This is a genomic window from Clostridium sp. ETTB3 (assembly GCF_053571985.1).
In genome coordinates this window covers 595,514-685,000 of sequence record NZ_CP199832.1, presented here as the reverse complement: position 1 = coordinate 685,000, position 89,487 = coordinate 595,514, and the positions used below count along the sequence as shown (strand labels likewise).

Here is an 89,487-nt window from a genome sequence, read left to right as displayed (position 1 = left end):
ATAATTTTCTGGATCTTCATAATATAAATCTATTGCCTTTCTATAAGCATTAACAACTATTGCAACATAATACTCACTTTTATTTCTACCTTCAATTTTTAAAGATGAAATTCCAGCTTCTAAAAGCTCTGGTAAATGTTCTATCATACATAAATCTTTTGAGTTCATTATATATGTACCATGTTGATCTTCTTCAATAGGGAAATATTGATTAGGTCTCTTTTCTTCTACTAAAGAATACTTCCATCTACAAGATTGTGCACATGCTCCTCTATTAGAATCTCTTCCTGTCATATAGCTTGATAATAAACATCTACCTGAATACGACATACACATAGCTCCATGAACAAAAACTTCAAGTTCTAATTCTTCTGGTATATACTTTCTTATTTCCTTAATTTCATTCAAAGAACACTCTCTTGCTAAAACAACACGTTCTGCACCTAAATCATGCCACATATTACACCCTTCATAATTTACTGTGTTTGCTTGTGTACTAATATGTATAGGTAAATTAGTATGTTTTTGAACTGTTCTAAAAACACCAAGATCTGATACTAAAACAGCATCTACCTTAGCATCTTCAAGACTTTTTAAGAATTCTGGTAACTTTTCTATACCTTCATTTCTTGGCATTACATTTACAGTACAATATATCTTTTTACCTAAATTATGTGCAAATTCAGCCCCCTCTTTAATTTCTTTAAAAGTAAAGTTTTGTGCAGCAGCTCTTAATGAAAATGCTTCTCCTCCAAAATAAACTGCATCTGCTCCATATTGAAATGCAATTTTTAACTTTTCTAAACTACCCGCCGGAGCTAACAATTCTGGCTTCTTATACTTTGTCGTCATCTTAATTCATCCTTTTGCTATATTTATAATTTTATATTTTTATTATATACTACTATTATTTTTATTCAACGCGAAATTGCAGTAAACTAATTACTTCATATACTTAATATATAAATCATTTTGCTTTATAGTGCCACAACTGTCTAAATTTATATTGTAAGTGGTACTTATCATTTTATAATATTTTTATTACAATAATATTAAGATATAAAAAAATTTGAGGTGTAATTATGGAGAAAATAATGAGACCCGTATGGGCTGAAATAGATTTAGATATACTTGCAAATAATATGAAAAATATAAAAAAATTAGCTGGCAATAAAGAAGTTATAGCTGTTGTAAAAGCAGATGCATATGGACATGGTGCCTTAGATGTAGCTCCATGCCTTTTAGAAAATGGTGCTTCAAGATTAGCTGTTGCAATGCTTACTGAAGCAATTGAACTTAGAAATAATAATATTAAAGCTCCTATAATGATACTTGGATATACACCTTTAGATTTAGGTGAAGAATTAATAAATTTCGATATAGAACAAACAATTTATGATTTAGATTATGCAAGAGAATTATCTTCATTAGCAATAAAACTTAATAAAAAAGCAAAAGTTCACATAGCTATAGATACTGGTATGGGTAGAATTGGTTTTCTTCCTACAGATGAAAGCTTTAACTCTATTTGTGAAATTTGTTCATTAGATGGATTAGATGCTGTTGGAATATTTACCCATTTTTCTAGTTCTGATGAAGCTGATAAAGAATATACACAATATCAATTTAATCAAATTTATGACTTTATTAGAAAATTAGAAAATAACGGTATTAATATTCCATTAAAACACGCCTCTAATAGTGCTGCAATAATTGATTTGCCTAATACCTACTTAGATGCTGTACGAGCTGGAATAATACTTTATGGATACTACCCTTCAAATGAAGTAAAAAAAGAAAATTTATCAATTAAACCAGCTTTAACATTAAAAGCTAAAATAGCTCATGTTAAAGAATTAGAAAGTAATATGTATATTAGTTATAATAGAACCTTTAAAACATCTAGAAAAAGTAAAATAGCTACTATTCCAATTGGATATGCTGATGGATATATAAGAACTTTAAAACATGATGCTAAGATTATTGTTAATGGACAACTCGCTCCCATAGTTGGAAATATTTGCATGGATCAATTTATGATTGATGTTACTGATATACCTAATGTTAAAACTGGAGATGAAGTTATTTTATTAGGTGAAAGTAATGGTATTAAATTTAATGCTGATGATATTGCAAAATGTATGAATAGTATAAACTATGAAGTTCTTTGCTTATTGAAAAAAAGAGTTCCTAGAGCTTATATTAAAAGTGGACAAATAATTCATGTAAAAAACAATGTCTAATATAACTAAATTGTGCACTACATGGATGAAAAAAATGAAATATTTCTTTTCCGAAAACGGTGAAATTTTCGCCTAAAATTTATATCTTTATTACATTGAACTTGCTAAAGTTGTAAAAGCCGCTAACACTTCAATACAACTTCTTTACGCAAGTTCAATTCTACAAAGATTAAATTCTACGGCTTAATTTCAATATTCCCTCCAAATTAATTGCTTATAACATCACCCTTTTTATATAAAATGCTTTTTAATAAACTTAATCATATTATCTCTATTAGCTTCAAATTGAGCTACCCTATTAACATTAGCACCTGAAGGATGTGGAAATCCCATAAGAACTTGTTCTTCTTTTACAATTCCATCTTCTTTTAATTTTATCAAAACCTCTTCAACTGCTTTTCCTAAAGGTATTAATAATATTTCTTCCCATTTTTCTAAATTTTTAAACTCATTTATATAATCATTAGCTTTAAACAAAGTATATAATCTAATTTTGAAGATTTCTTGAAGATATGAAAAAAGAACGACAAAATAAGCCGTTCTTTTATAATGGCAACTGTATAGTAACTTTAGCACCTTTGTTTTTTGTAGAATTATCTAGCAGAAGTTTTCCTTTATGTTGTTTTATAATGCCATTAACAATATATAAGCCCATTCCATAATGCAGTTTAGAATTTCTACTTTGGTCTTCCATATAGAAACATTCTTTTGCGTGTTCCAAAGCCTCCTGCGAAAAACCACAGCCACAGTCAGTAATACAGATATTCAAGTAATTATCCTTGTTATCTACATCTATATACAATGTAGAATTTTCAGGAGAGAACTCCACAGAATTTGAAACCAAATTTATAAATGCTCGTTCCAGTAACATTCTATCCCCTATTAGATTTTGTGGAAGATTATGTTGTGTCTGCTGAATAATAATACCTTTGTCCTTGCAAATGATTTTTGCTTGAGATAAAATATGTGCCAAAAACTCTGGCAATTTAATATCTTCCATTTGTAATTGATAACCAGCAGTCGTTTTAGATATATCAATCAAAATTTTTATGTACTGCTTCATCTGTTCAGAACTACTCATTGCATACGATAAATATAGCTTTTGTTCTTCGTCAAGTTCTGTTTCATCTAATAAATCAATGTTCCCTTGCACAACAGTTAATGGAGTTTTCAAATCATGGGCTAGAGAAGCAATTTGTTCTCTTTGTAATTGTTCACTTTTCCACTGTTTTTCTAATGACTCTTTTAAGCTGTTCCGCATGCTGTCAAAAGATATAATCACGTTTTCAAATTCCAATATTTTAGAATGTCCGATAATAAAATCTAGGTTTTGATTTTCAATTTCTTTGGTAGCTTCTAAAATAGGGGTCAATTCTTTTCTCAGCTCTTTAGCAAAATGAACAGTTAAATAAACACATACCCCTAAACTGCTTATAATCATTAACGTAATCATCACAATTTCTGGGGACGGTAAATAATGGTTAAGTTGTGGGTTTAAATATTGAGAACCTATAACATACTGTAAGACAATATATTCATCATTTCGTGTAACGAAAATAAACTGTGTTTTACCACTGGTATCCATTAACCCAGTTTTAGCAAACATCAAAGCCTTTTCTTTTACTTCTTCGCTCATATTTGTATCAATGTATTCATAGTTTTTCGTTAATCGAAGAAATTTAGTTCCAGTAGGAAAATGTATATCTGATACATTCGGCGTTGCAGTTAGTATAGGTACTAGAGCTTCCGTTTGTCTTTCATTATTATCCGCAAGTGTTACAATCCCCATGCTGGAAGCTAATAACATACAGACAAATGGGACAACAACGGACAGACATATTCCCCCAAGTAGGCAAACAAGAAATTTACGGAAAGTTTTTGTAAGTGATGTTTTAATTTTTATTCCCATTTATAACCAATCCCCCAGACTGTTGAAATTGGCTGAACACCCATTTTTTTAAATTTTGCTCTTATATTTTTTATATGTGTCGAGATTGTAGAGCTATCGCTTTCTCCGTAAAAAGAAAATGTAGCTTCGTATATTTGTTCCTTTGAAAAAACCTGTCCTTTGTTACTTGCAAGATACTCACAAATCAAATATTCACTTTTAGTAAAAGCGATAGGTTTATTATCAACACTAATCGCCTTTGCTGATAAGTCTATTCTTATCTTATCTAAATTTAGTGTTCTATGTTTTTCACGTTTCTCTCTACGCAAGTGAGCATTGATACGTGCCCGCAATTCTGCAATACGGAATGGTTTTGTTAAATAATCATCAGCTCCTAATCCTAAACCCAAAGTAATATCATTTTCCATCGTTTTTGCCGTCAGAAAAAGAATAGGACAGTCAATAAAATCTCTTATAGATTTACAGAAAGAAAAACCGTCTATATGGGGCATCATAACGTCTAAAATAACTAAATCATAATAGTTCAGAGTGTCTAAAGGAACTTCTTTTGCAGAAGAATATACAGTTACAATATGCCCATCTTTCCCAAGCCCATTCTTGATTAACTGTAAAATCATTTCTTCATCATCAACAGCTAATATATTTGCCAATATCTACACCTCCTACAATTCCTATATCCAAGTCTTATTCCATTGTATTTACTGCTACGTAATATTTATTTTTAATATTAACAGCAATTTTTTCTTCTGTGGAAGTTTCTTTTATACTGTATATATATCCGTAACTGAATATTGTACCGTCAGCTTCTTCAATTCTTTTTGAAATTTGAGCAATTTCCTGCTTCAAACTTGAATATTCCACAGTTTCATCTGTCAGAGTATAAATTTTTTTATCTATTTGTATGGTATCTTGATTTTCTGTATCTAGTTCCACGATTGGCAAGGTTTGGTTTAATAATTTATTTTTATCTGCGGTTTCTTTCAAATCAAATAAAACTTTTAAAGTTCCAAAAGCTAGGACAAGGACAATAGCTATTGCACACCATTTTAATATTTTTTACTCATTTTCTTTTCCCCCTTCCCACCTCTGAAACCACATTAAACTTATTATAAACAATACTACTGTAAAAATCAGCATGAATATAAAGCCAAGTTGAAACTCATGAAAAGTAGAATAAAATTGCCTCTCATTAACACATTGCAAAACACAATAATCCATAAACCTTACACCCCAACCCCACGGCAAAAATTTCCAAATAAAATCACCAAGTCCAGTAACTAACAATGCAGATAATAGACTCCCTACAATACCCAAGCCCATAGCTACACTTTTGCCTAAACTGAAACCGACAAATATGGAAATAAGATAAATCGGTATTCCAGCCAATATTAAGATAATTAAAGGTTTTATATAAAATGAAAATGGCATAACTGGGTAGAGTACGTCAAATAAGAAAACACAAAGTATTGTTGCAAAAACCGCCAAAACAATAAGATATAATAATTTTCCAATGTATACCGCTATGCGTGAATGGAATGTACCTAAGATTAACTGAAAATGACCTGCTCCATCTTCTAGTTCAACTATCATACCTACAACAATTCCAATAACGAATGGAAAAATAATCGCTAATACCTCCAAAAAGGTTGTTACATTTGTAATATTATCCCAACTGGATATATGAAAATATCCTGCAAAAATACCAGCTCCTATTACTGGAAAAAGGATATGAACTAAAAGTAATGGTGTATGTCTGCTCTTAAGCCATTCTACTTGAAAACATCTAATAATACTACTAAACATTAAAGAACCTCCTGCTTTATAAAAGACTTTACTGTTAATTTTGAAATTACATAGAATAAAACCAATGACAAGCAGACTGTCATGATAATCAATGGTAAAGGAGTTGATAAAGCATTTCTCGTTACTGGTTCTCCATTCGGCAATATTCCTAATGTAGGAACCATAAGGCGAGTAACCCAACTATAAGGACATACGAACCAGAGCCTTGTGCTTGCCCCTAATGTTCCCAGTATAAAGCTCATTCCAACATTTAGTATAAGAGTAGCGAATACACCTACTTTTTTTACAAGCCACAAGCATAAAGGAATGTTCCATATACTTGTTAGAATAATGCAAAGCGTTCCTAATAGTGCCTGTGTCAGGCTAATTGTCATAGATATATCAAAAATTTGTTGAATGATAAAACCACCTGCGACATTGCATACCATCAAAATTGTATTCGCAAGTACAATGTATATTATACAAGTAATTATTTTTGCATACCATATTTTTTTTAAATCAATAGGCAATGATAAAATTGCTCTGAACTTTAATTTTCCGTTATCTCTTTGAATTATCAAAATAGATAATAGCGTTAGATAACTAGGATATAATAATACATACCACCAGTTATATGAATTTTGTTGATACCACATGGGAGCAAGTACATTCAAAAATAAAGTTAGTATAGGTGCTAACCATACTAATTTTTTTGCAAAAGTATTTTTATGTTTTAGATGTTCAGAAGATATATAATTTCCCATATTATCGTCCCTCCTGCGATTTTCTTACAACTTCTATGAACAAGTTTTCTAAATCTTCATCTTTATTCATCTGTCCCTCATATCCTAAAATACCATTTGAAATAATGCCAATATCATCAGCAATAAGCTGTACCTCTGATAAAATATGACTGGATAGAATAACGGTAATCCCTTGCGAGGGAAAAGAACGAATAAGAGAACGTAATTCTTGTATACCGATAGGGTCTAAACCATTTGTCGGTTCATCTAAAATCAATAATTTAGGATTGTTTAATAAAGCAATAGCTATTCCCAAACGTTGCTTCATTCCCATTGAAAATTGTCCTGCTTTTTTTCTCCCCGTATTTTGTAAATCAACTATTTCTAAAACTTCATCTATTCTGGCTTTAGGAACGCCGAGCAATTTTGCACGGACTTCTAAATTTTCTGCTGCGGAAAGATTATCATAAAGTGGAGGTGTTTCAATCAAAGCCCCTATTTGTTCTAAATCTTTTCTAGTCCAGTCATGTCCATTAAAAAGAACTTTTCCATTAGTTGGACGAAGCATACCCGTAATCATTTTCAAAGTGGTAGATTTTCCAGCACCATTTGGACCGAGTAACCCATATATTGAGTTTTCACGGACAGTTATAGACACATTATCTACTGCCTTTTGTTTTTTGAAATACTTACATAAATTATCTGTCTTTAAAATTTCTTTCATAGTTGTTCATATCCTTTCTTTATATTTGGTTAAAGTATAAAAAGAAAATTTGAAGATTTCATAAAGATTTGAAACAAATTTGTTTTAATCCAGCCGTAGCATGTAGCTCGCATTAAATGTAAAATACAGCTACGGCATTTTATTATTTACTCTACAATCTTCCAGTTACTATCTTTATGTAACACAAGCTCATACTGCGACACCTGCGTAGCCTTTGTCTGATTATCAAGGAATTTTACAGCTACTTTCACTTTCACATTGTCCCTGTCCTTTGTAAAGATAGGGTTTACCAATTCAGAATAAAGGTAGTCCCTGCTGATAGGTTCAAGCACATTCCCCGATACATAGTAGGCAAACTCTTTTTCCGTCGCTGTTGGGTAGAGCTTAAAGAATGTTTCCAGAAATGCGGTAGCGTCATTGACGGTATTAGCGTCCACGCTTGCGTCTGCTTCTGGTGTCTTAGGCTCATAGTCTGATTTCTCGATTGCTGGTGCAAGAGTAGGGTTCTGAACGATTACCATACCCCCGTCAGCGTCTACATGGACTTTTACAGTATAGGTTGCTTTCACATTGCTTGTCTGTTCTCCCTCTTTTATCTGCTGATCTACTTCGTAGGTAGCAGAAAAAGTGTCCGTTCCCGACTGTTCGATACTCCACACAATCACATCTGTAACCGTGGAGCTGGTCGATATATCGGTTCTAATGGTATCTACATTCAAGTCCTGCAATTCCTTTGTCAGATAACCGTTGATTACCTGCGTCCTTGCTTCAATCGCTTCTTTGCTGTTACTCCATGTATAATAGGACTTTGCAAAGTTCTTCACGAAATTTTCTATCCCGTTGGTATCCTGCAAGCGAAGCTCTATGATTTCTTTTTCATGGGTGGTGTGCTGGTCGATAGCGGTAAAATTCTTATACTGGTGTTAGTATAAAGTAGTGGACACATTAAGACGAACTAAGTTAAAATAATATTTAGTTAAGAAAGGATGTGTCCATTATGGGAAAGGGCAGAAGATACGATCAAGAATATAAGGATATGATAGTAGAGTTATTTAAATCAGGAATGAGCTTAGCAGAGCATCGTCTACGAATATGGCATTGCAAAATCAACAATTAATGGCTGGATTAAAGATGTAAAAGAAATTAAAATAGATGAAAATGAAGTTATGACATTAAAAGAAGTAAAAGCTTTAAGAAAAGAAATGGCAAGAATTAAAGAGGAAAATGAAATATTAAAAAAAGCTATGGCCATATTTGCAACAAGAAATTAGATGAAGTGATAGAATTTATAAATAATAATAAAAGCAAACATGATATTAAGACTATGTGTACCGTTCTAGGCGTAGCCAGAAGCACATATTATAAATCTTTTGATAAAACTAAATCTGCAAGAGAACTAGAAAATGAGGAATTAAAATCAGCTATTAAAAGGATATATAAAGAGAATAAAGGCATATATGGTGCTCCTAGAATTCATTATATACTTGGTATAGAAGGCTTCAATGTATCATTGAAGCGAGTTCAAAGACTAATGACTAAACTTAACCTTTGTGCAGTAACTGTAAAGAAATACAATCCTCATTCAAGTAAAAAGGTAGTAGAAGATTTAGAAAACGTTTTAAAAAGAGACTTTACAACTACTTATATTAACGAAAAATGGGTAGGAGATATTACATATATTCATACTAGTAGGGATGGTTGGTGCTATTTAGCTTCAGTTCTTGACTTACATTCTAAAAAAATAATTGGCTACGCTTTCGGTAAAAGAATGACTAAAGATTTAGTTGTTAAAGCTTTAAAAAATGCTTATTACAATCAAAATCCTAATAAAAATAAGAATATAATATTTCATACAGACTTAGGATCTCAATATACTAGTAATGATTTAAAAGAGCTATGTAAAGAGTTTAATATTATACAATCATTTAGTAAAAAAGGTTGTCCTTATGACAATGCTTGTATAGAATCTTTCCATTCTTCAATAAAGAAGGAAGAAATCTATAGAAATACATATCGTACCTTCGAAGAAGCCAATATAGCTATATTTAAATATATTGAAGGTTGGTATAACAGAAAAAGGATACACTCTTCTATTAATTACATGACACCAGAACAATGTGAATTATTAGCTAGAAGTGCAACATGACGAATTGTCAAGCTAAGTGCAACACTTAGCTTGTTCTTCGTTAAATGCTTCTAACGGTGTCTTGTATCCAAGACATTTCCGTGGTCTATTATTTAAAATATCCTCAACAATATCAACATGATTTTGATTTATAGTAGAAAAATCAAATTTTTTAGGAAAGAATTCTCTAATCAAGCCATTTGTATTTTCATTAGTTCCTCTTTGCCATGAACTGTAAGCATCAGCAAAATACACATCTAAGTCTAATTTATTTTCTAACTCTAAATATCCAGCAAATTCTTTACCACGGTCTACAGTCAATGATTTTAAATTATTCCTACCAAATTTGCCTAATGCAATAATACAATGTTCATTAAAAGTAGAAGCTTTTCTATTTTGCATTATTCTGATTTTTGACTAACGAAGCGTTAGCAATTTTTCCATGAGGTTTACATTTAACTCTTCTGTTTTCATATTTATCTTGAGCTACATGAGCTTTGTATCTTCCATTAAGATTGTTTCTTTTAATTTCTCTTGAAATACTTGATTTATTTCTGTTGAGTTCTTTGGCTATTTTAGATAAACTCCATCCTAAATTTAAATATTCTACTATACAACAACGTTCATTTATAGTAATATGTTTATAGCTCATACAGTCACGTCCTTTAAAGTGGTTTTCTACTCAATTATTACTTTAACATGAACGTACCCGTATGGGTTATTTTTTTTGCAATTAATTAGTGTTGCACTTGATATTGTAATTTATCAATTTAATTAAACTTAATTTTTTTTATAAATTTAAGTTTTTTATATAAAATAATTTATATTTTTATCTCGAAAAAAAATATAAATGAGAACTCAAATTTGAATTCTCATTTTTAAAAGTAATTATTCTTTAAAAAAAAAATATATTTAAATAACTATTAAAATTCCCTAAAATTTATAATTAAATATCTTAATTACTATTTTATCTTCTAAATTTTATTAATTATTAAATATATTCTTTATACAAGTTGTAATATTTAAATTAATCTTTACTTATTATACAAATGAATGGGCTGTCGTACTAAAAATTTTATATACAATAATATTGTTTTTATAATTAAAAATTAACACAATATATTGTAGTATTTATTCTTAATGCAACAGCCTCTGAAAATATATTTAAAGAAATTCAACCTAAGCTGAATTTCAATATTAACTACAAACTACTCACTAAAAACTATAAACTAGTTAAGAATAATGTATAGATTTATTCAATGTTATTTATAATTTTAATGGTACAAATATAGTTTCTTTTTCTATTTCACTTATGAATCCACCAATTTTATAAACATCATTAAGTAAATTCATATTTATAACCTCATTTACTTTTCCACTTGCAATTGCTTGACCAAACTTCATAACTATTATATTATCACTATATTTTATTGCTTGATTAATATCATGTAACACCATAACAACAGTTAAATTACTTTCTTCATTTAACTCCTTAACAAGCTCTAATATTTCAACTTGATGATAAATATCTAAATATGTAGTTGGTTCATCTAAAAATAATATTTCACTTTTTTGTGCTAGTGCCATTGCAATAAATGCTCTTTGTCTTTCTCCACCTGACATACTCATAACTGACTTATCCTTTAATTTTTCAAGACCAGTTCTTTTTATTGCCCATTCTACTATTTCTTCATCTTCATTACTATTTCCTTGGAAATACTTTTTGCGAGGTATTCTTCCATAATAAACCAACTCTTTTACTGTAATATCACTCGGTACAGTATTTTGTTGATGAACAGTTGCAATTTCTTGTGCTAATTCCTTTTGTTTTAATGACTTTATAGATTTACCTTTAATTGTTACATCTCCAGATGAAGGCTTATTTAATCCAGCAAATATACTTAATAAAGTAGATTTACCACTTCCATTTGGTCCTAATATAGTTGTTACTTTTCCCTTTTCTATTTCAACATTTAAATTATTGATAAATGTCTTATCTTTATCATAAGAGAAATTTAAATTTTTCGCCTTTATCATTACTTTAAGTCACTCCTTCTTAAAAGATATAAGAAAAATGGCGCTCCAAATATTGCTGTTACAACTCCTACTGGTATTTCATTAGGTCTCATTGCCATTCTTCCAATAGTATCTGCAAATAAAACTAAAAATCCACCTACAATTCCACTACAAGGAATTAAATACTTGTGATCTGAGCCTATTATAATTCTACAAACATGTGGAACAACTAATCCAACAAAAGATATAACTCCTGCAATTGCAGTAGATATACTTGCTAAAAATACTGCTACGGCAGTAACTATTATCATATATAAATCTGAATTAAATCCTAAGCTTCTAGCATTTTTAGTTCCTAAGGCTAATATATTGCAAACCTTTCCTAATAATAATGCTGCTATTATACCTATTACAGAATAAATAAGTAATATATGTACATTACTCCAATTAACTGTTGCTAAACTTCCCATCATCCATTTTTGAATATTAGAAGATCCTAATCCTGCACGTACAGTAATCATAGATGAAATTCCACCTAATAATGCATTACATGCTGCACCTGCTAATACAATTCTTATTGGCGATAATCCATTTTTATATGCCATAAGATAAATAATTACACAGCATATTAACCCTCCTAAGAATCCAAATATAGGTCTTAAGTTAGTTGTTCCTGGTACAAACACCATAAAAAATACCGTAACTGCACAAGCACCTGATGATATTCCAGTTATATACGGATCAGCTAGTGGGTTTCTTATTACTGATTGTAATAAAACACCTGCTATTGCTAAATTAGCTCCAACTAATACAGCTATTATAACTCTAGGCATTCTTAAATCCTTAATAATACCTATATTCCCCTCTGAACTCCCTGAAAATAGCCCAGTTATAAGTTCTTTAAATGTTATATTAACACTTCCTAATTTTAGTGATACTAATGCTGTTGCTAATAATACTATTAATGATATTAATATAAATGATATTTTAAACTTTTTATTTGAAACTCTCATAATTATTCCCCGCTACCATGAACTATATCACTTAGCATATCTAATCCTTCAATAACCTTAAGGTTTGCACTCATTCCAAAATAATTATTATCTAAATAAATTACTTTTCCTTCTTTTACAGCACTTATATTTTGCCATGCAATATCACTTGCCATTTCCTTTTCTAATGCAGCTTTTGTTTCTTCAGGCATTGCATGAACCATAACTAAAATCTTTTTTGGATTAAGTAATGCTAAATCCTCTTTATTATAAGTTGTAAATGATTTGCTATTATCTTCAACTATATTTTTTCCACCAACAATTTCTACTAAGCTTCCAATATAAGATTTTGCTGTAGCTATCATAGTTGATCCTGGAGCTGCAAATAATACTAAAACTTCTGGCTTTTCTAAAGATGCTGCCTTTTCTTTAGCTTCTTTTTCCTTAGATTCTATCTTTTCTAATAAAGCCTTTGCTTCATCATTTTTATTAAACTTTTCTCCTAATGTATTTATTGCATTCTTTAATCCATCTAAACTTTCTAAAGATACAAATTCACTTGGAATATTATTTTCTTTAAATAAATTCATATAATCTGAACCTAAAGTATCTACAGATACTACTAATGTTGGATTTAGTGATTTAATTATTTCTAAATCTGGGCTCATCGGATTTCCAATTTCAACCGCCCCTTTAGTACTTTCTGGTAACCCATATGATGTCTTTGGTACCCCTGAAACCTTCACTCCTAAGGCATCTAATATTTCTGTAACTGCTACAGATGTAGAAACAACTACCTCTTCTCCACTTGCAGTATTTGTAACTTTTTTCTCATTTTCTACTGATCCACAACTTATCATACTTAATGCCATAATACCAGCTGTCATCAGAGACATAACTTTTTTAAATTTCATAATACATAACCTTCCTATTTTTATTTAGGTATTCTTATTATTTTTTGTTTGATTTTACAACAGCTATAACTCCTCCAATTACAACTATTGCAGACACACCAGCTATAGCATAAATACCCTTATTATCTTTCTTTTCTTGTTTAACAATTAAATTTTCTTCCTTTAATGTTTCTTCTTCAATTTCAACATTAGCTTCTTCTTTTAAGTCTTCCTTTTCTTCAATTGCTTCTAACAATGTTAATGTTTCCATTTTTGGTATAACTTTAAATTCAACATCTCTTTCCATAGGACCAACATAAATCATAGCCTCCATATCTGCATCTACTTTATCAACTGCAACCTTTAATTTAACAGTTCCATCTTCACTATTTTCTTCTACCATTTCAACTGAAGCTTCTTGTCCATTAACTTTCATTCTATAGTTTTCCATAAATTCACTTCCTGCAAATCCAACAGTATATATTATATGCTCTCTTGTTACTTCTACATTCATAGTTGGTAAAAGATAGGTTCTTGACATTGACATTCCTATTTCTGATTCATGATATACATCATTTTCAACTTGGTATATCCCACTTGTAATTTCATTTTCAGTTGCATATATATTTTTAGTTCCTATAGTAAATATTAACCCTAAGGCCATTGTTCCTATTAACATTCCTTTAATCTTGCTTAATATTTTCATTTTCTTTTCTCCTCTATCAATAAACCTAAATTAGGAGGAAAATAAATAGACATTCTATTTTATTCCCCCCCTCTTATACTTCTTGTTAAATTAATTTCTTTTTCTTACTAAAACAGTTCCTGCTGTTGTTAACATTAATCCTAATCCTGCAACAGCTCCAGCCCCTATTGGTGCTCCTGTTTGTGGTAATGTTTCTACTGTATATTCTTTTATGAATGTTAAAGTATCCTCTAATAATGTAACACCAAATTTAACATCTCTAGACATTGGTACTACGAAAGTTTTAACTTTTATACTATCGCTTAAGCTTGAAAGTACAAATCTAACATTTGTTGTATCACCACTTGTACTCTTAGTAACATTAACTTTCTTACCATTTACATAAACTTCATGGTTTTGCATAAATGCTGCTCCAGTGAAAGTTAAAGTAACATAGTATTTTCCATCTATTTCTTCAACTTTAGAAGTAGAGTTTAAATACTTTCTAGCCATAGATCTTCCTGTTTCATTTTCATGAGTTACACTATTTTGAATAGAATATAATTTACCCTTAGTTATTTTTATTTCTTCATTATTTGTATTTGAATTTGAAGCACCACTTGATGTATTGTTGTTTGTATTTCCACTAGTTGCTGAATCACTAGTTGTTCCACCAATATTAGCTGATCCATCTGTAACTAATTTTAATGTATCCTCTAATATGTTAACTCCAAATTCAACATTATTACCCATCATACTAACATAAGCTGATGCTTTTATTGAATCCTTTAAACTTCCAACTTCAAACTTTAAGCTAACAATTTCATTATTTACTGTTTTAGTTGTATTTACTTCATTTCCATTAACATATATCTTATGGTTACTCATCATTGTTGATCCCATAGATGTAAATGTTAATGTAACATATGTCTTTCCATTTACTTCTTCAACCTTTACATCTTCACTTAAAGTTTTTCTTGCCATATTAAGACCTGTTTCATTTTCATGAGTTACAGTATTCTTTCCTACATAAACTTTAGTACCTTGTACTTCAGTTGTTCCACTGTTTGATCCATTGTTGTTTGAATCATTAGTATTTGATCCACCATTATTTGAATCTTCATTTCCAGCATTTCCACTATTATTTTCATTTCCTGGTTTATTTGTTTCACCATTATTTCCTGAATCTGTTGAAGAGTCATTTTCTTTATATTCGCTTAATTCACCTTCATGTAATAAGTCAACATCAACAGTATGTAACTTTCCTGGGAATACAGCTTCTGGAAGACCTTCATTAAAATATGTTAAGTTAATCTTTACTCTTGTATAAAGCTTGTCTATTGAATCTACATTAAAACTTATTGATCCATCTTCATTTTTAACAAACGCAACTTCATTTCCATCTATTGTTATTGAGTTTGTTGATTTTACTGTTTCTAATCCATCCTTATTGTACTTCATAGTTACAGTAACTTTTCCATCTTTAACTGTTACTATAGAATTAGCATCTATATAGTTTCTTATTCCACTTTGACTATCTCCACCACTTTTTAATGTCTTATTTGTTATTATATACTTCCCATCAGCTAATTTATTTCCTTGATTTTGATCTTCATTTTTATCTGATGAGTTATCAATTGTTGGAATTGTACTTATATCATTTGTTACTAAGAAAGATACTTCTTTTCCCATAATTGTTATAGTCATATCTATTCTTACTTTTGCTTCTGCAGATGGAACTTCAAAAGTAATAGATTTATCTTCTTCATTATTAACAGAATTTAAGTTAACACCATCTAAAGTTGCTTTTATATTTTTCATCATCTTATACATATCATCTGCAAACTTAAGTGTCATAGTTGTTTTATCTTCTGAAACAGTTATAACAGTATCTTCTTTTAATGCCTTTCTAGCCATGCTTGTACCTGTTGATGATGTTGAATCTCCAATATATTCTGTTGAATTTTTAACAATATATGTTCCAGTTTGGAATTTCTTTTCTGAAAATGATTGAACATCTATAACATCAGTTCTTTCAGTAGCCCAAACAGCTTGTACATTTGAACCCATTACAGTTGTTGTTATCATAACAGCCGCTAATAATTGACATATCTTTTTCTTTAACATAAATTATATCCCCCTAAAACCAAATTTATAAATTTATCTTCATTGACATTTTATTTATTTTAATTCATAATAATTGATATTGATTATCATTTGCTTATAACATAATAACATATATTTTATTAGTTAGTTTTAACAATATTTATATTTTTTTTAACAATATTTTTATACTTTTATGCATATTTTTTAGGGGGGATATAATCTCTATGATTTCAAATATATTAACTAATTTTTTTAATTGCTTTACTGTTCCTACATTACTATTAAATTATAATTTCCAAACTATTTTTACTCATAATCATGATTCAAAAATTGATATTTCATTTTATACATCAAAAGCCATAGAAATTGTTAAAAACTTAAATTTTATTTCAAATACAACATCTTTTAATATTACTAATGATATTTCTTTTAGTTGTATTTCATTTAATCATTATGATAATTCTAAAATGTATTTGCTAATAGGACCTTATAGTACTAAGGAACTTTCTAATAATAATAGTGAAATTAATATTTTAACTGAAGAATGGATTAATAATATAATCAAATTACATACATATATTATTAGTAATCATATTGGAAAATTTAATAATCTTCAAAATATATCTCCATGTGTTAACCATGCAATTAAATATATTGAAAAAAATTATTCAAATGAAATTTTAATAGATGATATTTGTGCTGAATTAAATATTAATAAATGCTATTTTTGTAGTATGTTTAAAAAAGAAATAGGATTAACCTTTATTAACTATTTAAATAATTATAAAATTGAAAAAAGTAAAGAATTATTAAAAAATCCTAATTTATCATTACTTGATATTTCTTTATCTGTTGGTTATAATAACCAAAGTTATTTTAGTACAGTATTTAAAAAAACAACTTCTAAAACACCTTTAGAATTTAGGGAAGATTACTTAAAAAATAAAAACTAGAATCATTATGTCTCCTATGTAGTTATAGGAGACATATTAATTCCAGCTTATTTAATATATTTTTATTTTTTTATTAATACTTTTTGTATTTCATTTAAGTTTTTATAACTATTATAACAATGATTTAATATATCTTCATCTGCTTCCTTTAAATCTACAACATGTATAGCTATCATTCTAGCATTAAATGCTGCTCTTATTCCTGCACTAGAATCCTCAATTACTATACATTCACTTGGTAAAACATTCAACTTTTCAGCAGCCTTTAAAAATATTTCTGGATTAGGTTTAGTTTCTTTAACATCATCTCTTGATATTATTACATCAAAAAATTTTTCTATATCAGATTGTTTTAACTGCTTTAAAGCTCTTTCCTTAGCTGCAGAAGTTGCTAATGCAATTTTAAAATTATTATTTTTTAAATTTTCTAATATTTCGTAAGCTCCTGCCTTTAATGAAACTCCTAATTCTACAGCCCTATCTAAATTTTCATCCTTTTCTTTATACATAATATCTATTGGCAAGTCTTCACCATAATTATTTAAAAATACCCTTTTTACATTTTCTCTTCCTGTTCCTAAAACTTGAATATAAATTTCTTTTTTTAATTTATATCCATACTTTTCAAAAACTTCTGACCAAACTCTTAAATATACTAATTCTGTATCAAATATTACTCCATCCATATCAAATATTACAGCTTTAATTTTATTAATATTCAATTCCATAACTTTTCCCTCCATTAATACATAAGTAAATGACTTCTTCTCTCATAATTTCATATGGTCTACTATAATATACCCTATAAACTATATCTCCATTAAAATTAATAATATCTTTTTCTCTAATTCTCAAAACTTTTATAATAATTATTTTTACATTTTCACTTTACTCTTTCAACATAATTAAACTATTTTATTATTATATTTTTCATCAATAAACAATAATTTGTATCAAAAGATATCTTAATGTATTTTTTTATTTCATTTTTTTGCTTATTACTATTATATTTTCTTTTTATTTGCCCCTAATTCATATTTTTTATAATTTTCTTTTCATATCAACATTATATTTATATACCTCAGAAAAATAATGTAAAAAAAATTGTTCTTGTTTTATTTTACATTATTTTCTATTTATTATAGAATGTGTATATACATCAATTTTTATTTTTCCACTAATTTTTCTTAAATAAATTACATATTATTTAATAATTTTGATGAATAGGAGGATATTTTATAATCATGAGTTGTTGGGCTATATTAGGTATAAATCCTACTAAAAATATAGATGTAATTAAAAATGCATATACTGAATTAAGTAATTCTACAAATGCTAATGAGTTAATAAAACTAAAATCAGCTTATAATAAAGCTTTATCCTTAGCTAAAACTTCTATTAATGACTTAAACTTATCTTTACTTGGAAGTTCAAATTTTGATATTTTATCAGCTTTAATAAATTCTTCTATAGATAGTAAATCAATTGATACTATAGATAAGTTTATTGATGAAGCAAATGAAATTTATAATAATCCTGTGCTTAGATTTAATATAGATTCATGGGTTAATTTATTAACTTCACCTATTTTAGAATCTTCTTCAAAAGAACTAGCAAGTATAGAATTAATTAAGTTTTTATCTAATCACAAATATTTAACAACAAAAACATATAAACTCTTTGATACTAAATTTAATTGGATAAAAAATAAAGATAAATTAAAATCAAAACTTAGTTCTCAATTATTAGATTCATTTATTAATCATATAGAAAATCCTTTACCTTTAACATATAAATATTTAAATAATTTAGACTCTAAAAAGCTTGATGAATATCTTGAATTAAGAGAAAAGGCTTATTTATCACTTCAAGAAAATCACATAGAAGATGAAAAAAATTGCCTATTTAAAGCATATTCAATTTATTCTAAAGACTTAGATTTATTAAAAATGATTGGATGTTATTACTTAAATAAAAATGATAATCTTATGGCATTAAGTTATTTTAGAGAAGCAATTAATATCAATGATAATGATTTATACAGTCTTGCAAAATTAGGACATTTATTAACTATAAATAAACAATATGATAAAGCAATAATTTACTTAGAGAAATATTTAAAAAGGCTTAAAAATTCAATCGATTTAGAATCATTAATTGATTTAGCTCATGCTTATCATTATTCTTATGAGTTGCAAAAAGCTAAAAGCTTATATAACTTTTTATTTAAATTACGCCCCTGGGATTTATCTATAAAGTTAGCTTTAGAAAATATAAATAGTAAACTTTTAACTGATTTATCTCCAAAACCATTAATTCCAGCAACTTATCAAAAATATATTAATTCATTTTTAAAACCTCTTAATTTAAAGTTACATGAAATATATAATAATTTTTCTTTTAGATTGCAAGAAGATAAATGGAATGAATTATTTTCTTTACCAATTGCTTCAAATGAATCATTATTTTATTTATTTGAAGAAACTATTATTACTTTTATAACTACAAATAAAAATATGCCTAAAAATATTTATGAGTTTTTAAGTAAAAATTTTAATTGGAACTTAAGAAATAATGAATTATTATCAATTTATCCTAACTTGAAAATTGATATATTATTTAATAAATTATATTCCAATGAATCACTTAGTTATGAATCGTTAAAAAATATAAAAATTAATAATTTAGAAAATTATATTGAATTGCGCTCTTTAGCTTATAATTCTATTTGTTCTAATTCTAATAATAGCGAAAAATATTTAAATGATGCATTAAAATTATTTAATGGTGATTTTGAATTATATAAGTTATATGGACAATATTATTCAAATAATAAAGATTACAATACTGCAATTGAAAACTATAAAATAGCTTTATCTTTAAAAGAGGATGATTATTACTCAATATGTACTTTGGCATTATTACTTACTAAAGTTGAAAATTATAAAGATGCAATTTTTTATTTAAATAAGAGTGTAAATACTCAAGCTGGTAAACTTTTATTAGATAATGAAGATTTTTTAATTAAATATGCTATTAGTTTTTACTATATAGGTAATTTAATTAACGCTAAAAAATACTTTAAAAAATTATTATTATTAAATCCAAATTTAAAATTTGTAAATATTTATCTAAAGAATATTAATGATAGATTAGCTCATAAAAAAACACCTATTCTACCTATATCCGTTATTGAAGATCCTGATTGCTATACAAATTCACTTCATTATACTACAAAAGCAAGAATTACAAATATTATATCTAAATTTAAACAAGGCCTTATATTAAAAAAATAATCGAATAAAAGGAAATCAATTTAGTTATATATATTGTATCGTTACAAATTTTAAAAAATTGATTTTCCTTTTTTATTCTTTTATAATTAATATTCAAAGGATGTGAAAAAATATGGCATTTAATCAGAAAAAAATTGCTCTTATAAATGATGTTACTGGTTTTGGAAGATGCTCTATAGCAGTTTCATTACCTATTATATCTGCACTTAAAGTTCAATGTTGTTTTATACCAACAGCAATTCTTTCTAACCATACTGGATTCAATAATTTTTTCTTTGAAGATTATACTTCTAAAATGACAGAATATATAAATAATTGGGAAATCCTTGGATTAAATTTTGATGGAATTTGTACTGGATTTTTAGGATCAAAAGAACAAATTAAAATAGTAGTAGAATTTTTAGAAAAATTTAAAACAAAAGACAATATAGTTTTAATTGATCCTGTTATGGGTGATTACGGAAAACTTTATTCTACTTATACTGATGAAATGTGTAAAGAAATGCAAAACTTAATTAAATATGCAGATGTTTTAACTCCTAACCTTACTGAACTTTGTAGGTTGTTAGACTTAGCTTATCCTTCACAAACTCCTTCACATGAAGAATTACATATGTTATGTAAAAAATTATCACTTCAAGGTCCTAAGAAAATAGTAATAACAGGATTACAAAGACAAGGTTTAATAGAAAACTTTGTATTTGAAAGTGACAAGCCTTATAGTGTAATAAAGGTAGAAAAAATAGGTATAGACCGTTCAGGTACTGGAGATGTTTTTTCTTCTATTGTATCTGCTAGTATTGTTAAAAGTGAAAGCCTTTATTCATCAGTAGAAAAGGCTACAACTTTTATTAGCAAATGTTTAAAATTCACTACTGAATTAGATTTACCAGAAAATCAAGGTGTTTGTTTTGAAGAGTTTTTAACTGAATTAAAATAGTATAAAGGAGAGAGGTATTATGGTTATTTTATATACAAGCAATAAAGGTAATTTTATAAATTTAAAAAATATAACCATTTCAGAAATGGAGTCAAAAGGAATTAAAAAAAACATATATGTAAATTTAACTAATCGTTGTCCATGTGCTTGTACATTTTGTTTAAGAGCAACAAAAAAAATGTCTGAAACTAATAGCTTATGGCTTGAAAAGGAACCAACTGCTGAAGAAGTAATTACTGAGTTTGAAAATATAGATATAAATCTTTATGATGAAATTATTTTTTGTGGATTTGGAGAGCCAACAGAAAGATTAGATGCAATAATTGAAGTTTCAAAATATATAAAGAAAAGAAATTCAAATATGACAATAAGAATCAATACTAACGGCTTAGGTGACTTAATCAATAAAAAAGAAATTGCTCCTTTATTAAAAGGACTAATTGATACAGTTTCAATTAGTCTTAATGCTCCAACTGCTGAAGAATTTTATGAAATAACTAAGAATAAATTTGGAATTGAATCTTATGATGCTATGAAAAAATTTGCAGTATCATGCAAATCTTATATTCCAAATGTTGTGTTTACTGTAGTTGATTGTATTGGTGAAGATGATATTAAAGCTAGCCAAAAAGTATGTGATGATTTAGGCATAAAATTAAGAGTTAGACCTTTTGAATAAATAAAAAATGATGTTCAATATTTTGAGCATCATTTTTTATTACTTAATATATTTAAAATTTTTATTCATTTAATAACTTTTCTAATTCTTTAACATTATTTGATGTTACAACTAATATATCATCTTCCAAAATTACCGTATTCCCATTGGGTACTAATACTTCTCCATCCCTTTTTATCATAACTATAAGTACTCTACATAAAACATCAGCATCTTTTATAGGCTTATTTATTAAACAACTTTTTTTATCAACTGAAAATTCAGTTAATGTTGTACTTTTTTCTTCACGATATTCATTAAAATATTTAAGTTTATTTCCTGATAAAACTAATATATCACCTGGCAAAATTTTTGTAGAACCATTTGGAACAAATACATCTCCATTTCTTTTTATCATTACTACAAGAATATCCTCAGGTATATTAGCATCCATTATCATTTTATTTGCAATACTATTATTTTTATCTATTGTAAATTCTATCAAACTTGTACTTTTGTTTTCCTTATAATCATTAAATGTTTTTAATACAGATTCATCATTATCTATTAAATCTAATTTTTTAGCTAATATAGGTGTAATTGTTCCTTGAGCAACTACTGAAAATAAAGCTATAAAAAATATTATATGAAAAATATCATTATTAGTTGATACTCCATATGTTTCAGCAAAAATTGCAAAAACTATAGATGCAGCCCCTCTTATTCCTACCCATGATATAAATATTTGTTGTTTTATTGGTACATTAAACCAATATAATATACTAAATATAGATATTGGTCTTGCTACAAAAATCATAAATAATGATATTAATATTCCCTTTTCCATTACTAATGGTATTCTAGATGGAAATGCTAATAATCCTAAAACAAAAAACAAGGTAATTTGCATAAGCCATGATATACCATCTAAAAATTGGAATATACTCTTTTTATGTGGTATTTTTGAATTTCCTATAATTATTCCAGTTATATAAACACACAAATACCCATTCCCCCCTAAATACTCACTAAGAGAATATGATAATATTGCAATAGCAGTAATAAATATTAGATAAAATCCTTCTATTTCAAATTTAAATTTCCTTAACAAATAAACCGATAATTTAGCTAATATTATTGCTATTACTATACCAAATAAAATTTGATTTATCGTCATTATAAATATGTTTTCATTATTATTATTTGATATTAACATTAAAATAATTGTTGTAAGCATATATGCACAAGGATCATTACTTCCACTTTCTAACTCTAACATAGATGCAATTGATCCCTTTAAATTTAATCTTTGAGACCTTAAAATAGCAAATACAGATGCAGCATCAGTAGATCCAACTATTGCTCCAATAAGTAAGCCTTCTAATAATGTTGTCTTAAATATAAAAAAACATAGTAATCCAGTCAATCCAGATGTGAAAATAACCCCTAATGTAGATAAAAGAATAGAGGGTTTTGCAACAGACTTTGCCATCTTCCAATTGGTACCGAACCCACCAAAAAACATTATAAATATTAATGCAATTATTGCAATTTTATTGGTAAGTTGATAATCATTAAAATATATCCCCACAATTCCATCCGAACCAAATATCATTCCTAAAATTATGAATATTAAAAGAATGGGTACTCCAAACTTATATAATATTTTAGTAGAAGTTATACTTATTAGTAATACTAGTCCACAAATTATCATTATTTTTATCATGTACTTCCCCCTATTTTTATATAAAGTACCTATTTTATACTATTCATTTTTTACAAAGTTAAATCAAAAAATTTTAAAAATTTTTTTAATTTTCTATAACTAAATAATATACCGACTTTCTAATTATATTTTCTTTATTTTCATGTAAGATATTTCAAAATAATTTTTATATAACTATATTAATAAAATTTTGATATAATATTTATAAAAAATCACTATAAGGAGGGTTATATGAATATAATTATTTGCTTAGATGACAATAATGGAATGATGTTTAATAAAAGAAGACAAAGTCAAGATAGAATTCTTCGAGCTGATCTAAAAGAATTTATTAAAGATAAAGACCTTTATATGAATAATTATTCTTATAAATTATATAAGGATATTGATAATGGTAATATTAAAGTTTCTGAAAATTTTTTGGAACAATGTACTGAAAATGGCTTTTGCTTAGTAGAAGATAAATTATTAAATAATTATATAAATAAAATTAACAATATAATTATTTATAAATGGAATAGAATTTATCCTTCTGATCTTTATTTTGATATTAATTTAATATCAAATTCATGGGAATTACTTGAGACTAAAGAATTCGAAGGATCATCCCATGAAAAAATAACAAGAATTATTTATAGGAGAGTAAACTAATGAAAAACACCTTTAAATTTAAAAATCCACTAATCTTACTTTTAGGAACTTTGCTATTTGTAAGTAACCTTATCAGTTGCTCATCAATTAATACCCTTCCTATTGTAAATGATAGTGGACAAGCAATTGAAGATTCTAATAATCAACCTTTAACAACTTCAAATACTTCAAGTACTAATATTTCTAATATAAATGATATACCTAAATACTCAGGAAAAGATATTATTATTTTAAATAATAATGTACCTAATTTTTCTAAGTCAGATTTAACAACTACTTCTTTTGAAAAATATTCTCCATTAGATAGTTTAGGAAGATGTGGAGTTGCATATTCAAATATTGGAACTGATGTAATGCCAACAGAAAAAAGAGAGTCTATCAGCTCCGTTAAACCAAGCGGATGGCATTCTGTTAAATATGATGTTGTCGAAGGAAAATACTTATATAATAGATCTCATTTAATTGGTTATCAATTAACTGCTGAAAATGCTAATGAAAGAAACTTAATTACTGGTACAAGATACTTTAATGCTACATTAATGCTTCCATATGAAAACATGGTTGCTGACTATATAAAAGAAACTAATAACCATGTTTTATATAGAGTAACTCCATTATTTGAAGGAAATAACCTTGTTGCAACAGGTATACAAATAGAAGCTAAGTCTGTTGAAGATGATGGTGAAGGTATTGAATTTAATGTATTTATATATAATGTACAACCTGGTATTACAATAGATTATGCCACAGGTGATAGTTCTCTTAATAGTGAAGAAATAAAGAAAAATACTAATTCTTCAAATTCAATTAATATAAATAATTCAAATACCTCTAATAATAATAATAATAATAATAATAATAAAGATAATACTTCCTCAAACTCATCTAATTCAAATAATAGTAATTCTTCTAATTCAAAATCAGTTATACGAGGTAATTCTAAATCTAAAATATATCATTGTCCAGGTCAAAGTAATTATGAAACTATGGCTGATTCTGAATACCTTGTTAATTTTAATAGTGAAGCTGATGCAATTGCAGCTGGTTATAGAAAAGCAAAACGATAAACATAATAAAAAGGGTGAATTTTAACAAATTCACCCTTTTTATTATAAGTTATAATATCAATTATTAACATAAATAAAACTTTCACTAAACACTTATTTTTCATCTTTATTTTTTTACAATTATATTTTATTTTTTAAAATCAATCTTACCCAATAATTTAATTTCCTCTAAAGTTGAAATTACCTTTACTGATATTTTCCCATCCTCATACTTACAAATACTTATTTGAGCATTTTCTTCAAATCTTACTATTCCATTACCCTCATCATATCCAATAAAACTAAGGCTTCCTGTTGAAAAATATGGTTTACCGGCAAAACTTCCTTTAAATGAATGATGAGTATGTCCAGTAAAAATACCAACTATAGAACTTTTCCTTATTAGCTCTTCAAACCCATCATTATAACTAACTGATGGTGTAGTAAATTGATTCTTTATAAGATGATGATGACAAATTAAGATAGTTTTCTTGTTATTACTAATTTCTAATTGAGTTTTTAACCAATTATATTGAGAATCAGAAATAAATCCATCACTATTTTTATATATAGAATTATCAAACCCAATTATCCTTAATCCATCTATATCATTAATAGTATTATATGGTTCATTACATTCTTTATTAAACCAACCTTTATAAAAAGCTTCTTTATTATCATGATTTCCTAATGTAATTATATATGGAATCTCCCCTAATAAATTTTCTAATTCATACTTTAAAATTTCATAATCCTCAGATGTTCCTGATTCAACTAAATCACCAGTTATAATAATAAAGTCTATTTCGCTTAAATTTATCTTATTTAAAGAATTTTTTATTTGAATCAAAGGGCTTGTCATACAATTGAAAATAGAATTATAACCTTTTTCAACCCTAGGATATCTTCTCAAAAAATGAATATCCGATAAATGTAAAAACATCATGTTAAGTACCTACTTAGCTTTCTTTTTCTTATTTCTTTTAGTTTGTATACTAAATAATATAAGTGCAATTATTGTTGCCACATAAGGAATAGAAGCCGTAATTTGTGTTTTCAAAGATGTGTTTTGAAGTACATTTCCAGCTGCCTGAGAAAATCCGAAAAATAAACTTGATAAAAGAACACCTATTGGATGTGATTTACCTAAGTTATTTGCTGCCATAGCTATATATCCACGTCCAGATGTCATATTTTGCATAAATAATGTTACAGTTCCCATAGAGAGAAGAACTCCACCTAATCCACATAATATCCCTGATAAACTTATTGTTAAAAATTGATACTTTTCTACTGGTGTACCAAGACTTCTTGCAGCTTCTTTATTTATGCCTATAGCACGTAATCTATATCCTAACACTGTTTTATATAAGAATATATATATTCCTATAGCTAATATAAAAGCTAAGTAATCAATAATTGTTAAACCAGAAAAAATAGTGCCTATTACTGGAATATCTTTTATAATTGGCAAATTAATCTTTGAAAGGCTTACTAAGCTAGAATCAGTAAATACACCTTTAGTTTTAAATATTATATAAAGCAAGTATGTTGTAACTCCTCCTATCATAGTATTAGTTGCCATACCAACAACTACTGGAGATGCTTTTAACTTAATTATGCAAAATCCTACAATAGCAGATACTATCATCCCACTAATTGCACCTGTAAGAACAGATAAAAATACATTGTGTGTATAATAATTTGCAACTATACTGAAAAATGCACCTGTTAGCATTGTTCCCTCCATTGCAATATTAAAGATACGTACTTTAGTGCATATAGCAGCTGCTAAAGTAACTAGTAAAATAGGTGTCATCATACGAAGAGTGGAATTAGCAACAACTGCTAAATAATCTACACTTAATTCCATTATTGTACTCCTTCCTTATCTGTTATATTTTGCTTCTTCTTATACCATTTAACAGCAAATTTCGCAGTAATTAATAAAGTAATAATACCTTGAATAATTGTTGTTACTTCAGATGGTACTCCCATACTACGCTCAATAGTGCTTCCCCCCGTTGTAAGACCTGCAAGAAATATACTGCTTACTAAAATACCAACTGGATGATTGCTTGACATTAATGATGCTATAATACCAGTCCATGCATACCCTGGAGATGTTATCATACTATCAACATAACGATATCGTGTTCCTAAAACTTCACATGCTCCTCCAACCCCTGCTAAGGCTCCACTTAACATTAATACGTAATACATCATTTTGGTGCTATTAATACCACCATAATTAGCAAAGTTAGGATTTAATCCACCCATTTTCGCTTTATATCCAAAGCTTGTTTTTTTCATTATAAAAAGTATAACTAGCACACAAATAACAGCAATTACAAATCCCCAATGTAATGAATAACCTTTAAACATTTTAGGTAAAATATTATCAGTTAACTTTTGAGTTTGAATTGCAGAAGAATCTAGTCCTAACGGATCCTTTACTACATATGTTGTAAAATAAGATGCTATATAATCTGCAATATAATTCATCATAAGAGTTATAATAAGTAAATCTAATTTAAATCTTTCACTTACATATGCAGAAATAAGAGAATATAAAACTCCTACTAATGCCCCACTTAAAAGAGACATTGTAACAACAAATACTGTTGGTCCAGGACATATTACAGCTACAACAGCTGATGTAAATGCCCCTAAAACCATTTGCCCTGCAGCACCTAAACTTGAATATCCTGATCCCCAAGCTAAAGCTCCAGCAAGTCCTGCAAATATAATAGGAACTGAACGTGTTAAAGTCGTAGTTAAATAATATGCTGAACCAAATCCACCCTTAAACATCCCTATAATTGCCTCAAAAGGATTAAAGCCAGAAAATGCTATAATTACACCACCTATTAATAATCCAACAACAATTGCTTGTAGAGGATGCTTTAATGGTTCACATATCTTAGAAAACTTGTTCTTTTTAATGTTCCTATATAACGAATTTTTATTTTCCATTATTATTTTTACCTCCTACCATTAAAAGACCTAGTGCCTTTTCATCAATACTTCCTCTTTTAAATTCACCTACAATTTCGCCTTCGTAAATTACATAAATTCTGTCACTTAAATCCATAATTTCACTTAATTCAGAAGATACTAATAATACACTATCACCATTATTCCTCTTTTCAACAAGTTGATCATGAATAAATTCTATTGCTCCTATATCAATCCCTCTTGTAGGTTCACAAGCAATAATAAGAGGAGTTTCCTTCGACATTTCTCTTGCAACAATAAGTTTTTGAGCATTCCCACCTGAAAGTTCTTTTATTTTTTGAGAATATGAATCCGCCTTCACCCTAAATTTTGAAATTAAATTTATAGCATGATTTATAACCTTATCAGTATTTAAGATACCCCTTTTAGAAAATTCATCACTATCCTCATATCCCATTAATGCATTTTCAGCAAGAGTTGCATCTGGAGCACTTCCCCACATATATCTATCCTCTGGAACATGAGCTATTCCAGCTTCTCTTATATCCCTGACAGTATTATTAGTAATATCTTTGTTATTGATTATTACATTGCCAGCATCAACTTTTTCTAATCCTGTTATACATCTTATAAGCTCTGATTGACCATTACCAGATACTCCCGCAATACCTACTATTTCTCCTCTTTTAATATGTAAATTAACATTATTTAAAATATTTTTATTATGTTCTCCCATTAAAGTTAAATCTTTAACCTCTAAAAGCTTTTCATTAGTTTCTTTTTCCAGAATAACTCTATTAGTAATTTGTCTTCCTACCATTAAATAAGATAATTCATCTATGCTTGTATCTTTCTTTAACTTCTCAGCAACTACTTCTCCAAGTCTCATTACTATAACCCTGTCTGCAACTTCCATAACTTCATGAAGTTTATGTGTTATAATTATTAAACTTTTACCTAGATTCGCCAATTGCTTCATAGTTTTTAAAAGTTCATCTACTTCAATAGGAGTAAGAACTGCTGAAGGTTCATCAAAAACTATAATATCTGCATTTTGATAAAGGGTTTTTAATATTTCAACACGTTGTTGAAGTCCAACTGGACATTCTTCCACAATTGCATTTGGATTTACATTTAACATATAACGCTTTGAAAGCTCTTCTACCTTTTCAATATTCTTTTTATAATCAAAGAATATCCCCTTTTTCATTTCATTCTTATATACAATGTTTTCAGCTATAGTCATTGATTCAAAAAGCATAAAATGTTGTTGAACCATTCCAATTCCTTGCTTCATTGCATCTGATGGATTATGAAAATTCATTTTCTTACCATTAATAAATATTTCTCCTGAATCAGGTTTTTCTAACCCATAAAGAATTTTCATTATAGTTGACTTTCCTGCACCATTTTCACCAACAACAGCAAGTATTTCTCCTTTATTAAGATTAATATTAACTTTATTATTAGCAACTACATTACCATAGGTTTTAACTATATTTTTCATTTCTAAAAGCATGTCAAAGTTACTCCTTTTCTAAACTGATATGTAATATATAAAAAAATCTAATCTTCAAAATAAGTATTTCTACTACTTTTAAAACTTCTATACAATTTCCTATGAAATATAAATTTTTCAAGATAATAAATTAAGGGCCAAAGCCAAAATTGCCTCTGCCCCTTATTTAAAGTAAAATAAATACTTATTATAATCCAATTATTTTGCAGATTCCTCAGGAACTTCTATAACTATTTCACCTGAAATAATTTTTTCTGCTGCTGCCTTACCAGCTTCTATAACTTCATCAGTTATAATTTCTGTATTTCTATAATTCATTTCCTCTGGTAAAACACCTACAACCCCAAATGCACCTTCTTTTAATCCTAATACTTGTGAACCGCCATTTAATTTACCTGCTAAAAATTCATCAATTATAGTATTCATAACAGCTCCAGTATTCTTTAATAATCCACTTATGATACTTGTATTTTCAGAAGTTGTTTGGTCAACACTTAATCCTGTTGTATATATTGGTGTACCCTTTTTATTTAATTCTTGAGCTGCTTGATATATACCTGAATTTGCACTTGCAGATACTCCTCCAAATATAAAGTTTGCTCCTGCAGCCTTTTGTTGTAATGCATACTCATAAGCTAAATTAGTATCATTATAAGAATTAGTGTAATTATACATAAAGTTAGCATTTGGATTAACAGATTTTACTCCTTCTGAAAATCCATATCTATATTTATAAGTAGCTTGTGTTTGAAATGATGCTATATAACCATATAAGCTTTCATTAGGAAAAGCTGTTCCAATCATTGCACCTAATACATATGAACCTTGTGCTTCATTAAATCCAAAACTTGTTACCTTTTGGTTAGCAGCTGTTGTGTCAATTACTGCATATTTAGTATTTGGAAACTTATCTGCTGCATCACTAAAAGGATCAGCTGCTTGCCATCCAATACCTATTATTAAATCATATCCTTCATTAGAAGCTGCAAGTGTATTTTCCTCCCAAGCAGCTGTATCTGTACATTCAATAGACGTCATCTTAAATCCATAAGTATTACTTGCCTTTTCTAAAGCTTCATATGCTTGAAGAATAAATTGTTCTGTTCCAATTGTATCTGAAATTAAAGCTATATTTAACTTTGAATAATCTCCATTAGTATCTTTGATACCAATTGATTCATTGCTTGTTGAATCTGAACATCCGGCAAAAAGAAAAGTTGTCATGATAAATAGTAAAGAAGTTATTATTTTTTTCATTATTTAATCTCCTGTATTTCATTTTTGTTACTTTAATTATAATAATTATATATGCTTTTAAATATGACATAGGTCATATTTCGATAAAAAAACTGTATATTTTTTTATTTATTCTTTTTATTATTCGCTTTTATTGTAATTAAACATCATTTTTTGTATTATTTTATTTTTATATTACTTTATTTTCTTTAGAACAATTTATTTATACTTAATATTACATTATTGTAAGAAATAATTATTTCTCATTCGCATTTCATCTTATTGTTATATATTTTTCATTATGTTAAAATCATAAATGTAACTAGAATAATATTATTGTTAATTAACTTACTCGTTTGGAGGCCTTATGATAATTGTTAAAAACAAAGATTTGCTAGATAAATACATTTCTACAACTGGAATTTCCAGACTTTTTTCTCAAGATATAAGTAATCTATTAGAACTGTTCTCTCTAGAAAAGGGGGATTTTCTAATTAATGAGGGAGAATGTTCCGATTATTTATTTTTTTTAGTAAATGGTAAATTAAAAGTTTTTTCTCATTCAACTTCTGGAAAAATAATGTCTTTATCACTTTTTAATTCATTTCAAATTATAGGTGAAACTTGTAGCTTATGGAATAAACCTCCTACAGCATCAGTCCAAGCTACTTGTAAAACATATTGCATAGGTATATCTATGCAATATAGAGACCTTCTTTTAAATGACATAGTATTTTTAAGATATATTTGTCAAAACTTAGGCGATAAACTAAGTTATATGAATAATAATACTTGTATTAATCTTTATGAATCATTAGAGAGTAGATTAGCTTCCTTTATATTAAAATCAGAAAACAATGGTATTTTTTCTTATAACTTAACAGAATGTGCAGAACTTTTATGCACAAGCTATAGGCACTTACTAAGGATTATTAATTTATTTTGTAATACAAATAAGTTATCTAAAAATGGAAAATCATATAAAATTATAGACAGAGGCTATTTAGAAAGTATTGCTTCTAATTCAATTATTACATAAATAAAATCTAATATAATATAAAGGGGTTCTCACTAAAATTTTATACATATTAATTATTTTTATAATAAAAATCAACAAGATATATTGCAGTATTTATTTTAATGAGCTTCCCCATTTTACTATCTTTCCTGAATAAACTTTATATACATTTTAATAATTTCTACACATTCATCATAAGAAAATCTAGATGTATTTAAAATTAAATCATAATTTTCAGCATCTCTCCATTTTTGTCCTGTATGATATCTATAATAAATTCACCTATATATTTGGTCTTATTTATCCACTCTTCAGCCTCTTTTCTTTCCATACCCAATCTTTTCATTTCTCTAAGTATACATTCTTCATCATTTGCATGGACAAATATTTTTATTGCATTTTTATTATCTCTTAAAACATAATCTGCTCCTTATTTTTAGTGCTTTTGTTCAAGAAAAAAGAGCCTTTACTCCTAAGAATAAAAGCTCCTTACTTTAAAATATATTTTACTTATAACTAGTTTAATATTTATTATTATGTTATAAATTACTATATATATTTTTATTTATTAACAAATAGCTCCTCCAACAGCATTAATATCATTTTTATTTTCAATAGCTGCTTTTATTGCTAATTCTAGTCCCTTACTAATATCAGCTATGCTCATTGATGGCTTTCCTGGTTTATCTATAACTTGAGCTGGTATATATGGAACATGTATAAATCCAGCTTTCATATTAGGGTACTTCTTATCAACTAAGTATAATAAGTGATACATAACATGGTTACATACAAAAGTTCCTGCTGTGTTTGAAACTGATGCAGGTAATCCACCTTCTTTAATTTCATTAACCATTGCTTTTATTGGTAGGTTAGAAAAATATGCTGGTTCACCATCTTCATATATTGATATATCTATAGGTTGCTTACCTTCATTATCTGCTATTCTTGCATCATCTAAATTAATTGCAACTCTTTCTGGAGTAATATCAAATCTTCCTCCAGCTTGACCTATTGATATTACTATATCAGGATTATATTTTTCTATTTCTTCATTAATTTTTTCTAATGACTTTCTAAATACCGTTGGTATTTCAATCTTAATTACTTCAGCATCTGAAATATTGTCTGGTAATAATTTAACAGCTTCTAATGCTGGGTTTATATTTTCTCCTCCAAATGGATCAAATCCAGTTATTAATACTTTCATATTTTTTCTCCTTAAAATTTCATCTTATTTTATAAATATAATTATTTTAAATAAAACAATTATATTTTTAATACTATTATATATATTTATTAACTAAATTAAAATGCTAAGAAATACATTAATAAAATATGAGTAATTAATAAACCTATAGCTACTGGTGCTTGATGTCTTATTATTGCATTTTTATCATCAATTTCAAGTAAAGCTGCTGGCATAACATTAAAGTTAGCTCCCATTGGTGTTAATAATGTTCCACAATATCCTGCTGTTAATGCTAAAGATCCAGCAATAGCTACATTAGCTCCTTGTGCAAATACGAATGGTATACCAACTCCAACAGTTATTACTGAAAATGCAGCAAATGCATTACCCATTATCATTGTAAATAATGCCATACCCACACAATATGCAGTAACACCTATAAATACATTACCCTGTGGTAATACACTTGATATACCAGAAGAAATTACATCTCCAACACCAGCTGCTGTAAATACAGCTCCAAGTGCTGCTAATAATTGTGGTAATATTCCTACCGGTCCTACTGATTGAATCATTCTATCAGATTCTTCAACAAGAGCTACTGGCTTAGCTTTTGTAATAATAAATGTTACTATCATTGCTACAATAGATGCAACCCCTATTGCTGCAGTTCCTGAAATTGGTGTAAATTGTGCAATTCCTAAGGCTACTAAAGCTATAACTAATGATGGTATAAATATCTTTAATCCTAACTTTTTAGCTTGCTCTTCTCCAAACTTTTCATTTAAAGTCTTAATATTTCCTGTTTTTACTTGCTTAGTTAAAGTAAGCACTGCAATGACAACTAATATTCCACCAACAATAACTGATGGTATATATGGGCCAAATATAAATATAAATCCTAATAATGCCCAAAATAAAGTCGTTCCTATTTTAGCCTTATGATTTTTATCTTTTAATGTTAATAAAGCTGTATTTAACATCATAATTCCAATTATTATGTAGAATATTTCTAATAATATATTAGAAATTGCTTTAAAATCCATATGTCTTTTCTCCTTTGTAACTATTTATTTCTTTTTCCAAATGTTCTTTCTAATTGCTTATCAAGGATAATATTTTGAATAATTACTAATATAAATGCAATTACTGCTACAGGAACTGATGCTTTTGCTATCTCTAATCCTGTTGTTGCATATCCTAAATCACTTAATGTATTAGAAATTAATAAAACTCCACTACTTGCTAAGAAAAGATTTTGACCATAAAAATTACCATAGTTATCCATAGATGCTGCTGCTGCTTTAATCTTATCTTCATATTTTTTATCTATTTCACCATATTTACTTATAGCTGCACCTTGAGCCATTGGATTTATTAAAGGTCTAACAAATTGAGGATGTCCACTTATTCTTAATGACATAGCTCCAGCAATTTGTCTTATTAAACAATAAAGTGTTAAAAGCTTTCCTGTTGAAAGATTTTTTATATTTTTAATTAATTCAACTGCTTTCTCTTTTAATCCATATCTTTCTGATATACCTATTATAGGTAAAGTTAATATAAAAATAGTTATTAATCTTTGATTAACAAATGTTTTACCAAGTATTGATAATATTTCAGTAATATCCATATGTGCTGCAAAACCTGTAGTAAGTGCTGATATTATTATTACAGCAATACTATCTAATTTTAATGCAAATCCTACTATCACCACAAAAATTCCAATTAGTACCATTTTATCTCCCTCCAAATTTTCTTTATAATATATTTATACTCTTTTTTTTCTATGTTTGTCTACAAGAATTTTATACCTTATGTATTTTTTTATATATTTTTATATAATTTATTTAATATTATAACAGTTTTATTAATAAAATAGCAATATAATTATTTATAAATCATTATATTGTTATACATAAAATTTTTAGCCTTAAACAAAATTTACTATATTATAGTTTCACATTCTAATATTAAAACCTTAATATCTATAATTAAAAATATAATTATTTTAATTTTAAATTAAACTAAATTTTAAATATATAATTTATAAATTTCAAAATACTGTTTCACTTAAAACAAAACTTAAGCTTAGGATGTATACTAAATTTAGTAACTATCCTAAGCTTAAGTTTTATTACTTTTATATTTTTTTATAAATACAAACTATCAATTGAAAAATTTGCACTGCCGTATTAACCTATTTAATAAATTATATTATTTTATTAAGGAATTATCTCCAATATATATACTAATAACCCTAAAATTAATAATAAAAGTAGTATAAATAATATAATATTAAATATCATACTCAACCTCTCATAAATACTTTGTTTAAATATATTCTCAATGTAAAATAAATATTATCTTTATTTTATATTATTTGTCCCTTTTTAGGTAAAAGTATATCTCCATTTTCATTATAAAGCTTTTCTGGGCGATAAGAATGAATTGGAACTAATAATTTTGGAGAAATTAAATTAATTATTTTTATTAAATCCAGTGGTCTTGCATGTCCAGTACATTTAACAATATTAAACTTTATATCATTATCTTCAAAATTCTTTACAAACGGCTTAAAATTAGGATCAAAATCACCTAATGGAGTTGCATCTGTATGTATATAAACTCCACCTTTTTTTAATTTATTAATATACTTTAACGCCAATTCATCTAATTGCCAAAAATACTTATTTTCATCATTTAACAACTCTTCAAAATCTATTTTTAAATTTTTATTTAATCCATAATCTTTGTCATCTAATTGATAATAATACGTTTCAACTCCGATTGCCTCTTTTATTACATATGAGTTATAAGCACTTAATACTACTGTTCTTGGATTAGTTTTTATTATATTTAAAATCCTCTCAATATTTGAAATATAATAATTAAATGTTATTTGCTTTTCTATATTACTTTTTACTATATTATTAATCTTTTCAATAAGTTCATTTTCATTAATTGTTTCTACTTCTTCTAACTCATCATCATATTCTTTAAATGAAACACTTACCCCTTCAATTAATAATACATCACAATTTTTACTTTCTTTGCAAAAATTCAATGTATCCTTTTCTCTATATCCATGAAGTCTTAAATCTCCAGAATAAGCTATTTTCATTTCTGGAGTTTCTATTAATAATCCACAAGCTCCATAAGCATCATGATCAACTGGCATAACCTTTACTTTTATCTTACCAACTGTAACAATTTCATTTTCTTTAACTCCAGTAACTTCTCTTGTATTAGAACCTTGCTTTTGATATAAAGGAAAAATGAAATTATCATTAATATTTAACGTATTTATTAATGATTTTGTTCCCTCTAATGTATATAGTGGTATTTCTGGTCTTAAATAATTTACTATTTTAGAATGATCTAAATGTATATGTGATAGAAAAACTGCAGTATATTTAAATTTATTTTCTTTTGACTTATACCCTTTTAATGGTATTTTAGTATCAAAAATATTATCTAAATACGGTACTAAATTATTATCTAATAACCCTTGTAAATCTGAGGGTTGCACACTTGCTGATGGATTAAATTCACTTCCAAAATCAAAGAAAATATGACTATCTTCATATTCTATTTCAATTATTGTTCCACCAATTGTTAATACTCCACTATGAAATGTTATTTTTGTCTTTTTATTCTTCATCATGCTTATATACTCCTTATCACTTGTATACTTTTTATCATTTACTTATACTTATATCATATCTTATTCCATTTTAATTTCAATGCCCTAAATAATCCATTAACTTATATATTAATAATAAAAGTTCATATAACTAATGATTTTAACTAAAAAACTGCATAGGAAAATAACCTTTATAGCTTTTTATTTTTATAATTTTCAGTTTTAAGCCATTTATAAAAACTAAAATAAATACTTTGTGTTTAATTATAATAAATTTTAAAATAGTTTATTTAATCACATTTATTTTTATCTTAAGATAAAAAATTACTTATTTCACATTTAAACTTAGTTATTTTTATAAAAATAATCTAAAATATCATCAAATGTTTCAAAAGCTAAGCCTGCTGCTTCACAACATTCAGTTATAGCTTCTTTCATTTCCTTTATTGGAATATCTTTTATTGTATCACATTTAATTCCCTCTTTACGATATGATTCGCAAATGGCATTTTCAAGTTCTTCTTTTGAAACACCATCTTCTTTAAAAATGTTTAAAAATATTTCTCTAATATTATTTTCTCTTTCTATTTCTGTTAATATATTTTCCATATATCCTCCAAATTCATCTCAAAATTTTATAGCTTATTCATATTATATCACATTTTATGAAATTGTTAACATTTCAAAAATAAAGCAATAATTAATCATTTATATAAACAATTAATTATTGCTTTTCATACTTTATTTAAACTACTTCATTAAATAATTATCAACTGCTAATGCAACCTTTCTTCCTTCAGTTATTCCCCAAACGACTAACGAAGGACCTCTTCTTGCATCCCCTGCTACAAATACCTTTTCCTTAGATGTTTTATAATTTATATCATTTGCATGTATACTTCCTCTTTTATTTAAATCAACACCTAAATCATTTGCTATATAATCTTCAACTCCTGTAAATCCCATTGCTATTAATACTAAATCTGCATTCCATATCTTTTCTGAATTTTCTACTTCTTTAAGATTCATTCTTCCATCCTCACCTTTAATCAATTGTACATCAACAGTTTTTAAAGACTTAACATTTCCATTTTCATCCCCATAGAATTCTTTAACACTTGTTAAGTATCTTCTTGGATCATGTCCAAACATTTCAATATATTCTTCTTGACCATAATCAATTTTTAATACCCTTGCATACTCCGGCCATGGATTATTTTTACCTCGTGATTTTAATGGTTTTCCCATTATTTCAAATTGATTTACAGATTTAGCTCCTTGCCTAATAGCTGTTCCAACACAATCTGTTCCAGTATCTCCACCACCAATTACTATTACATCTTTATTAGTAGCTAAAATATCAGAACCCTTATTAAACTGAGAACCTACTATTCTTTTTGTGTTATTAGTTAAATATCTTACTGCAAAATGAATTCCATTAAGTTCTCTTCCTGGTACTTTTAAATCTCTTGGCTTAGATGCACCAATTGCAACTATTATTGCATCATATTCCTTTTGTAATTTGCTATACCTTACATCTATCCCAACGTTAATACAGGTTTTAAATATTACCCCTTCTTCCTTAAGAATATTAACTCTTCTTTCTATAATATTCTTTTCTAATTTCATATTAGGAATACCATACATCATAAGACCACCAACATAATCTTCTCTTTCATATACAGTAACATTATGTCCTAATTTATTTAAAATATCAGCAGATGCAAGACCTGATGGCCCTGAACCAATTATAGCTACTTTTTTACCAGTTCTTATTTTAGGTGGATTAGCCTTAATTTTCCCTTCAGTAAATCCTTTTTCAATAAGATACTTTTCATTTGCTTTAACTGTTACAGATTCTCCATTTAACCCACAAGTACATGCATTTTCACATAATGCAGGACATACCCTAGATGTAAATTCTGGAAAATTACTTGTTTTTAAAAGTCTTTCCAATCCCAATTCCCACTTATCTAAATATATTAAGTTATTCCATTCAGGAATAAGATTATGAAGGGGGCATCCTGTAGCCATACCATTTAATATTACACCAGATTGACAAAATGGAACTCCACAATCCATACATCTTGCCCCTTGCTCTCTTCTTTCTTCTTCTGTAAGAGGTACTTCAAACTCATTCCAATGATTCACTCTACTTAATGGATTTTCCCTATTACAATTTTTTCTATTAAACTCCATGAAACCTGTTGCTTTCCCCATAATCCCCCTCCTTACATAGTCTTTCCTGTCTTTTCATAAAAAGCATTTACTAAAGACTGCTCTTTAGTAACTCCCTTTTCTTCATTACTTTTAACAAGTTCTAAAACTTCCTTGTAATCCTTTGGAATAACCTTTTTAATCTTAGCTATATATAAATCAAAATTATCAATAACTTCCTTTGCTTTAACAGACTTAGTGAGTTTTTTGTGTTCATTTATTACTTCTTTTAAGAAATTAATATCATCTTTATCTAAGCTTTCAATAATAACCATTTCCTTATTTACCTTAGAATCAAAATTTCCACTTTCATCTAAAACATAAGCAATTCCCCCACTCATACCTGCTGCAAAGTTAATTCCTGTTTCACCTAATACAACTGCTTTTCCACCAGTCATATATTCACATCCATGAGCTCCACACCCTTCAACAACAGATATAGCTCCTGAATTTCTTACACAAAATCTTTCTCCAACAACACCACTAAAGAATGCTTTTCCTGATGTAGCTCCATATAACGCAACATTACCAATTATAATATTTTCATTTGCTTTTATTTTACTATCTTTAGGCTGATAAACTATTATCTTTCCGCCAGATAATCCCTTACCAACATAATCATTACCATCACCTTCAACTTCTAAAGTTAATCCATTAGGTATAAATGCTCCAAAACTTTGTCCTGCAGTCCCTTTACCTTTAACCCAAACTGTATCTTCTGGTAATCCTTCTGTTTTATATCTTCTTGTAATTTCTGAACCTAATATAGTTCCAAACGTTCTATCTGTATTAAAAATATCAATATTTATTTTTACATTTTCCTTATTTTCTAAAGCTGGCTTTGCTAATTTTAAAAGAATAGTAGAATCCTTAACTTCATCAAGTTTATGATTAAACTTCTTATTTTTATTAAATTTAACTCCATTTGTGGAATTAACTTGTGATTTATTTAAAATTAATGATAAATCAACTCTTTTAGCCTTCCAATTATCAAGATTTTCTTTTTTCTTTAATTTATCTACTCTTCCAATCATTTCATCTATGCTTCTAAATCCAAGTTTAGCCATGTATTCTCTTAATTCTTCTGCAATAAATTCCATGAAATTTACAACATACTCTGGTTTTCCTGAAAATCTCTTTCTAAGCTCCTTATTTTGAGTTGCAATTCCAACTGGACAAGTATCTAAATTACATACTCTCATCATTACACATCCTAATGATACAAGAGGAGCTGTTGCAAATCCAAATTCTTCTGCTCCTAATAAAGCTGCTATTGCAACATCCCTTCCAGTCATAAGTTTACCATCAGTTTCTACTCTAACCCTATCTCTTAAATCATTCATAACAAGTGTTTGATGCGCTTCTGCTAATCCTAATTCCCATGGTATACCAGCATGCTGAATTGAAGTTTTAGGAGATGCTCCTGTACCTCCATCATAACCTGATATTAATATTACATCAGCTCCAGCCTTAGCAACTCCTGCAGCAACTGTTCCAACACCTGCTTCTGCAACTAATTTTACAGAAATATCAGCATAAATATTAGAATTTTTTAAGTCATATATAAGTTGTGCTAAATCTTCTATTGAATAAATATCATGATGTGGTGGTGGTGAAATAAGCTCAACTGCTGTAGTTGAATGTCTTGTTTTAGCAATCCAAGGATATACTTTTGATGCAGGTAACTGACCACCCTCCCCTGGTTTTGCTCCTTGAGCCATTTTTATTTGCAACTCATCTGCATTAACTAAATATTCTGAAGTAACACCAAATCTACCTGATGCTATTTGTTTTATTTTAGATCTTTTAGAATCTCCATTATTTAATGGAATCCATCTTTCTTTATCTTCTCCACCTTCACCAGTGTTAGATTTTCCACCTAATCTATTCATTGCTATAGCAAGTGTTTCATGTGCTTCCTTAGAAATTGACCCATATGACATTGCACCAGTTTTAAATCTCTTTACAATTTCAGATGCTGGTTCTACTTCTTCTAATGGTATAGGATTTTCTGCAAACTCAAAATCTAATAACCCTCTTAAAGTTAATCCTTCTTCTTCTTTTATTATTAATGAAGAATATTCCTTAAACTTTTTATAATCACCAGTTTTAGTTGCTTGTTGTAACTTATAAATACTTATTGGATTATATAAGTGCATTTCTCCATCACTTCTCAATTTATCTCTACCAAAATTATCTAAATCAAAATTAATTTGTCTTAATCTCTTGTCATATGCCTTTTGATGCTTTTGTAATATTTCCTTTTCTATATCTTTTAACGTTAATCCACCAATTCTACTTACTGTATTTTCAAAATACTTATTTATCACTGATTCATCTATACCTAACGCTTCAAAAATTTGTGCTCCTTGATATGATCTAATAGATGATATTCCCATTTTAGAAAGTATTTTTGTTATCCCCTTTACAACAGCTTTATCATAATTATCAGTAGCCTTTTCAAAAGGAACTGTAATTAATCCATCTTCAACTAATTGATAAATACTTTGATATGCTAAGTACGGATTAACAGCTGTTGCTCCATATCCTAAAAGTGTAGCAAAATGATGTACCTCCCTTGCTTCTCCAGTTTCAATAATAATATCTGCTAAGCTTCTAGCCCCTTTCTTAATTAAATAATTATTTACTGCAGAAACTGCTAATAATGAAGGAATAGGTGCATTATTTTCATCAACAAATTTATCACATAATATAATTACATTTGTTCCTTCCCTAATTAATTGAAGTGCTTCCCTACATAAATATTTTAATGATATTTCTAAACTGTTTTCCTTTGTAATATCAAAAGTAATATCTAATGTACTTATTTTATATCCTTGTCCATTTAATAATTTTATTTTTTCTAAATCTTCATCATTAATAATTGGATTTACTATTTCTATTTGTCTACAACTTTCAGGACAATCATCTAATATATTTCCCTTAGAACCTAAATAAACATTTGTAGAAGTTATAATTTCTTCTCTTATTGCATCTATAGGTGGATTAGTAACTTGTGCAAATAATTGTTTGAAATAATTAAATAATGGCTGTTCTTTTAATGATAATGCTGCAAGTGGAGTATCTATTCCCATAGCAGCCATTGGTTCATGCATATTTTGTGCCATTTCAAAAATATTAGTTTTTAAATCTTCATATCCATAACCAAAAGCTTTTTGATAAGTAACCCTTTTATCTTTATCCATAAATTCTTGCTTATAATTTTTAATTTCTATATTTTTTAAAGGTGTTAATCTTTCATCTAACCATTCTTGATATGGATTCTCCAAACTATATTTTTTCTTTACTTCTGAATCTTCTATCAATTTACCCTTCACTGTATCAACTAATAAAATTTTACCTGGCTCTAATCTTTCTTTTCTTATTATTCTTGATTCATCAATTTCAACTGCTCCAGTTTCTGAAGCTAAAAAAAGATAATCATCATTTGTTATATAATATCTTGATGGTCTTAAACCATTTCTATCTAAAACAGCACCAACTTTATCACCATCTGTAAATACTATTGAAGCTGGTCCATCCCACGGTTCAATTATTGTTGAATTATATTTATAAAAAGCTTTTTTATCCATATCTATATCTTCTGCTTTTTCCCAAGGTTCTGGAATTAACATTAATATTGCTCTTTCTAAATCCCTTCCCCCCATGTATAAAAACTCTAACACATTATCAAACGTTGCTGAATCAGAGCCTTCTTTATTAATTATAGGTAAAACTTGATTTAATCTATCTCCAAAAACCTTTGATGTAATAGATGCTTCCCTTGAATAAATCTTATTAACATTTCCTCTTAATGTATTTATTTCACCATTATGAACCATCATTCTATTAGGATGTGCTCTTTCCCAGCTTGGAAATGTATTAGTAGAATATCTTGAATGAACTAATGCAATAGCAGATGTAACATCCTCATCTAATAAATCATTATAAAATTCTCTAACTTGAGTTGATAGTAACATACCTTTGTAAACTATTGTTTTAGATGAAAGTGATGCAATATATGTACTGCAATCCTTTAATTGTTTTTCCTCATTAAACTTTTTTTCAATATTTCTTCTTAATATATAAAGCTCTCTCTCAAAATCTTTAGAATTATTTATACCTTCAGGCTTATTTATTATGATTTGCATAATTGTAGGCATTGATTCTAAAGCAGCCTTTCCAATCCCCTTATAATTTATAGGAACATCTCTTAATAAGATAATTGAATATTTTCCTTCTTTTAAAACTGTATTAATTATATTTAATGCTAATTCTTTTCTTTCTTGTTCTTTTGGCAAAAATAATGTCCCTATTGCATAACTCCCTTGATTAGGTAAATTAACATTAGCTTCATTACATACTTTTTTAAAAAAATAATGTGGTATTTGAATTAATATTCCTGCACCATCACCAGTATTTTCATCTGCTCCAGTACCACCCCTATGCTTTAAATTTTCTAAAATATCTAAAGCATCATTTATAACCTTATTAGATTTTTCGCCCTTAATATTAACTACAGCACCAATTCCACATGCATCATGCTCAAAACTGCTATTGTATAGCCCCCTATTTTCATTCATAATATAGCGCTCCTTTATTTATAATTTATTTATAAATGTATCTGTTGTTTTCTAATTTAAAGTAAATATCTATTTAGTAAGCCCCATTGCTTAATAAACTTTACTAAAACTATTAATTGAAAACAAAATATGAAATAAACTTTTTGCAAAAAATCTCTTTTCTATTTTAATACAATTTTTATATTATTTTCATTATATACAACTTTAAATATAATTTCAATTTTTTGTTAATATCTTTATATACTTTCACCAGAAAATTTATCTAAAATATATTCATGAACATTTTTTTTTGATAATATGTTATTTTACATTTTATAAATTAATAATATTTATATTTTAATAAAAACATAAAATGAAATTTATATTTTCAATCCCTTTATTTTACATTTAATAAACTTATTTATTTACCATTATATTCCTAAATTAAAACTCATATCATATATTAACTATATATTAATATTATTTTAGAGGTTATTATGAAAGATGTACTTAAAAAAATTAATGATTTAGAAGATCTAATTGGCCATACTCCTTTAATAGAAATTTCATTTAGATATAATCAAAAAAACATGAAAATTTATGCCAAGTTGGAATATTATAATTTAACAGGTAGTATAAAAGATAGAATTGCACTATATATGCTAAAAAAGGCTTATATAAAAAAACAGTTACATGATGAAGATCTTATTTTAGAAGCAACAAGTGGTAATACAGGAATATCATTTGCTGCTATTGGAACATATTTAGGATATAATGTTCATATTTATATGCCTGATTGGATGAGTTCTGAACGAATTAAACTTCTAGAAAGCTATAATGCTAAACTTCATTTAGTTTCAAAAGAATCTGGTGGTTTTTTAAAATGTATAGATTTAATAAATCAATGCAAGAATAATTGTCCTAATATATTTCTTCCTCAACAATTTTCTAATATAGATAACACATATTCTCATTATTATTCAACAGCACCTGAAATATACAATACATTAAAACATCATCACTTAACTCCATCAATATTAGTTGCAGGTGTAGGTACTGGTGGTACAATAATGGGTATTTATAAATACTTAAAAGAAAAAAATCATCATTTAAAAGCCTATCCACTAGAGCCTTCTTCATCACCAACATTATCAACTGGCACTCATACTGGTCATCATAGAATTCAAGGTATATCTGATGAATTTATCCCTCCAATCTTAGATTTAAATAGATTAGATAATATTATTAGTGTTGATGATGGTGATTCCATAATAATGGCTCAAAAACTTTCTAGAGAATTAGGACTTGGTGTTGGTATTTCCTCAGGTGCTAACTTTATTGGAACTGTAAAAGCATTAGAACTTAACAGTATAAATTCTGTAGCAGTAACTGTTTTTGCCGATGATAATAAAAAATATCTTTCAACTGATTTAATGAATAAAGAACCTATAAAAGAAGACTATATTTCACCTAATATACAACTTCTTGATATTAAATCCCTATAATATATTACAAAAGTAAATTATATTTTTATTTATGAATACAACTAACTAACCTTAAGCAAACTAATATTAGAAACTAATTTTAGGAGATGTTTAAATATGAAAGAAAAATTTAAAACAATATCAATATTATTATTAGGTTTGCTTTTATTTGGATTAGTTGGATGTGGTAGTGATAAAACTGCTGATAAGAAAAATCCTCCAACAAACCAAGAGTATTATGATTATTTAACAGAACGATATAATTATTATTTTAACAATTCAGATTTAGATACTAACTATGATGTATTTTTAGATAATTTTACTTATGATGGTTCATATGATGAATTTATAACTGTATATAATGATGATTATGGTCAATTAAAAAGAAATTTAGAAGCATTTAAATCTGATTTAGAAAATAATGTTATTAAAGGAAATGATGAAGTTGATAAGTATAATCAAGAAATGATTACTGCTACTGATAAAGCTATTATTGCTGTTGATGATTACATTGGTTCCTTTGGAGAAAAGGCTAAAGATTATGCAACTTTATCTAAAGATGAAGTAGTTAAAGGATTAAGATCTTTAACTTTAGATGCTCATAATGCTAGATTAGATTTAAAAAATTTATATGATGATGCTAAAGATAAATTAGGAATTAAATAGTTAAATTTTAAATGAACTCCTTTGTCATATATATTTGGAGTTCATTTTCCGTTATTGCTTAAATTAATTTTTTAATTAAATTTATTAAATGAACTTATACATTTTTTCTATTTTAAATATAGTAAATATTATTTTAATTGGAATACACTAATGAAAATTAAAATCCTAATTCTTATACATTCGTATATGTTCATGTTTAGAGTAATACAATGGATAATGTTAATGATGTTATAACTAAGTTAAATAAAAATCCTAAAGTTAAAATTGTAACTTCGGATAACTTTGTTAAGTTAATACAAGATAATGTTCCACATTGTAATTAAAATTAACTTATAATACTTTTTTAATAAAATTAAGGGGCTGTCGCACTAAAATTTTTATACACAATATATTGTAGTATTTATTCTTAATGCAACACCCCTCTTTTAAGCACTAATTCCAATTTACATTCTTTGCAACTTAAATAACTTACTTTTATATGGAGGATATAAATTATTATTTAACATAAAAATTAGTGAGCGGACTTAATTTTTCTTATTAAAATTATTATTTATAATATAATATATGTAAATAACAAATTATAGTTACATATTTTTAAAATTAATTTTTATCAGCTTTTTGAATGGCCTTTGTAATAGCTTGTGGAGGTGTACTCTTAGTCATTGCTTCACTTAATATTAAAAATACAGTATCTCCTTTTTCAATATTAAATTCCTTTATATTAACCCTTTTTATATTTGGCTCTTCACCTTCTTTAGGGCATTCATTAGGTATTATTAATGTGTCTTCACTTACTATTGCCACTAATTCTTGATTTATAACTTTTATTCCCTTTAAATATCCCTTAACCTTTATATTTATAGTATTTTCACCTGTATTTTTTTGTACTTCCTCTACAATCCCCATAAATATAGCATTAGATTCTGGCTTATTTTCTTCAGCAAAAGATTTAGTACTAAATATTAATAAAAATATTAATCCAATTGCAATTATTCTTTTGTTTTTCATAAATATCTCCTTTTATAATTATAATTTTTATATATAATTATTATCTTTCTAATATAAATAAATATTCATAATAAGTTATTGATACTTATACTTTATTATAAATTTAAATAAAATAAATATATGCCATTAAATTTGCTCACTATTTATAGGGTAAACTTAATGGCATTACTGATTTTTTATAATTACTTTTATAGTTACAACTAATTATATAGTATTTTAATTAAATTAATATTTTTAATTCAATATAGTATTTTGTTAAATTTTTCAAACCACACCTAAATTGTATCTTTTATATATTTCTTTTTGTTCCTCAACAACTAACAAATCTAATCTTTCGCTTATACTTATAGTTTCCAAGCTACCAATTCCACTTCTTTCTATAGATTCATTTAACAATATCTTGAAAGTATACATTAAAATTTTAGCTATATTCATGTTTCCTCCACTGGCAACATTTCAACCATTATAATTTAAATTTTATATTATTATAATATTAACTTTAAATTAAATAGTTAAATTTACCGTTAGTCTTATTTCGTCATTATAAATCGTCTTATTTCATTTTTATATAAACCTTAGCAAGATAATGATTTCATGACCAAATCCACAACACTATTACATGAATTTTAAAGTAACTATTAAAAATTTATTATTTACTATTTATACTCTTCTATTTTAAATTTTTCTAAATCTACCTCAGTAAACTTAGCTCTCTTAAATTTATCTTTTAATTCATAAGGTACTGTACAATCAAATATAGTTTTGCACATTATTCCCTTATCTCTAATATTCCAACTATATTCAGGACTTTGTGAAGGATCTAAAGGATGGCATCTTACACCTGGAATAAATATTGTATCCACATCTCCTTGATATCTAGTATTTAACGCCCATAAAACATCATTACTATCAAATTGATCTACATCTTCATCAACTAATATTACAGTTTTTAATTCTGAAAAAGCTAGCTATTATAAGAATATATAAAGTAAATAAAGGTATATAAGGAGCACCTATGATTCATTATATACTTTGTAAAGAAGGCTTTAATGTATCTTTAAAGAGAGTTCAAAGGAATATGAGTGAACTTTCTCTTTACTCAATAACTGTAAAAAAATATAGACCTCATTCAAATAAAAAAGTAGCAGAAGATCTAGAAAACGTTTTATAAAGAGATTTTACAACCACTTCTATTAATGAAAAATGTGTAGGAGATATTACATATATTCACACTAATATAGATGGTTGGTTCTATTTATCTTCAGTTCTTGATTTACATTCTAAAAAAATAATTGGCTATGCTTTCGGTAAAAGAGTGACTAATAATTTAGTTATTAAAGCTTTAAAATTTAAAAGAGTTTAGAATTGCACTAATAGTCAATTCTAATAATATATAATAGATTTCTCTCAAAAGGAGGATTTTGATTTCTATAAAAAATTTTTAATACAACTATAACTTCTTTCATCTTTATGTTATTATCAATACTCAATTAATACAAAAAGGATAATTTCCTTTTCATCAGAAATTATCCTCTATACATTTCTATTTTTATAATTATTTTATTGCCCCTTTTGTTACACCATTTATAATCCATTTTTGAGCAAATAAATAGAATACTAATAATGGTAATAAAGCTAAAAGATATGAAGCAAATGCTACATTATAGTTTGTCCCAAATTTTGATTGGAATATATATTGTGCTAATGGTAACGTTGCTGAACTTTGCTCACTTAGTATTACAAGTGGCATCATTACATCATTCCATGCCCAAAGAGCTGTCATTATTCCAACTGTTGCATGCATCGGCTTTAACAAAGGGAATATAATCTTCCAAAATACAGTCCATTGTTTAGCACCATCAACATAAGCCGCCTCTTCTAATTCAAGCGGAATGTTCTTCAAATATCCAACATAAAGCAATGTATTCATTGATATACCAAATACCATATAAAGAATTATCATACCAACTTTATTATCTAAATTAAAGAAACTTACTTGCTTAACAAGTGGTAACATTAACATTGAAAATGGTACAAACATTGCACTTACAAAATAAAAATATACAAATTTATAAAACTTTTTATGCATATTTCTTGCAATAGCATATGCAACTAATGAATTTGTAACAATAGTTACCACTACAGCTCCCGCTGTTATAAATAAACTATTCATTATTGTATGAAAGAAATTAGTCATCTCAATAGCTTGCTTAAAATTACTAAAACTCCATGACTTCGGAAGTGATAATATATTCCCCATCATTTCTGATGGTTGCTTAAATGCAATAACAATAGTTATATAAAGTGGAAATAATATTGTTAATGAACAAATAATAAGTAATATAGTAATTGGCAAATTAACTTTTCCATCTTCCTTCTTTATAAAAGATATTTTTTTTACTTTACTTCTATTATTAGATTTTAAACCTACCTCAGCCATTATAATTGAACCTCCCTCTTCTCTAATACTTTAATTTGGAATAATGATATAACTACAATAACTATAAAATATACAACTGAATTTGCTGATTGATATCCAAATTGACTTCCACCAAATCCTGCTTTATATATAAGCATAGAAATTGATTCTGTCGATTGAGCAGGTCCCCCACCAGTTAAGGACATTATTTGATCAAATACCATTAAGAAGTTTTTCATGCATAAAACCATATTTATTGTAAAGAATGGTGCTATTAAAGGGAATGTAATCTTTCTAAATTGTAGCCATTTCCCTGCTCCATCAATTCCACTTGCTTCATAAACATCATCTGGAATTGTTTGAAGCCCTGAAATGTAAATTATAGTATTAAACGCTATCGATTGCCACGAAACTACAATTACAACAGCTATCCAGGCTAAGCTTGTACTACCAAGTATGCTTTTACTAAGAACTTCACTCCCCATAACTTCACCTAACTTTGGAAGTATAAATGTAAAAATATAATTAAATATATATCCTACAATTAATCCACCTAAAATATTAGGTAAAAAATATAATCCTCTTAATGTAGTTTTAAATTTTATTTTTGAATTTAACGCTAATGCTAATGTTAAACTTATTAAATTTACTATTATTGTTGTAACTATAGCAAATTTAAAGGTAAACATATATGAATTTATCACCCTTGAATCAGTAAATAAATCTTTAAAATTCATTAATCCAATAAAATCAAAATCTCCAAATCCTCTAAAATTAGTAAAACTATACATTCCCCCTTTTAATAACGGGAATGTGTGAAATAAGAAAAATACAACAATCATTGGTATTATTGTACACAAGAAAAATCTATCTCTTTTTTTCATTTCTATTCACCCCTTCATACTATTCTTTAATATACTGTCTATTTGCCTTTAACCATTCCTTTTGAAAATTATTTAAGAACTTGTTCTTATCCCCATCTAAAAGATATGTTTGTATCATATCAGATGCTGGTAATTCTGCTGGATAATAATGATCTTGGAAGTCAACAACCCTTGAATTTTCAAAGAATTCATCAAACCCTTCAAATTTTGAATCTTCTTGCACTACCCCCTTAACTGCTGAGAATGCACTTTGTTCATCTATATAAGTTTTCGCATTTTCTTCTTCTAATAAAAAGTTTATAAACCTTATACTTTCCTCTTTATTCTTAGAATCTTTAGTAATAGCAAAATATACATCTACACCAGAAACTAATTTATTTTCCTCTTCATTATTAGATGCAGGTAACGGAAACATTCCTAGATTTAAATCTGGATTTACAGTTAAAATTGCAGGAATTGCATAACTACCTTGTAAATACATTGCAGACTCCCCGTTAGCAAATGCTGTATTACCATCATTATAACCAACACCAAAGTTGTCAGAATGTCCATATTTCATTAACTTCATAATCTTATCTGTTGTTTCAGAATAAATTTCATTAAATGTAGTTTCCTTACTATTTACCTTCTTAAAAGAATCACTACTAACTAAAGTACTTGCTATAGTGTTCCATACAGGTAAGGAAGTCCATGACTCCTTTAATGTAAAGTAAAACGGTGTTATACCATTATCTTGTACAGTTTGAGCTAGCCCTAAAAATTCATCCCATGTTTTAGGTATTGATAACCCTAATTCCTCAAATATATCTTTATTATATATAACTCCACTTGCATTTAATGCATATGGCACACCGTAAATTCCATCTACTCTTTCAATTTCCAACTCCTTTAGCATTTGATTATAAATCGGATCAATAACACTAAAATCTATTTTCCCACTTAAATCTTCTAATATATTAGCATCTACAAAATCCGCAAAACTTCTATCTGCTGATAGTGAAATAATATCTGGTGCATCACCTTTTACTAATCTAGTCTTTAATACAGTTGTTGCATCTGGTGGTGCACTAACAACTACATCTATATCTGGATTTTCGGCTTCAAATTTTTCTACAAGTTTATTATAGGTATCTACAGCTTCTATCTTATTACTAAAGAACACTATCTGCTTTTTACTATTATTATCAATCCCAATACTACTTGTACAACCTGTTAATAATGTTGTTGCCATTGATATTGATACTAAAATTGTTGCTATCACCTTTTTCTTTCCCATTATCTCATCCCTCTCTTATTACATCGTTTACATAATTATATTTTAAAACTTTTTATAATAATTCTAAATAGATTAATGTAATTAAAACATGTCTAAATGTTAGTTTTATTATTTGAAGTATATCTTTTAATTAATATATATTGAAATATATCTCCTTCTAATTTAAAATTTATATATAGCTTTAATAAGACCATATCTAAATATTAGATTTAGGAGGATTTATGTTAGATATATACTTTTTAGAAAATACTAATCGAAGTTTTAATGATTTATATCTCTGTTACTGCGGATTAGAAAAATGTGTTCCTTTATATTCATTTGGTCCAGCTGTTCGCCCCAATTATTTAATTCATTATGTATTGGATGGAGAAGGCTATTATTATGTAAATGACAATAAATATAAAGTTAGAAAAAATCAAGGTTTCTTAATCGAACCTAATGTTGTTACATTTTATCAAGCTGATAAAGATAATCCTTGGACATATCTTTGGATTGGTATCGATGGTGATAAAGCTAAACTTTATCTCAATTCTGTTGGATTAGATTCTGAACATTTAATTTTTACTCATGAAAAAGATGATGCTTTAAAAGAATATGTATTAGAAATGTTAAAACATCATACAATGTCTGATTCTGATGCTTTTAAAATTGAAGGATTATTATACTTATTCTTCTCAAAACTGTGTGAAAATCATAAAGAAACCTCATCATTAACAAGGGAGGAAAATACTAATAATTACATAAATAAAGCAATTGAATTTATTCAAAATAATTATCATAATTCTATAAAGGTAACAGACATTGCTAATTATATTTGTTTAAATAGAAGTTATTTGACTTCCATTTTTCAAAGCAATTTAAATATGTCTCCTCAAAAATTCTTAATGAAATTTAGAATAACTAAAGCTGCTGAATTATTATATAATACTGACCTTCCAATTGCTAATATAGCATACTCCTGTGGCTATAGTGATCCTCTAGCCTTTTCTAAAACATTTAAAAAAATTAAAGGAGTTAGCCCTAAAGAATATAGAGATACAAAAAAAGAAACAACTAAAAAATTTCTTTTATCTCAATAAAACAAAACTGGTTTGTATTTTTTTATTACAAACCAGTTTTTATTTGTATTTACATTTTTATGAATTATGTTGTTTCTAAATGCTCATCTTTATTTAAATCTTCAAGTATAGCTTCATATTCTTTTTCAGTTAAATTATATCTTCTTAAAGATATAATACTACATACCGCAATTATTCCTGGTATTATTGAATACATTATATGTATTCCATTTAATGTATTTACGGTTTGTGCTACATTTGCCTCATATCCAAAAAATGCTAATGCATATCCACATAAAGCCCCACCTATTGCACTTGCAAGTTTTGTTTTAAATATATTTGAAGAGAATATCATTCCCTCTGATCTTTTACCTGTTTTCCATTCCCCATACTCAACACAATCTGCAACCATTGATGCTAAAGATATATTGGCTGCCCCTTCAGCAAGCCCCATAAAAGCATTTATCACTAACATCATTTTTAAGCTTGAATATTTTAATAAAAATATTGATAAAAAGCCAATAGCATTAATTGCTATTCCAAATAAGGCTGTTTTTCTTTTTCCCAGTATTTTTGTTATACTAGGTGTACAAATTCCACCAAGCATTCCTGTTGTTATACTAATTCCAGTTACTAAAGGAATATATAATTCTGCATTGAAATTATACTTTATATAATATATTGAAAACCCATTTCTTAGAGCATAAGTTATTTCTAACATTAACATAGATATTAATACAATTCTTAAAGGTCTATTTGTTTTAAAAAGTTCTTTTAATTGCTTAATTCCTTGTTTTTGTGGCTTTCTATTTGTATTTATTTCTCTAACTCCCCATACAGTAACCCAAGTACAAATTGCAGCTGTTATAGAATATACTATTGCTACTATCGTCCAATTTCCAAACTTAGCTACTAATGGGAGAGTAAATACTGAAACAACTAAACTCCCTCCAAAGGCAATGGTTCTAGCTGATGTTATAATTTTAGTTCTTCCTTGTGCTGATTGAGTTATATTAGCAGATAATGACCAATAAGGTGTATCCATAGCGGTAAAACATATACCCCATAGTATATAAGATATATATACCCAAACTATTTTTCCTGTATCACTTAAATTTGGTGATGAAAAACACATTATCGTCGCTATTCCCATGAATATTGGAACAAATAAAAGATATGGTCTACTCTTACCCATCTTAGACTTTGTATTATCAACAATCATTCCCATAATAGGATCTGTAATTGCATCGATTATTCTTGCAACCAAAAACAATGTACCTACAGCTGCTGCACTTATCCCAAAGCTATCCGTTAAATAAATTGTTAAATATGTACCTATCATTGCACATATAATATTATTTCCTAAACTCCCCATTCCAAAAGAAATTAACGTTTTCATAGAAACGTCACTTTCATTCCTATTTACTTTCTCTAATACTTCCATATTTAATACCTCTCTTATTATCACTTTTTTGCTATAATTGTTTTATTATAACTATTATGTTTGTTTCTACATTTTAATTATAATCATCGCTATTGCTCTCGAAAACGTATTAATGTTTTTAAAATATGGTTAAATGTTAGATATATTATTAAAACTCTAAAAAAGATAGCATAAAACTACTATTTAAATTTATGCTATCTTAATATTTATATTATAAATTTTTAATCAACTTTTCTTAAAGTCCAGTTCTTAGCTTGATAGTCTCCCATAAGTTCTCCAATTTCAAGCCCTATATACATAAGTTCATCTCCACCAAATACTTCTCCAGTTTCAATTACTTCATATAATGAATTTTCATCTAAAGCCTTAACTTTTAATCGTCTTGGTATTACATTAGCTTCAGCATACTTCTTAACATAACTTACTACTACTTCTTTGCCATCTTTAGATAAATTCATCCAAGCTGCTTCATTACTATCAAATGAGCTTTTCAATCTATACAAATCTCCAAATTGAACAGTACTTCTAATATTTTTATAAAACTCAACTTGCTTTTTAACTTCTTCTTTTTCTTCTTCATTCATTTTAGTTACATCTAATTCATAACCAAAGCTTCCTGCCATTGCTACTACTCCCCTTGTATTAAGTGGTGTAATTCTATGAACTTGATGATTTGGTACAGCGGATACATGGCTTCCCATCGAACTGGTTGGATATACTAATGATGTTCCCTCTTGAATCATTAATCTTTCTATTGCATCTGTATCATCACTTGTCCAAGTTTGTGGCATATAGTATAACATTCCACCATCAAATCTTCCACCGCCACCAGAGCAACTTTCGAACAGTATATTAGGAAAATTAGAAGTTATATTTTCTAATATTTTATATAAACCTAACATGTATCTATGAGCAATTTCCTTTTGTTTTTTTGCAGGCCATGCTGTTGATCCTATTTCTGTCATATTTCTATTCATATCCCATTTAACATATGATATAGGTGCTGATTTCAACACATCTGTAATCATTTTTATTACAGCTTCACAAACTTCATCTCTAGATAAATCTAATATAAGCTGTTTTCTTGCTTCGGATCTTATTCTTCCATCAATATGAATACACCAATCTGGATGTTCTTCATATAACTTACTTTTTGGTGAAATCATTTCTGGTTCAAACCATAAACCAAATTGCATTCCCATTTTATTAATATCTGTAGCTAAAGAATTTAATCCTCCTTTAAGCTTTTCCTCGTTTACAAACCAATCTCCAAGTGAGCAATCATCATTATTTCTTTCTCCAAACCAACCATCATCTAAAACAAATAATTCTATCCCAAGCTTACTAGATTCCTTAGCAATCTCTTTAATTTTTTCATTATTAAAATCAAAATATGTTGCTTCCCAATTATTTATAAGTATTGGTCTTTCCTTATCTCTATGAGTTCCTCTACATAATCTTTCTCTATATAAATCATGATAAATATGAGACATTCCTGTTAATCCATTAGGTGAATATACCATAACAACTTCTGGTGTTTGGAATGATTGTCCTGATTCTAAATTCCAAGTAAAATCAAATGGATTTATACCAATTTGTGTTCTTGCATTACTATGCATATCTACTTCAACACTAGCTAAAAAGTTTCCACTATAAATTAAATTAAATCCATAAACCTCTCCTTTATCTTCTGTTGCATCTTTACTTACTAATGCTATAAATGGATTTTGAGCATGACTACTTGCTCCTCTTCTACTTTCAATACATTGTCCACCACTTCTTAAAGCTGTTCTTACTATATGTCTTTCCCTAGCCCAAGAACCTGATAATTGAATTAAATCAAACTCACTATGTGTAAAATCAACATTCGCACTTAAAGCTCTTAATATATCAACTTCATCATTACTATCATTTATAACTTTACAACTTCTTGTTATTGAATCATAATTTTCAAATACAGTATAGGATAATATAACTCTTAAGTTAGCTACTTCATCTTTTAATGTTATTTCTAAACTCTCTACTTCATCTTCTTTTTCAGCATAAGTTGCAGGTAATCCTTCAAGTTTTTTCTTTCCTCTGTAAATTTCATGACTCTCATACCTAAAATCTGTTACTGTAGTTCCATTTGCTAGCTTTACTTGAATTGCAGGTGAACGCAAATCCGGACTTCCATAGCTTGGATATTCTTGTGCTATAACTTCTAAGTGCAATGCATCTATATTATCTAAATCCGCTAAAAAGCTTCCACAAGCCCTCTTTTTAACTACATAATTTATTTTATTAGAATTAATTTTTCTTCCCCAATATAGATTAATTAAATGTCCTGTTTCTAAAACACTTAAAATATAACTAGTCCTTTTTGATTGAATGTGAAATAATTTATTATCTTCATTAAATATAATCCCCATATTATCCTCCTACTTATATATATTTCCACCTCTGTACAACATTTTCATGATATATTTATATTGTACTTTTATATATAATTTAAAACTATGACCATATGTCATTAATATATGTCTAAATGTTGTATAATAAAAATATAGTATGATGAGCATACTTAGTGATAGTTAATAAAGATATAGTTGTAGATATTTATTTTAGCAAAAATTTATTTAGAAAACTATAAAAATACCTTTTTCCAATATAGGATTAGCCTGTATGCTCAATTCACAAAAAATAGTTTCTATAATCACTTATTGCTACTTCAATATAAGCAAAAGGCTCATGTGCAACTAGTCTCATTCCATAAGAATTATATATTAATGTATATAAAGCAATTCCATTTTCCCCATATAAGCCTTAGAAACCCAACTATCTATGACCACAAATCACCTTCAAGGTCAAGTTAAATATTTAATTGACCCTAAAGGTAACTACACTTTTCTTATCTTTTTTAAAATGGTAATTTTCCTTTACCCATAAATTTAATTACTACTTTATCAATATCTAACCCACTAGCTCCAAAGTATAATTTAATATAATGATTCACACCAAAAATAAATCCTAACTCCCTACTTTCAGTAACCCATTCACCTTCTGTTCCTCTAATAGTAATAGTTGATTTTAGTGCATTGTCGTAATAAATAGAAAGTGGTAATTGAGATAATGATCCTTGCTCTGATTTCATTGTTATCTCGATATTATAAAGTCCAAGTTCATTTAAAGATATTCCAAAAACCTCTGAATCACCTTTTTTATTATTAAAATTGCTTGCATCTATAATAATATCATTGCTATCCTTATCTGCATAATAATAAACAATATCCTCTAGTGAAATATTCCCATCATCATCTTGTCCATTAATTTCTTCTAAATCTTCTTTACTTATTAAATTTAGCTCATGTAACATTGCTTGTGATTTCATAATAAATTTTAATATATTTTTAGCATTTCTTTGCAAATCACTTCTTGTAACTTCTCCAGCTTCAAACCTTTCCTTAACATTGTCATTTTCAGGATTTTCTAATGAATTTGATACACACATATATAAATCATTTTGTGCTAGCACCATAGGAGCTTTATTTTCTCTTGTGGACTTTTCACCTTCAGTATTTGCTTCTGCCCACCAATCTGTCATTACTATACCATCAAATCCCCATTCTTTTCGTAAAATAGTAGTACATAAATCATAACTTCCTGCTGTCCATATCCCATTTACAGGGTTATAAGTAGTCATAACAGAGCGTGCTTTACCTTCTTTAACTGCAATTTCAAATCCTTTTAAATAAATTTCACGAAGTGCTCTTTCTGATACTATTGAATCTACAAAACGCCTTGAAGCCTCTTGATTATTGGCACAAACATGTTTAATTGTTGCTGTAGATCCAGCTTCTTGAATACCAATAACTTGAGCTGCACCTATCTTTCCAGTTAGTATTGGATCTTCTGATACGTACTCAAAGTTTCTTCCGTTTAATGGATTTCTATGAATATTCATTCCAGGTCCTAAAAGAGAATCTATCTTATTTCTACATAACTCTATTCCAGTCATTTTATAAAGTTTTTTAACTAAATCAACATTAAACGTACATCCTAATGCTGTCCCATTTGGCAGTGAAAATGCATTTGTTCCACAATCCATTCTTATACCTGATGGACCATCAGCACAACATGCAACAGGTATTCCAAAATTTCTTAATGATTCAGTAATTCCACCAAATGCAGCTGCTGTTCCTGGAGTAACCTTAGGACTACACATTCCCTCTCCTCTAAACATACAAATTAAATCATTGTAACTTAACTGTGCTACAAAATCATCTAACTTTACTTTATTTTCAAATACATCAGCAAGCTTATACCCTCTATCCCCTGTATAAATTATTTCTTCATCACGATTTTTAAACATTCTCTCTTTAGGATTTATTCTTCTCATAGGAACTTCTTCATTTTCTATATTAAATTTATTATTTTCATCTAATATAGGCTTAATTCTTTTAAAATTAACTATTGGTGCACAAGCCTCTTCTAAACTTTCTACTATTGTAAATTTTTCATCGTATTGCCCTGATTCTTCAGCATTTCTAACATCTGCTCCTATATAAATCTTATATAAACCTTCTTCTAAGATATAACAAGATTTATATCCGGTTACACCACTATCATCATAAGAAGCTATATAACTTTTAGGTATATTTATTATTAACTTTTCACATTCACCGGGTTTAATAATACCTGTCTTCTTAAATCCAACAAGAGCTCTTACTGGCTTTCCAAGTTTACCTTGTGGCGCTTCTATATAAACTTGTACAACTTCTTTCCCTGACATATTGCCATTGTTAGTTACATTTGCTTCAACAACTATTTCCTCATGTATTGATTCAACTAATTTCCCCTTAATATCAAAACTTGTATATGATAATCCATATCCAAAAGGATACATAACCTTTTCTTTTGCAAAACTTTCAAAATATCTATACCCTACATAAATATCCTCTTCATAATAATTTCTCTCTGGATCTCCGAAATTTTTAGTAGATGGATAATCTTCTATATTTTTTGCAATAGTATCAGTTAACTTTCCACATGGATTTACTCTTCCAGTTAAAACATCAATAACTCCATTTCCCCCTTCTTGCCCACCTTGCCAAGCATAAAGTACTGCTGATGGATTATACTCATCTACCCATTTCATATCTATAATATTACCAACATTTAAAACTACTACAGTTCTCCTAAATGATTTGCTCACTTTTTTTATCATATCTTTTTCAACATCTGTTAAAAGATAACTTCCAGCCTCATTTTTACTATCTTGATCCTCACCTGCAGTACGGCCTATCATAACTAATGCAATATCATTTTCCTTAGCTACTCTTAATATATAATCTTCTACTTTCATTTCTTTTTGCGACCACGGTACAGTTCCCCATCCATGCCCTTCATCATATGGATTTTCTTTAATCCACTCACTATATATTTCTAATAAGTCTTCATCTAAAACAATATCCTTTTCATTCCTTAAAGCATCTAGTATACTTACCACATATTTTGTATTTACAAGTCCTCCAGAACCTAATCCACTTTTATAATAATTAAAAGCACTTCGACCAAAAACTGCTACCTTATCTCCTTTTTTTAGTGGAAGTGTATTATTATCATTTTTTAATAATACACAGCTTTCAGCTGCAACTTCTCTAGCAAGCCTTGCATATTCCTTTAAATCTAAACTATATTTTCCCATAATATCCTCCTTAAATTATTCTCACCCTTTATCATTCATATATATTTTTATTATCTCATTATATTATACCATCTATGTTTTTGTAAAATTATTCATATTTTTAAACTTGGCTTTGTTTTAAAATAGTGTTGAAATTATCATAACATAATAGGATGTCCATTTGGACATCCTATTTGAATCGCAATATATTAATATTGTTTCAGAATACTATTTTGGATAAAACATTAATATGAATGCTTTAGCTATAGTATCTGTTTTATTAAAATAATAGTGTGATTTATTCGCTATAAAATGTATTACCTCTCCTTCATTAACAATAAATTCTTCACCGTTTAAATTTAATGTTAATGTTCCAGATGTTATTAGTGCATATTCTTCTACATCTTCATAGTGAGCTGATTCTTCCGTTTTAGATTTTGGAAGATATTCGTTAAAATAAATTTCAAGGTTTTTATCATTATCAAAATTTACTAATGGATAACAATAATAACCATTTTCTCCAATAGCTTGTTTTTCAGAAAATTTATATATTTTTGCAGTATGACTATTTTCTTCTTTTAAGAAATAATTTAAAGGTATTTTTAAGCTATTTGCTATATTCCATAAAACAGTTATTGATGGATTTCTAATACCTCTTTCAATTTCACTAATCATACTTTTACTTACATTAGAATTAGTAGATAGTTCCTCTATTGTTAACCCTCTATTTTTTCTAATACTTTTTAAATTTTTTCCAATGTTGATATTAATATCTCTCATAAATTAATTTCTTTCCTTTTTAGTTTATTAATACTTGACATAATTATTTTCTAAATTTATAATACTATTAATTTTATATACCGAAATTTCTATCGATATATCGAATTGTTGGTATTATTTCCCTATAACTTATCTGTTTATAAGTATAATTATATTACTTTTTTTTTAGTATTTAAATTAAAATTTTATTTATTAGTAGATATTATTTGTTATAGGTTCAAATTATATAAGTAATAAAATATACAATTTAATGGAGGAATACTCGATGAAAAAAATACTATTTGTTACAGATTTATATTATGAAGCAAAAGGAAGACTTTATTATGAAGAAGATTTATTTCTTACTTCAGAATTAAGAAAAGATTTTAATTTAGTTATCTGTAATCCTAAGGATATGAATAGTTTTACAGATGATTTTGATTTAACTATATTTAGAAATGCTGGTCCAGTAGCTAATTTTAAAGATGAGTATGAGCTATTTAGAAATAATGTGAAATTAAAAAATTTAAAAACATATAATTCTTTTAATGGCAAAGGAGATATGAATGGAAAAGATTATTTAATTGAATTAACAAAGAAAAATTTTGATGTTATAAAGACTATTGATACTATAAATGATTTTTCTAAACTTCCAGAGGTTGAAACATATGTTATAAAACCAAAAGATGGTGCTGATTCTATAGGTATGGAGTTTTTATCTAAAGAAGTTCTTTTAAGAAGAGTAGATAAAAATGATAAAAATACTTTAATTCAACCACTTATAAACTTTGAGTATGAAGTATCATTTTATTTTATAGATAAAGAGTTCCAATATGCCCTTTATGCTCCTGATAAAAATAGAAGATGGGAACTTAAAGAATACAAAGCAACTAAAGAAGATTTAGATTTTGCAAATAGTTTTATCGAGTGGAATAATATAAATCATGGAATCCAAAGAGTTGATGCTTGTAGAGATAATAATGGTAAACTTTTATTAGTTGAATTAGAGGACTTAAACCCTTATCTATCACTTTTAGATATTTCACCTAAGCTTAGAGATAAATTTGTAAAAAAATTAAAATTATCTCTACAAAAATTACTTGATAAAATTTAGTAGATAGCTATATAAAATGGATAGATACATTCATTTTGTATAGCTATCTATTTTATTAGTAATTTGATACGTCAAAATTGTTAATCAATATAAGCATGAATTTACATCTGAGTATATAATGATTATTATCCTGATTATACATTTCTAATGTAGAATCCAAAATCATATTTGTACATATAAAAATTTTAAATATTTTTATCAAAAATATCTTGTAACAGAAAAACTATAAGAAGTCATATGTAGCTTCGTCAATACACCCACCATAATTTTCACTTCTTTTTTCTAACCCCCTATTCGCATTAAAATACAATTGTTCATCAATCATTATATTTATTGTACACTAAAAATAGTAAAATTAAAACAAATTTTACCTTTATACATATATTGGTCTTCTAATCTTAAAATCCTTTATTAAAGATACAGAATGTGTTGAATTAGCATGAATAAAGAACTTTTTAGGTTTATTCCTTTCCATTTCTATTTTAAATAATTGGGTCCATTTATACCAAAATAGGTAGTTTGTTAGGAACTTGGTTGAAACACCATTAAACTTTCTTATCCATCTTTTTAAGCTACTATGAAAAGCATTGACTCTTTGAATATTATAAATATCCACAGTTTTTCTCTCGCCCCTAATTTGATGTAATTCAAAATTATGTTGAGCCGCAAATGGGATATAACTCCTATGTTTATCAGTACATAAAATAGAATTTTCTTCAACAACCTCTGATAAAGCCCTATTTATATCAGTATAGTTAGGTCTGCCATCACATATTAAACCAGTATATATATTTCCTAATCTATCTACACCACATAATACACATGCAAATTCCTTTGATATACCTCTTGTATTTCTTTATTACCACGCTTTCTTGATTCCCTTGGCATAGTAAAATTAGAACTTTTGCTATGATTCCCTTTATAGCTAAGGGCAAAGTATGTCTCATCGAGTTCAATAACACCCTCAAGAGAGCCGTAGCCAATAAATTTTCTAATAGCGTCTATAATTTTATGTCTCCAAAAGAAAGCTGTTGCAATATTAATCTCAACAATTTCGGCACATTGCCTAATAGTGTTACCATTTATCATACATTGAGCATATAGTAGCCATTTATCTAATCCCTTTTTACTACTTGAAACTGGGGATTTAGAAAAATCATTGAAAGTTTTTTTGCACTCTGGATTTTGGCATTTATACCTTTATTTAACGCCATTCTTACCATGATATTTTCCATACTTAGATATTTTATCATGATTGCAAAAAGGACAGCACTTCCCCTTGTTAAATCTATTTTCAGCGATTTCTTCATCTATAGAGTTAGTTATTCCATTTGACATCAATACAGTCTTTAAAAAATCAAATACCTTCTCTTGCTCATATGTATTTAATTGTGAAACTTGCTGAATAACATTATTAACTCTTGGCATAAAAAACCTCCTAAATAGTAGTTATATTATATATTATAACCATATTTATAGAGGTTAATCAAATTTCAACAGTTTATTAAAACAAAGCCTTAAACTTAAAAAAATTAATTTTATATGTCAAGCGATTGACATATTATTAAATAATATCTATACTCTAGTTATAGAAAACAATTTGGAGGTAATAATGTTTAATTTTAGTAATACTATACAATTCCAAGATAAAATAAATGACGTATTTACAATTGGGGAAATTTTAGTAGATATGATTTCTGATGATTATGATACTAATTTCAACTCCAATAAATATTCAAGATTTTTCGGTGGTTCACCGGCTAATATAACTATGAATATAAAAAGACTTGGCGGTAATCCTATTATAACAGCTTGCGTTGGAAATGACGGATTAGGTAAGTTTTTAATTAATCACTTAAAAAACAATAACATTGACACAAAATTAATTAACTCAGTAAATCATTCTACAAGTATGGTACTTGTAACTAAGAGCAAAGAAACTCCACTACCAATTTTCTATCGTAGTGCAGATTACAACTTAGAATATAATTCAGACATAGATTCAACATTAAAAAATAGTAAAATAGTTCATTTTTCTTGTTGGCCTATTTCTCAATCAAAATCAAGAAAAATGATTGAAATAGTTATTGAAGAAGCTAGAAAAAATAATGTTCTTATAGGATTTGATCCAAATTATCACGAAATGATTTGGGAAGAAGGACATGATGGAATAGAATATATAAAAAATCTTATAGGTAAAATAGATATTATAAAGCCTTCTGAAGTTGATGCTGAAAGAATTTTTGGACCGGATACTCCTGAAAATCATGTAAACAAATTTATAGAGTGTGGTGCAAAGCTTGTAATAATGACCTTAGGTAAATATGGTGCAATAGTTTCTGACGGAACTAAAACTATCAAATTCAATACTTTAGCTACTGAAGTTATTGATACAACTGGTGCTGGAGATGCTTTCTGGGGTGGATTCTACACAGCTATAACTAGCAATTACACTTTAAAAGAAGCTTTAAACATAGGTTTTGCAGCAAGTGCCTTCAAACTTAAACATGTAGGAGCAATTGCTAAATTGCCTTCAATAGAAGAATTAAAAACAATTTATAATATATAATTAATTAAGAGGAGATATAAAAATGGCAGTTAAAAATAAAGTTCAACTTATAACTTATCCTGATTCTCTTGGTGGAGATTTAAAAACATTAAATAATGTTCTTACAAAATATTTTCCAAAAACATTTAAAGGTGGTATTCATATACTTCCTCCATTCCCATCATCAGGAGATAGAGGATTCGCGCCACTAACTTACTTAGAAATAGAACCTCAATTTGGTACTTGGGAAGATATTCGTAAATTAGCTGAAAACTATGATATCCTTCTTGATCTAATGGTTAATCATATTTCTAAAAACTCTGTATTTTTCCAAGACTTCTTAAAGAATGGGAGAGATTCAAAATATGCAAATTTATTTATAACATTAGATAAAATATGGTCCGATGGCAAACCAGTTCAGGAAGATATAAATAAAATGTTCTTACGTAGACAAGTTCCTTATTCAACATTTAATATAAAAGGTGAAGAAGTTTCTGTTTGGACTACTTTTGGTAAAGAAACACCTTCAGAACAAATTGATTTAGACATAAATTCTGAAGCTGTACGAGCCTTATTAAAGGAATTCTTTGAAAACTTCCACAAAAACAATGTTAAAATTGTAAGACTTGATGCTGTTGGATATGTAATAAAGAAACTTGGAACTAGTTGTTTCTTCGTTGAACCTGAAATATATAAGTTCTTAGACTGGGTATCTGATTTAGCTAAATCTTTAGATATTGATCTATTACCTGAAGTTCATTCCCACTATACTACTCAATATAAGTTAGCTAAATACGGTAACTATATATACGACTTTATATTACCATATACTATACTTAGCACATTAGTTAACAAATCAAGTTCATCACTTATTGACTATTTAAAAAACAGACCAACTAATCAATTTACAATGTTAGATTGCCATGATGGTATTCCTGTAAAACCTGATCTTGATGATTTAGTATCTACAGCTGATGCTAGAAAGATTGTTGATCATTGCTTAAATCATGGTGCAAATTTAAGCTTAGTTCATTCTGATACTCATAAGAGTCCAGATGGATTTGATGTTCATCAAATAAGATGTTCTTACTATTCAGTTTTAGGATGCAATGATGATGCATACTTAAGCGCAAGAGCAATTCAATTCTTTGCCCCTGGTATTCCACAAGTTTATTATGTTGGGTTATTAGCTGGCGAAAATGATGTTGAAAATGTTACTCGTACTGGAGAAGGTCGTGAAATTAATAGACATAACTTTACTTTAGAAGAAATTGATAAAGCATATAGTCAAGAGGTAGTTCAAAGATTACTTAAGCTAATTGACTTTAGAAATGATTATCCTGCATTTGATGGAGACTTCACTGTTGAGCCTTCAAGTGATACTGAAATCATCCTAACATGGAAAAAAGATAATAAATATTGTACTTTAAATGTTGATTTAACTACTAGCAAATCTATAATTAAATATATAAATGATGATGGTATTGTTGAAAGATACACTATTTAATGATATTGTATTTTAACTTAATAATAATAGATAATTCTATTCATTCTCTTAAGTTTAAATATATAAATAATGAACGATACATCATAGCACACTTAAAACTACCCCTGGTAAATCCACCTGGGGTAGTTTTTTATATTAAAATACTCCATAGATAATTTTATTTATTCACTGTACTCTCTCTAATAATTAACTTAATTGATAATATAGTTTTTTCATTTACCTCTATATTATTATACTTAGCATCAATTAATTCAATTGAAAGCCTTGCCATTTCTTTGATTGGCTGATGTACAGTAGTTATCCTCGGTGTTGTTAATTGTGATATATCAACATCATCAAAGCCAACTAATTTAATATCTTCCGGTATCCTAATTTTTATTTCATTACAAACTTGAATAACCTGTGCAGCTATTAAATCACTACTTGCAAATATTCCATCAACACCTTCTATTTCATTTAGTGCTGCTTTTATATAATCGTAATAATTCATTTGATTATATGTATCTATATCATATTTCTTTATAAAATACTCAATCTCATTTTTACTACATACATCTATAAAAGCTTTTTCTCTATTATCAGCAGGCATTTCTTCATCTATTACTCCACTAAGGTGTAATATTTTTTTGCATCCACATTCTATTAAATGCTCTGTTGCAAGCTTTCCACCTTGATAATTATCACATTGAATTCCAAGCTTACCTTCTTCAAAATTTTTCTCTAATAATACTACTGGAATACCTCCTGTATTAATCTTATTAGATTCAACATTTCCACTACATATAATTATCCCTGCAACTCTATTACTTTTACACATATCTAAATATTGCTTTTCTTTTTCAGCTTTTTCTTTACTATTACATAATATTATCTTGTAATCTTTTTTAGCTGCTTCATTTTCTAAATTACTTATTAATTTGGCAAAGTATGGGTGAGATATATGAGGTACTATAACTCCAATTGTATTACTTTTTTGTTTTGTTAAGGAACGTGCTATTTCATTAGGCTGATATCCCAGTTCATCCATAACTTCATGAACCCTTTTCTTTGTTTTTTCACTAATATATCCTCTATTATTAATAACACGTGATACAGTGGTTGGAGTAACACCTGCTAACCTTGCAACATCTACTATCGTAGCCATCTATTTATTCACCCATCTCATTAAAATATTATTTATAAATCATTTATTAAATCAACTTTAAGTATATCATATTTATATACCATATATTAATAGTAAGCAAATATATTATTTATCATATCAACATAAATTACTAAAAAAAATTAACTGTATTGAAACTATTTGTAATTTCTTTATTTCAATACAGTTCATATATCTTTTTATACCTTATAAATTTTTTATCGAATCTGATATTACATAAGCTAAATCTTCAGTCTGAGGAACAAATCCTAACTTATCATTGAACTACCTCGGGTACAAGCCCACGAGGATTCTTTTAGCGTAGTCTGATATTTAAGTTTCCACTTGAATTAACAAGCCACCCTTATACGCTTGGGAGAGCCCAATTTCCCATTATCCCTCTTTAAGTTAATTAAGTCGGGAATACATTTTTCTGATTTTCTAAGTATGTTTAGACTTCCATTTATATCTGAATTTATAAGTCCATAACCACTTAGAAATAATCCTCTAACTATTCTTCTTGATTTGTTATAGTTCTTTTTTGTAATAGCTTCTAAGTCTAAAGCGCTACATCCACTTGTATAGCTTTCTTCTTGGAATTTAACTTCTATGCCTTGCAGTTTAGCTTTGTAGCTTATTAGCTCTACTAAACGTTGTATAGGCACTTGAACAAAGTTCTTATTATAGTTCATATTTTGCTTTATTCCTTTAAGTTTTCCTATTACTATTTTGCCTACATTATTTTCAATAGACTTGTCTATAATAGATTTAGAAACTTTGTGCATATAGTCATTTATATAGTTATTTCTATATCGTCTAATTTTATTAATTCTTTTAGTATTTTTAAACTTATCTGAACCACATTTAAACATTTCTATTGATTGTAAATGAGCTATTTTTTTATTAGTATAAGAATTAACTGATTTTAGCTTTTTACCACAAAAGATATATTGATTCAAACCATCTTTAAATGTTAATGTGGCTATATTATCAAGTCCTAAGTCTATGCTTCCAACATTAGTTTTATTATTTTCTAATTCCTCTTTTTTGTAAATTACAATTATATACCAACATTTTTGAACTTTATCATAGTTAAATCTTGCTTGTTGTAAGCTATTCCAATCTATAATGCTTTGTAGTTTTTTAGAAACTTCAAAATTAAGACTTTCCACATTAAATAGCGACTTTATAGCTTTTGATAATGATAGCTTTAATAATCCATTATCATATCTTATAGCAAGATTAGTAAATATAATTTCATTCTTATTTTTATCAGTATTTTTAAATTTTGGAGGTCTTGGCTTTGCTTTATATTTAGTTGGATTTATTCCAAAGTCTTTAACACTTGCAAAATAAGACTTCCAATTTTGTTCTAATACTTTAAACATTTGCTGTCTTGTATGGCTATGAAGAAAATCACAATGCCAATTTGACTTGTATTCTTTCTCTATATCGTAATAAGTTTTTACACCATTTTCTCTTAAATCATAGTTAATAATATTATATAACTTAGTTGTATGATAAGATAATTCCTCTACTATTTCTAATTGTTTTTTACTAATACTTGGTTTGAATTTAAAACTTAACTTCATTTTTCCACCTCCTTACATATTTATCTATGTATTTATTATAACTCTACATCGATATATGGTCAACTATGTGTTATAATATGATTAAAAATATTGTGAGGTGAACAAAATGGCAAGAAAGAATGTCAACACAACATTAGATGAAGAACTATACAAAAGCATTAGAATATTAGCACTCCAAAAAGGAGTTAATGCTAATGATTTAATCGAAGAAGGAATGAAACTTATCATTGAAAGAGAAGATAAGAAAAACTAAACATAGTGTATATAACATCAATTATCATATTGTATTTTGTCCAAAATACAGACATCATATATTTAAAGATGAATTAGAATATGAGATTTTGAAATTATTTAAAGTTATCTCATATAATTATGGTTTTTAAGTTTTAGAGCAAGAAATTATGCCTGACCACATTCATCTTTTTATATCTGCTCCACCAACTATTGTACCAACAGAACTAGTTAAAATCATTAAAAGTGTTAGTTCTAACGAAATGTTTAAAGCATTTCTAAGTTTAAAGCATTTCTAAGTTTAAAGCATTTCCAAGTTTAAAGCATTTCCAAGTTTAAAGAAAAATAAGTTTTGGGGTAGTAGATTATGGAGCAAAGGATATTATATCGGTACTGCTGGGGCAGTTAGTTCGGAGATAATTAAAAAAATATATACAAGACCAAAAATTAAAGTAATGGGCTTACAGCCTCGGGCATGAAGCCACGAGGTTTTACGCCCTAAATCTATAAAAACGGACCATGAAGGTCCAGTGTACTCCATTATCTAACTTCATTTAAGAATTTTTCAATTCTTTTTAAAGCTTCTATTATATTTTCCATAGAAGATGCATAACATGCTCTAATAAATCCCTCTCCACATTCACCAAATGCATTTCCTGGAACAGCTAATACCTTTTCCTTTAATAATAGCTTTTCACAAAACTCATCTGATGTCATTCCTGTAGACTTAATACATGGGAATACATAAAATGCACCAAGTGGTTCAAAACAATCTAATCCAAGTTTTCTAAATCCATTAACAAGAACTCTTCTTCTTCTATTGTATTCCTTAACCATCTTAGTAACACTTTCATCACCATTCTTTAATGCTTCAATTGCTGCAAATTGTGCTGTTGTTGGAGAACACATTATTGCATATTGATGAATTTTCTTCATAGCATCTAAAAGAATGTGATGTCCACATACATATCCCAGTCTCCATCCTGTCATAGCATAAGATTTTGAAAATCCATTTATAACAAGTGTTTTATCCTTAATTTCTGGGAAACTTGCTATAGATACATGTGGCTTATCATAAGATAATTCTGCATAAATTTCATCAGAAATAACTATTACATTCTTATCTTTTAATACCTCCACTAACGGAGCTAATTCTTCTCTTGTCATTATTGCTCCTGTTGGATTATTTGGGAATGGAATTATAACTACCTTTGTTTTTTCAGTAATTGCCTCTTCTAATTCTTGTGCTGTTAACTTAAAGTCATTTTCTGCTTTAAGATTTATTATCTTTGCAGTTGCTCCAGTAAATGCAGTACACCCTTTATATGCAACAAAGCTTGGTTCTGGAATAATTACTTCATCTCCAGGTCCTGTTAATGCTCTTAATGCAATATCAATACCTTCACTACCACCAACAGTAACTAAAATCTCATCCTTTGGATTATACTTTAAATCAAACTTTCTATATAAATACTTTGAAATTTCCTCTCTAAGCTCTATAAATCCAGCATTAGACGAATAATGTGTATCTCCTTGTTCTAGTGAATATATTCCTGCTTCTCTTACATTCCATGGAGTAACAAAATCTGGCTCCCCTACTCCTAATGATATTACATCATCCATTTCATTAACTATATCGAAGTACTTTCTTATTCCTGATGGAGGCATTTCCCTTACTTCTTTTCTTATCATATTTTCTAGTATCATATAAATATTACCTCCCTATTAGAAACTTTCTTTTCTTTAAATACAGTTCCGTGTTCCTTATATTTCTTTAATACAAAATGAGTTGCTGTTCCTATTACATTGTCTTGTACTGCTAATTTTTCTGATACAAACATTGCAACTTCCCTCATAGTTTTTCCTTCTACTATAACTGTTAAATCAAATCCACCTGAAGACATTAAATAACATGCCTTTACTTGATCGAATTTATATATTCTCTCAGCTACTTTATCAAATCCTTCTCCTCTTTGTGGTGTTATTTTTACTTCAATAAGAGCAGTAACGGTTTCTTTTCCAGTATTTTCCCAATTGATTAATGTTGTATAACCTGCAATTATATTTTTTTCTTCATAATCTCTAATTGCTTCTCTAACTTCTTCTACTGTTTTACCAGCCATAACAGCTATTTGCTCGTCTGTATACCTGCTATTTCCCTCTAAAATTTCTAAAATTTCTTCCATAAATAAACCTCCCTATATATAGTGACAAGTGTCAAGTGACAAATTATAAGTTATAAGTGGCATGTTAAGGATACAACTCTATTTAAATATTAATTAAAATATACTTTTCTAAATTTAATTTTACTGAATTATATATTAACTACTCACTAAAAACTATAAATTAGTTAATAATTTATAGTTAGTAATTTAGTGTTTAGAAAAAATTTCAGGTTAGACTTAATTTTAAAAATTCCACCCCCAACTACTAACTACAAACTAAAAAAAGCTTCTCCCTCTATAAAAAAGGGACGAAGCTTTAAATTTTCGCGGTACCACCCTCATAAGTAAATTTCTTTACTCACTCAGTAAAAATATAAACATAAAACTATTTATATTTTATTCCTTATAACGTTAGGATATACGACTTTGCTTATATTAAGAAAAATCTTAGTTCTCAGCAAGTGATTCAAAGGCTGCTTCTTTTAAGTATTATTACTAAGTTCCATCTACCCTTAGCTCTCTGAAAATAATAACTAAAAATACTATTCCTTATCATTATCTTTTTTTATTATTTAATTTATCTTTTTATTATATATTATTTAAATATATTTTAAATTAATTATAGCATTTACTTCAATAACTAGCAATAACATACTTTGTTTTAGATTATGATTCTTTATAATAATTTACTCCTTGATATTCTAAACTTTTTTCTTGTTTTTCTAATCTCACCTTATACTCTTCCCAACTTCTATCTTCTTTATCCGTCCATCCAATTTCAGCATATCCAAGCAATCTAGGGTAAATCATATAATCCATTTGTTCTTGTGTTGATATTGTTTCAGTCCATAATGGTGCTTCTAATCCTAAAGCTAAGTTTTTAGGTGCATAATCCGTTATATCCCATTTATATGCATCTTCAATTGGAATATATCCTGCCCAATCAAGTCCATATGGTGTTAAATCATTGTATTTCATATCTAAATAAGTTTTACCTGCAATTGATACAATTATTTTCATATTTTTTTTCCTTGCTTCATTATTAGAATCTTTCCAATTTTGTAATACTACACTTGAATTAATTTCTGGTGATGTATCAATTGGATCCCATCCTATTGGTATTTTCCCATATTTTTTAGCTATTTTAGCAACCCTTCCTACAAAATAATCATAATCCTCCTTATTAGTACTAAGTGCTTCATCACCACCTATTTGAATATATTTAGATGGAGACATTTGTACAACTTCCTTTATAACCTCTTCAATAAATTCATAAGTTTTTTCATTATCAGTCATTAATGAACTAAATCCTACTTGTGTTCCTGTATATAGTGCCTTTTTCTTTCCATTTGGATTTAAAAATCCATATGATGCCAATGCTGCATTTGTATGACCTGGCATATCAAATTCAGGAACTATTTCAACATATCTTTGCATTGCATAACTTACTATATCCTTAAATTGTTCTTGTGTATAATAACCTCCTGGTCCTCCTCCAACTTCTGTACTGCCCCCTATAAGAGTTAATTCTGGATACTTTTTAATTTCTAATCTCCAACCTTGATCATCACTTAAATGTAAATGAACTCTATTTATTTTATATTCTGCAGCTAAGTCTATTTGCCTTTTAATTTCATCAACATTAAAAAAATGTCTTGCTACATCAATCATTAATCCTCTATAACTATAAGCTGGTTTATCATTTATTATTGATGCTGGAACTGACCATTCAATATTATTAACTACATTATCACTATATATTTCTTTAGGAAACATCTGTCTTAATGTTTGAATTGCCCTTGATATTCCTTCTGGTTTATATGCAGTTATTTTAATTATTTTAGGAGTTGTTAATAATGTATATCCTTCAATTCCTTGTTTAGGATTTGCATTAATTGTAGTTAATAAAATACTTCCTTCTTTAGGCTTATCTCCCTTCAATATATTAAAATCAAATCCAGTTGATGCGCTTAACTTTTCTTTTAAAAATTCTGCTATCCATCTTATTTGTTCTGTTTCCTCGTCAGTAATTCCTTTTATATAAATTGAACTATCTTTATTTAAAACAAACTTTCCTTTATTTATTTCAATACTTGTTGGCTTTGGAACAATACTAATTTTGTCATTATTTCCTTTTGATATAAATGTTTCTGCTGCTAAATATTTTTTGTTATATAAATTTTCTTCTATTTTTACTATGCTAAAAGTAGAAACTGTTATGACTACTATAAGAAATATTGCAATATAAAAATTTGGTACTTTATTTCTTTTCATCCCTTGTTCACATCCTTAAAATTATAATTTTATTTAACTTTATTGGATTTTATAAGTTTTATTATTTACCATTTTTTTATTATTAATTCCTATACAACATAAAAAATACTGCTAACATTTAAACATTAGCAGTATTTGTTTTATAAAAGGTTTTAGCAAATTCTAAATTATTATATTCATTTCTTTTTATATATTGAATAGAACCATTATCTGCTACTATTTTATCTGTTTTATGGTTAAATGTAACTTTTGGTTTACCAGAACTTATAGGAGCTATCTGTATAATTACTACTGTTATAACTTTATCTATTTCAAATGAAAAATAACTTAAATAAAATTTTAGGAATAATTGAATATATGAATTATTCCTAAAATATATTTAAATCTTTATTTCTACTTATTTATCATTTAAATCCTTATCTAATTCTTTAATTTCATTCATTGCTTCTTCATATTTATCAGTCTTAGCATTTGGGTTTCTACGCAATATATTTATAGAATTTATATACACCTTATTTTCAGTATTTTTAATTCTGCCTTCATGCTTTTTTAATTTATTAATATATTCTTTAAATTCTCTTCTTAAACTTTCATTTTCCTCTACACCTTTATATGATAAATTTTCAAGCTTATCAATATATGCACCTAACTTATCTGATAACTGTCTTATTCTGCTCTCTGTTATAGATAAATTTTTTCTTAATACTGCCTCTAAATGCTGAGCCTTGCTTTGTTTCTTAATATTCTTATTTCCTTGAGTTACATCAAGCTTATTAATTAACCTTTCTTGTAATCCCTTTACATCATTATTAATAAAAGCTTCTGCAACTTCAATTCTCTTTTTAATTACTTTTATTGTTTCATTTCTTTCTGTGATTCTAATTAATATATTTTTTAAATTAATAGCTACATTAAATGATTGAACTCCATCAATTGTAATAAAAATAGTCATTAAATACGCTATTCCTTCAGATATTTCATTTGGTATCATTATAATTAAATTAGCTACCTTTGGATTTACTACTTCTACAAGAATAATAGAAAATACTCCCCATGCTAATGAAGATAATAAACATATATGTCCATTAATATTAAATGGTTTATTGCTATAATCCCAATATCTTACATGAAATATACTTTCCATTAATTCTCCAGTAATATATTCTAATACAGTTGTAGCAATCATTCCTATAATAAATACTAAAAATATGTTTTCCTTAACTGTTATTGTTGATATTAATACTACTATTGCACCAGAACCATAAATAGGTAATAATGGTCCTTTTAAAAATCCTCTATTAATCCACTTATGTTTTAATGCAGAAACATAGCATGATTCCCAAACCCATCCTGCAAAACAATATAAATAAAACAATAAAAGCCATTGATGTATTGTATACATAAGTTACCCCCCTTTAAATTATTCCCCATTATATATTACCACATTTTTCCATATAGTTCTTTAAATTTATTTTTAATAAAAATACCTGAATAATAAATTTAATATTTAAACTTATCATTCAGGCACTCATTAATTAATATAATTTTAAGTATATAAAATTGATTTATCTTTATAAAGGATTAAGTAAAAATTTAATTAAATCTATACATTACTGCTTCATATGGTCTTAATTTTAATTTTTCAATCATTTTACTTGAATCATTATAATTACTTAATAATACTTTTGAATAGTTAAAATCTCCATCAAATTTAAATTCAACATCCTTATCATAGAAATTACAAACAACCAAAATCTTATCTCCATTTAATTCTCTAACATATGCAAATATATTTTCATCATCTTCACATAATAATTTATAATCACCATAAATTATAGTATCATTATTTTTTCTTATATCTATTAACTTTTTATAATGATTAAAAATTGAGTTTTCATCTTGTAAACATTGTTTAGCATTTATTTTATCATAGTTTTTATTAACAGCTAACCAAGGAGTTCCAGTAGTAAAGCCTGCATTTTCTGAATCATCCCATTGCATTGGAGTTCTTGCATTATCCCTTCCCTTTGCATAAATAGATTCCATTATTTCATTATGACTATATCCCTTTGAAAGCCTATCCTTATACATATTTAAAGATTCAATATCATTATAATCATTTATATCATCAAACCTTACATTAGTCATTCCTAATTCCTCACCTTGATAAATATACGGTGTACCTTTCATTCCATGAAGAAGAGTTGCAAGCATTTTAGCACTTTCAATTCTATATTCTTTATCATTTCCCCATCTTGAAACTATTCTTGGTAAGTCATGGTTGTTCCAAAAAAGGCTATTCCATCCTTGCCCTTCAAGTTCTGTTTGCCACTTAGATAAAACTTTCTTTAAATCAAGTAATTCTAACGATTTTACATCCCACTTTTCTTTTCCTTCAATTTGATCTAATCCTATATGTTCAAATTGGAATACCATACTTAATTCTTTTCTTCCTGGATTTGAATAAAGCTTAGCTACATCTGGAGTTGCTCCCCAAGTTTCCCCTACTGTTAATAAGTCTTTCCCCTCTAATGCAGCCTTATTCATTTCCTGTAAATATTCATGTAATTTAGGTCCATTTCCTGTTATCATTTCATCTGGAACTTTACCAATTAAATCAATAACATCCATTCTAAATCCACCAATACCTTTATCTACCCAGAAATTCATCATTTTATAAACTTCATTTCTTACTTTTTCATTTTCCCAGTTTAAATCTGGTTGCTTCTTACTGAATAAATGTAAATAGTATTGACCTGTTGTTTCATCATATTGCCATGCACTTCCACTAAAACAAGATCCTAATTCATTTGGCTCATGTCCTTCTACTTTATCTCTCCATATATAATAATCTCTATATTCATTATCTTTAGATTTTTTTGCTTCAATAAACCATTTATGCTCATCTGAAGTATGGTTAACAACTAAATCCATAAGAATCTTAATTCCTCTTTCATTAGCTTCCTTTAAAAGATTATCCATATCTTCCATTGTTCCAAATTCATCCATTATATCACAATAATCACTTATATCATAACCATTATCATCATTTGGAGATTTATAAACTGGGCTAAGCCAAATAACATCTATTCCAAGTTCCTTTAAATAGTCTAATTTTTCTCTTATTCCGTTAATATCACCTATTCCATCACCATTACTATCCTTAAAGCTTCTTGGGTATATTTGATATACTACTGAACTATGCCACCATTGTCTTTCCATATTTGTTCCCTCCACATTATAAAAACTCAATTTATCTTTTATTATAATTAATGATTTATACTGTGATTATACATAATAATTTTATTAATTTACTTGCAAAATATAGGCTTTTTTTAACACAATAATGCTATTTTTTATTTTATTTTTTTAAATAATGTTAATGCCCCTTAATAATATCCATTATATAGCTTTTACCAATAATAATAATGTTCCAACTACAATTAGAATTAAACCTAGCAATGATTTTTTTGATAACTTTTCCTTTAAAAATATATAAGCAAATAATACAGTTACTAAAATACTAAGCTTATCTATAGGAACTACTATAGAAGCTAGTCCATCTTGTAAAGCCTTATAATAACAAAGCCATGATGCTCCAGTTGCTACTCCTGATAAAATTAAAAATATTAAACTTCTTTTATCTATCTTCTTAATATCTCTTTGCTTTTTAGTAGCAAAAACTATAATCCATGCCATTACAAGTACAACTATTGTTCTAATTGCTGTTCCTAAGTTTGATTCAACATTTTCTATACCAACTTTACCTAATATAGATGTCAATGAGGCAAATAAAGCTGATAATAAAGCATATATTAACCATGCTTTTCTCTTAACTATCTTTTCTGACTTTTCCTTTTTTTGAATCATTAAATATGTTCCAATAGCTATACCTATCATTCCAATTACCATGTTTATAGTTATCTTTTCATTTAAGAAAATAAAAGCTAAAATCATAGTTAATATTGTACTACTTTTATCAATAGGTACTACCTTATTTACATCACCTAATTGCAATGCTTTAAAATAACATAACCAAGATCCTCCTGTTGATAAACCAGATAAAATTAAGAATAAAAAAGTTTTTCCATCAATATTTACTATTGTACTTTGTGAACCAATTATAAACACCATTATCCACGAAAAAATTAATACTATAATAGTTCTTATAGCTGTTCCTACATGAGAATCTACATCTTTAACACCTATCTTAGCTAAAATTGATGTAACTCCTGCAAAAAATGCAGAAGCAAATGCAAATAATACCCACATATTTAAAAACTCCTCCCTAAAATAATTGTATATAAAATTATTATATCATGTAAATTAAACCTTAAATTAAAAAATGAGGCAAATAAATGAGGGCACTGAAAAACTTAATGTTTTTCAAATGCGGTTATCCACAAAGTAAAAAATAGTTAATGAAGCTGAAGCTTTTAGTTTCATTAACTATTTTTATTTAGTTATTTATATAATAACTAGGATATTTCTATCCTAATATCTTCAATATTCTTTTAATATTTTTAAAATTTCTTTTTTATTATTTATAACTCTTGGAATCTTAATTTGACTCTTTGAAACGCCTTTTGATATTAAATATTTATTTATATAATTAAATGTATTTTTACTTACAATGCTAATACTTACACAAGATAATCTATTATTTTTTCTAAACCTTTTATAAATTTAAAGTATATTTATTAAATTTCCTTTCCAACCTCCCTCCTGTTGAAATCATAGCTTTATACATTATTTTACTTATTATACTCAAAAAAATAATACACTTCCTATATATTTTTGTCGTAAATAATATATAAAAGTGTCCTCACTGTTGATTATTTATTTTATTTCTTATGCTGAACTTTTTCTCCTATTGATGTTAATATACTTGCTAATACTATTGAAATAAAAGATGCAATTAAAACCGAAATTTTTGCCACACTTAGTTCAACTTCTGCTCCAAAAAAGGCTATTTCTGCAACGAATAATGACATTGTAAATCCAATTCCTGCAAGAATAGATACCTCTAATACATCATACCAAGATGCATTTTCTGGTTTTTGTGTTATTCCTACTAATACTCCTAAATATCCAAAAAGCATTATTCCCAATGGTTTTCCTATAACTAATCCTAATATTATTCCTAACATTAATGGATAATCATTTGCTAAATTTAGATTTCCACTTAAACTTATTCCTGTATTTACAAATGCAAATAATGGTAATATTATAAAATTTGAAAATAACTCTAATTTATGTTGAATCTTATAACTTAAATCTTTATCTCTATTTTTATCATCTAATACTGGTATGCTAAAAGCTAATAATACCCCACTTAATGTAGAATGTATTCCACTATAAAATACAGCTATCCATAAAGCTAATCCCAATATTATATATGGATATAATTTATTCTTTTTATTAAAAAACTTAATAGAAAATAAAATTATCGTTAAAACTATAGAAATAATTATTCCTATAATTCTAATATTTGATGAATAAAATACACCTATTATAATTATTGATAGTAAATCATCTACTACTGCTAACGTAAGTAAAAATAATTTTAATGAAGAATTCATTCTACTTTCAAGAATTGAAAAAATTCCTATTGCAAAAGCTATGTCAGTAGATAATGGTACTCCTGCACCTATTTCAAAACCACTATTATAATTAAATAATGTAAATATTAACGCTGGAGCAACCATTCCTCCTATAGCAGCTAATACTGGAAATGACGCTTGTTTTATACTTGATAACTTTCCATATACAAGCTCACGTTTAATTTCACATCCTACAAGTAAGAAAAAAATAGCCATTAAAAAATCATTTACAAATAAATGTAAATTAAATTCTTCTCCTATTTTTAACTCAAATAAGATATAATTATAAAACTTTTCTAATTCTGTATTTGCTAATATTAGAGCTAATATCGTAGCTCCTAATAACAGCATTCCTGGAAATGCTTCTGAACTTACTATACTACCTTTACTATTACTTTTATTATTTGTCATAACATTCCTCCTGTTATCAACCTCATCATTTGTACAGTAATAGTATTATACAAATAGCCCTATTTTATTAATTATACTTTTATAGAAAAAAGCAGTGGAATTACTAACCACCGCTTTTTTCTATATATTCAATATATTGTTTTTATTCTACTACTTTTTTCTTTAATAATGCTAACATTATCATTCCTACTAAAGAACCAATAACAACAGCACCTAAGAATCCAAGTGGATTTCCTATTACAGGTAATACGAATATTCCACCATGAGGAGCTCTTAATTCACAATTAAATAACATTGTAAGTGCTCCAGCTGTTGCAGAACCTATTACACATGAAGGTATAACTCTTAATGGATCTGCTGCTGCAAAAGGAATAGCTCCTTCTGTTATAAATGATAATCCCATAATGTAATTTGTAAGAGCTGATTGTCTTTCTCTCTTAGTAAATTTATTTTTAAAGAATGTTGAAGCTAAAGCTATTGCAAGTGGTGGAACCATACCACCAGCCATAACAGCTGCCATTACTTCATAGTTACCAGATGCAAGTGATGCAGTACCAAATACATATGCAGCCTTATTGAAAGGACCACCCATATCAATTGACATCATACCTGCAACAATAATTCCTAATAATACCTTACTTGTTCCACCCATTGAGTTAAGGAAATTTGTAATTGCTTCATTTATTCCACCAAAGAATGGATTTACAAATATCATTATTAAACCAATTAATCCAATACCAAAGAAAGGATATAATAATGTTGGTTTTAATCCATCTAATGATTGAGGTAATTTATCAAATATCTTCTTTAATCCTAATACTAAATAACCACCTAAGAATCCAGCAAATAATGCTCCTAAGAATCCTCCACTAACTACTGATACTGAAGAATCAAATGCACTTGCATATGTTGTACCTAAATTAGCTAACATACCACCAACAAAACCAACAGCAAGACCTGGTCTATCTGCAATACTCATTGAAATATATCCTGCAAGTACAGGTAACATAAATCCAAATGAAGTTTCACCTATAGTTTTTATTAATGCAGCCATTGGCGTATTTTTACCAAAATTAGCTGGATTAATATTATAATCATCTATTAAGAATGCTAAAGCAATTAATATACCTCCACCTATAACAAATGGTAACATATGAGATACACCATTCATTAAGTGTTTATATAATTGTCTTCCAAAGCTTTCTCCTTCTTCTGATGAAGCTCCTTCACTATCACTTCCACCTGCATGATGATAAATTGGTGCATCACCACTAGTAGCTCTATTTAATAATTCTTCTGTTTTATGAATTCCATTTGCAACCTTAGTTTGAATAACTTTCTTTCCTTCAAATCTAGCCATTTCAACTTTTTTATCAGCTGCAACTATTATACATTCAGCATTGGCTATTTCTTCATCTGTTAAAACATTTTTAGCTCCACCAGAACCATTAGTTTCAACCTTAATTGAAATTCCCATGTCTTTAGCCTTATTTTCTAAAGCTTCTGCTGCCATAAATGTATGTGCAATTCCTGTAGGACATGCTGTAACTGCTAATACTCTATATCCATTAGATTGTGCTTTTTGAGCTTCTTCTTTATCACTTTCAGCTTTTAATTTATCATTTTCTTTAGAATCAATAAGTGATAAGAATTCATCAACACTCTTAGCATTTATTAATTGCTCTTTAAATTCTGGATCCATTAGCATCATTGATAATCTTGCTAATACATCTAAGTGAAGGTTATTTTCTCCTTCTGGAGCTGCAATCATAAAGAATAATTTTGCTGGTTCTCCATCTAAAGAATCATAATCAATACCATCAGCAAGTATCATTGCACTAAGTCCTGCTTCTTTAACTGCAGTTGTTTTAGCATGAGGTATTGCTATGTTATCACCTATTCCTGTAGTACTTAAGCTTTCTCTTGCTAATACAGCTTCTTTATAAGCTTCTTTATCGTTTAATCTTCCTGTATCATTCATTAAATCAACAAGTTTATTAATAGCTTCTTCCTTTGTTTTAACATTTGGATTAAGAGATATACCATTCTTTTTTAGTAAGTCTGTAATCTTCACTTTAAATTCCTCCTTAACTTTTAATTAATTTGATTTAATAATTCATATACGTAGTCTTTTGTTGCTAAACCTTCTGAAAATGCAGAAGCGCTTCCTGTTGCTACTCCTAATTTAAATCCTCTTTCTATATCATTTACTTCTAAATACCCTGCAATAAATCCTGCTACCATTGAATCTCCAGCTCCAACTGAATTTTTAACTTTTCCCTTTGGAACATTGCTTGTAATAACTTCGCCATTTTCTTTAATTAAAATAGCTCCATCTCCAGCCATAGAAATAAGTACATTTCTTGCTCCCATTTCTTTTAATTTTTTAGCATATTCTATAATTTCATCATTTCCATTAAGTTTTATATTAAATAAATCTCCAAGTTCATGATGATTTGGCTTTATTAAAAATGGTTTATATTTTAAAACCTTTAATAACGATTCTCCTGTTGTATCTACAATAAACTTAACACCTTTATCTTGAAGAGATTCCATTATCTTTTCATAAATATCTACTGGCATTGTTTTTGGAATACTTCCAGCTAAAACTAAAATATCACCTTCAGTTAAGCAATTTAATTTTTCATAAAGTTCTTCTAATGCTTCTTCTGGAATATCTGGTCCTCCACCATTTATTTCACTTTCAACATCAGCTTTTATTTTAACATTTATTCTTGACATTCCATTTTTTAACTTTATAAAATCTGTATCACAACCAAATTCTCTTACTTCTCTTTCAATTTCTTGGCCTGTAAATCCAGCTATGAATCCTAATGCCTTGCTTTTAACCCCTAAGTTATTTAAGACAATTGAAACATTAATTCCTTTACCACCTGCGTAAACACTTTCACAACTACTTCTGTTAACATGACCTAAATTAAAATCATCCATTTTCACAATATAGTCTAATGCTGGATTAAATGTTATAGTATATATCATTATTTTCTTACCTCCAAAATCTCAGTTTCTTGTCTATATATATTATTATCTAAATTTGTAGTTATTATTTTAGCTTCTTTTATATCTGCAAAAGTTACAGAGCTTATTTTTTCAAATTTAGAATTATCACATAATATATATCTTTTCTTACTTCTATGTAATGCTTCATCTTTAACCATTGCTTCTTTAATATCTGGTGTTGTAAATCCTCTTTCTATATCGACTCCATTTGTTCCAAAAAAGCCTTTGGTAAAATTATATTTTTTTAAAGTACTAACAGTTTGCGCGCCAACTATTGCCTCTGTTGTTAATTTAAGCTCACCACCTAAAATATATGTAATACAATTTTTTTGAATAAGCTTTCTAGCATGTACAATTCCGTTAGTAACAAAAACAGCCTTTGTGTTTGTTATAAAGTCTATCATAAGTTCTGTAGTAGTTCCTGCATCTATATATACAAAATCATTATCCTTTATTAATGATGCAGCAAATTCGGCAATCAATATTTTTTCATTTATATTTAAGCCTTGTCTATTTTCAACTTTATCATCTATGGTAGTTATATTTATATCCTTTATTGATGTGGCTCCACCATGAACCTTTCTTAACAGCCCTAATTTATCTAGTGCAGTTAAATCCCTTCTTATAGTTGATTCTGACGTATTTAAATATTTAACTAAATCATTTAAATAAACTACTGACTCTTTGTCTAACTTCTCTAAAATTAACTTATACCTCTCTTGTGATAACATTTACACCACTTCCTTCTCTTTATGATACATTCTTTTATATAATAAGTCAATCACTTTCATTCAAATTCTTTCACTTTCATTCATTTTCATTCATTCTACCTTTCTTCAATAATAATTTGTATTTCTAAAATAATAAATTGCTATCCAATATTATTTAGTTGCATATGCAACTATTTTACCATTATAATATATATTAGCTCAAAATTTTATCACTTTAAAATAATTTTTATTTTATTAATGAAAGGATTTTTTTATATGAATTGTAATAATGAATATTTAGGCAAATATATTTCCTTAATTCATAGACAAGCTAATGTCTTTTTTACTAAAGAATTTAGTAAATTTGGATTTGGAAGTGGGCAATATATGTTTTTGATTCATTTATATAAAAATGATGGAATTAGCCAAGAAGAACTTTCAGAGTTAGTTAATATAGATAAAGGTACTACTGCTAAGGCAATTAGAAAACTCGAAGAATTAAATTTAATAAAGCGCTTAAGAGATTCCACAGATAAAAGAATAAATCGAATTTATTTAACTACCAAAGCAATTAATATTAAGGATGAGTTTTTTTATATTTTAACTAAATGGGAAAATATGCTTACTAAAAATTTAAGTTCTGAGGAATTATCTATGGGCTTAAATATACTAAATAAACTTTCAAACAATGTGATAAACAATAATTAATTATATTATTAGGAGGAAAAAATTATGGGACATCAAAATCACTTAGGTGAAGAATCTATTGGAAAGCTTTTATTAAAGTATTCTATTCCTGCAATAATTGGTATGTTAGTTAATGCCTTATATAATATTGTAGATAGAATGTTTATAGGTCGTATTCCTGAAGTTGGTTCACTTGCATTAACAGGAGTTGGAATAACAATGCCAATAATATCTATTCTTTTAGCTTTTGGTATGCTTATAGGAATTGGATCAACAGCAAATATTTCATTAAATCTTGGACGTGGCAAAAGAGATGATGCTGAACGTTTAATTGGTAGTGCATTAACTTTAAGTTTAATAATTGGTATTATAATTACTATTGTTGGACTAGTTTTCTTAAATCAAATATTAAATATTTTTGGAGCTAGTTCAACTACCTTAATTTATGCAAAACAATATATTACAGTAATATTAGGTGGATGTACTTTTAACATTATTTCATTTGCATTAAATAGTACTGTAAGAGCTGATGGTAATCCTAAAATGGCTTCATTTACTATGATTGCTGGATGCCTAACTAATGTTATTTTAGATTATGTATTTGTCTTTATATTAAATATGGGAATTAAAGGAGCAGCATTTGCAACTGTTATTTCTCAAGCTCTTACTTGTTCAATAATTATTTATTATTATACTAAAGGTAATTCTAACTTAAAATTAAAATCTTCAAATATAAAATTAAATAAAAAATTAGTTTCTATGACCTTTGCAATTGGTATAGCTCCATTTGCAACTCAAATTGCCAATAGTTTAGTACAAGTTGTTGCTAACAATTCTTTAAAAGCATATGGTAATGATTTATCCATTGGAGCAATGACTATAATAAGTTCAATAAACATGGTATTTATGATGCCTATCTTTGGTATTAATCAAGGTTGTCAGCCAATTATTGGCTTTAACTATGGTGCTAAAAAATATCATAGAGCTAAAAAGACATTTATAATTGCAACTATTGCAGCAACTGCTATTTGTACAATTGGCGGAATACTAATACAAATATTCCCAGAGTTTGCAATAAGCATATTCAATAATGATGCTGAACTTGCTTCAGTTGCTATTAAAGGTGTAAGAATGTACTTATTAATGATGCCTATAGTTGGAATTAACATAGTTGCAACTAGTTACTTCCAATCTGTTGGTAAGGCTAAAGTTTCTATGTTTGTTAGCTTACTTAGACAAGTTATTTTATTAATTCCATTTACTTTAATCTTACCTTTATTTTTAGGTTTAGATGGTGTTTGGGCATCTGGAGCATGCGCTGACTTCCTTTCAGTTGTTATAACATTAATTTTAATATTTAAGGAATTTAAATCATTAAATAAATTATATGCTGCAGAAGCTGCTTAGTTAAATTTAAATAAAATAGAACTGTATTAATTTAAAGTATAAATTCAAACTAATACAGTTCTTTATTTTTTTTACCCCTTTAAATACAAATAACATTATTTCAAATAACTATATTTAAACTATAATTATTTATAATAATAGCAAAAAAGGTTTGATATAAAATAAATCTAATATCAAACCTTTTATAAATTATTACATATTATTTAACTTTTCTAAAACTTTTTCTAACTCTAATCCGTGAACTATGCATGCTTGTTGTAAAGATTCCATAGTTGCTGACGGGCATCCTAAGCATCCCATCCCAAATGACATTAATATTTCTGCTGCTTTTGGGTATGTATTTACAATTTCACCTACAGTCATATCTTTTGTTATCATAATTTATTTCCTCCACTTATAACTATATATTTTAAAATTCAATTATTTACATTTTATGTCTAATAGATTGTATATTGTCTTCTAACTTAACATATTCATAATCATTATTCATCGTATTTACAAAGGCATTGATCCAGTGTTCTCTCAATTCATAAAATACGTCTACTAATATTCCTTCATTTTCCCAAATATTCTTATGTACACATACTCTTCTCTTCCACATTATGCTTTCTTCACTTGAATCAATTACTTCATTTACTCTATCACATGGCATTCCATCTAAAATATAATCATTCATACTATTAAAAATAGTTTCTGCATTTATATTTTCTAGACTTTCTTTAGCTTCATTTGCAGCATTAACACCTTGATTTTCGTATACTTTTCTCATATCTAAAATATAATCTTGATTATTTTCTAATATAACCTTTGTCCAAGCAGCCATTCTTCCTTCAGCACTATGAATTTTTCCTTGTAACCATCCATGAATATTACTTGTATCAATCATATCTTCAAGATTTTTATTAGGTGTTTTTGCTCCATACTTTGAATTTATTTCAGCTTCTAATTTCTCTACATCTATTCCTTTGTCTTTAGCAAGCTTTATAATTTCACCTTCTAAACCTTCAAACCATAATACTTTATTAAATAACCAATAATGTATCTTTCCTAAAAATAAACTCATATTCTCTTCTCCTATCTTTTGTATAATAATATTTTAATTTCTTAAAATGTATCATCTAAATTTATATTATTATTATACATCAAGTTTTAATTATATTAAGTAACATAAGTTACAAACTTTTAAATAATTTAATCTTTACCGTTCCATTTTTTCATTACATAATTTTACTTATTTAAATTGATTACAACTCCTTTAACTCTAGTCATAACTTCAATTGAATATCTTATTCCTTGAACACCTACTCCAGAATTTTTAACACCTAAGAATAGGAAATGATCTGGACCTCTTTTTGTTTTATTATTCACTTGAACTGTTCCACCTTCTAAAAATATAATTTCATTTTTTTAAAATTTTTATGTACTATTTTTTCAAGAACATCTATTAGCTCACAAGAATTTAAAACAGTAAAAAAAGGTATCTTTTTAGTATAAACATCCTTTCTACAATTATCACAACAATTTCTCATATAAACTTTTCTCCATTCTTTAAATAAAAAATACTTAAATAATAAATTAATATCATTTAAGTATTTTTATTGCTTTATTTATTATATTCAATTTTAATTATTAAAATTATTCTGTCAATCTTTCAGATATTGTTACTAATACTCTACTCTTAACTTTTGCAATTACATTATGCTCTATTCTCGCATCAAATTGTATTAAATCACCTTTATTTAAGTTATATTTTTCACCATCTACAAACTCTATTGATACGCTTCCTTCATAAATAAAAATGCTTGCATATCCATTATGAGTATGATTAGGCAATCCTTTTCCTACTTCAAAATCAAAATATACAACCTTAAACTTTGGATTAAAAACCACAACTTCTTTACTTTCACCAATCTTATCTATATTAGCAATTTTTATAATTCCATCATCCTTAAAATTCATATATTCCTCCTTATTTATAATAAATTTTTTATTTTTAATTTTATATAAAAATATACATTTTAAATTAAACTTCTTGTTGTAAACAAGTCTTTAAATCATCTTCTGGTGTACTTATAAGTCTTAAATTAAATGTATCAACTAAATATTGAAGTACATTTGGACTTAGAAATGCTGGAAGTGTTGGACCTAAAAATATTCCCTTTATTCCAAGTGATAATAATGCTAAAAGATCAGCTACCGCTTTTTGTTCATACCATGATATTATTAATGATAATGGTAATCCATTAACATCAGTTCCAAAAGCATCTGCTAATGCTGTTGCTATTCTAACAGCTGAATAAGCATCATTACATTGACCTACATCTAGTAATCTTGGTAATCCTGCAACTTCTCCAAACTCTAATTTGTTAAATCTGTATTTACCACAAGCTAAAGTAAGTATTATACAATCATCTGGAACCATTTTTGCAAATTCAGTATAATAACTTCTACCTGGTCTTGCTCCATCACATCCACCAATTAAAAAGAAGTGTCTTATCTTTCCATCCTTAACCGCATTTACTATAGTTTCTGCATTACTTAATGTAGCATTATGTCCAAATCCTACTAAAATTTCATGTGGCTCTTGGTCTTCTTCATATCCTCCAAGTTCTAAAGCTTTATTTATTATTTCAGTAAAATCTTTCTTTCCATCCTTACCCTTAGGAATGTGTTTTACTCCATCCCAACCAACAACACTAGTTGTAAAAATTCTATCCTTATAAGTTTCTCTTGGCTTCATAAGACAATTTGTAGTCATCAAAATACAACCTGGAATATTGTCAAATTCTTTTTGTTGATTTTGCCAAGCACTACCAAAGTTTCCTACTAGATGAGGATATTTCTTAAGTCCTGGATATCCATGACTTGGTATCATTTCTCCATGAGTATAAATATTTATTCCCTTTCCTTCTGTTTGTTCTAATAACATTTCAAGATCTCTTAAATCATGTCCAGATACTATAATAAATGGTCCCTTTTTAATATGTACATTTACCTTATGTGGTGATGGATTATCATAAACTGTAGTATTTGCTTCATCTAATTTTTTCATTACTGCAACACTCATATCTCCAGTTCTCATAGTCCACCTTATTAGTTCTTCAACAGATAAAGTATCATCAGTTGTTGCTTCTAATGCTCTTATATAAAAGTTATCAACTTGATCATCATAATATCCTAATTCTCTTGCTTGATGACCATATGCTGATATTCCTTTTAATCCATAAATTATTGTTTGTCTTAATGAACGAATATCTGGATCTAATTTTTGATCATACATTATCCCTGCCTTTTTAGCATCTTCTAACATTTCAGATTTTGTTTCACTTAAATTATAAGTTGCATGATCAGTATCATTTTTAATTTTTCCTACTTGTTTTCTTACTTTTTCCTTTATTCTTTGAGATTCTTTTAACATCTCCACATGAAAATCGGCATCAAAATTTACATTTGTTAAGGTTGTAAATAATGAATTTTCTATAAAAGTTACTATACTCTTATCTACATTTTCCCCTTTTTCAACTATTTCTTTTGCATAACAACTTATTCCCTTTATTTGATATATAAGCAAATCTTGAAGTGCTGCAATTTCTGGTGTCTTTCCACAGACCCCCATTTTAGTGCAACCTTTTCCTCCTGCTGTTTGCTCACATTGATAACAAAACATAGGATATTCCATAGCCATATTATTTTCCATAATTATACCTCCTAATTATTTCTCCTATATCTAATATATTTTGTTAAAGTAAAAAAAATATACCTATTATAACATTTAACAATCTATTTCAAGTTTTCAATCCTATATCCAATTTCTCTGTTTGCTAATTTATACCCCTCATTAATCATTTCTTTATTATTTAATGAATTTCCAGTTAAATCTTCAATTGTTATTTGATTTCTATTGCTAAAATATTTATTTAAAAGCATTTCTTCTATATCATCTTGAGTTACTATAGAATAATCATCTAATATATGCTTAACATCAAAATCATTTTTAACTAGTTCCCTTCCTACCAATATACTTCTATGACATCTTATAGGATCTTGCATTGCACCTAATAATATAATTTTATATCCCTTTTCACATCCATTCTTTAATCTTTCAACTCCTCTTTTAAATTCCTCTTCTTTTATTACTTCTTCAAAATTTGAATATCCTTCATTATTATAAGAATTCTTTCTTATACGCTTAGCAGCAAGTTCTTTTCCCATATAAATATAAACAAATCCTGCATTAGTTAATGTATATCTAATTGCTTCCTTATCAAACTGAATATTATATTTTGAATATGGTGTTCCCCTAATATCTACAACACAATTTATATTGTAATATTCCAGCATATCAATTAGCCTTTCCATTGTATAATTTGAATGACCTATAGTATATATCTCCATTTCTTTCTTCCTTTTAACTATTTTATTTTTTAACTATATTAAATTGCTATTTAGTTAAACTTCTAAATACTTTATAAATAATTAAATTATTTTAAATTTAAACATTATAATAAAAAATACTTAAGAGATATATATTGTTCCCTTAAGTATTTTCAATATACTATATTATATTTTTTATTAAT

At 27.4% G+C, this 89,487-nt stretch carries 74 protein-coding genes, 9 pseudogenes and 1 other annotated feature (2 of these 84 only partly in view); of the genes and pseudogenes, 20 read left to right on the top strand and 63 right to left on the bottom strand.

Going from position 1 to position 89,487, the window contains the following annotated elements; genetic code table 11:
- On the bottom strand, nt 1-852 hold the 5' portion of the coding sequence (locus ACUN06_RS03370) for a peptidase U32 family protein (RefSeq protein WP_291736195.1). Its footprint begins 387 nt before the window's first position; only the first 852 of its 1,239 coding nucleotides appear in the window; it begins with the start codon at nt 850-852; its stop codon lies beyond the left edge, outside the window.
- A 230-nt stretch (nt 853-1,082) separates the two neighbouring features.
- Between ACUN06_RS03370 and alr the strand changes: the two genes are divergently transcribed.
- Nucleotides 1,083-2,243, top strand: a complete 1,161-nt coding sequence (alr, locus tag ACUN06_RS03365) for an alanine racemase (protein ID WP_291736197.1) — start codon at nt 1,083-1,085, stop codon at nt 2,241-2,243.
- 231 nt (nt 2,244-2,474) lie between these two features.
- Here alr and ACUN06_RS03360 read toward each other — a convergent pair whose 3' ends face one another.
- From ACUN06_RS03360 to ACUN06_RS03325, 8 genes and pseudogenes are all read right to left on the bottom strand, one after another.
- Nucleotides 2,475-2,720 (bottom strand): hypothetical protein, encoded by a 246-nt coding sequence (locus ACUN06_RS03360; RefSeq protein WP_294190684.1) that lies wholly within the window; start codon nt 2,718-2,720, stop codon nt 2,475-2,477.
- 67 nt (nt 2,721-2,787) lie between these two features.
- Nucleotides 2,788-4,152 (bottom strand): sensor histidine kinase, encoded by a 1,365-nt coding sequence (locus tag ACUN06_RS03355; RefSeq protein WP_449390095.1) that lies wholly within the window; start codon nt 4,150-4,152, stop codon nt 2,788-2,790.
- On the bottom strand, nt 4,143-4,802 hold the full coding sequence (locus ACUN06_RS03350) for a response regulator transcription factor (protein WP_291735695.1): 660 nt from the start codon (nt 4,800-4,802) through the stop codon (nt 4,143-4,145). The genes ACUN06_RS03355 and ACUN06_RS03350 overlap by 10 nt, the downstream gene beginning before the upstream one ends.
- A 34-nt stretch (nt 4,803-4,836) precedes the next feature.
- The gene (locus ACUN06_RS03345) at nt 4,837-5,136 is read right to left on the bottom strand and encodes a NisI/SpaI family lantibiotic immunity lipoprotein (RefSeq protein WP_294190682.1); all 300 of its coding nucleotides are present in this window, start codon (nt 5,134-5,136) and stop codon (nt 4,837-4,839) included.
- A 72-nt stretch (nt 5,137-5,208) separates the two neighbouring features.
- A complete protein-coding gene (locus tag ACUN06_RS03340) occupies nt 5,209-5,955 on the bottom strand; it encodes a lantibiotic immunity ABC transporter MutG family permease subunit (protein ID WP_449390094.1) in 747 nt (248 codons plus the stop codon).
- Nucleotides 5,955-6,698: a lantibiotic immunity ABC transporter MutE/EpiE family permease subunit gene (locus tag ACUN06_RS03335; RefSeq protein ID WP_294190677.1), complete on the bottom strand. Its 744-nt coding sequence runs from the start codon at nt 6,696-6,698 to the stop codon at nt 5,955-5,957. The genes ACUN06_RS03340 and ACUN06_RS03335 overlap by 1 nt, the downstream gene beginning before the upstream one ends.
- A 1-nt stretch (nt 6,699) precedes the next feature.
- Complete coding sequence (locus ACUN06_RS03330) at nt 6,700-7,401, bottom strand: lantibiotic protection ABC transporter ATP-binding protein (RefSeq protein ID WP_291735684.1); 702 nt, start codon at nt 7,399-7,401, stop codon at nt 6,700-6,702.
- 146 nt (nt 7,402-7,547) lie between these two features.
- A pseudogene (locus ACUN06_RS03325) lies at nt 7,548-8,318 on the bottom strand (conjugal transfer protein); the annotation flags it as partial.
- 80 nt (nt 8,319-8,398) lie between these two features.
- On the opposite strand from ACUN06_RS03325, the pseudogene ACUN06_RS03320 reads away from it, so the two are divergent.
- Nucleotides 8,399-9,547 (top strand): annotated as a pseudogene (locus ACUN06_RS03320) (IS3 family transposase).
- A 12-nt stretch (nt 9,548-9,559) separates the two neighbouring features.
- Here the strand turns inward: ACUN06_RS03320 and ACUN06_RS03315 are convergent.
- From ACUN06_RS03315 to ACUN06_RS03290, 6 genes and pseudogenes are all read right to left on the bottom strand, one after another.
- Nucleotides 9,560-10,178, bottom strand: a pseudogene (locus tag ACUN06_RS03315) (IS30 family transposase).
- Nucleotides 10,179-10,792: 614 nt separating this feature from the next.
- A complete protein-coding gene (locus ACUN06_RS03310) occupies nt 10,793-11,563 on the bottom strand; it encodes an ABC transporter ATP-binding protein (protein ID WP_291730995.1) in 771 nt (256 codons plus the stop codon).
- Nucleotides 11,563-12,555 (bottom strand): FecCD family ABC transporter permease, encoded by a 993-nt coding sequence (locus ACUN06_RS03305; protein WP_449390093.1) that lies wholly within the window; start codon nt 12,553-12,555, stop codon nt 11,563-11,565. Before ACUN06_RS03305 ends, ACUN06_RS03310 begins: the two co-directional genes overlap by 1 nt.
- Before the next feature lie 2 nt (nt 12,556-12,557).
- Entirely contained in the window at nt 12,558-13,448 is an 891-nt protein-coding gene (gene isdE / locus ACUN06_RS03300; RefSeq protein ID WP_302740576.1) for a heme ABC transporter substrate-binding protein IsdE, read from the bottom strand.
- A gap of 37 nt (nt 13,449-13,485) precedes the next feature.
- A complete protein-coding gene (locus ACUN06_RS03295; protein ID WP_449390092.1) occupies nt 13,486-14,133 on the bottom strand; it encodes an NEAT domain-containing protein in 648 nt (215 codons plus the stop codon).
- Between the two features lie 90 nt (nt 14,134-14,223).
- Entirely contained in the window at nt 14,224-16,239 is a 2,016-nt protein-coding gene (locus tag ACUN06_RS03290; protein WP_449390091.1) for an NEAT domain-containing protein, read from the bottom strand.
- 203 nt (nt 16,240-16,442) lie between these two features.
- Between ACUN06_RS03290 and ACUN06_RS03285 the strand changes: the two genes are divergently transcribed.
- Nucleotides 16,443-17,171 (top strand): helix-turn-helix domain-containing protein, encoded by a 729-nt coding sequence (locus ACUN06_RS03285; RefSeq protein WP_294368522.1) that lies wholly within the window; start codon nt 16,443-16,445, stop codon nt 17,169-17,171.
- A 62-nt stretch (nt 17,172-17,233) separates the two neighbouring features.
- On the opposite strand, the gene ACUN06_RS03280 is transcribed toward ACUN06_RS03285, so the two are convergent.
- Nucleotides 17,234-17,899, bottom strand: coding sequence for an HAD family hydrolase (locus tag ACUN06_RS03280; RefSeq protein ID WP_449390090.1), 666 nt, complete (start codon nt 17,897-17,899; stop codon nt 17,234-17,236).
- A 516-nt stretch (nt 17,900-18,415) separates the two neighbouring features.
- Between ACUN06_RS03280 and ACUN06_RS03275 the strand changes: the two genes are divergently transcribed.
- The 3 genes from ACUN06_RS03275 (at nt 18,416) to ACUN06_RS03265 (ending at nt 22,086) form a co-directional block, all read left to right on the top strand.
- A complete protein-coding gene (locus tag ACUN06_RS03275) occupies nt 18,416-20,467 on the top strand; it encodes a hypothetical protein (protein WP_449390089.1) in 2,052 nt (683 codons plus the stop codon).
- 112 nt (nt 20,468-20,579) lie between these two features.
- The gene (locus tag ACUN06_RS03270; protein WP_291731011.1) at nt 20,580-21,407 is read left to right on the top strand and encodes a pyridoxamine kinase; all 828 of its coding nucleotides are present in this window, start codon (nt 20,580-20,582) and stop codon (nt 21,405-21,407) included.
- 19 nt (nt 21,408-21,426) lie between these two features.
- Nucleotides 21,427-22,086: a TIGR04100 family radical SAM protein gene (locus tag ACUN06_RS03265; protein ID WP_294368514.1), complete on the top strand. Its 660-nt coding sequence runs from the start codon at nt 21,427-21,429 to the stop codon at nt 22,084-22,086.
- A 61-nt stretch (nt 22,087-22,147) separates the two neighbouring features.
- On the opposite strand, the gene ACUN06_RS03260 is transcribed toward ACUN06_RS03265, so the two are convergent.
- Nucleotides 22,148-23,791 carry a potassium/proton antiporter gene (locus tag ACUN06_RS03260; RefSeq protein ID WP_449390088.1) on the bottom strand — a complete coding sequence of 548 codons (1,644 nt, stop codon included), beginning with the start codon at nt 23,789-23,791 and terminating at the stop codon, nt 22,148-22,150.
- 231 nt (nt 23,792-24,022) lie between these two features.
- Here ACUN06_RS03260 and ACUN06_RS03255 point away from each other — a divergent pair, with 231 nt between their 5' ends.
- Together ACUN06_RS03255 and ACUN06_RS03250 are read left to right on the top strand one after the other, a co-directional pair.
- Complete coding sequence (locus ACUN06_RS03255) at nt 24,023-24,442, top strand: ribonuclease Z (protein ID WP_291731017.1); 420 nt, start codon at nt 24,023-24,025, stop codon at nt 24,440-24,442.
- A complete protein-coding gene (locus ACUN06_RS03250; protein ID WP_449390087.1) occupies nt 24,442-25,509 on the top strand; it encodes a DNA/RNA non-specific endonuclease in 1,068 nt (355 codons plus the stop codon). The genes ACUN06_RS03255 and ACUN06_RS03250 overlap by 1 nt, the downstream gene beginning before the upstream one ends.
- A gap of 127 nt (nt 25,510-25,636) precedes the next feature.
- Here ACUN06_RS03250 and ACUN06_RS03245 read toward each other — a convergent pair whose 3' ends face one another.
- The 5 genes from ACUN06_RS03245 to ACUN06_RS03225 form a co-directional block, all read right to left on the bottom strand.
- Nucleotides 25,637-26,434: a metallophosphoesterase family protein gene (locus ACUN06_RS03245; protein WP_291731020.1), complete on the bottom strand. Its 798-nt coding sequence runs from the start codon at nt 26,432-26,434 to the stop codon at nt 25,637-25,639.
- 9 nt (nt 26,435-26,443) lie between these two features.
- Nucleotides 26,444-27,361: an ABC transporter permease gene (locus tag ACUN06_RS03240; RefSeq protein WP_291731024.1), complete on the bottom strand. Its 918-nt coding sequence runs from the start codon at nt 27,359-27,361 to the stop codon at nt 26,444-26,446.
- Complete coding sequence (locus ACUN06_RS03235) at nt 27,361-28,464, bottom strand: ABC transporter permease (protein ID WP_291731025.1); 1,104 nt, start codon at nt 28,462-28,464, stop codon at nt 27,361-27,363. Before ACUN06_RS03235 ends, ACUN06_RS03240 begins: the two co-directional genes overlap by 1 nt.
- A complete protein-coding gene (locus ACUN06_RS03230) occupies nt 28,454-29,965 on the bottom strand; it encodes an ABC transporter ATP-binding protein (protein WP_294368502.1) in 1,512 nt (503 codons plus the stop codon). Before ACUN06_RS03230 ends, ACUN06_RS03235 begins: the two co-directional genes overlap by 11 nt.
- Nucleotides 29,966-30,163: 198 nt before the next feature.
- On the bottom strand, nt 30,164-31,222 hold the full coding sequence (locus ACUN06_RS03225; protein ID WP_291731027.1) for a BMP family lipoprotein: 1,059 nt from the start codon (nt 31,220-31,222) through the stop codon (nt 30,164-30,166).
- Between the two features lie 346 nt (nt 31,223-31,568).
- On the opposite strand from ACUN06_RS03225, the gene ACUN06_RS03220 reads away from it, so the two are divergent.
- Entirely contained in the window at nt 31,569-32,240 is a 672-nt protein-coding gene (locus ACUN06_RS03220) for a cyclic nucleotide-binding domain-containing protein (protein WP_291731028.1), read from the top strand.
- Between the two features lie 199 nt (nt 32,241-32,439).
- On the opposite strand, the pseudogene ACUN06_RS03215 reads toward ACUN06_RS03220, so the two are convergent.
- The 8 genes and pseudogenes from ACUN06_RS03215 to gltB form a co-directional block, all read right to left on the bottom strand.
- Nucleotides 32,440-32,637: pseudogene (locus ACUN06_RS03215) on the bottom strand (cytidylate kinase family protein); the annotation flags it as partial.
- Between the two features lie 150 nt (nt 32,638-32,787).
- Nucleotides 32,788-33,429 carry a pyroglutamyl-peptidase I gene (gene pcp / locus ACUN06_RS03210; protein WP_291731029.1) on the bottom strand — a complete coding sequence of 214 codons (642 nt, stop codon included), beginning with the start codon at nt 33,427-33,429 and terminating at the stop codon, nt 32,788-32,790.
- 98 nt (nt 33,430-33,527) lie between these two features.
- On the bottom strand, nt 33,528-34,457 hold the full coding sequence (locus ACUN06_RS03205; RefSeq protein WP_294161194.1) for a DUF979 domain-containing protein: 930 nt from the start codon (nt 34,455-34,457) through the stop codon (nt 33,528-33,530).
- A gap of 20 nt (nt 34,458-34,477) precedes the next feature.
- Entirely contained in the window at nt 34,478-35,149 is a 672-nt protein-coding gene (locus ACUN06_RS03200; RefSeq protein ID WP_294126462.1) for a DUF969 domain-containing protein, read from the bottom strand.
- Nucleotides 35,150-35,785: 636 nt separating this feature from the next.
- Nucleotides 35,786-37,078, bottom strand: coding sequence for an MBL fold metallo-hydrolase (locus ACUN06_RS03195; RefSeq protein ID WP_291731032.1), 1,293 nt, complete (start codon nt 37,076-37,078; stop codon nt 35,786-35,788).
- 324 nt (nt 37,079-37,402) lie between these two features.
- The gene (locus ACUN06_RS03190) at nt 37,403-37,666 is read right to left on the bottom strand and encodes a hypothetical protein (protein ID WP_291731033.1); all 264 of its coding nucleotides are present in this window, start codon (nt 37,664-37,666) and stop codon (nt 37,403-37,405) included.
- A 141-nt stretch (nt 37,667-37,807) separates the two neighbouring features.
- Nucleotides 37,808-39,277 carry a glutamate synthase subunit beta gene (locus ACUN06_RS03185; RefSeq protein WP_294161196.1) on the bottom strand — a complete coding sequence of 490 codons (1,470 nt, stop codon included), beginning with the start codon at nt 39,275-39,277 and terminating at the stop codon, nt 37,808-37,810.
- An 11-nt stretch (nt 39,278-39,288) separates the two neighbouring features.
- Nucleotides 39,289-43,857: a glutamate synthase large subunit gene (gltB, locus tag ACUN06_RS03180; RefSeq protein ID WP_294161197.1), complete on the bottom strand. Its 4,569-nt coding sequence runs from the start codon at nt 43,855-43,857 to the stop codon at nt 39,289-39,291.
- Between the two features lie 476 nt (nt 43,858-44,333).
- On the opposite strand from gltB, the gene ACUN06_RS03175 reads away from it, so the two are divergent.
- Nucleotides 44,334-45,341, top strand: coding sequence for a PLP-dependent cysteine synthase family protein (locus tag ACUN06_RS03175; protein WP_294126457.1), 1,008 nt, complete (start codon nt 44,334-44,336; stop codon nt 45,339-45,341).
- 96 nt (nt 45,342-45,437) lie between these two features.
- Nucleotides 45,438-45,986: a hypothetical protein gene (locus ACUN06_RS03170; protein WP_291731038.1), complete on the top strand. Its 549-nt coding sequence runs from the start codon at nt 45,438-45,440 to the stop codon at nt 45,984-45,986.
- A gap of 600 nt (nt 45,987-46,586) precedes the next feature.
- Here ACUN06_RS03170 and ACUN06_RS03165 read toward each other — a convergent pair.
- From ACUN06_RS03165 to ACUN06_RS03155, 3 genes and pseudogenes are all read right to left on the bottom strand, one after another.
- Entirely contained in the window at nt 46,587-46,994 is a 408-nt protein-coding gene (locus ACUN06_RS03165; protein ID WP_291731041.1) for a hypothetical protein, read from the bottom strand.
- Between the two features lie 264 nt (nt 46,995-47,258).
- Complete coding sequence (locus ACUN06_RS03160) at nt 47,259-47,429, bottom strand: hypothetical protein (RefSeq protein WP_291731043.1); 171 nt, start codon at nt 47,427-47,429, stop codon at nt 47,259-47,261.
- 221 nt (nt 47,430-47,650) lie between these two features.
- Nucleotides 47,651-47,959: pseudogene (locus tag ACUN06_RS03155) on the bottom strand (UbiD family decarboxylase); the annotation flags it as partial.
- A gap of 41 nt (nt 47,960-48,000) precedes the next feature.
- On the opposite strand from ACUN06_RS03155, the pseudogene ACUN06_RS03150 reads away from it, so the two are divergent.
- Nucleotides 48,001-48,342: pseudogene (locus ACUN06_RS03150) on the top strand (IS3 family transposase); the annotation flags it as partial.
- A 207-nt stretch (nt 48,343-48,549) separates the two neighbouring features.
- Here ACUN06_RS03150 and ACUN06_RS03145 read toward each other — a convergent pair.
- From ACUN06_RS03145 to ACUN06_RS03135, 3 genes are read right to left on the bottom strand one after another with little or no spacing between them, the layout of a single operon-like run.
- Complete coding sequence (locus ACUN06_RS03145) at nt 48,550-49,434, bottom strand: carbohydrate ABC transporter permease (RefSeq protein WP_042397752.1); 885 nt, start codon at nt 49,432-49,434, stop codon at nt 48,550-48,552.
- Nucleotides 49,434-50,297, bottom strand: coding sequence for a carbohydrate ABC transporter permease (locus tag ACUN06_RS03140; RefSeq protein WP_294127689.1), 864 nt, complete (start codon nt 50,295-50,297; stop codon nt 49,434-49,436). The genes ACUN06_RS03145 and ACUN06_RS03140 overlap by 1 nt, the downstream gene beginning before the upstream one ends.
- A 19-nt stretch (nt 50,298-50,316) precedes the next feature.
- Nucleotides 50,317-51,573: an ABC transporter substrate-binding protein gene (locus ACUN06_RS03135; RefSeq protein ID WP_449390086.1), complete on the bottom strand. Its 1,257-nt coding sequence runs from the start codon at nt 51,571-51,573 to the stop codon at nt 50,317-50,319.
- 221 nt (nt 51,574-51,794) lie between these two features.
- Between ACUN06_RS03135 and ACUN06_RS03130 the strand changes: the two genes are divergently transcribed.
- Nucleotides 51,795-52,652, top strand: coding sequence for an AraC family transcriptional regulator (locus tag ACUN06_RS03130; protein WP_302570527.1), 858 nt, complete (start codon nt 51,795-51,797; stop codon nt 52,650-52,652).
- Nucleotides 52,653-52,716: 64 nt separating this feature from the next.
- Here the strand turns inward: ACUN06_RS03130 and ACUN06_RS03125 are convergent, their stop codons facing one another.
- The 5 genes from ACUN06_RS03125 to ACUN06_RS03105 form a co-directional block, all read right to left on the bottom strand.
- On the bottom strand, nt 52,717-54,075 hold the full coding sequence (locus tag ACUN06_RS03125) for an MFS transporter (RefSeq protein ID WP_294127692.1): 1,359 nt from the start codon (nt 54,073-54,075) through the stop codon (nt 52,717-52,719).
- 221 nt (nt 54,076-54,296) lie between these two features.
- On the bottom strand, nt 54,297-56,486 hold the full coding sequence (locus ACUN06_RS03120) for an alpha-galactosidase (RefSeq protein ID WP_449390085.1): 2,190 nt from the start codon (nt 56,484-56,486) through the stop codon (nt 54,297-54,299).
- Nucleotides 56,487-56,748: 262 nt separating this feature from the next.
- Nucleotides 56,749-56,823 (bottom strand): hypothetical protein, encoded by a 75-nt coding sequence (locus tag ACUN06_RS03115; RefSeq protein WP_294161205.1) that lies wholly within the window; start codon nt 56,821-56,823, stop codon nt 56,749-56,751.
- 151 nt (nt 56,824-56,974) lie between these two features.
- A complete protein-coding gene (locus ACUN06_RS03110; RefSeq protein ID WP_449390084.1) occupies nt 56,975-59,761 on the bottom strand; it encodes a glycoside hydrolase family 3 C-terminal domain-containing protein in 2,787 nt (928 codons plus the stop codon).
- Between the two features lie 207 nt (nt 59,762-59,968).
- Complete coding sequence (locus ACUN06_RS03105; protein WP_449390083.1) at nt 59,969-60,520, bottom strand: helix-turn-helix domain-containing protein; 552 nt, start codon at nt 60,518-60,520, stop codon at nt 59,969-59,971.
- 265 nt (nt 60,521-60,785) lie between these two features.
- On the opposite strand from ACUN06_RS03105, the gene ACUN06_RS03100 reads away from it, so the two are divergent.
- Entirely contained in the window at nt 60,786-61,613 is an 828-nt protein-coding gene (locus ACUN06_RS03100; protein ID WP_294153541.1) for a hypothetical protein, read from the top strand.
- Between the two features lie 373 nt (nt 61,614-61,986).
- On the opposite strand, the pseudogene ACUN06_RS03095 reads toward ACUN06_RS03100, so the two are convergent.
- A pseudogene (locus ACUN06_RS03095) lies at nt 61,987-63,041 on the bottom strand (IS1595 family transposase).
- Between the two features lie 184 nt (nt 63,042-63,225).
- On the opposite strand from ACUN06_RS03095, the gene ACUN06_RS03090 reads away from it, so the two are divergent.
- Together ACUN06_RS03090 and gtfA are read left to right on the top strand one after the other, a co-directional pair.
- Nucleotides 63,226-64,182 carry a carbohydrate kinase family protein gene (locus tag ACUN06_RS03090; protein ID WP_449390082.1) on the top strand — a complete coding sequence of 319 codons (957 nt, stop codon included), beginning with the start codon at nt 63,226-63,228 and terminating at the stop codon, nt 64,180-64,182.
- A 22-nt stretch (nt 64,183-64,204) separates the two neighbouring features.
- Nucleotides 64,205-65,668, top strand: a complete 1,464-nt coding sequence (gene gtfA / locus ACUN06_RS03085) for a sucrose phosphorylase (RefSeq protein ID WP_294399417.1) — start codon at nt 64,205-64,207, stop codon at nt 65,666-65,668.
- 157 nt (nt 65,669-65,825) lie between these two features.
- Here gtfA and ACUN06_RS03080 read toward each other — a convergent pair whose 3' ends face one another.
- Nucleotides 65,826-66,812: a LacI family DNA-binding transcriptional regulator gene (locus tag ACUN06_RS03080; RefSeq protein WP_294382127.1), complete on the bottom strand. Its 987-nt coding sequence runs from the start codon at nt 66,810-66,812 to the stop codon at nt 65,826-65,828.
- Nucleotides 66,813-67,159: 347 nt separating this feature from the next.
- A complete protein-coding gene (locus ACUN06_RS03075; RefSeq protein ID WP_449390081.1) occupies nt 67,160-68,401 on the bottom strand; it encodes an RNA-guided endonuclease InsQ/TnpB family protein in 1,242 nt (413 codons plus the stop codon).
- A gap of 106 nt (nt 68,402-68,507) precedes the next feature.
- Between ACUN06_RS03075 and ACUN06_RS03070 the strand changes: the two genes are divergently transcribed.
- Together ACUN06_RS03070 and tnpA are read left to right on the top strand one after the other, a co-directional pair.
- Entirely contained in the window at nt 68,508-68,654 is a 147-nt protein-coding gene (locus tag ACUN06_RS03070; protein WP_449390080.1) for a hypothetical protein, read from the top strand.
- Nucleotides 68,629-69,088: pseudogene (gene tnpA / locus ACUN06_RS03065) on the top strand (IS200/IS605 family transposase). The gene ACUN06_RS03070 and the pseudogene tnpA overlap by 26 nt, the downstream one beginning before the upstream one ends.
- An 84-nt stretch (nt 69,089-69,172) precedes the next feature.
- Here tnpA and ACUN06_RS03060 read toward each other — a convergent pair.
- The 11 genes from ACUN06_RS03060 to ACUN06_RS03010 all read right to left on the bottom strand — a co-directional run bounded on the left by ACUN06_RS03060 (nt 69,173) and on the right by ACUN06_RS03010 (nt 82,837).
- Entirely contained in the window at nt 69,173-70,339 is a 1,167-nt protein-coding gene (locus ACUN06_RS03060; RefSeq protein ID WP_302541646.1) for an aminotransferase class I/II-fold pyridoxal phosphate-dependent enzyme, read from the bottom strand.
- A complete protein-coding gene (locus tag ACUN06_RS03055; RefSeq protein WP_291735257.1) occupies nt 70,336-70,818 on the bottom strand; it encodes an Lrp/AsnC family transcriptional regulator in 483 nt (160 codons plus the stop codon). Before ACUN06_RS03055 ends, ACUN06_RS03060 begins: the two co-directional genes overlap by 4 nt.
- A gap of 280 nt (nt 70,819-71,098) precedes the next feature.
- Nucleotides 71,099-71,362: a binding site (T-box leader), on the bottom strand.
- A 101-nt stretch (nt 71,363-71,463) separates the two neighbouring features.
- Entirely contained in the window at nt 71,464-73,071 is a 1,608-nt protein-coding gene (locus ACUN06_RS03050; RefSeq protein ID WP_331891285.1) for a family 20 glycosylhydrolase, read from the bottom strand.
- Nucleotides 73,072-73,468: 397 nt separating this feature from the next.
- Nucleotides 73,469-74,473: a putative ABC transporter permease gene (locus tag ACUN06_RS03045; RefSeq protein WP_449390079.1), complete on the bottom strand. Its 1,005-nt coding sequence runs from the start codon at nt 74,471-74,473 to the stop codon at nt 73,469-73,471.
- A gap of 191 nt (nt 74,474-74,664) precedes the next feature.
- Nucleotides 74,665-76,293, bottom strand: coding sequence for a glycoside hydrolase family 13 protein (locus tag ACUN06_RS03040; RefSeq protein ID WP_449390078.1), 1,629 nt, complete (start codon nt 76,291-76,293; stop codon nt 74,665-74,667).
- A gap of 180 nt (nt 76,294-76,473) precedes the next feature.
- Nucleotides 76,474-77,343 (bottom strand): EamA family transporter, encoded by an 870-nt coding sequence (locus tag ACUN06_RS03035; protein WP_294368453.1) that lies wholly within the window; start codon nt 77,341-77,343, stop codon nt 76,474-76,476.
- Nucleotides 77,344-77,574: 231 nt separating this feature from the next.
- Nucleotides 77,575-77,757, bottom strand: a complete 183-nt coding sequence (locus ACUN06_RS03030; RefSeq protein ID WP_291732654.1) for a GH3 family domain-containing protein — start codon at nt 77,755-77,757, stop codon at nt 77,575-77,577.
- Nucleotides 77,758-77,915: 158 nt separating this feature from the next.
- Nucleotides 77,916-79,085 carry a Na+/H+ antiporter NhaA gene (nhaA, locus tag ACUN06_RS03025; protein WP_449390077.1) on the bottom strand — a complete coding sequence of 390 codons (1,170 nt, stop codon included), beginning with the start codon at nt 79,083-79,085 and terminating at the stop codon, nt 77,916-77,918.
- Nucleotides 79,086-79,227: 142 nt separating this feature from the next.
- Complete coding sequence (locus ACUN06_RS03020) at nt 79,228-81,159, bottom strand: PTS fructose transporter subunit IIABC (protein ID WP_291732617.1); 1,932 nt, start codon at nt 81,157-81,159, stop codon at nt 79,228-79,230.
- Nucleotides 81,160-81,179: 20 nt separating this feature from the next.
- Entirely contained in the window at nt 81,180-82,085 is a 906-nt protein-coding gene (gene pfkB / locus ACUN06_RS03015) for a 1-phosphofructokinase (RefSeq protein ID WP_291732619.1), read from the bottom strand.
- On the bottom strand, nt 82,085-82,837 hold the full coding sequence (locus tag ACUN06_RS03010; protein WP_294126371.1) for a DeoR/GlpR family DNA-binding transcription regulator: 753 nt from the start codon (nt 82,835-82,837) through the stop codon (nt 82,085-82,087). Before ACUN06_RS03010 ends, pfkB begins: the two co-directional genes overlap by 1 nt.
- 255 nt (nt 82,838-83,092) lie before the next feature.
- Here ACUN06_RS03010 and ACUN06_RS03005 point away from each other — a divergent pair, with 255 nt between their 5' ends.
- Both ACUN06_RS03005 and ACUN06_RS03000 read left to right on the top strand, forming a co-directional pair.
- Nucleotides 83,093-83,524, top strand: coding sequence for a MarR family winged helix-turn-helix transcriptional regulator (locus ACUN06_RS03005; RefSeq protein WP_291732624.1), 432 nt, complete (start codon nt 83,093-83,095; stop codon nt 83,522-83,524).
- A gap of 24 nt (nt 83,525-83,548) precedes the next feature.
- Complete coding sequence (locus ACUN06_RS03000; RefSeq protein WP_331891301.1) at nt 83,549-84,910, top strand: MATE family efflux transporter; 1,362 nt, start codon at nt 83,549-83,551, stop codon at nt 84,908-84,910.
- Between the two features lie 192 nt (nt 84,911-85,102).
- Here the strand turns inward: ACUN06_RS03000 and ACUN06_RS02995 are convergent, their stop codons facing one another.
- From ACUN06_RS02995 to ACUN06_RS02960, 8 genes and pseudogenes are all read right to left on the bottom strand, one after another.
- Complete coding sequence (locus ACUN06_RS02995; protein WP_331891303.1) at nt 85,103-85,288, bottom strand: DUF1858 domain-containing protein; 186 nt, start codon at nt 85,286-85,288, stop codon at nt 85,103-85,105.
- A 46-nt stretch (nt 85,289-85,334) separates the two neighbouring features.
- Nucleotides 85,335-85,973: a hypothetical protein gene (locus tag ACUN06_RS02990; RefSeq protein ID WP_291732628.1), complete on the bottom strand. Its 639-nt coding sequence runs from the start codon at nt 85,971-85,973 to the stop codon at nt 85,335-85,337.
- Nucleotides 85,974-86,137: 164 nt separating this feature from the next.
- Nucleotides 86,138-86,299 (bottom strand): annotated as a pseudogene (locus ACUN06_RS02985) (aldehyde dehydrogenase family protein); the annotation flags it as partial.
- The gene (locus ACUN06_RS02980; RefSeq protein ID WP_449390076.1) at nt 86,296-86,439 is read right to left on the bottom strand and encodes a hypothetical protein; all 144 of its coding nucleotides are present in this window, start codon (nt 86,437-86,439) and stop codon (nt 86,296-86,298) included. The pseudogene ACUN06_RS02985 and the gene ACUN06_RS02980, both read right to left, overlap by 4 nt.
- A 106-nt stretch (nt 86,440-86,545) precedes the next feature.
- The gene (locus ACUN06_RS02975; protein ID WP_412217345.1) at nt 86,546-86,869 is read right to left on the bottom strand and encodes a cupin domain-containing protein; all 324 of its coding nucleotides are present in this window, start codon (nt 86,867-86,869) and stop codon (nt 86,546-86,548) included.
- Between the two features lie 64 nt (nt 86,870-86,933).
- Nucleotides 86,934-88,607 (bottom strand): hydroxylamine reductase, encoded by a 1,674-nt coding sequence (gene hcp / locus ACUN06_RS02970; protein ID WP_294126376.1) that lies wholly within the window; start codon nt 88,605-88,607, stop codon nt 86,934-86,936.
- An 83-nt stretch (nt 88,608-88,690) separates the two neighbouring features.
- Nucleotides 88,691-89,305 (bottom strand): DUF488 domain-containing protein, encoded by a 615-nt coding sequence (locus ACUN06_RS02965; protein ID WP_449390075.1) that lies wholly within the window; start codon nt 89,303-89,305, stop codon nt 88,691-88,693.
- Between the two features lie 177 nt (nt 89,306-89,482).
- Nucleotides 89,483-89,487, bottom strand: the final stretch of a protein-coding gene (locus tag ACUN06_RS02960; protein ID WP_291732638.1) for a ferredoxin. 184 nt of this gene lie beyond the right edge of the window; only the last 5 of its 189 coding nucleotides appear in the window; its start codon lies beyond the right edge, outside the window; the stop codon is at nt 89,483-89,485.

Coding starts and splice junctions, on each gene's coding strand:
- ACUN06_RS03220 (WP_291731028.1), top strand. CDS start 31,569: ATGATAATTGTTAAAAACAAAGATTTGCTAGATAAATACATTTCTACA.
- ACUN06_RS03100 (WP_294153541.1), top strand. CDS start 60,786: ATGAAAAAAATACTATTTGTTACAGATTTATATTATGAAGCAAAAGGA.
- ACUN06_RS03125 (WP_294127692.1), bottom strand. CDS start 54,075: ATGGAAGTATTAGAGAAAGTAAATAGGAATGAAAGTGACGTTTCTATG.
- ACUN06_RS02980 (WP_449390076.1), bottom strand. CDS start 86,439: ATGAGAAATTGTTGTGATAATTGTAGAAAGGATGTTTATACTAAAAAG.
- ACUN06_RS03175 (WP_294126457.1), top strand. CDS start 44,334: ATGAAAGATGTACTTAAAAAAATTAATGATTTAGAAGATCTAATTGGC.
- ACUN06_RS03285 (WP_294368522.1), top strand. CDS start 16,443: ATGATTTCAAATATATTAACTAATTTTTTTAATTGCTTTACTGTTCCT.
- ACUN06_RS03010 (WP_294126371.1), bottom strand. CDS start 82,837: ATGTTATCACAAGAGAGGTATAAGTTAATTTTAGAGAAGTTAGACAAA.
- ACUN06_RS03280 (WP_449390090.1), bottom strand. CDS start 17,899: ATGGAATTGAATATTAATAAAATTAAAGCTGTAATATTTGATATGGAT.
- ACUN06_RS03255 (WP_291731017.1), top strand. CDS start 24,023: ATGAATATAATTATTTGCTTAGATGACAATAATGGAATGATGTTTAAT.
- gltB (WP_294161197.1), bottom strand. CDS start 43,857: ATGAATGAAAATAGGGGGCTATACAATAGCAGTTTTGAGCATGATGCA.
- ACUN06_RS03005 (WP_291732624.1), top strand. CDS start 83,093: ATGAATTGTAATAATGAATATTTAGGCAAATATATTTCCTTAATTCAT.
- ACUN06_RS03035 (WP_294368453.1), bottom strand. CDS start 77,343: ATGTGGGTATTATTTGCATTTGCTTCTGCATTTTTTGCAGGAGTTACA.
- ACUN06_RS03340 (WP_449390094.1), bottom strand. CDS start 5,955: ATGTTTAGTAGTATTATTAGATGTTTTCAAGTAGAATGGCTTAAGAGC.
- ACUN06_RS03195 (WP_291731032.1), bottom strand. CDS start 37,078: ATGATGAAGAATAAAAAGACAAAAATAACATTTCATAGTGGAGTATTA.
- hcp (WP_294126376.1), bottom strand. CDS start 88,607: ATGGAAAATAATATGGCTATGGAATATCCTATGTTTTGTTATCAATGT.
- ACUN06_RS03055 (WP_291735257.1), bottom strand. CDS start 70,818: ATGGAAGAAATTTTAGAAATTTTAGAGGGAAATAGCAGGTATACAGAC.
- ACUN06_RS03080 (WP_294382127.1), bottom strand. CDS start 66,812: ATGGCTACGATAGTAGATGTTGCAAGGTTAGCAGGTGTTACTCCAACC.
- ACUN06_RS02975 (WP_412217345.1), bottom strand. CDS start 86,869: ATGAATTTTAAGGATGATGGAATTATAAAAATTGCTAATATAGATAAG.
- pcp (WP_291731029.1), bottom strand. CDS start 33,429: ATGAAAGTATTAATAACTGGATTTGATCCATTTGGAGGAGAAAATATA.
- ACUN06_RS03185 (WP_294161196.1), bottom strand. CDS start 39,277: ATGGGGAAAGCAACAGGTTTCATGGAGTTTAATAGAAAAAATTGTAAT.
- ACUN06_RS03090 (WP_449390082.1), top strand. CDS start 63,226: ATGTTTAATTTTAGTAATACTATACAATTCCAAGATAAAATAAATGAC.
- ACUN06_RS03045 (WP_449390079.1), bottom strand. CDS start 74,473: ATGTATACAATACATCAATGGCTTTTATTGTTTTATTTATATTGTTTT.
- ACUN06_RS03260 (WP_449390088.1), bottom strand. CDS start 23,791: ATGATAAAAATAATGATAATTTGTGGACTAGTATTACTAATAAGTATA.
- ACUN06_RS03330 (WP_291735684.1), bottom strand. CDS start 7,401: ATGAAAGAAATTTTAAAGACAGATAATTTATGTAAGTATTTCAAAAAA.
- ACUN06_RS03140 (WP_294127689.1), bottom strand. CDS start 50,297: ATGAAAAAAAGAGATAGATTTTTCTTGTGTACAATAATACCAATGATT.
- ACUN06_RS02995 (WP_331891303.1), bottom strand. CDS start 85,288: ATGATAACAAAAGATATGACTGTAGGTGAAATTGTAAATACATACCCA.
- ACUN06_RS03275 (WP_449390089.1), top strand. CDS start 18,416: ATGAGTTGTTGGGCTATATTAGGTATAAATCCTACTAAAAATATAGAT.
- ACUN06_RS03200 (WP_294126462.1), bottom strand. CDS start 35,149: ATGGTACTAATTGGAATTTTTGTGGTGATAGTAGGATTTGCATTAAAA.
- nhaA (WP_449390077.1), bottom strand. CDS start 79,085: ATGACAAATAATAAAAGTAATAGTAAAGGTAGTATAGTAAGTTCAGAA.
- ACUN06_RS03265 (WP_294368514.1), top strand. CDS start 21,427: ATGGTTATTTTATATACAAGCAATAAAGGTAATTTTATAAATTTAAAA.
- ACUN06_RS03310 (WP_291730995.1), bottom strand. CDS start 11,563: ATGATAAAGGCGAAAAATTTAAATTTCTCTTATGATAAAGATAAGACA.
- ACUN06_RS03335 (WP_294190677.1), bottom strand. CDS start 6,698: ATGGGAAATTATATATCTTCTGAACATCTAAAACATAAAAATACTTTT.
- gtfA (WP_294399417.1), top strand. CDS start 64,205: ATGGCAGTTAAAAATAAAGTTCAACTTATAACTTATCCTGATTCTCTT.
- ACUN06_RS03170 (WP_291731038.1), top strand. CDS start 45,438: ATGAAAGAAAAATTTAAAACAATATCAATATTATTATTAGGTTTGCTT.
- ACUN06_RS03290 (WP_449390091.1), bottom strand. CDS start 16,239: ATGTTAAAGAAAAAGATATGTCAATTATTAGCGGCTGTTATGATAACA.
- ACUN06_RS03070 (WP_449390080.1), top strand. CDS start 68,508: ATGGCAAGAAAGAATGTCAACACAACATTAGATGAAGAACTATACAAA.
- ACUN06_RS03270 (WP_291731011.1), top strand. CDS start 20,580: ATGGCATTTAATCAGAAAAAAATTGCTCTTATAAATGATGTTACTGGT.
- ACUN06_RS03120 (WP_449390085.1), bottom strand. CDS start 56,486: ATGGGGATTATATTTAATGAAGATAATAAATTATTTCACATTCAATCA.
- ACUN06_RS03205 (WP_294161194.1), bottom strand. CDS start 34,457: ATGGATTTTAAAGCAATTTCTAATATATTATTAGAAATATTCTACATA.
- ACUN06_RS02990 (WP_291732628.1), bottom strand. CDS start 85,973: ATGAGTTTATTTTTAGGAAAGATACATTATTGGTTATTTAATAAAGTA.
- ACUN06_RS03355 (WP_449390095.1), bottom strand. CDS start 4,152: ATGGGAATAAAAATTAAAACATCACTTACAAAAACTTTCCGTAAATTT.
- ACUN06_RS03105 (WP_449390083.1), bottom strand. CDS start 60,520: ATGAGAGATATTAATATCAACATTGGAAAAAATTTAAAAAGTATTAGA.
- ACUN06_RS03000 (WP_331891301.1), top strand. CDS start 83,549: ATGGGACATCAAAATCACTTAGGTGAAGAATCTATTGGAAAGCTTTTA.
- ACUN06_RS03240 (WP_291731024.1), bottom strand. CDS start 27,361: ATGGAATTAAGTGTAGATTATTTAGCAGTTGTTGCTAATTCCACTCTT.
- ACUN06_RS03245 (WP_291731020.1), bottom strand. CDS start 26,434: ATGATGTTTTTACATTTATCGGATATTCATTTTTTGAGAAGATATCCT.
- ACUN06_RS03230 (WP_294368502.1), bottom strand. CDS start 29,965: ATGCTTTTAGAAATGAAAAATATAGTTAAAACCTATGGTAATGTAGTT.
- ACUN06_RS03050 (WP_331891285.1), bottom strand. CDS start 73,071: ATGAAAAGAAATAAAGTACCAAATTTTTATATTGCAATATTTCTTATA.
- ACUN06_RS03295 (WP_449390092.1), bottom strand. CDS start 14,133: ATGAAAATATTAAGCAAGATTAAAGGAATGTTAATAGGAACAATGGCC.
- ACUN06_RS03190 (WP_291731033.1), bottom strand. CDS start 37,666: ATGGAAAATATATTAACAGAAATAGAAAGAGAAAATAATATTAGAGAA.
- ACUN06_RS02965 (WP_449390075.1), bottom strand. CDS start 89,305: ATGGAGATATATACTATAGGTCATTCAAATTATACAATGGAAAGGCTA.
- ACUN06_RS03235 (WP_291731025.1), bottom strand. CDS start 28,464: ATGGAAAATAAAAATTCGTTATATAGGAACATTAAAAAGAACAAGTTT.
- isdE (WP_302740576.1), bottom strand. CDS start 13,448: ATGAAATTTAAAAAAGTTATGTCTCTGATGACAGCTGGTATTATGGCA.
- ACUN06_RS03165 (WP_291731041.1), bottom strand. CDS start 46,994: ATGAAAAACAAAAGAATAATTGCAATTGGATTAATATTTTTATTAATA.
- ACUN06_RS03160 (WP_291731043.1), bottom strand. CDS start 47,429: ATGAATATAGCTAAAATTTTAATGTATACTTTCAAGATATTGTTAAAT.
- ACUN06_RS03040 (WP_449390078.1), bottom strand. CDS start 76,293: ATGGAAAGACAATGGTGGCATAGTTCAGTAGTATATCAAATATACCCA.
- alr (WP_291736197.1), top strand. CDS start 1,083: ATGGAGAAAATAATGAGACCCGTATGGGCTGAAATAGATTTAGATATA.
- ACUN06_RS03130 (WP_302570527.1), top strand. CDS start 51,795: ATGTTAGATATATACTTTTTAGAAAATACTAATCGAAGTTTTAATGAT.
- ACUN06_RS03135 (WP_449390086.1), bottom strand. CDS start 51,573: ATGGGAAAGAAAAAGGTGATAGCAACAATTTTAGTATCAATATCAATG.
- ACUN06_RS03145 (WP_042397752.1), bottom strand. CDS start 49,434: ATGGCTGAGGTAGGTTTAAAATCTAATAATAGAAGTAAAGTAAAAAAA.
- ACUN06_RS03110 (WP_449390084.1), bottom strand. CDS start 59,761: ATGGGAAAATATAGTTTAGATTTAAAGGAATATGCAAGGCTTGCTAGA.
- pfkB (WP_291732619.1), bottom strand. CDS start 82,085: ATGATATATACTATAACATTTAATCCAGCATTAGACTATATTGTGAAA.
- ACUN06_RS03225 (WP_291731027.1), bottom strand. CDS start 31,222: ATGAAAAAAATAATAACTTCTTTACTATTTATCATGACAACTTTTCTT.
- ACUN06_RS03060 (WP_302541646.1), bottom strand. CDS start 70,339: ATGATACTAGAAAATATGATAAGAAAAGAAGTAAGGGAAATGCCTCCA.
- ACUN06_RS03305 (WP_449390093.1), bottom strand. CDS start 12,555: ATGAGAGTTTCAAATAAAAAGTTTAAAATATCATTTATATTAATATCA.
- ACUN06_RS03250 (WP_449390087.1), top strand. CDS start 24,442: ATGAAAAACACCTTTAAATTTAAAAATCCACTAATCTTACTTTTAGGA.
- ACUN06_RS03075 (WP_449390081.1), bottom strand. CDS start 68,401: ATGAAGTTAAGTTTTAAATTCAAACCAAGTATTAGTAAAAAACAATTA.